This is a genomic window from Ensifer sp. ENS11, assembly GCF_014851895.1.
Taxonomy (GTDB): Bacteria; Pseudomonadota; Alphaproteobacteria; order Rhizobiales; family Rhizobiaceae; genus Ensifer; species Ensifer canadensis.
Window position 1 is genome coordinate 114,543 of sequence record NZ_JACVAN010000003.1, and the last position, 114,132, is coordinate 228,674.

Annotated in this window: 103 protein-coding genes and 1 pseudogene (2 of these 104 running past the window's edge); 41 read left to right on the forward strand and 63 right to left on the reverse strand. The window is 62.2% G+C overall.

Translation table 11 applies throughout. The annotated features are described in order from the left end of the window. Positions 1–2: a 2-nt sliver of a nucleobase:cation symporter-2 family protein gene (locus IB264_RS07630; RefSeq protein WP_192433245.1), read on the reverse strand. It extends 1,381 nt beyond the left edge of the window; a 2-nt sliver of its 1,383-nt coding sequence is all that appears in the window; only part of the start codon is in view: it crosses the left edge, with 2 bases visible at positions 1–2; the stop codon falls past the left edge of the window. A gap of 371 nt (positions 3–373) precedes the next feature. On the opposite strand from IB264_RS07630, the gene IB264_RS07635 reads away from it, so the two are divergent. From IB264_RS07635 to IB264_RS07660, 6 genes are all read left to right on the forward strand, one after another. Further along, positions 374–742 (forward strand): hypothetical protein, encoded by a 369-nt coding sequence (locus tag IB264_RS07635; RefSeq protein WP_057224427.1) that lies wholly within the window; start codon positions 374–376, stop codon positions 740–742. Positions 743–1,102: 360 nt separating this feature from the next. Further along, the gene (locus IB264_RS07640; protein WP_057224429.1) at positions 1,103–2,626 is read left to right on the forward strand and encodes a sugar ABC transporter ATP-binding protein; all 1,524 of its coding nucleotides are present in this window, start codon (positions 1,103–1,105) and stop codon (positions 2,624–2,626) included. A gap of 15 nt (positions 2,627–2,641) precedes the next feature. Further along, positions 2,642–3,646 carry an ABC transporter permease gene (locus tag IB264_RS07645; protein WP_025429471.1) on the forward strand — a complete coding sequence of 335 codons (1,005 nt, stop codon included), beginning with the start codon at positions 2,642–2,644 and terminating at the stop codon, positions 3,644–3,646. A 72-nt stretch (positions 3,647–3,718) separates the two neighbouring features. Next, on the forward strand, positions 3,719–4,678 hold the full coding sequence (locus IB264_RS07650; RefSeq protein WP_057224431.1) for a substrate-binding domain-containing protein: 960 nt from the start codon (positions 3,719–3,721) through the stop codon (positions 4,676–4,678). Between the two features lie 144 nt (positions 4,679–4,822). Next, positions 4,823–5,875: a sugar phosphate isomerase/epimerase gene (locus tag IB264_RS07655; RefSeq protein WP_192433247.1), complete on the forward strand. Its 1,053-nt coding sequence runs from the start codon at positions 4,823–4,825 to the stop codon at positions 5,873–5,875. A gap of 343 nt (positions 5,876–6,218) precedes the next feature. Then, positions 6,219–7,400 (forward strand): Gfo/Idh/MocA family protein, encoded by a 1,182-nt coding sequence (locus tag IB264_RS07660; RefSeq protein ID WP_192433249.1) that lies wholly within the window; start codon positions 6,219–6,221, stop codon positions 7,398–7,400. A gap of 252 nt (positions 7,401–7,652) precedes the next feature. Here the strand turns inward: IB264_RS07660 and IB264_RS07665 are convergent, their stop codons facing one another. Further along, positions 7,653–8,900 (reverse strand): alpha/beta hydrolase, encoded by a 1,248-nt coding sequence (locus IB264_RS07665; protein ID WP_057212955.1) that lies wholly within the window; start codon positions 8,898–8,900, stop codon positions 7,653–7,655. Between IB264_RS07665 and IB264_RS34560 the strand changes: the two genes are divergently transcribed. Then, entirely contained in the window at positions 8,890–9,612 is a 723-nt protein-coding gene (locus tag IB264_RS34560) for a hypothetical protein (protein ID WP_244497505.1), read from the forward strand. The two genes, IB264_RS07665 and IB264_RS34560, sit on opposite strands and share 11 nt — an antisense overlap. Before the next feature lie 87 nt (positions 9,613–9,699). Beyond that, entirely contained in the window at positions 9,700–9,822 is a 123-nt protein-coding gene (locus tag IB264_RS35110; protein WP_025429467.1) for a hypothetical protein, read from the forward strand. Between the two features lie 22 nt (positions 9,823–9,844). On the opposite strand, the gene IB264_RS07675 is transcribed toward IB264_RS35110, so the two are convergent. The 11 genes and pseudogenes from IB264_RS07675 to tauA all read right to left on the reverse strand — a co-directional run bounded on the left by IB264_RS07675 (position 9,845) and on the right by tauA (position 21,443). Beyond that, positions 9,845–10,570: an LrgB family protein gene (locus tag IB264_RS07675; RefSeq protein ID WP_057210071.1), complete on the reverse strand. Its 726-nt coding sequence runs from the start codon at positions 10,568–10,570 to the stop codon at positions 9,845–9,847. Then, positions 10,560–10,946 carry a CidA/LrgA family protein gene (locus IB264_RS07680; protein ID WP_057210070.1) on the reverse strand — a complete coding sequence of 129 codons (387 nt, stop codon included), beginning with the start codon at positions 10,944–10,946 and terminating at the stop codon, positions 10,560–10,562. The genes IB264_RS07675 and IB264_RS07680 overlap by 11 nt, the downstream gene beginning before the upstream one ends. 204 nt (positions 10,947–11,150) lie before the next feature. Then, positions 11,151–12,637 (reverse strand): annotated as a pseudogene (locus IB264_RS07685) (nucleobase:cation symporter-2 family protein). A gap of 177 nt (positions 12,638–12,814) precedes the next feature. Then, positions 12,815–13,813, reverse strand: coding sequence for a phosphate acetyltransferase (pta, locus tag IB264_RS07690; RefSeq protein WP_057225530.1), 999 nt, complete (start codon positions 13,811–13,813; stop codon positions 12,815–12,817). Continuing rightward, positions 13,813–14,850 carry a YeiH family protein gene (locus tag IB264_RS07695; protein ID WP_025429463.1) on the reverse strand — a complete coding sequence of 346 codons (1,038 nt, stop codon included), beginning with the start codon at positions 14,848–14,850 and terminating at the stop codon, positions 13,813–13,815. Before IB264_RS07695 ends, pta begins: the two co-directional genes overlap by 1 nt. Before the next feature lie 73 nt (positions 14,851–14,923). Further along, on the reverse strand, positions 14,924–16,699 hold the full coding sequence (xsc, locus tag IB264_RS07700; RefSeq protein WP_057210065.1) for a sulfoacetaldehyde acetyltransferase: 1,776 nt from the start codon (positions 16,697–16,699) through the stop codon (positions 14,924–14,926). 42 nt (positions 16,700–16,741) lie between these two features. Further along, on the reverse strand, positions 16,742–18,139 hold the full coding sequence (locus tag IB264_RS07705; protein WP_057225532.1) for an FAD-binding oxidoreductase: 1,398 nt from the start codon (positions 18,137–18,139) through the stop codon (positions 16,742–16,744). A gap of 25 nt (positions 18,140–18,164) precedes the next feature. Next, positions 18,165–18,551 (reverse strand): nuclear transport factor 2 family protein, encoded by a 387-nt coding sequence (locus IB264_RS07710; protein ID WP_057212940.1) that lies wholly within the window; start codon positions 18,549–18,551, stop codon positions 18,165–18,167. Between the two features lie 158 nt (positions 18,552–18,709). Beyond that, positions 18,710–19,537: an ABC transporter permease subunit gene (locus IB264_RS07715; RefSeq protein WP_025429459.1), complete on the reverse strand. Its 828-nt coding sequence runs from the start codon at positions 19,535–19,537 to the stop codon at positions 18,710–18,712. Beyond that, the gene (locus tag IB264_RS07720) at positions 19,530–20,342 is read right to left on the reverse strand and encodes a taurine ABC transporter ATP-binding protein (protein WP_057212938.1); all 813 of its coding nucleotides are present in this window, start codon (positions 20,340–20,342) and stop codon (positions 19,530–19,532) included. Before IB264_RS07720 ends, IB264_RS07715 begins: the two co-directional genes overlap by 8 nt. Positions 20,343–20,423: 81 nt before the next feature. Beyond that, complete coding sequence (tauA, locus tag IB264_RS07725; protein ID WP_057225534.1) at positions 20,424–21,443, reverse strand: taurine ABC transporter substrate-binding protein; 1,020 nt, start codon at positions 21,441–21,443, stop codon at positions 20,424–20,426. Positions 21,444–21,595: 152 nt separating this feature from the next. On the opposite strand from tauA, the gene IB264_RS07730 reads away from it, so the two are divergent. Then, a complete protein-coding gene (locus tag IB264_RS07730; RefSeq protein WP_057225552.1) occupies positions 21,596–23,068 on the forward strand; it encodes a PLP-dependent aminotransferase family protein in 1,473 nt (490 codons plus the stop codon). Between the two features lie 46 nt (positions 23,069–23,114). Here the strand turns inward: IB264_RS07730 and IB264_RS07735 are convergent, their stop codons facing one another. Continuing rightward, entirely contained in the window at positions 23,115–23,306 is a 192-nt protein-coding gene (locus IB264_RS07735; protein ID WP_025429455.1) for a hypothetical protein, read from the reverse strand. 104 nt (positions 23,307–23,410) lie between these two features. Further along, the gene (locus tag IB264_RS07740) at positions 23,411–24,088 is read right to left on the reverse strand and encodes a GntR family transcriptional regulator (protein WP_057210128.1); all 678 of its coding nucleotides are present in this window, start codon (positions 24,086–24,088) and stop codon (positions 23,411–23,413) included. Positions 24,089–24,268: 180 nt separating this feature from the next. Here IB264_RS07740 and IB264_RS07745 point away from each other — a divergent pair, with 180 nt between their 5' ends. The 5 genes from IB264_RS07745 to IB264_RS07765 are packed head-to-tail and all read left to right on the forward strand — an operon-like array spanning position 24,269 to position 28,836. Beyond that, on the forward strand, positions 24,269–25,720 hold the full coding sequence (locus IB264_RS07745) for a M20 family metallopeptidase (RefSeq protein WP_057210056.1): 1,452 nt from the start codon (positions 24,269–24,271) through the stop codon (positions 25,718–25,720). Next, entirely contained in the window at positions 25,717–26,436 is a 720-nt protein-coding gene (locus IB264_RS07750) for an ABC transporter permease (protein WP_057210054.1), read from the forward strand. Before IB264_RS07745 ends, IB264_RS07750 begins: the two co-directional genes overlap by 4 nt. Continuing rightward, on the forward strand, positions 26,436–27,161 hold the full coding sequence (locus tag IB264_RS07755; protein WP_057210052.1) for an ABC transporter permease: 726 nt from the start codon (positions 26,436–26,438) through the stop codon (positions 27,159–27,161). Before IB264_RS07750 ends, IB264_RS07755 begins: the two co-directional genes overlap by 1 nt. Further along, positions 27,158–27,940 (forward strand): ABC transporter ATP-binding protein, encoded by a 783-nt coding sequence (locus IB264_RS07760; protein ID WP_057210050.1) that lies wholly within the window; start codon positions 27,158–27,160, stop codon positions 27,938–27,940. The genes IB264_RS07755 and IB264_RS07760 overlap by 4 nt, the downstream gene beginning before the upstream one ends. Positions 27,941–27,978: 38 nt before the next feature. Continuing rightward, positions 27,979–28,836 carry a transporter substrate-binding domain-containing protein gene (locus IB264_RS07765; protein WP_192433251.1) on the forward strand — a complete coding sequence of 286 codons (858 nt, stop codon included), beginning with the start codon at positions 27,979–27,981 and terminating at the stop codon, positions 28,834–28,836. A 94-nt stretch (positions 28,837–28,930) separates the two neighbouring features. Here the strand turns inward: IB264_RS07765 and IB264_RS07770 are convergent, their stop codons facing one another. Next, positions 28,931–29,743: a C1 family peptidase gene (locus tag IB264_RS07770; RefSeq protein ID WP_057210049.1), complete on the reverse strand. Its 813-nt coding sequence runs from the start codon at positions 29,741–29,743 to the stop codon at positions 28,931–28,933. Between the two features lie 1,142 nt (positions 29,744–30,885). Between IB264_RS07770 and IB264_RS07775 the strand changes: the two genes are divergently transcribed. Next, positions 30,886–31,251, forward strand: coding sequence for a hypothetical protein (locus IB264_RS07775; protein ID WP_057210044.1), 366 nt, complete (start codon positions 30,886–30,888; stop codon positions 31,249–31,251). 89 nt (positions 31,252–31,340) lie between these two features. Here the strand turns inward: IB264_RS07775 and IB264_RS07780 are convergent, their stop codons facing one another. The 8 genes from IB264_RS07780 to IB264_RS07815 all read right to left on the reverse strand — a co-directional run bounded on the left by IB264_RS07780 (position 31,341) and on the right by IB264_RS07815 (position 40,209). Then, positions 31,341–33,044, reverse strand: a complete 1,704-nt coding sequence (locus IB264_RS07780) for an aconitase X (RefSeq protein WP_057210042.1) — start codon at positions 33,042–33,044, stop codon at positions 31,341–31,343. Continuing rightward, positions 33,041–34,042, reverse strand: a complete 1,002-nt coding sequence (locus IB264_RS07785; RefSeq protein WP_025429445.1) for a 4-hydroxyproline epimerase — start codon at positions 34,040–34,042, stop codon at positions 33,041–33,043. The genes IB264_RS07780 and IB264_RS07785 overlap by 4 nt, the downstream gene beginning before the upstream one ends. A 14-nt stretch (positions 34,043–34,056) precedes the next feature. Further along, a complete protein-coding gene (locus tag IB264_RS07790; protein WP_057210041.1) occupies positions 34,057–35,307 on the reverse strand; it encodes an FAD-binding oxidoreductase in 1,251 nt (416 codons plus the stop codon). A gap of 7 nt (positions 35,308–35,314) precedes the next feature. Continuing rightward, positions 35,315–36,037, reverse strand: a complete 723-nt coding sequence (locus IB264_RS07795) for an amino acid ABC transporter ATP-binding protein (RefSeq protein WP_057210039.1) — start codon at positions 36,035–36,037, stop codon at positions 35,315–35,317. Beyond that, positions 36,030–36,683: an amino acid ABC transporter permease gene (locus IB264_RS07800; protein WP_025429442.1), complete on the reverse strand. Its 654-nt coding sequence runs from the start codon at positions 36,681–36,683 to the stop codon at positions 36,030–36,032. The genes IB264_RS07795 and IB264_RS07800 overlap by 8 nt, the downstream gene beginning before the upstream one ends. A 12-nt stretch (positions 36,684–36,695) precedes the next feature. Continuing rightward, on the reverse strand, positions 36,696–37,361 hold the full coding sequence (locus IB264_RS07805; RefSeq protein WP_025429441.1) for an amino acid ABC transporter permease: 666 nt from the start codon (positions 37,359–37,361) through the stop codon (positions 36,696–36,698). 342 nt (positions 37,362–37,703) lie between these two features. After that, positions 37,704–38,510 carry a transporter substrate-binding domain-containing protein gene (locus tag IB264_RS07810; protein WP_025429440.1) on the reverse strand — a complete coding sequence of 269 codons (807 nt, stop codon included), beginning with the start codon at positions 38,508–38,510 and terminating at the stop codon, positions 37,704–37,706. 181 nt (positions 38,511–38,691) lie between these two features. Then, positions 38,692–40,209 carry an aldehyde dehydrogenase (NADP(+)) gene (locus IB264_RS07815; RefSeq protein ID WP_057210038.1) on the reverse strand — a complete coding sequence of 506 codons (1,518 nt, stop codon included), beginning with the start codon at positions 40,207–40,209 and terminating at the stop codon, positions 38,692–38,694. Between the two features lie 144 nt (positions 40,210–40,353). Between IB264_RS07815 and IB264_RS07820 the strand changes: the two genes are divergently transcribed. Next, positions 40,354–41,391 carry an Ldh family oxidoreductase gene (locus IB264_RS07820; protein WP_057210036.1) on the forward strand — a complete coding sequence of 346 codons (1,038 nt, stop codon included), beginning with the start codon at positions 40,354–40,356 and terminating at the stop codon, positions 41,389–41,391. Between the two features lie 202 nt (positions 41,392–41,593). Here the strand turns inward: IB264_RS07820 and IB264_RS07825 are convergent, their stop codons facing one another. Next, entirely contained in the window at positions 41,594–42,307 is a 714-nt protein-coding gene (locus IB264_RS07825; protein ID WP_057225538.1) for an NIPSNAP family protein, read from the reverse strand. Positions 42,308–42,465: 158 nt separating this feature from the next. Between IB264_RS07825 and IB264_RS07830 the strand changes: the two genes are divergently transcribed. Next, the gene (locus IB264_RS07830; protein ID WP_057225540.1) at positions 42,466–43,104 is read left to right on the forward strand and encodes a TetR/AcrR family transcriptional regulator; all 639 of its coding nucleotides are present in this window, start codon (positions 42,466–42,468) and stop codon (positions 43,102–43,104) included. A gap of 168 nt (positions 43,105–43,272) precedes the next feature. Here the strand turns inward: IB264_RS07830 and IB264_RS07835 are convergent, their stop codons facing one another. Beyond that, the gene (locus IB264_RS07835) at positions 43,273–44,235 is read right to left on the reverse strand and encodes a dihydrodipicolinate synthase family protein (RefSeq protein ID WP_057210031.1); all 963 of its coding nucleotides are present in this window, start codon (positions 44,233–44,235) and stop codon (positions 43,273–43,275) included. A 124-nt stretch (positions 44,236–44,359) separates the two neighbouring features. Next, positions 44,360–45,064, reverse strand: coding sequence for a GntR family transcriptional regulator (locus IB264_RS07840; RefSeq protein WP_057210029.1), 705 nt, complete (start codon positions 45,062–45,064; stop codon positions 44,360–44,362). Between the two features lie 589 nt (positions 45,065–45,653). On the opposite strand from IB264_RS07840, the gene IB264_RS07845 reads away from it, so the two are divergent. Next, a complete protein-coding gene (locus tag IB264_RS07845; RefSeq protein ID WP_192433253.1) occupies positions 45,654–47,339 on the forward strand; it encodes an arylsulfatase in 1,686 nt (561 codons plus the stop codon). Positions 47,340–47,541: 202 nt separating this feature from the next. On the opposite strand, the gene IB264_RS07850 is transcribed toward IB264_RS07845, so the two are convergent. Continuing rightward, entirely contained in the window at positions 47,542–48,693 is a 1,152-nt protein-coding gene (locus IB264_RS07850; protein ID WP_057225542.1) for a hypothetical protein, read from the reverse strand. 445 nt (positions 48,694–49,138) lie between these two features. On the opposite strand from IB264_RS07850, the gene IB264_RS07855 reads away from it, so the two are divergent. Then, entirely contained in the window at positions 49,139–49,789 is a 651-nt protein-coding gene (locus IB264_RS07855; protein WP_057225544.1) for a YceH family protein, read from the forward strand. Positions 49,790–49,860: 71 nt separating this feature from the next. Here IB264_RS07855 and IB264_RS07860 read toward each other — a convergent pair whose 3' ends face one another. From IB264_RS07860 to IB264_RS07895, 8 genes are all read right to left on the reverse strand, one after another. Then, entirely contained in the window at positions 49,861–50,022 is a 162-nt protein-coding gene (locus IB264_RS07860) for a hypothetical protein (protein WP_192433255.1), read from the reverse strand. Positions 50,023–50,533: 511 nt separating this feature from the next. Continuing rightward, a complete protein-coding gene (locus IB264_RS07865; RefSeq protein ID WP_057225546.1) occupies positions 50,534–51,382 on the reverse strand; it encodes a sugar phosphate isomerase/epimerase in 849 nt (282 codons plus the stop codon). Beyond that, complete coding sequence (locus tag IB264_RS07870) at positions 51,379–52,704, reverse strand: DUF6005 family protein (protein ID WP_057225548.1); 1,326 nt, start codon at positions 52,702–52,704, stop codon at positions 51,379–51,381. Before IB264_RS07870 ends, IB264_RS07865 begins: the two co-directional genes overlap by 4 nt. After that, positions 52,701–53,981 carry an AMP-binding protein gene (locus tag IB264_RS07875; RefSeq protein ID WP_192433257.1) on the reverse strand — a complete coding sequence of 427 codons (1,281 nt, stop codon included), beginning with the start codon at positions 53,979–53,981 and terminating at the stop codon, positions 52,701–52,703. Before IB264_RS07875 ends, IB264_RS07870 begins: the two co-directional genes overlap by 4 nt. Next, positions 53,978–55,720, reverse strand: a complete 1,743-nt coding sequence (locus IB264_RS07880) for an IucA/IucC family siderophore biosynthesis protein (protein ID WP_192433259.1) — start codon at positions 55,718–55,720, stop codon at positions 53,978–53,980. Before IB264_RS07880 ends, IB264_RS07875 begins: the two co-directional genes overlap by 4 nt. Next, positions 55,704–57,488, reverse strand: coding sequence for an IucA/IucC family siderophore biosynthesis protein (locus IB264_RS07885; protein WP_057222783.1), 1,785 nt, complete (start codon positions 57,486–57,488; stop codon positions 55,704–55,706). The genes IB264_RS07880 and IB264_RS07885 overlap by 17 nt, the downstream gene beginning before the upstream one ends. 606 nt (positions 57,489–58,094) lie before the next feature. Further along, positions 58,095–58,925, reverse strand: coding sequence for a helix-turn-helix transcriptional regulator (locus IB264_RS07890; protein ID WP_025429425.1), 831 nt, complete (start codon positions 58,923–58,925; stop codon positions 58,095–58,097). Positions 58,926–58,932: 7 nt separating this feature from the next. Further along, positions 58,933–59,181 (reverse strand): DUF1127 domain-containing protein, encoded by a 249-nt coding sequence (locus IB264_RS07895; RefSeq protein ID WP_025429424.1) that lies wholly within the window; start codon positions 59,179–59,181, stop codon positions 58,933–58,935. A 207-nt stretch (positions 59,182–59,388) separates the two neighbouring features. On the opposite strand from IB264_RS07895, the gene IB264_RS07900 reads away from it, so the two are divergent. Next, complete coding sequence (locus IB264_RS07900; protein ID WP_025429423.1) at positions 59,389–59,634, forward strand: hypothetical protein; 246 nt, start codon at positions 59,389–59,391, stop codon at positions 59,632–59,634. A 28-nt stretch (positions 59,635–59,662) separates the two neighbouring features. Here IB264_RS07900 and IB264_RS07905 read toward each other — a convergent pair whose 3' ends face one another. Beyond that, a complete protein-coding gene (locus IB264_RS07905; RefSeq protein WP_057210010.1) occupies positions 59,663–60,106 on the reverse strand; it encodes a hypothetical protein in 444 nt (147 codons plus the stop codon). A 620-nt stretch (positions 60,107–60,726) separates the two neighbouring features. Here IB264_RS07905 and IB264_RS07910 point away from each other — a divergent pair. Both IB264_RS07910 and IB264_RS07915 read left to right on the forward strand, forming a co-directional pair. After that, positions 60,727–61,521, forward strand: coding sequence for a hypothetical protein (locus tag IB264_RS07910; protein WP_156612859.1), 795 nt, complete (start codon positions 60,727–60,729; stop codon positions 61,519–61,521). 114 nt (positions 61,522–61,635) lie between these two features. Beyond that, a complete protein-coding gene (locus IB264_RS07915) occupies positions 61,636–62,334 on the forward strand; it encodes a hypothetical protein (RefSeq protein WP_128090563.1) in 699 nt (232 codons plus the stop codon). 31 nt (positions 62,335–62,365) lie between these two features. Here IB264_RS07915 and IB264_RS07920 read toward each other — a convergent pair whose 3' ends face one another. Next, complete coding sequence (locus IB264_RS07920) at positions 62,366–63,841, reverse strand: MFS transporter (RefSeq protein WP_025429421.1); 1,476 nt, start codon at positions 63,839–63,841, stop codon at positions 62,366–62,368. A gap of 130 nt (positions 63,842–63,971) precedes the next feature. Between IB264_RS07920 and IB264_RS07925 the strand changes: the two genes are divergently transcribed. Then, positions 63,972–64,877 carry a LysR family transcriptional regulator gene (locus tag IB264_RS07925; protein WP_025429420.1) on the forward strand — a complete coding sequence of 302 codons (906 nt, stop codon included), beginning with the start codon at positions 63,972–63,974 and terminating at the stop codon, positions 64,875–64,877. A 171-nt stretch (positions 64,878–65,048) separates the two neighbouring features. Further along, on the forward strand, positions 65,049–67,118 hold the full coding sequence (locus IB264_RS07930; RefSeq protein ID WP_057222786.1) for a prolyl oligopeptidase family protein: 2,070 nt from the start codon (positions 65,049–65,051) through the stop codon (positions 67,116–67,118). 24 nt (positions 67,119–67,142) lie between these two features. Here IB264_RS07930 and IB264_RS07935 read toward each other — a convergent pair whose 3' ends face one another. Together IB264_RS07935 and IB264_RS07940 are read right to left on the reverse strand one after the other, a co-directional pair. Continuing rightward, positions 67,143–67,823: a hypothetical protein gene (locus tag IB264_RS07935; protein ID WP_025429418.1), complete on the reverse strand. Its 681-nt coding sequence runs from the start codon at positions 67,821–67,823 to the stop codon at positions 67,143–67,145. A 153-nt stretch (positions 67,824–67,976) separates the two neighbouring features. Beyond that, positions 67,977–68,882 (reverse strand): LysR family transcriptional regulator, encoded by a 906-nt coding sequence (locus IB264_RS07940; RefSeq protein ID WP_025429417.1) that lies wholly within the window; start codon positions 68,880–68,882, stop codon positions 67,977–67,979. A gap of 101 nt (positions 68,883–68,983) precedes the next feature. Between IB264_RS07940 and IB264_RS07945 the strand changes: the two genes are divergently transcribed. From IB264_RS07945 to IB264_RS07955, 3 genes are all read left to right on the forward strand, one after another. Continuing rightward, entirely contained in the window at positions 68,984–69,691 is a 708-nt protein-coding gene (locus IB264_RS07945) for a type 1 glutamine amidotransferase domain-containing protein (protein WP_025429416.1), read from the forward strand. 41 nt (positions 69,692–69,732) lie between these two features. After that, positions 69,733–70,572 (forward strand): type 1 glutamine amidotransferase domain-containing protein, encoded by an 840-nt coding sequence (locus tag IB264_RS07950; RefSeq protein WP_057223350.1) that lies wholly within the window; start codon positions 69,733–69,735, stop codon positions 70,570–70,572. A gap of 229 nt (positions 70,573–70,801) precedes the next feature. After that, on the forward strand, positions 70,802–71,665 hold the full coding sequence (locus IB264_RS07955) for an alpha/beta fold hydrolase (RefSeq protein ID WP_057223353.1): 864 nt from the start codon (positions 70,802–70,804) through the stop codon (positions 71,663–71,665). A 94-nt stretch (positions 71,666–71,759) separates the two neighbouring features. On the opposite strand, the gene IB264_RS07960 is transcribed toward IB264_RS07955, so the two are convergent. Next, positions 71,760–73,454: a GMC family oxidoreductase gene (locus IB264_RS07960; protein ID WP_025429413.1), complete on the reverse strand. Its 1,695-nt coding sequence runs from the start codon at positions 73,452–73,454 to the stop codon at positions 71,760–71,762. Between the two features lie 199 nt (positions 73,455–73,653). Here IB264_RS07960 and IB264_RS07965 point away from each other — a divergent pair, with 199 nt between their 5' ends. Together IB264_RS07965 and IB264_RS07970 are read left to right on the forward strand one after the other, a co-directional pair. After that, the gene (locus IB264_RS07965; RefSeq protein ID WP_057209994.1) at positions 73,654–74,589 is read left to right on the forward strand and encodes a LysR family transcriptional regulator; all 936 of its coding nucleotides are present in this window, start codon (positions 73,654–73,656) and stop codon (positions 74,587–74,589) included. Positions 74,590–74,859: 270 nt separating this feature from the next. Then, positions 74,860–75,006 carry a DUF1127 domain-containing protein gene (locus IB264_RS07970; protein WP_082571694.1) on the forward strand — a complete coding sequence of 49 codons (147 nt, stop codon included), beginning with the start codon at positions 74,860–74,862 and terminating at the stop codon, positions 75,004–75,006. A gap of 413 nt (positions 75,007–75,419) precedes the next feature. Here the strand turns inward: IB264_RS07970 and IB264_RS07975 are convergent, their stop codons facing one another. The 3 genes from IB264_RS07975 to IB264_RS07985 all read right to left on the reverse strand — a co-directional run bounded on the left by IB264_RS07975 (position 75,420) and on the right by IB264_RS07985 (position 79,939). Further along, entirely contained in the window at positions 75,420–77,354 is a 1,935-nt protein-coding gene (locus IB264_RS07975; protein ID WP_082571695.1) for an AI-2E family transporter, read from the reverse strand. Positions 77,355–77,432: 78 nt separating this feature from the next. Continuing rightward, on the reverse strand, positions 77,433–78,653 hold the full coding sequence (locus IB264_RS07980; protein WP_057209991.1) for an FAD-binding oxidoreductase: 1,221 nt from the start codon (positions 78,651–78,653) through the stop codon (positions 77,433–77,435). A 104-nt stretch (positions 78,654–78,757) separates the two neighbouring features. Further along, positions 78,758–79,939 carry a low temperature requirement protein A gene (locus tag IB264_RS07985; RefSeq protein WP_057222789.1) on the reverse strand — a complete coding sequence of 394 codons (1,182 nt, stop codon included), beginning with the start codon at positions 79,937–79,939 and terminating at the stop codon, positions 78,758–78,760. Between the two features lie 389 nt (positions 79,940–80,328). On the opposite strand from IB264_RS07985, the gene IB264_RS07990 reads away from it, so the two are divergent. The 3 genes from IB264_RS07990 to IB264_RS08000 all read left to right on the forward strand — a co-directional run bounded on the left by IB264_RS07990 (position 80,329) and on the right by IB264_RS08000 (position 81,909). Further along, positions 80,329–80,643 (forward strand): PepSY domain-containing protein, encoded by a 315-nt coding sequence (locus tag IB264_RS07990; protein WP_057222790.1) that lies wholly within the window; start codon positions 80,329–80,331, stop codon positions 80,641–80,643. 46 nt (positions 80,644–80,689) lie between these two features. Further along, positions 80,690–81,292 (forward strand): hypothetical protein, encoded by a 603-nt coding sequence (locus tag IB264_RS07995; RefSeq protein WP_057222791.1) that lies wholly within the window; start codon positions 80,690–80,692, stop codon positions 81,290–81,292. Between the two features lie 131 nt (positions 81,293–81,423). Next, complete coding sequence (locus IB264_RS08000; RefSeq protein WP_057223359.1) at positions 81,424–81,909, forward strand: pyridoxamine 5'-phosphate oxidase family protein; 486 nt, start codon at positions 81,424–81,426, stop codon at positions 81,907–81,909. An 87-nt stretch (positions 81,910–81,996) separates the two neighbouring features. Here the strand turns inward: IB264_RS08000 and IB264_RS08005 are convergent, their stop codons facing one another. From IB264_RS08005 to IB264_RS08020, 4 genes are all read right to left on the reverse strand, one after another. Next, positions 81,997–82,359: a hypothetical protein gene (locus tag IB264_RS08005; RefSeq protein WP_057222792.1), complete on the reverse strand. Its 363-nt coding sequence runs from the start codon at positions 82,357–82,359 to the stop codon at positions 81,997–81,999. A 161-nt stretch (positions 82,360–82,520) separates the two neighbouring features. After that, on the reverse strand, positions 82,521–83,525 hold the full coding sequence (locus IB264_RS08010; protein ID WP_057222793.1) for a Gfo/Idh/MocA family protein: 1,005 nt from the start codon (positions 83,523–83,525) through the stop codon (positions 82,521–82,523). Positions 83,526–83,537: 12 nt separating this feature from the next. Beyond that, on the reverse strand, positions 83,538–84,701 hold the full coding sequence (locus tag IB264_RS08015; protein ID WP_057222794.1) for an adenosylhomocysteinase: 1,164 nt from the start codon (positions 84,699–84,701) through the stop codon (positions 83,538–83,540). Between the two features lie 72 nt (positions 84,702–84,773). After that, the gene (locus IB264_RS08020) at positions 84,774–85,712 is read right to left on the reverse strand and encodes a LysR substrate-binding domain-containing protein (protein ID WP_244497405.1); all 939 of its coding nucleotides are present in this window, start codon (positions 85,710–85,712) and stop codon (positions 84,774–84,776) included. Positions 85,713–86,085: 373 nt separating this feature from the next. On the opposite strand from IB264_RS08020, the gene IB264_RS08025 reads away from it, so the two are divergent. From IB264_RS08025 to IB264_RS08045, 5 genes are all read left to right on the forward strand, one after another. Beyond that, complete coding sequence (locus IB264_RS08025; protein ID WP_244497406.1) at positions 86,086–87,051, forward strand: GGDEF domain-containing protein; 966 nt, start codon at positions 86,086–86,088, stop codon at positions 87,049–87,051. A gap of 249 nt (positions 87,052–87,300) precedes the next feature. After that, positions 87,301–87,588: a hypothetical protein gene (locus tag IB264_RS08030; protein ID WP_156585785.1), complete on the forward strand. Its 288-nt coding sequence runs from the start codon at positions 87,301–87,303 to the stop codon at positions 87,586–87,588. A gap of 636 nt (positions 87,589–88,224) precedes the next feature. Further along, positions 88,225–88,746 (forward strand): RNA polymerase sigma factor, encoded by a 522-nt coding sequence (locus IB264_RS08035; RefSeq protein ID WP_107027410.1) that lies wholly within the window; start codon positions 88,225–88,227, stop codon positions 88,744–88,746. Positions 88,747–88,896: 150 nt separating this feature from the next. Continuing rightward, complete coding sequence (locus IB264_RS08040; RefSeq protein ID WP_107027411.1) at positions 88,897–89,835, forward strand: FecR family protein; 939 nt, start codon at positions 88,897–88,899, stop codon at positions 89,833–89,835. 184 nt (positions 89,836–90,019) lie between these two features. After that, positions 90,020–92,263 carry a TonB-dependent receptor gene (locus IB264_RS08045; protein WP_246811723.1) on the forward strand — a complete coding sequence of 748 codons (2,244 nt, stop codon included), beginning with the start codon at positions 90,020–90,022 and terminating at the stop codon, positions 92,261–92,263. A gap of 205 nt (positions 92,264–92,468) precedes the next feature. On the opposite strand, the gene IB264_RS08050 is transcribed toward IB264_RS08045, so the two are convergent. From IB264_RS08050 to IB264_RS08060, 3 genes are all read right to left on the reverse strand, one after another. Then, entirely contained in the window at positions 92,469–92,753 is a 285-nt protein-coding gene (locus IB264_RS08050) for a DUF6894 family protein (protein WP_025429395.1), read from the reverse strand. 250 nt (positions 92,754–93,003) lie between these two features. Then, a complete protein-coding gene (locus tag IB264_RS08055; protein WP_025429394.1) occupies positions 93,004–93,312 on the reverse strand; it encodes a putative quinol monooxygenase in 309 nt (102 codons plus the stop codon). A 228-nt stretch (positions 93,313–93,540) separates the two neighbouring features. Next, a complete protein-coding gene (locus tag IB264_RS08060; protein WP_107027412.1) occupies positions 93,541–94,554 on the reverse strand; it encodes a zinc-binding alcohol dehydrogenase family protein in 1,014 nt (337 codons plus the stop codon). Between the two features lie 100 nt (positions 94,555–94,654). Here IB264_RS08060 and IB264_RS08065 point away from each other — a divergent pair, with 100 nt between their 5' ends. Then, a complete protein-coding gene (locus IB264_RS08065; RefSeq protein ID WP_025429392.1) occupies positions 94,655–95,008 on the forward strand; it encodes a helix-turn-helix domain-containing protein in 354 nt (117 codons plus the stop codon). Between the two features lie 56 nt (positions 95,009–95,064). On the opposite strand, the gene chrA is transcribed toward IB264_RS08065, so the two are convergent. From chrA to IB264_RS08110, 9 genes are all read right to left on the reverse strand, one after another. Beyond that, complete coding sequence (gene chrA / locus IB264_RS08070) at positions 95,065–96,471, reverse strand: chromate efflux transporter (RefSeq protein WP_025429391.1); 1,407 nt, start codon at positions 96,469–96,471, stop codon at positions 95,065–95,067. 1 nt (position 96,472) lies between these two features. Further along, positions 96,473–97,294 carry a sulfurtransferase/chromate resistance protein gene (locus tag IB264_RS08075; protein ID WP_107027413.1) on the reverse strand — a complete coding sequence of 274 codons (822 nt, stop codon included), beginning with the start codon at positions 97,292–97,294 and terminating at the stop codon, positions 96,473–96,475. Between the two features lie 209 nt (positions 97,295–97,503). Beyond that, positions 97,504–100,737: an efflux RND transporter permease subunit gene (locus tag IB264_RS08080; RefSeq protein WP_025429389.1), complete on the reverse strand. Its 3,234-nt coding sequence runs from the start codon at positions 100,735–100,737 to the stop codon at positions 97,504–97,506. 2 nt (positions 100,738–100,739) lie between these two features. Beyond that, positions 100,740–101,846 (reverse strand): efflux RND transporter periplasmic adaptor subunit, encoded by a 1,107-nt coding sequence (locus IB264_RS08085; protein WP_025429388.1) that lies wholly within the window; start codon positions 101,844–101,846, stop codon positions 100,740–100,742. Positions 101,847–102,146: 300 nt separating this feature from the next. Then, the gene (locus tag IB264_RS08090; protein ID WP_057222795.1) at positions 102,147–104,033 is read right to left on the reverse strand and encodes a bifunctional sugar phosphate isomerase/epimerase/4-hydroxyphenylpyruvate dioxygenase family protein; all 1,887 of its coding nucleotides are present in this window, start codon (positions 104,031–104,033) and stop codon (positions 102,147–102,149) included. 25 nt (positions 104,034–104,058) lie between these two features. Beyond that, on the reverse strand, positions 104,059–104,919 hold the full coding sequence (locus IB264_RS08095; RefSeq protein ID WP_057223367.1) for a shikimate dehydrogenase: 861 nt from the start codon (positions 104,917–104,919) through the stop codon (positions 104,059–104,061). A 61-nt stretch (positions 104,920–104,980) separates the two neighbouring features. After that, positions 104,981–105,997, reverse strand: a complete 1,017-nt coding sequence (locus tag IB264_RS08100; protein WP_057222796.1) for a TRAP transporter substrate-binding protein — start codon at positions 105,995–105,997, stop codon at positions 104,981–104,983. A gap of 67 nt (positions 105,998–106,064) precedes the next feature. Continuing rightward, a complete protein-coding gene (locus tag IB264_RS08105) occupies positions 106,065–107,345 on the reverse strand; it encodes a TRAP transporter large permease subunit (RefSeq protein ID WP_057222797.1) in 1,281 nt (426 codons plus the stop codon). Between the two features lie 10 nt (positions 107,346–107,355). Further along, positions 107,356–107,919, reverse strand: coding sequence for a TRAP transporter small permease (locus IB264_RS08110; protein ID WP_025429382.1), 564 nt, complete (start codon positions 107,917–107,919; stop codon positions 107,356–107,358). A gap of 278 nt (positions 107,920–108,197) precedes the next feature. On the opposite strand from IB264_RS08110, the gene IB264_RS08115 reads away from it, so the two are divergent. Next, positions 108,198–108,842 (forward strand): TetR/AcrR family transcriptional regulator, encoded by a 645-nt coding sequence (locus IB264_RS08115; RefSeq protein WP_057222798.1) that lies wholly within the window; start codon positions 108,198–108,200, stop codon positions 108,840–108,842. Between the two features lie 15 nt (positions 108,843–108,857). Here the strand turns inward: IB264_RS08115 and IB264_RS08120 are convergent, their stop codons facing one another. Next, positions 108,858–109,349, reverse strand: coding sequence for an Lrp/AsnC family transcriptional regulator (locus IB264_RS08120; RefSeq protein ID WP_025429380.1), 492 nt, complete (start codon positions 109,347–109,349; stop codon positions 108,858–108,860). Between the two features lie 123 nt (positions 109,350–109,472). On the opposite strand from IB264_RS08120, the gene IB264_RS08125 reads away from it, so the two are divergent. Next, complete coding sequence (locus IB264_RS08125) at positions 109,473–111,872, forward strand: transketolase (RefSeq protein ID WP_057222799.1); 2,400 nt, start codon at positions 109,473–109,475, stop codon at positions 111,870–111,872. A gap of 161 nt (positions 111,873–112,033) precedes the next feature. On the opposite strand, the gene IB264_RS08130 is transcribed toward IB264_RS08125, so the two are convergent. Further along, positions 112,034–112,453, reverse strand: a complete 420-nt coding sequence (locus IB264_RS08130; RefSeq protein ID WP_107027415.1) for an Rrf2 family transcriptional regulator — start codon at positions 112,451–112,453, stop codon at positions 112,034–112,036. 165 nt (positions 112,454–112,618) lie between these two features. Here IB264_RS08130 and IB264_RS08135 point away from each other — a divergent pair, with 165 nt between their 5' ends. Then, on the forward strand, positions 112,619–113,587 hold the full coding sequence (locus IB264_RS08135; protein WP_057222801.1) for an alpha/beta fold hydrolase: 969 nt from the start codon (positions 112,619–112,621) through the stop codon (positions 113,585–113,587). A 143-nt stretch (positions 113,588–113,730) separates the two neighbouring features. On the opposite strand, the gene IB264_RS08140 is transcribed toward IB264_RS08135, so the two are convergent. Beyond that, positions 113,731–114,132, reverse strand: partial view of a P1 family peptidase gene (locus IB264_RS08140; protein WP_057222802.1) — the 3' portion only. 723 nt of this gene lie beyond the right edge of the window; the window shows 402 of its 1,125 coding nt (coding positions 724–1,125); the start codon falls outside the window, past its right edge; the stop codon is at positions 113,731–113,733.

Here is a 114,132-nt window from a genome sequence, read left to right on the forward strand (position 1 = left end):
ATGTGCGTCGACCCATGGTCAGGGTCCCGAGCAGGTTCGGCGTGCGCGATTTCGAAGTCCGTCGGTCGGCTGAAAGTTTCGACATTGTTCCTCCCTTGTCGATCGCCGAATGTCTCGAAACATTCGGTGCGGCGCCCGCCGTCCTCCAACGTTGGGTGCGCGGCGAAAGCTAGCTGAATTCGACGTTTCTCATTCACAAGAAATACGTGAAGCTGTTTCGCTGGTGCTCAGCGCAATCATGCGGCGTGCCGCCGGCCCGCCCTGCAAGACCCAAGTCTGATGCAAGATCTTGCCGTCGACAGATCGCGCCCATTGACCTCAACTATGCTTGAGTTTCTATAAGGCACTCCGTACAGCGCTATGGAGAAGCATGATGACCGACCAATTGCTCTTTCGAAATGTCATGAAGATCAAAGCCGGGCATCTGCAGCCCTTCCGTGAAGCGGTGCGGGCAGCGGTCGACTTCGTGGAAGAGAACGCTCCGCAATTGATGGTCCGCACGTTCATCGACGAGACAGAAATGCGGGCGGTCAGCTACCAGCTCTACCGAAATTCCGCCGATGTCCTGCGCCACTGGCAGATGTCGGATGCGCATATTCAGAGCGTGTCTGCGCATTGCACCGTCGAAAAATTCGAAGTCTACGGCGATCCGAGCGAGGAGGTGGCGAGAGGCGTGTCCCAGTTCATGGGTGACGGACGTGGCATGATCATGCCACCGCTGAAAGGCTTCTCGCGCTTCTAGGCGCACGCGTATCCGGCCATGCGGCGTGTGCGCCAGATGCCGCCCTTTGACTCCACTCGCGAATGTCGCCTGTCCGTCTGTCTGGAGCCCCGTATCGGGTCGGCTGCGGCTGAGCTTCTCTCTTCCTAAAACCGATCGTCCGTGCTGACGCTGCGCTGCCTCGGGGCTCTCTCTTTGGCTTTTGGCCTCGCCGTTCGAAATCAACAGGCTAAAAAACAAATTCTGATTTACGTACCTCAGAAAATGGGTTAGCAGTACTTCCGGAGGAGTTCTTATGACATTGTTTCGTTGCGTTCGTGCCCGAGCACGGGGCGTGGCGGCCGACCCTATGGGGCTTGGCTTGACGATTGCGGTCGCCACATGACGGCTGCGGCATCCCAGAGTGCGCCACCCGTCCTCGAGGCGAGGGGCATTTCCAAGACGTTTGGCATCGTCGAGGTGCTGCGCGACATCGATGTGTCCGTGCGGCCCGGCGAAGTCCACGCCATCATCGGCGAAAACGGTGCCGGCAAATCCACGCTGATGAAGATCCTGGCCGGCAATCATTTGCCGACACGCGGCGAGCTGGCGATCGATGGAAGGCCGGTGAGCTTTTCCGGCCCCGTCGATGCCGAGCAAGCCGGCATCGTCCTTGTCCACCAGGAAATCCTGCTCGCGCCGGATCTGACGGTGGCGCAGAACATCTATCTCGGTCGCGAACTGCGCAAGGGTCTTTCCGTCGACGACCGGGCCATGAACGATGGTGCGGCCAGAGCGATCCGTGATCTCGGTGCCGATATCGACCCGAGGGCCATCGTACGCCGTCTGTCGATCGCTCAGCGCCAGCTGGTCCAGATCGCGCGGGTGCTGCTGGTGCCGCACCGGGTGGTGATCTTCGACGAGCCGACGGCATCCCTGACGCCGCATGAAACGGACGCACTGCTCAAGGTCATCAAGGATATCCGCGCCAAGGGCGTCGGCGTTCTCTACATTTCGCACCGTCTGCCGGAGGTGAAGGAGATCGCCGACCGGGTGACGGTGCTGCGCGACGGCCGGGTCGTGGCCGCCCACGATGCCGCCGAGTTGCAGCCGGCCGACATGGCGCGGCTGATGGTCGGGCGGGATGTCGCAAAACTCTATCCCGAACGCCACGGTGGGCCCGCGCGCGACGTCGTGCTCGAGATCGAAGATTTTTCGGTACCGGGCTTTGCGCGCAACGCCACCTTTCAATTGCGCAAGGGCGAGATCCTCGGCTTTGCCGGGCTTGTCGGCGCCGGCCGCACCGAGTTGATGGAAGGCATCGCCGGGCTTCGTCCGGGCCATGGCCGGATCAGGCATCACGGCCATGCGGTGAATTTCTCCAGCGTTGAGGCGAGCCTCAAGGCCGGATTGGTCTATCTAAGCGAGGACCGAAAGGGCAAGGGCCTGTTGCTGACCAAGGATCTGAGGGTCAACCTGACGCTCGCGTCGCTGTCCCGCTTCGTCAAAACCCTGCAGATCGACCGCAAGAAGGAAGCCGACGCGCTCGACGGGGCGATCCGCGAGTTCGACATCCGAACCGGCCGCAAGGATATCCTTGCCGGGCAGCTGTCCGGCGGCAACCAGCAGAAGCTGCTGCTTGCCAAAATGATGATGCTCGATCCGGAGATCGTCATCATCGACGAGCCGACGCGCGGCATCGACATCGGCAACAAGGAGCAGATCTACAAATTCATCGCCAAGCTCGCAGAGGAGGGGCGGTCGATCATCGTCGTCTCCTCGGAAATGCCGGAGCTGATCGGCATCTCCGATCGCATCCTGGTCATGCGGGAGGGCCATATCGTCGGCGAAGTTACGGGAGAGAAGATGAACGAAAACGAGATCGTCGTTCTTGCGACAGGCGCCAATACTGGGGAGGCCGCGTAAGCGCGGGAGACGATCATGACGAATGTTGCAACCGAAACGCAGAAGGCGCCGCGAACCTCGCGAGACTGGGACATGGCGGCGATCGCCCCCTTTGTCGCGCTGGCACTGCTGCTCATCCTTGGCTATTTCGCCAACCCGAATTTCATCTCCGTCGCCAACCTGTTGAACGTCATCACCCGCAGCGCCTTCATCGCCATCATCGCGCTGGGTGCGACCTACGTGATCTCCTCCGGCGGGCTCGATCTGTCCGTCGGTTCGATGGTCGCCTTCGTCGCCAGCCTGATGATCCTGTTCATCAACAGCGGCGTCATTGCCGACCCCGTGCTGATGCTGATCTGCGCCGCGATCCTGGCGCTGGTGCTGGGGGCTGCCTGCGGGCTCGTCAACGGGCTCATCACCACCCTCGGCCGGATCGAACCCTTCATCGCCACGCTCGGCACCATGGGCATCTATCGCGGGTTGACCACCTGGCTGTCGCAAGGTGGCGCGATCACCCTACAGGACCGCGAACTGCAGCAGATCTACCGGCCAGTTTATTTCGGATCGGTCGCCGGTGTTCCCGTGCCAATCATCATCATCTTCGTGACGGCCGCGATTGCTGCCTTCGTGCTCTATCGCACGCGTTATGGCCGTCACGTCATTGCGGTCGGCTCCAACGAGGACGTGGCCCGTTACTCCGGCATCTCGGTCAATAAGGTTCGCACCATCGCCTATGTGATCCAGGGCCTCTGCGTCGCCGTCGCCGTGCTGCTCTATGTGCCACGCCTCGGCTCCACATCGGCTACGACGGGCATTCTCTGGGAGCTACAGGCGATCACCGCTGTAGTCGTCGGCGGAACGGCTCTGAGGGGCGGCGTCGGACGTGTCTGGGGCACGGTCTGCGGTGCCTTCATCCTGGAGATCGTCGGCAACATCATGCTGCTTTCGAACTTCGTCAGCGAATACCTGATCGGCGCCATCCAGGGCGCGATCATCATCATCGCCATGCTGGTGCAGCGCTCGCTGATGCGCCGCACGTGAGATTGGCCGGGCCGTTGGGGCGAGCCCGGTTTCATTGCAATCGAGCCCCGTGGAACTCTTGGGAGGGAGACTATGCGTAAACAAATTATCGGCCTGGCCGTCGCCGCCGTGGCGGCATTTGCAGGCGCTGCACCGGGCGCCTTTGCACAGGACAAGAAAGTGACGATCGGCGTCTCGATCCCGGCGGCCGACCATGGCTGGACGGCCGGCGTCGTCTTCCACGCCGAACGCGTTGCCAAGCTGTTGATGCAGGAGCATCCGGGCCTGAACGTCATCGTCAAGACATCGCCCGATGCAGCCACCCAGGCAAACGCCGTGCAGGACCTGGCGGTCCAGGGGCTTGATGCGCTGGTCATCCTGCCGTCGGATCCCGATCCGCTCGTCAACGCCATCCAGCAGGTCAAGGATTCCGGCGCCTTCGTCGCGCTCGTCGACCGCGCGCCGTCGGTCAACGACAGCTCGATCCGCGATCTCTATGTCGCCGGCAACAACCCGGCGCTCGGCCAGGTCGCCGGCGAATACATCAAGAAGACGACGCCGGATGCCGAAGTCGTCGTCATCCGCGGTCTGCCGATCCCGATCGACCAGCAGCGCCAGGACGGTTTCGACAAGGGCATCGCCGGTTCCAACGTCAAGGTTCTCGACCGCCAGTATGGCAACTGGAACCGCGACGACGCCTTCCGCGTCATGCAGGATTACCTGACGAAGTATCCGAAGATCGACGTGGTCTGGTGTCAGGATGACGACATGGCCGTGGGCGTTCTCGAAGCCATCGGCCAGGCCAAGCGCACCGATATCCAGTACATCGTTGCCGGTGCCGGCTCGAAGGACATGATCAAGAAGGTCATGGACGGCGACAAGATGGTTCCGGTCGACGTGCTCTATCCGCCGGCGATGGTCGCAACCGCAATGCAGCTGACCGCTGCCAAGTTCTACGACCAGGTCCCGGTCAGCGGCGAATACATCCTCGACGCCACGCTGGTGACCAAGGACAATGCCGAGCAGTTCTACTTCCCGGATTCTCCGTTCTGATAAGCCAGGCGCGCCCATCGGTCGGGCGCGCCTTTTCCTTTCGCACTCATTTTTCAGGTCACAATCGCGCTTGGCCAACCCTGTGTCCGGCGCCTCTTCAGCGTGACATCGATCCGGTCACGGCAGCTTAGACGAGGAAAAATCATGAAAACGATTAAGGGCCCCGGTCTGTTTCTTGCGCAGTTTGCCGGGGATGCGGCGCCGTTCAACTCGTTTGCGGCGATCACCAAGTGGGCTGCCGATTGCGGCTACAAGGGCGTGCAGGTGCCGACCTGGGATACCAGGCTGATCGATTTGCAGCAGGCGGCGACGTCAAAGGCCTATTGCGACGAGCTTGCCGGCATTGCCCGCGACAACGGCGTCGAGATCACCGAGCTGTCGACCCATCTGCAGGGCCAGTTGGTCGCCACCCATCCGGCCTATGACGAGGTGTTCGACGGTTTTGCCGTGCCGGAAGTGCGCGGCAACCCGAAGGCACGGCAGCAATGGGCGGTCGAGCAGGTGAAGCTGGCGCTGACGGCGTCGAAGAACCTCGGGCTTAATGCGATGGCGAGCTTCTCCGGCGCGCTTGCCTGGCCGTTCGTCTATCCCTGGCCGCAGCGGCCGGCCGGTCTGGTCGAGACCGCCTTCGACGAACTGGCGCGGCGCTGGAAACCGATCCTCGACCATGCCGAGGATTGCGGCGTCGACATCTGCTACGAGATCCATCCGGGCGAGGACCTGCACGACGGCATCACCTTCGAGATGTTTTTAGAGCGCACCGGCAACCATGCCCGCGCCAACATGCTCTACGACCCCTCGCACTATGTGCTGCAGTGCCTCGACTATCTCGACAACATCGACATCTACAAGGATCGCATCCGGATGTTCCACGTCAAGGATGCCGAGTTCAACCCGACCGGCAGGCAGGGCGTCTATGGCGGCTACCAGGGCTGGGTCAACCGGGCCGGGCGCTTCCGTTCGCTCGGCGACGGCCAGGTCGATTTCGGCGCGGTGTTTTCCAAGATGGCGGCCAATGATTTTTCCGGCTGGGCGGTGGTGGAATGGGAGTGCTGTCTGAAGCATCCCGAAGACGGCGCGCGCGAAGGCGCCGAGTTCGTCAGGCACCACATCATCCGGGTTACCGAAAAGGCCTTCGATGACTTTGCCGACGGCGGCACCGACGAGGCCGCCAACCGGCGCCTGCTGGGGATCTGAGGCACGGTATAGAGCCAACGGTGGCGCCTGCCCGGCGATGGCCGCAGTGTGCGCCCGGCCGTAGCCCCTCACCCTAACCCTCTCCCGCAAGCGGGGAGAGGGGACGTGCCACACGGTGCTGCCGAGCGAGAGGAAACGCCGTCGCGATCGCCCTTCTGCCAGCTGCTGGAGGAGGGGATGTGAGCTGACGCTGGCGCTGCTGTCTTGGCTGGTGGTGCGAGCGGGTGCCGCATATTCCTTCTCCCCGCCCGGCGGGGAGAAGGTGCCGGCAGGCCGATGAGGGGCAGCCGCACGACGATGACAACGAGACGATAGAGCAGGTTCAGAACAGGGAGACAAAACGATGGCAATCGAGGGAACGAGCGAGAAGCGCGAGCGGCGGATCAGGCTCGGCATGGTCGGCGGCGGTTCGGGCGCCTTCATCGGCGCGGTGCACCGCATCGCCGCCCGGCTCGACGATCACTACGAACTGGTGGCCGGCGCCCTGTCGTCGACGCCGGACAAGGCCGAAAGCTCCGGCCGCGAGCTCGGGCTTGATCCGTCGCGGGTCTATTCCGACTTCAAGCAAATGGCGATCCGCGAGGCCAAGCTGAAGGACGGCATCGAGGCGGTGGCGATCGTCACCCCCAACCATGTGCACTATGCCGCCGCCAAGGAATTCCTGAAGCGCGGTATCCATGTGATCTGCGACAAGCCGCTGACCTCGACGCTTTCGGATGCGAAGAAGCTGAAGAAGGCGGCCGACGACAGCGAGGCGCTGTTCGTGCTCACCCACAACTACACCGGCTATCCGATGGTGCGCCAGGCGCGCGCGATGGTCGAAAATGGCGACATCGGCGCTATCCGGCTGGTGCAGATGGAATATCCGCAGGACTGGCTGACGGAGAATATCGAGCAGTCGGGCCAGAAACAGGCGGCCTGGCGCACCGATCCGGCCCGCTCCGGCGCCGGCGGCTCGACCGGCGACATCGGCACCCATGCCTATAATCTCGGCGCCTTCGTCTCCGGGCTGGAACTCGAGGAACTTGCCGCCGACCTCGACAGCTTCGTCGAAGGCCGTCAGCTCGACGACAATGCCCATGTGATGATGCGCTTCAAGGCCAAGGACGGTCAGCGCGCCAAGGGGCTCTTGTGGTGCAGCCAGGTGGCGCCCGGCCACGAGAACGGCCTGATGGTGCGGGTCTACGGCACCAAGGGTGGGCTCGAATGGACGCAGAAGGACCCGAACTATCTCTGGTACACGCCGTTCGGCGAACCGAAGCGGCTGCTCACCCGGGCTGGTGCCGGCTCCGGCCCGGCCGCCGCTCGCGTCAGCCGCATTCCGTCTGGCCACCCCGAAGGCTATCTCGAAGGGTTTGCCAATATCTACACCGAAGCGGCCCGGGCGATCTTCGCCAAACGCAAGGGCGAGACCATCGATGCCGCCGTCACCTATCCGACAATCGACGACGGTATGAAGGGCATGGCCTTCGTCGATGCCTGCGTCCAGTCGTCAAAACGAAATGGCGCCTGGGTAAAGGTGTAGCCGGAAAGCATGCCGGGGGGCTAGAGCGTTTCCGGTTTAGGCGGAGTCACAGAAACGCTCTATCTCCTTGTTTTTACGCATTTCCTGACGGAAAACCGCTTCGCACTTTTCCTGGAAATGCTCTAAGTACTTCCGGATGGCGGAAGGCAAACGGCCGCGCTCGACGTTGCGCGCATGCCCTTTCCGGGTTGATGCCGAAGCACCCCGCAGCAGGTTTGCCTCAAGCTGCGGGGGCCGGTTCCAAGCCTACTTTTATCGGTTGCATCCCGGCGTGGTCGGTCGCGTCGGGTCGCATCCGCTCGCCGTCGCAGCACGGTTGGTTCTCGCAGCCGAACTGCCGAGGTGCTCGGCGTAATTGTCGCGGGTGTTCTGATCGACGACGGCGACTGGTGCGGCCAAAACCAGACCGGCCGCGTTGCCGACGGCCGCGGCCGTTCCGGTCGTTGCCACCAGGATCTGGTCGCCGAGACCGACCCGGCTGTCTGTCAGCGTCTGGCCGTCGGAGATGCGCGAACCGATGAGGCGAACGATTTCGGGCGATTCCGCGAACTTGCCGTGATTGAGGCTGTCGCCGGCCTTGATCTTCGTCAGGTCGATCACCGTGATCTTGTTGTCCGCGAGCTCCTTCTTGAACGGCGCCTGCTCCGGATCGATCGCCCCGAGCCGGGAAACGTCGCCCCAGACCCGGCGCGAGACTGCCAGAGCTCGATCGTCGCGGGATACGAACAGCGTGAAGTTCGGGTGCTTCTCGCCCATGTCGGCGATCTGCTGGCGGAAGACATCGACGTCGACATCGGGTGCCGCCAGCATGACGTTCTTGAACTTTGCGGGCAGTTCGCCATTGCGGATTGCCATCTGGCGCAACGCCTCAAGCGCCAGCCAGTTGCCCATCGAGTGCGCGAGGATCGAGACCTCCTTCACTTCCGGGTCGCGGTAGAGGTACTGGAACAGGTTTTCGAGCGCATTGCGCGTGTAGTTGGTGCTTTCGCGATCGTAGCCGTAGGCAAGCAGGCTGCCGCGAGACGGCCACGTGATCAGAATGGGGGCGCTGTGGACGCCGGAATCATGGACGATCTGGGCAAAACGATAGACAGAGTCTTCGAAGCGGTTGTTGAAGCCGTGAACGAAGACGAAAACGCTCTTGTCAGGACTTTTGCGCACACTCGCGCTCAGCCATGATTTGGCGCCGGCCATGTCCAGATCGTCCGCCTTCAGCGTCGCAAAATCGGTTGCCGGATTGGGCGGCAGCTTTTTCGGCCAGGCGACCTCGCCAGCCTTGCGCACGGTGTCTGACGGAATGGAAACGGTCATGTCGACGAAGGTGGGCGCCAGGGCGCGCTCGCCGCTATACATTTCTCCGGGATTTTCCGACCGGCTGCGCGTCGTCGTGATCAGCATGTTGACCCGGCTTGAATCCGGGGCTGTATCTGCGACCGGCGTCAGCACGCCCTTCGGATGCCCGCCGCATGCGGCCAGCACAAACACAAGCATGGCAACCATTGCGCCGCTGCGAATTCGCTCGAGAGGCGAATTGAACCTCACGCCGCCAGTATTCCTGCTCATCCATCCCCCTGTCAAAGCGCAGTGCAAGCAGTCCCCAGCCGGCTTCCTGTCTTATGCCGGGGATGCTAGTGCACGGAGCAGTTACAATGCAATAGCGCGCGCTGACTTTCGGGCGAACCTTGTCCGGTATCGACGACGGGCTTTCGATCTTTTGGCAGGGCCTGACCAGGGCATCGGGGCCGTTCGTCGCGCTCGTCAGGTGGATCTATGGTCGCATTCCGGCGATCCTGCTGATCACCTCAGTAAAGCCCCAATCACCGGCTACCCATCGATCGTCATTCTCAGGCTCATCTGGCTTCTCACTGCGGCGGTGACCGCAGGTCCGCCGACGCGCCCGTTTATCGATCCCTCAATAGCAATTCGGTCCCTGCTCGCGGGCAGGACGGCGCGAATACGGAGCGAGGTTCTTATGCGCGGAATTCCCGACGAGATGCTTGCCGCCTTGAGCAAGGAGGAAATCGGCATGCTTTGGCGTGTTTTTGAGACTGTCTGTATCGAGTACGACATTCCGAGAGATGGCGAGCAGATCCAGCATCTCGCCCGATTTCTCATGCGCGAGTTTCGCCGTCCGCTGGACGAAGAAGCGCTGCTTGTCGCAGCAAAGACTTTCTACCGTCACCACGACGGTGGATTCGCAAAGTCGGCCTGAGGCCGCAAGCCTATAGGCGTCGTCTCGACGTTCCATCACCGGGTACCCGGGACGCAGTCGCTCAGAAGACAACCACGGGAGAAAACCATGAAGCCATCTGTTGGAAGCTTTGGATATCAGTTCAGGCTGCTCGATTTCACGATCCGATCATCCCTGGCGATCGTGCTCGGTGTCGTCGGCTGTGTCACCTTCTACGGTGCCTTCTGGTAACGGGCTGTCCCGAGGGCGGCGCTCAGAGCAGCACCCCGAGGACAACAGCGGCGATGGCTGAGGTCAATATGCCGTTGAGCGCCATGGCAAGGCCCGAGAACGTCCCGGCAATTTCGTTGACCTGGAAAGCCCGTGCCGTGCCGATGCCGTGCGACGTCAGGCCGGCCGCAAACCCGCGCGCGGCATAATTCCGGATCCGCAGAAGGTTCATCAGCGGCGTGACGATAATTGCCCCGAACACGCCGGTGAAGATGACGAGAAGCGCTGTCAGGGCCGGGTCGCCGCCGAGTTGCTGCGAGATGCCGACGGCGATGCCGGCCGTTGCCGACTTCGGCGCCAGAGATATCGCCACACTGTCAGGTGCGCCGAGCAGGATGGCGACACCCGTGGCGCAAACGATCGCCGTCAGGCTGCCCGCGACAAGCGCGACGACGACGGGCACGAGGTTCTGCCGGATCAGTGTCCGGTTCCGGTAAAGGGGAACAGCAAGCGCCACCGTCGCAGGTCCCAGTGCAAAATGCACGAACTGCGCCCCGTCGAAATAGGTTGAATAGGATGTCCCGGTGGCAGTCAGTATCGAGATCACCAGGACGACGGCGATCAGCACAGGATTGACGATAGGGTTGAAACCGCTGAGCGCCGCAAGCCGCTGAGCGGCGATATAGGCGCCGATCGTCACGGTCAGCCACGTGAGCGGGCTGGTCGAGAGATAGACCCAAAGCTCGAACACGCGACCGCTAGTGTCCATCGCCAGCCCCTCCTGCGCCCGACATCCTGCTCGCGAACAGGAAAGCTCCCACCGTCACCATCAAAGTCATAAGGGTCGACACCACGACGGCGATGACGATCGTGCCGGCATATTCGTAGATCAGCCGGTAGTTCTGCATCACCCCAACGCCAAGGGGCACGAACAGCACGCCGAGGTTCTTGAGCAGAGCGTCGGCCACGCCGCTGACCCGGGTGTGGGCGGTGCCATCTTCCGACCCGGCTCTCCTGTCGGCAAACCAGAGATAGGCAAGCAGGAGCACGATACCGAGTGCGGGAGCCGGCATGCTCAGGTCGAGGGTCCTGACAACGATCTCGCCGATCAGTTGACAGAGCAGTATGACAAACAGTCCTTCCATCGCCATCTCCCGCATGATCAGTGGTGATCTCCCCACGGCGTATTCCGCAACACAGCCGCATCCATGGATGCTTCGTAGCCGAAATCCTTCGGCCACGCCTACAGCATATTTTGCGCGATGGCCCAAAGCGCGTTGCTGCTCTAAGCTCTTGTTCTTTCGCATGTCGGGGTCGCAAAACCGCGGCACACTTTTGCGCGACATGCGTTAGTGGTGCGGAACCGCCATGGGGACCTCGTTGCCATCGCGGTCATAGAGCTTCCCGTCGCGATAGTGGTCACCGTCACGCAGAGCGGAAATATCCTGATACCGGATGATGCGTTCCGTGCCGGCCACGAATACGGACTGCTGATCGGAATTGCCGGCCTTGAAATGATTGAACAGCAGGTTCAGCGAGATCGCCATGATCGCGGAAGAACTGATGCCCGAGTGGAAGATGGTTTCGAACCAGGCCGGAAAGTGATCGTAGAAATGTGGTGCCGCGATCGGGATCATGCCGAAGCCGATCGAGGTGGCGACGATGACCAGGTTCATGTTGTTGTGATAATCGACCTTGGAGAGCGAGCGGATGCCGCTCGCCGCCACCGTGCCGAACAGCACGATACCGGCGCCACCGAGCACGGCCGGCGGAACAGCTGCGATCACCCGCCCCATGACAGGAAGAATGCCGAGCGTCACCAGAATGAGGCCGCCGGTTGCAACGGCATAGCGGCTCTTGATGCCGGTCACGGCCACAAGACCGACGTTCTGGGCAAAGGCGCTCTGCGTGAACGAGCCAAAGATCGGGGCGAACAGGCTCGAGATCATGTCGGCGCGCAGGCCATCGCCCAGTCGCTTGGAATCGACCTTGGTGCCGATGATTTCGCCGACGGCCAGGATGTCTGCCGACGTCTCGACCAGGATGACCAGGAGAACGATGAACATCGAGACGATCGCCGCGGCCGTGAAGACCGGCGCCCCGAAATGGAAGGGCGAGGGGAAGGCTAGGATCGGACCTTCGGCGACCTTGGAAAAATCGGTCATCCCGAAGCAAGCGCGATCAGCGTGCCGATGACCATCGCAAGCAGGATCGACAGGCGCGATATACTGGAGCTGCCGACCTTGCTGAGCAGCAGGACGGTGAGCAAAGTGACCGCCGCCAGGCCGATGTTGCTGACGCTGCCGAAGTCGGGCGCGTTGGGATTGCCACCCATGGCCCAGCGGGCCGCGACCGGCATCAGGGTCAAGCCGATCGTGGTAATAACGATGCCGGTGACCAGCGGCGGGAAGAACCGCGTGATGCGCGAGAAGATCGGTGTGATCGCCAGGCCGACGAGTGACGCCACCATCACGGCGCCCATCACCGCTGGCAATCCGCCACCTTCGCGGCTGGTGACGATCGCCACCATGGTAGCGACGCCGGCGAACGAAACGCCTTGAACCAGCGGGAGCTGACAGCCGAAGAACGGAATGCCGATCGTCTGCAGGATAGTCGCCAGGCCGCCGGCAAACAGCGACGCGGTGATCAGCAGGCCAATGTCGGCTGGCGACAAGCCGGCCGCCTGGCCGATGATCAGTGGGACGGCGACGATGCCGCCATACATGGTGAGCACGTGCTGGAGACCATAGACGAGGTTTGCGCCTGCGCCCAGGCGCTTGTCTTCCGGCCGCTCAATCGTTTGTTCGATGTGATCGTTTCGATGCGAAACATCCATGCGTCTCCTCCCAGATGCGTGTGCTGTATAATCTTCGCGTCTCCTCAAACGCGCAGCCCGAATTATAGGCCGAGATCTTGGGCACCATTGCATGCGGGTGATTTGAAGTTGTTTTCGGTTTGGCAGCGGTAATCCGTGCGTCCGGAAACGGACATCGCGATAGGTCAAGCGCCGCCGCTATCGCGACGCTGCCTGGACCACCGTGACGGCGATCATGTGGAAGACGTCATCGGCCGTGCAGCCACGCGAAAGGTCGTTGGCGGGCTTGGCCAGCCCCTGAAGCACCGGGCCGATGGCGGTCGCGCCGCCGATGCGCTGGGCGATCTTGTAGCCGATATTGGCGGCATCGAGATTGGGGAAGACGAAGACATTTGCCTGACCGTGCAGCGCCGAATTGGGTGCCTTGGACGACGATACGGCCTCGACGAAGGCGCTGTCGAACTGCAGTTCGCCGTCGATCAGCAGGTCGGGATTGGCGGCGCGGGCAATGTGCGTCGCCTCGACCACCTTGGAGACGCGGTCGTGCGCGGCGCTGCCATTGGTGGAGAAGGAGAGCATCGCGACCTTGGGACGTTCGCCAAGCAGCGCCTGATAGGACCGAGCCGACATGCGGGCGATATCGGCGAGACCGGCAGCATCCGGGTCGACCACGAGGCCGCAGTCGGAAAAGACGAAGGCGCCCTTCTTGGCGTGGTGCGGCTGGCACAACATCATCAGGAAGAAACTGGAGACGAGGCCGGCGTCAGGCGCACGGCCGATGATTTGCAGAGAGGTGCGCACCGTATCGGCCGTTGTTGCCACCGCTCCTCCGATGGTGCCGTCCGCCTCGTCTTCGCGAACCATCATGGCTGCGAAGACCAGGTCCTCTCGCACTGCCTTCTCGGCCATCTCTCGGTCGACGCCCTTGCTCCGGCGCAGGTCGTGATATCGCAACGCGAACTGCTGTGTCAGTGGCGACGTCGCCGGGTCTTCGATCCGGAAGGCAGGCGCATCGCCGCCGTGATCGCGCAGGCGCTCGGCGATGATCTCGTGCCGACCAATGAGCGTGATTTCGGCGAGACCTTCTGCGCGGGCGCGCATGGCCGCAGCGACCACCCGCGTGTCTTCGCCCTCGGCAAGCACGATGTGGCGCGGTGCCTGCTTGGCGGTTTCGATGATGCGGTCGAGTGGTTTCATTAGAGATGCCCCAGATAATGCATGCCGCCGAGAATGAAGAGGCCGAGGAAGATTGTTTCTGCGACGATGAGCGCGACTGCGTCGCCGCCGACATCGAGCACGCGCCGGAGCGACGTCTTCATGCCGACGGCGACGATGCCCGCCAAAAGCGCCCAGCGCGATGCCTCCATGCCGAGTTCGGCGACGGCGGCCGGCACCATCCCGCCGGAGTTCATGGCGGCAAGGATCAGGAAGGCGACCACAAAGCCGGGCAGCAAGGGCGGGCGCTTGCCGGCCTCCACGCCTTCCTGGGGGACGTTTCGAAGGGCGATGGAGAAGATGAGGACAACGGGTGCCAGCATCGTCACGCGGATAAGCTTGACGAGTGTTGCGGTCTCGCCGGCCTCCGGCGAGACCGAGAAGCCGGCGCCGACCACCTGGGCGACATCATGGATCGTGCCGCCGAAGAAGATGCCGGTGCCGCGCGCATCGAGCCCCAGCGACTGGGCGAGGATGGGATAGCCGATCATCGCCAGGGTGCTGAGGACGGTCACCGACAGCACGGTGAAGATCAGATTGCGCTCGGAAAACTCGTTCTTCGGCAGAACGGCTGCAATCGCCATCGCGGCGGAAGCACCGCAGATCGCGACCGCACCGCTGGTGAGAAGGGCGAGCCTCCAGCCTCTTCCAAGGATCTTGGCGGCCGCCAGCCCGAAGAGGATCGTTGCTGCAATCGCTGCCACCAGCAGGAGAATGGTGCCGCTCCCGAGCCCGATCAGAAGGTCGACGCTGATGCGCATGCCGAGCAGCGCAACGCCGATCCTGAGGATCTTTTTTGCTGAAAGCTCGATGCCGGCGACGCATCTGCCTTCCTCGGAGAGGAAGTGGAACGCGATGCCGAGCAGAAGCGCCATCAGCATGGCGGGCGCGCCATAATGATCCGACAGGAACTGCGCGGCCATGGCGACGGCGGCCGTCACCAGCAGACCAGGACCATAGGTCGACAGCGCCGAGGGCAGCCATTGGAACCGCCGCGTCGTTTCGGATACCGCATTCATGTTAAATTTCCCGTCTGAAAGCGCCAAATCTAAGGCCCATGCCCGGCGACATCAGCCGGGCATGGGTTGGATGTCAGATGTGCTGCTGCGGCCGCATGTCCGATCGCTGGATGCCCGCCACCTGCACCGGCTTCTTCATCGCGTCGCGGCGGAAGGGCTCGCCAAGTTCCTGGTTGAGGATGACCTCGACAAAGGTGGTCACGCCCTGTGACTGGTCGTCGAGCGCCTGCTGCAGGGCGGCCGTCAGGCCCGCCTGCGTATCGACCGTCACACCCTTGAGACCGCAGCCGTCGGCCACTTTCGCGTAGCTGAGGTTGGGATTGAGTTCGGTTCCGACAAAGTTGTTGTCGTACCAGAGCGTCGTGTTGCGCTTCTCGGCTCCCCACTGGAAGTTACGGAAGATCACCATGGTGATCGGCGGCCAGCCGGCGCGACCGATGGAGGTCATCTCGTTCATCGAGATGCCGAATGCGCCATCGCCGGCAAAGCCGATCACCGGCACATCAGGGCAACCGATCTTGGCGCCGACGATCGACGGGAAGCCGTAGCCACAGGGTCCGAACATGCCGGGCGCCAGGTATTTCCGGCCTTGTTCGAAGCTCGGATAGGCGTTGCCGATGGCGCAGTTGTTGCCGATGTCAGTGGAGATGATGGCGTCCTTGGGCAAGGCCGCCTGGATCGCACGCCATGCCTGGCGTGGCGACATGCGGTCGGATTCCCGCCGACGGGCCGAGGCATTCCATTCGGTGCCCGGATCGTCATCCTCGTGGTCCATCGACGACAGCTGCTGCAGCCAGGCCGAGCGGGTGGTGTGGATCAGTGCCTTGCGTTCCTCGCGGCCGATATCGCCGGCCGACGGCGACAGTTGATCGAGGATTTGGCTTGCCACCTGCTTGGCATCGCCGCAGATGCCGACCGTCACCTTCTTCGTCAGGCCGATGCGATCGGAGTTGATGTCGACCTGGATGATCGCGGCATTCTTCGGCCAATACTCGATGCCGTAGCCCGGAAGCGTCGAGAACGGATTGAGGCGGGTGCCGAGCGCAAGTACGACGTCGGCCTTGGCGATCAGTTCCATGGCAGCCTTGGAGCCGTTGTAGCCGAGCGGGCCTGCCGCGAGGCGATGGCCGCCGGGAAAGGCGTCGTTATGCTGGTATCCGCAGCAGACCGGGGCGTCGAGACGCTCAGCCAGCGCGATGGATTCGCCGATCGCGCCGCCAATGACCACGCCGGCGCCGTTGAGGATCACCGGGAATTTCGCTTCGGACAGCAATCTTGCTGCCTCTGAAATTGCCTGCTTGCCGCCGGAGGGGCGCTCCAGCCGAACGATGCTCGGCAGCTCGACGTCGATCACCTGTGTCCAGTAATCGCGCGGGATGTTGATCTGCGCCGGGGCGCAGCCGCGCCAGGCTTTCTCGATTACCCGGTTGAGGACTTCGGGAACGCGGCTCGCGTCGCGCACCTCTTCCTGGTAGCAGACCATTTCCTCAAACAGCGCCATCTGGTCGACTTCCTGGAAGCCGCCCTGGCCGATCGTCTTGTTTGCCGCCTGCGGCGTGACGAGAAGCATCGGCGTATGGTTCCAGTAGGCCGTCTTGACTGCTGTCACGAAGCCGGTGACGCCCGGTCCGTTCTGGGCGATTGCCATCGACATGTTGCCGGTGACCCGGGTGTATCCGTCGGCGATCAATGCCGCGTTGGTTTCATGGGCGCAGTCCCAGAAGGTGATGCCAGCTTTCGGGAAGAGGTCGGACACCGGCATCATCGCCGAGCCGATGATCCCGAAGGCGTGTTCGATGCCGTGCATCTGGAGGACTTTTACGAAAGCCTCTTCGGTCGTCATTTTCATTGTCTGTTTCCTTTCATGTTGGGTTGGGGGCCGACCGAGCGGCTAGAGGATTTCGTCCTTGAGGTAGTACCAGCGGTACATCCCCCACTGGCCGATGCGCCGGAACGGCGTCAGCAGCCCATGGCTGGGGAGAGGGGAGGTGAAGATCGGCAGGTCGAGGGCACCGCCCTTGCCGGCGACCATCTGCGCCATGCGCCGTCCGGCCTGGGCCGAGTACATGACGCCGTTGCCGCCGTAGCCCATGGCGTAGAACAGCGCCTGTTGCGGATCCGGGCGGAAGATGCGCGGCATCATGTCGTGACTGACATCGACCCAGCCCCACCAGGAGTAGTCGACCTTGATGCCTGTCAGCACCGGGAACTTGCGGTAGAGGCCCTCGAGCAGACGGTCGAGATGTTTTGGGTTGACCGCGTCTTTGCCGGTGATCGCGCTGCGGCTGCCGATCTGCACGCGCCCGTCGGGCAACAGCCGGTAGTAGTGGCGAAGCGTGCGCGTGTCGGTAAGCGGAATATGCGTCTGGAAATTCAACGCCGACCGCTCTTCGTCGGTGAGTACGCGCGTGACGATCGAGTTGGAGAGGATCGGCATCAGCCGGTGCTTCGTCAGCGAATGCAGGCCGGGCGAGGTATAGCCGGCCGTCGCGAAACACACCGCCCTCGCCCGCACGATCCCGCCGGGGGTGCGAAGGTGGAAGACTCCGCCTTTCCGGTCGCAGCTGAGAACCGGGCTCGAAGTATGAACGCGGGCACCGAGCTTGCGCGCCAGGGTGAGATAGCCGAAGGCGAGCTTGGCCGCATGGATGCCCATGCCGTCGGGCTCGTAAAGCGCGCCCACCGCCTCGTTGTCGCGGACGAAGTCGCGATGGATTTCGTCGCGGCCGAGGATGCGGGTGCGGTAGCCGAAGACGTCGTTGAGGACGCGGGATTCGGCTTCCAGCGACGGCATCACCTTGTTGCGGTGGGCGATATAGAGATGCCCGCCATCCTGCGGGTCGCAGGCGATTTCCGGCGAGCGGATGAGGTCGCGGAAAAGATCGAAGGCTTCGCTGATCTCGACGTGAAGCTTCCTGGCGACATCCACGCCCCAGCGCTCGATCCATTGCGAGCGCTTGAGCCGGCCCGCCGAAATCTGCGCCTGACCGCCGTTGCGGGTGCTGCAGCCCCAGGCGACGCCGTTTGCCTCGAGCACCGTCGCCTTGATGCCATGCTCCTTGGCAAGATGGATGGCGCAGGAGAGGCCGGTGTATCCCGAGCCGACGATTGCGACGTCGACGTCGATATCGCCAAGCACGGGACCATCATCGGCGGGCGGCGGTCCGGCGGTTGCGACCCAGTAGGTCGGCGCATAATCCTTGCCGTCGCCGGGATTGGCGGCGCGATTGGGATCGTATGCCGGATCGAAGGGCTTGCTCGGCCGCAATGTTTTGACAAGCTGTTCCATGTCGGTTTCCTGGCCTGGCTGGAGCTCAGTAGCGGAAGGGGGCCGCAATCAGCGGCCGGTTCTTGCGAAAGGCCTGCTTGCGGACGATCTTGCCGTCACGGAGCGTGAAGAGGTCGCAGCCTTCGGCCTCGATGCGGCTGCCGTCGGCGTTCGTGCCGGAGAAGGTCCATTCCGATACGGCCCGGTCTCCATGGACGAAATGGCTGTGGTGGGCCCAGTGAGCGTCCGGCATCGTCTGCCACACGCTGCTGAAGGCGGTCGCGATCTGCTCAGTGCCCTCGACCCGGGTGCCGTGCGCTTCGCTGCCGGCCACAGTGTTGAAGACGCAGTCTTCGGCGAAGAAGGACATGACGCCGTCGATGTCGTGCCGGTTGAAGGCGTCGAAGAGGTCGGATAGGTCGGTCGCGGTCATGGCTTGTGTTTCCTAAGCGTTTCAGGCGATGTTTTCGGGCATGGCTTCGCCGCGGCCGGGTGAACCGGCCGGATCGGCTTTGTTTGTGCGGTATGGGGTCCTGTTAGGACGGGGCGGCCATTAGCTCGGTGGCCGCGCCCCTGTTGAACGGTGCATCGTCACACCTTGCCCTTCCAGGGAATGAGCGCCTTCTCGAGACGCCGGATCAGGAGATCAAACGCAAAGGCGAAGACGCCGATGACGATGATGCCCATGATCACGGTGTCGCTGGCCAGGAACTCGGCGGCGTTGAGCACCATGAAACCGAGGCCCCGGTGGGCTGCGACCATTTCGGCCGCAACCAGCGTCGTCCAGCCGACGCCGATGCCGATGCGCATCCCGGTGAAGATCTCCGGCAGCGCCGCCTTGAGAATGACGTGGCTGATGACCTGGCGGCGGCTAGCGCCCATGGCATAGGCCGCATGGATCTGCTCGATCGAGACGGACCGCACACCGGCCCGGGCGGCGATCGCCATCGGCGCGAAGATCGCGAGGAAGATCAGGAACACCTTCGGAAATTCGCCGATGCCGAGCCAGATGATGATCAGTGGCAGGTAGGCGAGCGGCGGCAAGGGGCGGTAGAACTCGATGATCGGATCAAAGAGCCCGCGCATCACCCGGTTCACGCCCATGAGGATGCCGATCGGAACCGCGGTGACAAGGGCGAGCGCGAAGGCCCCGAGCACGCGACCGAGACTTGCCAGCGTATGCTGGGCGAGGGTCGAATTGGAGACGCCCTCTGTCAGCGCGATCACGAACTTGTCCCAGACCGCAAGCGGCGATGGCAAAAACAGCGGCCGTACCCATTGCATCTCGGTGACCAGCAGCCAGAGCGCCACCAGGGTCAGCGCTGTCAGCAGGCTGATATGTCCGCTCATGCCCTCGCCGGGGGCGCCGTAGATCCGGCCCGGCTTGACCGGCTTGGCTTTCGTCACGCGCTCAAGCATGGAGGAGCTCCGGGTTTCCGGATTGGCGTTCGTCGCCGTAGATGATGCTGAGGATCTGTTCACGCATGTCGATGAAGTCGCGACTGGATTTGATTGCACGGGCATTGCCTTCTTCCAGAAACCGTTTGTTGAAATCGAGCTCGTAGGTGTGGGTGATCCGTCCTGGTCGCGGCGACATGACGATCAGGCGCGACCCCAGGAACAACGCCTCCTCGACGCTGTGCGTGATGAAAAAGAACATCTTGTTGGTCAGCTGCCAGACTTTGAGCAGCAGTTCCTGGATGGTCTCGCGGGTCAGCGCATCGAGCGCCGCCATCGGCTCGTCCATCAAGAGCATCGACGGGTCGCAGCTCAGCGCCCTGGCGATGCCCACACGCTGCTGCATGCCGCCGGACAGGTGGTAGATCATGTGCCGGTGAAAATCCTGCAGGCCGACAAGAGCGAGGTTCTTGGAGGCGACCTCGTGGCGTTTCGCCTTGTCGACACCGCGCAGTTTCAGCCCGAATTCGGTGTTGTCGATGACATTGAGCCAGGGCAGCAACGCATGCTTCTGGAACACGACCCCACGGTCGGCACCGGGACCGGAGACGCGGCGGCTTCCAAGTGTGATTTCACCACCGCTCGGGGCCATGAAGCCCGCCATCAGATTGAGCAGCGTGGTCTTGCCGCAGCCCGAGGCACCGAGCGCGACGACGAAATCGCCGCTCTTGATTTCGAGGTTGACGCCCTTGAGCGCAATGACCGCCTCGTCCGAATAGAGACCAGGATAGGTCAGGCTCACATTGCTGACATTCAGAGTTTCCATTGTGCAGGCCTTTCGAGAAATGGCTGTTGAGTGGCGTTGGCGGCGCTCCTGACCGACCTTGCGATCAGGAGCGGGCGTCGGCTACTTCGAAGCTTCTTTCGCGTAGGCGCTGTTGACGTAGGGCGTGTAATCGTCGAGCGCCTTGTCGATTTGCTTCTGGTCGGCAAGGAATTTCGCGCTTTCCGACAGCGCGCGCACAGCACCGCCGCCGAGCCAGGTTTCGGACGCCTGCTCCTGCGCTGTCGGGAACGAGAGCAAGTTCAGCGCTTCGACGGTGCCGGCGCCATCGCCGCCGATGAGCTTGACGATGTTCTGGACCGGTGCGGAGTCTGCCGTCCAGCTTGCGCCGTTTGCCTTGTAGTCGGCGTAGGCTTCGGCCAGCACCTTGGTGAAGGCGGCCATGAACTTCGGATTTTCAGCTGCCCATTTCTTGTCGACCACCAGACCGTCGAAGGTCGGGACGCTCGCCGCGCCGATCGCTTCGGAGTCGGAAATCACCTTGCCGGTCTTCAGCAGTTCCGACAGGGCCGGAGGCCAGACATAGGCGGCATCGATATCGCCGCGCTGCCAGGCGGCCACGATCTGCGGTGGCTTCATGTTGAGGATGTTGACTTCGCGGGGATCGACCTTCCACACCTGCTCAAGCCCAACGAGAAGATGGAAGTGGGACGTCGAGACGAAGGGGACACCGACGGAGCGGCCGACCAGATCTTCCGGCTTTTCGATACCCGAGCCTTCGCGGGCGACCAGCGCTTCAGACTTGCCGATGTTATCGAGGATCCAGAACAGCTCGAGATCAACGCCGCGCGTTGCCGCCGCGGTGGTGCCGGTGGAGCCGATGACGCCGATCGGCACGTTGCCCGATGCAAGCGCCGTCGAGATATCGCCGCCGGAGCTGAACTGCCGCCAGTCGACGAGATAGCCAGCCTCTTTCGCGGCGGCGTCGAAGCGACCGTCGGCGATGGCGGCGATGAACGGGCCGACGATCTGCTGGTAGCCGATGATCACATCGGTCTCGGCGCGGGCAAGACTGGAGGTCAGGAGGCCGGCCGCAATCGTGGCCGCCCCCGCCATGGTTTTCAAGGCGTTGGAATAGAACATTTGTTTCCCTCTGGTTCCGACCCCGTTTTCGGGGTCTGTCGACTGTTATGCCGATCTCATTTTCGACCATAAGGGATAAAGCAGCTTTCCGGTTTGCTTTATAGCCAGATTGAAAGTTAGATAAGTCCAGATTGACCGATAGGGGATCGGACGTGGCACGCATTTCTGTTCCGGAAACAATCTTCTTCATCGACCGGGCGAGCCGTACGAGCCTGCAGGCGCAGATCCGCGAGACGGTCGTCTCCGCCGTGCTGTCAGGGCGGCTGCCGCCCGGTGCCCTGCTGCCGTCGACGCGCAAGCTTGCGAGCTATCTCAACATTTCGCGCCTCACCGTCACGCTTGCCTATCAGGAGTTGGCGACCCAGGGCTATCTCGATGCGGCCGACCGCAGCAGCTACCGCGTTGCCGACAAGCCGCCGTTCAACGTGCTTGATGCGGACGTGGCGTCGCCGGGGGCGGATGCGGTGGATTGGTCGTCTAAGCTGCGCTCGACCTTTCGCGTTGCCAAGCAGATGCGTAAGCCGCTCGACTGGCGGCGGTATCCCTATCCTTTCCTCTATGGCCAGATGGACCCGTCGCTGTTCGATCTCACCGCCTGGCGCGACTGTGCCCGGCGCGCGCTGGCGCGCGAAGATTTCGAACTGATGGCAGGCGATTTCGCCGCGTCTGACGATGTGCAACTGGTCAACTACATCTGTTCGCGCACGCTGCCGGGGCGCGGCATCCGGGCCAATCCCGACGAGATCCTGGTGACGGTGGGAGCGCAGAATGCGCTCTGGATCGTCATTCAGCTGTTGCTGCGGCGCGGGTCCCATGCCGTGTGCGAAAACCCCTGCCACCCGGATATGAGCGCCTCGCTGCAACTGAGCGGCGCAAAGGTGACGGTGCTTGACGTCGATGACGGCGGGCTGCCGCCGGCCAACTTGCCTGAGCACGTCGACGCCGTGTTCGTGACGCCGAGCCATCATTCACCGACGGGTGCGACCATGCCGATGGATCGCCGCGTCGCACTGCTCGAAGCCGCCTCAAGCAGGGACTTCGTCATCATCGAGGACGATTACGAGTTCGAGATGAGCTTTCTCGCGCCACCGTCGCCGGCGCTGAAGGCCTTCGACAGGAGCGGGCGGGTCTTTTACATCGGCAGTTTCTCGAAGTCGCTTTTCCCCGGCCTGCGGCTTGGCTATCTCGTGGCACCGGCTCCCGTCATCCGGGAGGCGCGGGCGCTCCGTGCCCTGATGCTGCGCCATCCGCCCGGCCACCTCCAGCGCACCGCTGCCTATTTTCTGGCGCTCGGTCACTATGACGCCGTGCTTCACAGGATGCGGGAAGAGTACCACCTGCGCCATCGGGTAATGGCAGACGCGCTCAACGCCAACGGGCTTAAGATCGCCGGTTCGGCAGCGTTCGGCGGAACCTCCTTCTGGATCGAAGGCCCTGACGGTCTCGATGCGGACAGGCTGATGGCCGATCTGCGGGAAGACGGGGTTCTGATCGAATCCGGATCGCCGTTCTTTCCGAACGACGAGGAAAGCTGCCGCTTTTTCCGCATGGGATACTCGTCGATCGGCAGAGATCGCATAGCCGAAGGCGTGAAGCTGACGGCAAGCAGAATGGCGCAGTCTTGAAACCGGTCCTCACTTCTCGCCGTTGCGGCCACCCGGCGAACGGTTGCTATCCGTTCGACAGCAGGGCCAGGATTTCTGTGCGATTGAGTTTTTTCCCGGTGGCGACGTCGAAAATCCGGAGCGCGATCTTGTTGGCGGGCGGGTCCGATTGCGTGCAGTTGTTCTGCGTGCACCACTCCGCCAGCGCCTCACGCATCTCTACGACATCGGTTACAGGCGGATTGCGTGTGTCTGTCATGGCTGAACCTCAATTTCGGCCCAAGCTTAGGTTCTGTGCGGTAGCGCCACAACTCTGAGAAATCAGGGGGATTCGGCGGTTTTGCCCCCAGAAAGCGCTGGGCGTCATGCTTGGCGCGCAACGCTTTCAGCTGGGGCAACATCCCCCGTCTGGCGGATATGCGCTTCGATCAGGCGTTTGAGGCCGGCGACATCGCGGGTTTCGAGCGCATCGACCATCATATGATGCTCGCGTGCGGACCGCTCGACGCGGGCTCTTGTGCGCCACTGCGAGACCGGTGCCGAAGAGGTGCGTTGGCGGATTTCGGAAACGAGGTCCACAAGCTCGTGATTGCCTGACAGAAGCAGCAGTTCGCGGTGGAAGGCGAGGTTGGCCTCGTAATGCTCCAGCACCGTGCCGACCATGGTCATCTGGTCGAAATGGCTGGCGAGTTGGCGCAGCCTGGCGATGCTTTCGGGCGTGGCCCGTTCCACCATCAGATCGGCCACCGCTGTTTCGAGGATGACGCGGATATCGCTGACTTCCTGCGCACGCCGGCCGTCCGGCTGATAAACGTGATAGCCGCGATTGGGCACGTGCTCGACCAGCCGCTTCTGCGACAGGCGGTCGAGGGCCCGACGAACCTCCGGCCGGGTGCAATCGTATCGCTTTTCGAGATCGATTTGCTTGAGCCAGGTGCCGGCTGGCAGCACGCCGGTCAGAATGTCCTCGAGAACGAGATCGGTGACGTCCCGCTCCTTGGCCGCAGTCTCGGTCACATCTTGCATTTCGGTCATGGACATTCCTGTTTGCTCAATTGTGAGCGGGCCGCGCGGGCTCGCCTTGTTCGCATAAGCGATCGTCTGTTTTTGCGTCTGCGATCGATACCGAAAATATCCATCGCCGCCCATTGCGCAATTTATTTTTGTATCCTAAATTGGCGCCAATTTTGGTAACTATCGCATATGGGACGCTGAATGCCAATGAAGAATACCGAACTCGTATGGTCGATCGTCGAGGAAAAGAGCCCGGAATTCTTCGAGCTTAGTGACCGCGTATGGGACAGTCCCGAAACCAACTACGAGGAGCTTCAGTCCGCGAGCGAGCATGCCCGCCTGCTTGAGGCGGAGGGGTTTCGCATCGAGCGCAATGTCGCCGGCCTGCCGACGGCGCTGATCGGCGAAGCGGGCGAAGGTGGTCCGGTGATCGCCATTCTCGGCGAGTTCGATGCGCTCCCTGGCTTGAGCCAGGTTGCCGGCCTTGCCGAAGAGCGACCAGTCGTGCCGGGCGGCAACGGCCACGGCTGCGGCCACAATCTGCTCGGCTCCGGCTCCATGCTCGCCGCTGCCGCGGTCAAGGATTACCTCAAGGCCAACGGCCTCAAAGGGCGCGTGCGCTATTACGGCTGCCCCGCCGAAGAGGGCGGTTCATCGAAGGGCTTCATGGTGCGGGCCGGCGCTTTCGACGATGTCGATATCGCCATCTCCTGGCATCCGGCCGCCTTTTCCGGCGTCAACAACCCGATCTCGCTTGCCTGCAACGAGATCAACTTCCACTTCTCCGGTCGCGCTTCCCACGCCTCGGCGACGCCGCATCTCGGCCGCAGCGCGCTCGATGCCGTCGAGCTGATGAATGTCGGCGTCAACTACATGCGCGAGCACATGCCGTCGAGCGCCCGCGTCCACTACGCCATCACCGATGCCGGTGGCGACGCGCCCAATGTCGTGCAGGCCCGTGCAACGGTGCGCTATCTCATCCGCGCCCGCACCTTGCCGGATCTGCTCGGCCTGATCGAGCGCGTCAAGAAGATCGCGCAAGGGGCAGCACTGATGACCGAGACGACCGTGCGCCACGAGGTGATCAGCGGCGATGCCAATCTCGTCGGCAATGCCCCGCTGGAAGCACGGCTCCACACCTGCCTCGAACATTTGGGTCCCGCCGCCTTCGATGCTGCCGACCTCGAAACGGCGCGAAAGTTTCAGGCGACCTATTCCCCCGACGATATCGCCGCGTCCTATGCACGCTTCGGCCTGGCGCCGCGCAAGGGGCAGCCGCTCTGCGACATGATCTACCCGCTCTATGGCGGCGACGGCAGCATCGTCGGCTCGACCGATGTCGGAACCGTAAGCTGGGTCGTCCCGACGGTTCAGATGCGCGGTGCGACCTATGCGATCGGCACGCCCGGCCATTCCTGGCAGTTGGTCGCGCAAGGAAAATTGCCGGCCGCGCACAAGGGCATGGCGCATGCGGCGAAAGCCATGGCGAGCCTTGCCATCGATCTGATGGCGGACCCAGAACTGGTGGCGGCCGCCAAGGCGGACCATCGCAGCCGTCTCGACGACACGCCTTTCGTCAATCCGATCCCCGATGACGTCAACCCGCCTCTTCCCTCGCGCGCGGCCGGGTCTGCGGAACTGGGAGTTCAAACCTTGTGACCCAGCCCGGTATCCTCGAACTCATCAGTTTCGGCCCCGGTGGCTGGGGGAACATCCTCCTTGCCGGTGCCATGATGACGATCCTGATCGCGCTGTCGGGCTATGCGACCGGTGCCGTCATCGGCGTACTCGGAGCCTGGGCCAAGGTGAGGGGCGGACCAGGGACGCGCCTCGCTGCCGACGTCTACACGACGGTGCTGCGCGGCATTCCCGATCTCTTGGTGATCTATCTGCTTTATTTCGGCGGCTCCGCTGCAATCTCCGCCGTCGGACATCTCTTCGGCGCTGAAGGCTTCATCGGCTTTCCCGGCTTCCTTGCCGGCATGCTTGCGGTCGGGATCACCTCGGGCGCGCAGCATACGGAGGTCTTTCGTGGTGCCTTCAGGGCGGTTCACCCCGGAGAGATAGAGGCGGCGATCGCCTGCGGCATGCCACGGTGGCTCCGGTTCCGCCGCATCGTCGCGCCGCTGACCCTCAGGCATGCGCTGCCGGGCCTCGGCAACGTCTGGCAGGTGGTGCTCAAGGAGAGTGCGCTGGTCTCGATCACCGGCGTCGCCGAACTCTTGCGCCAGGCGCAGATTGCTGCCGGCTCCACCGGGCTGCCCTTTGATTTCTACCTGATTGCCGGCGGCATCTATCTCATGATCTCGACGGTATCGAGCACCGTCCTGCATCGGGCCGAGCGTCATTTCAGCCGCGGCGTGAGGAGAAGCTGATGGACTGGACCTTCCTTCAGGAAACCTTTGTCAGCCTCGTTTCGGCTGTTCCCATGACGCTGTTGCTGGCGGCAAACTCGATTGCCCTCGGCGCGATCCTGGCAGTCGGCATCGCTGTCGCCCGATTTTCGGCTACCGCCCCCTTGCGCTGGCTGGCGCAGGCCTATGTCTTCGTCTTTCGCGGCACGCCGCTGCTCGTGCAGATCTTCATCATCTACTACGGTCTCAGCCAGTTTCCGGCCATCCGACACAGCCTGCTTTGGCCCGTGCTCAGGGAGCCATACTGGTGTGCGGTCCTGGCGCTGGCGCTCAACACCGCTGCCTATGCCAGCGAGATTGTCCGCGGCGGCCTGCTTTCCGTGCCCTTTGGACAGGTGGAAGCGGCAAGGGCATGCGGCATGTCGCGCTTCATGATCTTCCGGCGCATCACGTTGCCGCTCGGCGTCAGGCAGGCGCTGCCCGGCTACGGCAACGAGATGATTTCGATGGTCAAGGCGACCTCACTCGCATCGATCATCACCCTGATGGAAGTGACCGGCGTTGCGGCGCGCATCATCTCGGAGAGCTACCGCGCGATCGAAGTGTTCGTCGTCGCCGGCGCCATCTATCTCACCATCAACTTCCTGCTCACCCGCCTGGTGCAGCTCGTCGAGTTCCGGCTGAGCCCGCATCTCAGGCAGCCGGTTGCGGTGCTGCCCGCCATCATCGAAGGAGAAGCGCATTGAGTTCGCCCGCGTCGTCCATTGCGCCCGTCGCCATCAGCGTTCGGGACATCCACAAGAGCTTCGGTCCGATCGAGGTCTTGAAAGGCATCTCGCTCGACGCGCGCGAAGGCGAGGTCGTCTCCATCCTCGGCTCGTCCGGTTCGGGAAAATCGACACTGCTTCGCTGCATCAATATGCTCGAAACGCCGGATCGTGGCGAGGTCACGGTCGCGGGCGAAACGATCGAGATGCTTGCTGCCGGCAACGGCAAGAGCCGTCCGAGGGATCGTGCCCAGGTGGATCGCATCCGCTCACGGCTCGGCATGGTGTTCCAGAGCTTTAATCTCTGGTCGCACAAGACGGTGCTGGAGAACGTCATCGAGGCGCCGATCCATGTGCAGAAGCGCCCTCGCGCCGAGTGCCTCGAAGAGGCTGAAGCCCTTCTCGCCAAGGTCGGGATCGCGGCCAAGCGCAATCATTATCCGGCGCACCTGTCCGGCGGCCAGCAGCAGCGCGCGGCAATCGCCCGCGCGCTGGCGATGCGTCCGGCCGTGATGCTGTTCGACGAGCCGACATCGGCGCTCGACCCGGAACTCGTCGGCGAGGTGCTGCGCGTCATGCGTGCGCTCGCCGAAGAGGGACGCACGATGCTGGTCGTGACCCATGAAATGGGGTTCGCCCGCGATGTCTCCAGCCGGGTCATTTTTCTTCACCAGGGTCAGATCGAGGAAGACGGTCGACCGGACGAGGTATTTGGCAACGCCAAATCCGAACGCTTCCGTCGGTTCATCAAGGCGTGAACCGGCGGCTCTAACCACTCAAAAAAGGGGAACTACCAATGAACCACACCAAATCGACAATGAAGGCCCTGTGCATCGCGACGATGATGTTCGCCGCCAATGGCGCGCATGCGGAAAACAAGACCTGGACACATGTGACGATCGCCACCGAAGGCGGCTTCAAGCCTTACAATTTCACCAAGCCCGACGGCACGCTTGACGGCTACGAGATCGAGCTCAGCAAATACCTCTGCACCCATATGAAGGTCGAGTGCGAGATCAGCGTCCAGAACTTTGACGGCATGATCCCGGCGCTGAATGCCGGCAAGTTCGATGCGATCATTTCCGGGATGTCGGCAACAGCCAAGCGCGAGCAGGTTATCGATTTCAGCGACTCCTACGGTTCGACCGGCCAGGCCTTCGCCACGCTGAAATCCGGTCCGCTCGCATCACTGCCTGAAAAGGGCGTGGTGTTTTCGCTCGCTTCGAACGAGGCAGGTACTACCGCCGAGATCGAGAAGTTGAAGCCGCTGCTCGAAGGCAAGACGATTGGCGTCCAGATCGCCTCGACCGGTGCCGCCTTCGTTGACAAATATCTGAAGGGCGTCGTCGAGGTGCGCGAATACAAGACGACCGAAGAGCACGATCTCGATCTCGCGGCTGGCCGCGTCGACCTGGTAATGGCCTCGATGGCTTACCTGACGACGGCTTCCGAAAAGCCGGGCAATGAGGACATGACCACCACCGGTCCCCGGTTCCAGGGCGGCTTTCTCGGTCGCGGCAGTTCCGTCGGCCTGCGCAAGACGGATCCGGAGCTGAAGACACTGTTCAACGAGGCGATTGCTGCCGCTAAGGCGGACGGCACGATCAAGACGCTTTCGGAAAAGTGGTTCGGTTTCGACGTCACGCCGCGATAAACCACACGACGATTTCGCCTTTCACCGGACGCCGCCGCACATGATCGCGGCGGCGTCCGGATAGCGTGCGTGAGGGAAGCTTCGCTCCTCTGGCTTAGCTCGTCACATACATGGCCTGGCCCTGTGCCAGGTACTGAAACAGCTCGTAGCTCATCCAGATGTAACCGCCGCTGCCGTTCCATTGGCAGCCCCAATCCGGTCCGAAGCTGTTCTGGATGAGGATCGCCTGCTGCGCATCGTCGTAGCCGATGATCAGCATGCAGTGGCCGACAAGCTTGCCGTTGGCGCCCCGCACCTTGTCGAGCGGCCCCGTCAATGGCCCAGGGCCGCTATAGCTCATGAAGCCGGAATTGAGGGCCGTGCCGTAGCACAGAGCACCACCATCAGCGATGATGGCCTTGATCGCGTCGAGATCCGATGTTTCGACGATGGCCCAACCGGGGATCTGGAAGCTGGTATCGGCGGTGGCGTCGGGGTCGTAGCTGGACCAAAGTTCGGGGCAGTTGGGGTAGTAGGGGGCCGTCGCCCAATTGGGCGTGCCGCCCTGCTGCAGGATGTTGAGGTAGGACGCCAGATTCGAGCCGCTGCACGTCTTCTGACCATCGTTGATCATGACCTCGATATAGATGTTGGCGGGGCTTGCCTGTTGCGACGCGCCCGACGGCGTCTGGCCGGATGCGGCGGCCGCCGTGTAGGTCGCAAGACCATAGGTAGACGCCCAGGCTGCACAGCTGCCGGGACTGCCGACATGCTGAGCCGTGCCCTGCGCCTGCGGTGGTGGCAGATATTGGGCGTTAACGGTTGCTGAAGCCGGTGGCGCGCCTGTCGTCTTGGGCCGAATGGTGCGCCCGACCTCGACGATGGTTGGATCATAACCGAAATCCAGGAATGCCTGGTGGAGAGACATGAGACCTCCTTTTGGCCGGACCCTTCTGCCGGGCCAGGCACGTGTGTTGACGAAGGGATTTTTGTCGGCCGTCTGGCCATGCTTTGCACGATGATGTCTTGACTGCGATGCTCGGCATTGCGGCGTGGTGACCCGGCCTGAGAGCAAGGACCTCTCGGTCGAAACTTCCGGTAGATCATCAAATCGGACTTTGAAAACGAAAGCTGAGGCCGGCTCCGGATAAATTGCCCTTGCTCCGGTCGGCATGGCCGCCTGCGACCATGTGGCTGCACGCAGTGGTAGAATACAGCCATGGCCACCGAGAGCAGTACCCTCAGTTTGAAGGGGTACCGGCGAGCATTTGCTCGTATGGTGTAAACATCGTGTTGGCCGTTCGATATTGGATCGAATCCCAAGGGAGAGGAGCCCCCCTGGTCGCAGATACTTTAACCGCGATAGTCGTCGCGCTGGACGATCTCGAAGAGGGGCTTTCGCCGTAACCCGGGTTGTAAAGCTGCAAATATTCGCCGTGATCGTTGCCGCTAGGCAGTGCTTGGTACCCCCATCATCATTCGCGGAATATGCCCTTGTAGTAGGCTCCGTTCCTCGGAGGAGGGTGGTTTACGACAACGGTGGGACGCTTGCCTCTTGCTGGAGTAGTGGCGGTTTTCGCCGGTACATCGGCATTGCGCGTTGAGCGTTCTTTGGGTGTATTTGCGGCTGCGGCGGGGTCCGTTGCGCCAATGCCGATCGTAAATCCCACGAATGCAATGACTGACAGTCCGCTGAGCAATCTGTGCATTTTTCCAACCTCATGTTGCCAGAGCCTCTCCGGTTCAAACGGAGCCGCAGAAACGCTCTATCTCCTTATTTCCAAGCATTTCCTGCCGGAAAACGGCTTCGCACTTTTGCTGGAAATGCGCTCCGCCACGGTGAACGATCGCATGGGCCCGCGTCTGTCGTGTGACGCTTGCCGCGTACTCTACCGCTCGCAGTAGCCGGTGCAGGATCAGCACGACCCGCCAATCCGGATCCTCACTCGGAAGTGGTACGCTTTGCAACCCAGCATGTCACAGCGTTCGACCGCATTCTATTCTGGGTCGGCTGAACTCGAGGTGATCAAGTGTTAAGCTCGCTGCCCCGAGGGGACGGAGGCGAGTGCGATGCTGCGCGCAGATCAAGGCGATCAGGGGCCCTTCTGGACACGGCCCATTCCGGTGGGGCAGGCGGAACTCTGCCCGTCCGTTCTCGATGAGATCGATTCCAACGGTGGCAGAACCGGGTTCCGCGGTTACGTCCTGCAGATCTTCGATGCGCCGGGCGCGCGACCTTCGGGCATTCTCGAAATCGCGCTCAATCGAAAGCAGCGCCGCGCCTGCGGCGTCTACGAATGCGAGGCATCCGACACTGCCTCTTGGACGGAGCACGCCGTTCTAACGACCGATCCAGTCTGGTTTGCGGCTTCGACGCCTCAGGAGGCTGCAAACGTGTTGTTCCAAACCCTGGTCGACCGCGCACCTGATCTGTAGGCGTAGGAGAGCCCTCCGCAGGCATCGCGGTTGCCTCAAGGAAAGTCATTCCGATCACGATACCTGCCGGCTTCTTGTCGGCGGTTCCGTTACCGGCCTGCCGGGGAGAGCCAAATCGGCAGCCGTGCTTGAACGCGCCCGGTCAGCGCAGCCGTCACGCAATCGGCAAGGTTTCCGAGGCGCACCGCACGGCCGGAGAGGCCGGGGCCGTAATGGGCATATTTGCCGGAATTGGTCATCAGCGCGCGGGTTCGCGTCGGGAACACCGGTTCAGAGATCGAGCACCAACAGAGGTCGGGCAGGACCTGCACACCGCTTGCCTCCAGGGCGGCAAGTGTCCCTTCCGCCCGCGCAGCGGCAATCACCTGATGGCCGGCCGTAACGATCACCGCTACATCCCCGTGACGTTTGCGACCGGCAAGCGCTGCCGCCAGAGCCCGACATTCGCTCAGCGAGGCGTGGGGGCTGCCGATGGCGACCAGGTCCACATCCTCCGGTCCGTCGTTCAACAGGGTCCAGGCGGCCGCCATCTCGGCGCGGGTGATTGCAACAGTGCCAGCTTCGCTTGACGCAGCACCTTCCGCCTCCGGCGTGACACCTTCAATGTGCAACATCGGCGCTGCCGATGTGGTGCCGAAGGCAGCGCACAGCGCCTTCAGGTCGTCGGACGAAGGCTTTGCAGCCGCGAGGCCACGCAGAAGCGGGATGCAATCGGGTGCAGCCCGCCCAGCGAGATAGCCGATGAGCGGCCAGAAAGCGTCGTCCACCCCTTCAGGCAACTCCACGTCGATGACGCGGCTGGCCTTGCGGTGTTCGTCGAGATAGACGCCGGAGAGCGGCGCGCGGCCGGTCAGCGCGATGCAGAGGTCGAGGAAATCCGGATGCTTCGCGGTGCGGGCGCCGAGCACCGTATTGGCGTAGATGACGGCGTTGGATTCCGCCCAGGCGATTGCCTCTCCGGCCTCAGGCGCGCTGTCGAGCAGATAGGGGGAACAGGTGAAGGTCGGACGGCAGCCCATGCGGACATAGGCGTCGGCCAGCCGCGCGGCCGGATCGCCGAACGAGGCCGGCACCCCCTGCGCCTGCCAGTTGGCGCGGTCGACAGAAATGGCGTTCATTGTCGTCGGCAGCCGGACCCGCGCGCCCATATCCGCCATTTTTTCGGCGAAGGTGAGATTGGCAGGGCTGGCATAGATGCAGCCGTCGATATGCCCTTGCGTCACGCTGACGAGGCGTGTTGCGCCCTGCTGCGCCGCCATGGCGCAGATGATGCGCATCGCGACCTCAACCGCAACCCCGTCGCGGCCATCCAGCATGGCGAGGTCCGCTTCATCAAGATCGAGCGCCGCGGTCGCAAGCGGTGCGATTTCGATCGTCAGGCCGTCGGCCTCGATCGCCGTATCGGTGATGCGCGCGGTTTTTGCCTCCGCCAGCGCTGCGAAGGCATCGGACGAAAGGCGCAGGACGGGCAGCGGCTTGCCGAACATCTCGGCTGCAATCAGCGCGCCGAGGGTTAGCACGTCCTCGGCTTCGGAAAAGACAAGCGCGGCCGGCGCACGACCGGTCAGCGCAAGATCGAGCAGCACGCCCGAGCCGGTGCAGGAGCCCCGGCTCGACGGCATCATCAGGATACTGCCCGTGAGACAGGTCCCGTGCAGTGGGTGGTGAACATCGATCACCGCTCCGGTCGCCGGATCGACACCACCCCAGAAGCTCAGCGCTTCCGGTGCGGCAACGATCGGCCCCTCGGCCGTGCCGCCAAGGATACTGCGAGCGGAGAATGGATTGTTCATTTTACGACGAAGCCGTGGGCGAAGGGATCGCGATCATCGATGAAGATCGTGTTGATACCGGTCATGCGCGCCCATCCGGCGATCGAGGGGATGATGGCATCGCGGTCGGCGACCTTGGTCGCGGCCTCCACCCGACCCTTGAACAGCGAGCCGATGATCGATTCATGCACGAATTCGTCGCCGACCTTCAGCTTGCCCTTGGCGGCAAGCTGCGCCATGCGCGCCGAGGTGCCGGTGCCGCAGGGCGAGCGGTCGATGGCCTTCTCGCCGTAGAACACGGCGTTGCGGGCATGCGCCTCGGCTTGCGTCGGCTTGCCCGTCCACTGGATGTGGCTGAGCCCCTTGATCTCCGGGTGCTCGGGATGCACGAACTCGTACTTCGCGTTCAAGGCGGCGCGCAGTTTCGGGCTCCAGCCGATCAGCTCGCCGGCCGTGTGGTCGGCCATATCGCGAAAATTCTTCTGCGGCTCGACGATGGCGTAGAAGTTGCCGCCATAGGCGACGTCGACGACGATCTCTCCGAGGCCCTCGACTTCGGCCGTCAGTCCCTCGGCATAGAGGAAGCCGGGGACGTTGGTCAGGCGCACTTCCTCGACGAAGCGGCCCTCCTGGCGATAGCTGATGTCGACCTTGCCGGCAGGCGCGTCGATCGACAGCTTGCCGGGCTCGCGCGGCGTGATCAGTCCGTTCTCGATCGCCATGGTGATCGTGCCGATGGTGCCGTGGCCGCACATCGGCAGGCAGCCGGAGGTCTCGATGAACAGCACGGCGACATCGCAATCGGGCCGTGTCGGCGGATAGAGGATCGAGCCGGACATCATGTCATGTCCGCGCGGCTCGAACATCAGGCCGGTGCGGATCCAGTCGAATTCTCTGAGGAAATGGGCGCGCTTTTCCAGCATGTTGGCGCCCTCAAGACGAGGACCGCCGCCGGAAACGAGGCGGACGGGATTGCCGCAGGTGTGCCCGTCGATACAGGAGAAGGTGTAGGTGGCCATGGTCGAAACCTCTGTCAGAACCGTTGAGGCGAGAAGGGGGCGATGTCAATCGTCGGAGCCTGGCCGGTCAAAAGATCCGCGACAAGCCGGGCGGTGCCCGCCGATTGGGTCAGGCCGAGATGGCCGTGACCGAAAGCGTAGACGACCCGCGATGTCGCGCGGGCGCGGCCGATGGCCGGAAGGCTGTCGGGCAGCGACGGGCGGAAGCCCATCCACTGCACGCCACCTTCGGGCTTGAGCCCCGGCAGGAAGGTTCGTGCCTTCTGCAGCATGGCTTCGGACCGGCGGTAGTTCGGCGGCAGTTGCAACCCGCCGAGCTCGACTGCGCCGCCGACACGGACACCGGTCGAGAGCCGGGTGACGACGAAGCCATGGCCGCCGAAGGTGACCTGCGTGCGCAGGTCGAAGGCGTCTGCCGGCAGCGTGGTGTTGTAGCCGCGCTCGGTTTCGAGCGGGATGCTCTCGCCGAGAGATTTGGCAATCCGGTGGGAGAACGCACCGGCCGCGAGCACGACCTGTGCCGCCCGCCGCGTCGCGCCACTTGTGGTCCGAATTTCGACGCCGCCATCGATTGGCGCCAGGGCCGTAACGTCGGCGCGCTCGATCGCCCCGCCCTTGGCGCGGAAGTGTTCTGCCAGCGCCAGCGTATAGAGCTTCGGGTCGGCAATGGAAAACCAGCCCGGCGTAAAGGTGCCATGGGTGAAGCGGGGCGCCAGACCCGGCTGGATCTCAGCCATCTCGGCTGCGCCCATATGGCGGAATTCGATGCCATGGTCCGCACGCGCCCGCCATCCAGGCAGCGAAGCCTTGAGTTCGGCTTCGCTTTCATAGACCTGAAGATTGCCATCCTTGCGCAGCATCGGCAGGGTGCCGGTTGCGGCAAGGAACGGCTCCAACTCGACCTTGGAGAGGTCCATCATCGCCGTCTGGGCGGCCGTCGAATGCGCCACCCGCTTTGGCGAGCAGGCGCGCCAGAAACGGAACATCCACGGCGCGATCTGCGCGGCGTAGGCCGGCGGGATGCTCAGCGGCCCGAGCGGGTCGAGCAGCCATTTCGGCGCCTTCTTGAGGATGCCGGGCGAGGCGAGCGGCAGGATGTCGGTGAAGGCGAAGGCCCCGGCGTTTCCCGCCGAGGCTCCAGCTGCCGGGCCTTCCCGGTCGAGCACGGTGACCGAAAGCCCCCGTGCCTGGGCCGCTATCGCGGCGGAAAGGCCGACAACGCCGGCGCCGATGACGATGACGTCAGGCTGAGCTGCATCCTTCATGATCGGCTCAATGCGTCGCTGCCAGGAACTTCTGCAGTTCCGGATCCTTCGGCGCGCCGAACAGCTCCTCCGGCGGGGCGATCTCGGCCATCACGCCCTTGTGGAAGAAGGCCACCCGATCGGACACTTCGCGGGCGAATTTCATCTCGTGGGTGACGCAGATCATCGTCATGCCTTCGGAGGCGAGCATGCGCAGCGTGTCGAGCACTTCGCCGACGAGCTGCGGGTCGAGCGCCGAGGTCACTTCGTCGAACAGCATGTAGGCCGGGGACATGGCAAGGGCGCGGGCAATCGCCATGCGCTGCTGCTGGCCGCCCGACATGCGGTTGGGATAGACCGAAAGCTTGTCGCCAAGGCCGACATGAGTGAGCTGTTTTACGGCCATGGCCTCGGCCTCGGCTTTCGACTGACCCAGCACCTTGCGCGGTGCGAGCATAACGTTTTCGAGCACGGTCAGATGCGGGAAGGCGTTGAACTGCTGGAAGACGATGCCGAGCTTACGGCGCAGCTTGTTGAGGTTCGTCGCTTTTGCATGCACATCGGTGCCGTCGACCACGATTCGTCCGCCGTCTATGGTCTCGAGCCCGTTGATGCAGGTTAGCAGCGTTGACTTACCCGAACCGGAGCCGCCGATGATGGTCAGGACTTCGCCCTTCTTCACGGTGAGGTCGATACCCTTCAGAACTTCCAACGGGCCGAAGGATTTGCGAACGTTTTCAATCTCAATCATTGGGGGACCACCGTTTTTCGAGATACCCACCAAGCCGGGCGATGGGGAAGCTGATGAGGAAATAGATTGCACCACAGATCAGGAGAATGAACAGCGGTTCCTGCAGGCGGGTGACGAGAATCTGCGAGGCGCGCAGAAGCTCGATCAGACCGAGCCAGAGCACGAGTGCCGAGTCCTTCATGACGCCGAGCGTGAGGCCGATCCAGGACGGAAGCGAAACGCGGGTGGCAAGCGGCGCCACGATGTAGCGCATGTCCTGCCACCAGGTCATGCCCAGCGAGCGTGCCGCGCGGCGTGTGGTCGGCGGCACCGACGAGATGCCGCCGCGCACGATCTCGGTGCAATAGGCGGCCGTGTAGAGCGACAGCACCACGCAAGAGGTCGTGAACGGCCCCCAGCCCATTTTGGCGATGGACTGGAAGGCATTGGCCAACACGAGCTGGATCAGGAGCGGAACGGAGCGAAACACGTCGAGCACGAAGGTCAGCGGCGCCGACCAGTAGGGGCCGGCTTGAACACGGATCACCCCGAAGAGGATGCCGAGCAGCGTACCGGCGGTAACCGAAACGGCGGTGACGGCGAGCGTCATCGCCGCACCCTGTGCAAGGAAGGCGAGATCACTCCAGGTGAGGGCGGTATTGAACATCTCTCACCTCTCTCAGTAACGGAACATGCGCGAGGCGATTGCTCGGGCAGCGAGGGTCACGGCCTTGGCGATCACGTAGTAGATCACGGCTGCCAGGGCGAAGAATTCGAAGGTGCGGAAGGACCGGGCGTTCAGTTCCTGGGTGATGCCGGCGAGGTCGGTGTTCATGCCGACGGTGACGCCGAGTGAGGTCATCAGGATTGCCCAGACCATCTGGTTGGTGGTCGGCAGGAAGGCGACGCGCAGCATCTGCGGCAGGATGATGTAGCGGAAGGCCTGCAGCGCCGTCATGCCGAGCGAACGGCCGGCACGGGTCTGCGTATCCGGGATCGCTTTCAGGGCGCCGCGGAAGTTTTCAGCCAGATAGCCCGCATTGTTGAAGGCAATGCCGACGAGCAGCGCCGTGTAGGGGCTCAGATGGATGCCGAAATTGCCGAGGCCGAAATGGGCCATGTAGATCTGGAACAGCGCGGGGGTGTTGCGCGCGATCTCGATCCAGGCGGTGGCAAAGCCACTGAGGATGCGATTGCCGGACAGGCGGAACCCGGTCAGGGCGAGCGCGCAAATGACGCCGATGAGCATCGACAGCAGCGCGATCTGCAGCGTGACCAGCGCGCCGTCAAGCATTTGCGGCAATGCTTTCAGCGCCTGGTTCCAGTGGAAGGAGTAATTGAACATCGCCGTCTCACCTTTTCGAAAATGAGTGGTACCAACCTGCGCTGATATTGGCCGATTGCGCCGGAGCGATTTTAGCTTCCGGCAAGCAGACAACCGCAACCGGACCAGACGGTCCGGTGAGGATTGTCGACGCGGTCCGGGGGCCAAAAGCGCCCGGCCCTTCGGGTGGGCCGTGTGTCGGCCACCGGCAGTGTCGCAATCCTCGACCGATGCCAAGGCATCGCTCTAAGGTCCGCTCCTTGCCGGATGACCGCACACGGTCCCACGCAATCGGTCAATATCAGCGCAGGTTGGTACAACGGCGCGAGACGTTTGCCTCGCGCCGCCAGAGAAACGGACAGATTAGCGGTAGACGCCGTTCACCGCCAGCGAAGGCAGTTCGCCGCCGACCCACTTCTCGTAGAGTTCGGCATAGCGGCCGGTGCGGACCTGCTGGTTGATGAAGAGGTTGAGGTAGTTGATGAGGCCGTATTCTTCGCGGTTGGTGAAGAGAGCCACGTAGTCGATGTCGAACGGCGCCTTGCCGACAACCGAGATACCGGCGAACTTGCCGGTCTTCACGTTGGCCTGCGCCACGGTCGAGGTCGACACCGTTGCGTCGATCTGGCCCTGGCTAAGCGCGAGGAAGACGTCGGCCTGCGTCTGGTAAGGACGGAATTCGCCCGCACCCCATTCCTTGACCTGCTTTTCCAGCGCGATCGCTTCGAAGGTGCCGGCGGTGGCGCCGACGACCTTGCCCTTCATGTCCTCGAAGGACTTGATGCCGGTCTTGTCGTTGGCGGTAACGGCCATTTCGAAGGCGAAGTAGGGAACGGTCATGCCGACGGTCTTGGCACGCTCGAGCGTATCGGAGGTCGAGGCGACGCCGACGTCAACGCGGCCGGACATCAGCGCGGGAATGCGCTCGGGGAAGGGAGTTTCGACGATCTCGGCCGTGACGCCCAGCGCCTTGGCAAGGTCGTTGCAGTAGTCGACGTCGAAGCCGACCGGATTGTTGTTCTCGTCGCGAGAACCCATCGGCGGGAAGTCGAGAACCACTGCGCAACGCAGCGTACCCGAGCCGATGATGTCATCCAGCTTGTCGGCGTGGGCCGGGCTGGTCAGAGCAGTGGCGGCAACGAGGCCGAAGGCTAGGACCGAGGTCTTCATTTTTCTCTCTCCCTGAATTGGTGCGCCGTTTGACGGCGAGCGCAATATTCCGCGTTGGAGAGCGTAAATCAACTTAAAAATACAAACAGTATACAAAAAGTATATGATCGTGACGTCATTGGCCCGCAGGGATCCCATTTGTTTCGCAAAATGGGGTCCCTGCGCAGCGATCGGTCGCGGATCAGTTCAGGAAATCTTCCGGCAGCAGGGCTTCCGGCAGGTTCTGGTAGGAGACCGGACGCAGGAAGCGGCGGATCGACATGGTGCCGACGCTGGTCGCGCCAAAGTTCGTCGAGGCCGGATACGGCCCGCCATGCACCATGGAATCGACGACCTCGACACCGGTCGGGAAACCGTTGACGAGCAGGCGGCCCGCCTTGCGCTCAAGGATGGGGCGCAGGCGACGGGCCGGCTCGATGTCGCCGGCATCCATGTGCACGGTGACCGTCAGCTGTCCCTGGAGACCGCGCGCGAGCTGTTCCATCTCGGCTTCCGAATTTACCCGGACGACGAGGCCGAGCGGGCCGAAGACTTCCTCGCCGAGCGCATGGTCGGCCAGAAACTGGCTGCCGGTCGTCTCGAACAGGTTGGGCGACGCGGCGCGGTCCGACGAGCTGGTCTCGAGCAGCGGCTTGACGCTGTTGCGGGTGGTGAAACGCTCCTGGCCGTCGCGGTAGGCCTTGGCGATGCCATCGGTCAGCATGGTCTGCGGCGCCACCTTTGCGAGCGCATCGACGGCAGCGGCCGTGAAGCGGTCAGCATCGGATCCTTCGATCACCACCGCGATGCCGGGATTGGTGCAGAACTGGCCGGCACCCATGGTCAGCGAACCGGCCCAGCCCTGTCCAAGCGCCTCGGCACGTGCCTTCAAGGCTTCCGGCAGCAGGAACATCGGGTTGACCGAGCCGAGCTCGCCGAAGAACGGGATTGGTTCGGGGCGGGCGGCGCACAGATCGAAGAGCGCGCGTCCGCCGGCGAGCGAGCCGGTGAAGCCGACGGCCTTGATCAGCGGATGCTTGACGAGCGCGTGGCCGACGTCGCGGCTGCCGCCTTGGATCAGCGAAAAGACTCCCGGGTGAACGCCGCACTTGCGGATGGCGGCTTCGACGGCCTCAGCGACGATCTCGCCGGTGCCGGGATGGGCCGAATGACCCTTGACCACCACCGGGCAACCGGCAGCCAGCGCCGCTGCGGTATCGCCGCCTGCGGTGGAAAAGGCGAGCGGGAAGTTGGAGGCGCCAAAAACGGCGACCGGGCCGATCGGCCGCTGGATCAGCCGGATTTCCGGACGGGGCGCCGGCTGGCGCTCGGGGAGGGGCGCATCGACACGTCGGTCGAGGTAGTCGCCCGCCTCGATATGGTCGGCAAACAGTCTCAGCTGACCGGTGGTGCGGCCGCGTTCGCCCTGCAGCCGCGCTTCCGGCAGGCCGGTTTCCTGGCTGCCAATCGCGGTAATGGCTTCGGCCCGTGCCTCGATCTCGTCGGCGATGGCGCGCAGGAACGCTGCGCGTTCGGCCCGCGACGAATAGCCGTAGGTCCAGAACGCTTCTTCCGCCGCCTCGCAGGCGCGGTTCACCAGTTCGACCGTGCCGACCGCGAAGTCATGCGCCGGGCCGTGTGCCGGTGTCGAGGCGAAGGTGCCTGCGCCGTCGAGCCACTCGCCGGCGACGAGATGTTTTCCTTTGGGGGTGAAGACCATCTGCGGATCCTTTCTTGAGAACACCGGTGTCTTTCGGCATGAATAGCTGACAGCCGAATTGCACTCGGCGGTTCTTTGTATACTCTATGTATGCATAACTTCAACCGCCCACAACAGGGTCATACGCAGTCAGAAAGGTACAAGATGAGTGAGACCACCACCCTGACAATCGCCGCAGTTCAGGAGCGGGTCGAGGCGATCTTCCGCAAGGCCGGGCTCAATGCCGTCCAGGCCGGCGCCCTTGCGCGGGTGATCGTGGCAGGCGAACGCGACGCCTGCAAGTCGCATGGCATCTACCGTATCGAAGGCGCGCTACGCACCGTCAAGGCCGGTAAGGTAAAGCCGGACGCCACTCCCGAGCTTCTACCGCAGGAAGGCTCGGCGATCGTCAAGGTCAATGCCATGGGTGGTTTTGCCAATCCGGCCTTCGAGCTTGGCCTGCCTGTTCTGGCCGAGCGTGCCCGAACCCTGGGGCTTGCCGCCCTCGTCATCAATGACTGCACCCATTTCTCGGCGCTCTGGCCCGAGGCGGAAGGACTGACGGATATGGGCCTTGCCGGGCTCGTCATGTGCCCGAGCTATGCGACGGTCGCGCCGACCGGCGGCAACAAGCCGTTGCTCGGCACCAACCCGTTTGCCTTCGCCTGGCCGCGCGAAGGCCGTCCGCCCTATGTCTTCGACTTTGCGACCTCCGTTGCCGCACGCGGCGAGATCGAGCTGCACCGCCGTGCCGGCAAGCCGCTGCCGGAGGGCTGGGCGATCGACGCGTCGGGCAATCCGACGACCGATCCGGATGCCGCACTTGCTGGCGCCATGCTGCCGTTCGGTGGCCATAAGGGTTCGGCCATCGGCACGATGATCGAACTCCTGGCCGGCATCATGATCGGCGACCTGACTAGCCCGGAAGTGCTCGACTATCTCGGCACCACCACATTGGCGCCGTTCCATGGCGAACTGATCATCGCCTTCTCGCCGGAGGCATTTGCCGCCGGGCGTCCCGGCAATCCGTTCGACCGCGCCGAGGTCCTGTTTGACGCCATTCTCGGCCAGGGCGCGCGCCTGCCGTCTCAGCGCCGCTTCGCCGCCCGCGCAAAGTCTGAGGTCGATGGCATCACCCTGACGGCCGCCGAGATGGAGCAACTCGAGCGCCTGCACACACTTGGGCTCGATGCCGTGGCGTAAAATCCAGCCGGGGGCACTCAGCCCGCTTCTGGCACTCAGTAAAACGAAAGGTCATCCCGGAGAGCCTAGCCTTTCCCAAAATGTGGAACCAGGTTGCCCTGGTTCCACATTTTCAGAATCTGCCGGTAACGGGTTCATTGAACGGGCATCCGGTAACAAAGGCCGCGAGATCACCGAGAAGATGCGCCCCCAACGCAATGCGTCACGGCAGCAGGGATCGTGCCGTCGGCGTCAGCCGCAACACCTCGTTCTGCCGCCACGTTCGCCGCTCCATCTCCGAAACGACCTCCGTGATCCAGGTCTCGGAGTGCGCAAGTTCGGCAAGATGCGTCTCGTAGGCAGCCAGACTGGGGAAAGCGGAGAACCAGACGAAGACGGTCTCCCCTTCGCGCACAGGCAGCCTGGGGAAAGTGTTCGGGCTCTGCTCGGTGACCAATGCTGCCAACACCGTAGCCGAGGTTTGCTCCAGATATGGCCTGACAACGGCTTCAAAGAACACGGCAAACGCGTCGTCCGTGCGTGGTGCGAGATAACAGATCGTCGCAACCACAAGACCGCGCCGTACATCCGCCGCGCCAGAGGCGGCGCGCGTGACGCCCGACCGCGCAAAGCCGGTATCGGGCGATGCGGGCCGCAGGAGCAGAACGTTGTCCGAATTGATCATCGTTCCGTTCGCCTGCTCGCGGTGAGCTGCCCACACCGGGCCCGTATAGAACGAGTTCAATGCCGCTGCGCGGGACGGCATGTCGCGAAAGCCTCGCAGCCATACAAAGCTGTCGGGATCATCAAGGTCGCGGAATTGTCCCATCACGCTCATTCCCTGCGCTTCCTGGGGTTCGATGAACTCGCGATCGAACAGGTCGATCAGCGTCTCCCTGGTGTTCGGCCGAAGCCGATACCGCCGCAGTTCAACGATCGCGTTGGTCGGATCGTCCGTTAGCCGTCAGTGGTTCGCTCATTGTGAATACAGTCATGGCCACCTTTCCTCGGAACAGGACAATCGTCCTGTTTTGTAATACAGGACAGTTGTCCTGTTTTGTCAACCTGTTATAACCAGGAGGAAAGGAAGGACCCATGTCGGAACGACCTACCTCGTCGCATAGACGCATGAACGATCCCGAAGGACTAAGGCAGCGGCTTGTGGATGCTGCCTACGCTGCATTCTCGACCCGCGGCTACCATTCCAGTGCCCTCCACGACTTGAAGCGCGAGGCGGGCGTCACGGGTGGAGCGCTCGCCCATCATTTCCCCACCAAGAAGGCCCTTGGCCTCGCCGTTATTCAGGATCGGGTGGCGGAAGCCGTCGAGTTGACCTGGGTCACGCCAGTCAATCTTGCGACGACGACGGCCGACGGTATCCAAGCGGTGTTCGCAGCCATCATTTCCGAACTGGAGCGGAAAGGGGCAGTGTCGGGCTGTCCGTTGAACAATCTCGCTCTTGAACTGTCGCGCGAGGACGAAGATTTCCAGGCCGCGATCGAGGCGATCTTCATGCGTTGGAGGTCAGCCATCGCCGACAAGCTAAGGGGCGACCTCCGGGCGGCCCCCGTTCACGATTTCGATTCTGAGGCCATGGCAACCCTGGTCGTAGCAACCTATTCCGGTGCGATGGCGATGGCGAAAGCATCCCAGTCCGTGGCTCCCCTGAAGATCTGCGCCGCGCAGCTAACGTCGATCATTCGAAATCAGACGTTGCTGGGGCGCGAACCTTAAGGACGAACAGACGCTGGTTCTCGCTTCCTTCAGATTTTTAAACAAAAAGAACCCCCTAAGTCCTTGCGGTGTAGGGGGTTCAGCAGAAACGTCACCTAAAATTCCACACGTCAGCTAAGGACCCTCCCGACGGGAGGGCCTTCTTGCTAACGCGCGGTCAACCGATGATCAGCCCTTGTATGTCTGCACTGCGCCCGGGAGCTTGCTCCACGCGGCATACCAGCTGTTGAACAACTTGAACTGCGCTTCGACATAGCCGCGCTGGCTTTCCGACAGGGCGTCGGTCTCGTTGAAGTGCAGCGTGTATTCCTTGTCACCCTTCAGCACCATCATGTGCTTGAAGTAGAGAACCAGATCCGGGCCTTCGTCGAAGGAGGAAAGCACGGCGAGCGCCTGTTCCAGTTCCAGCGCGCGCAGGCGTGCATCGACGTCGCCTTCGGCGGCTGCCCGCGACAGGTTGCACATGTGGATGACTTCCTTCGGCAGCACGCAGCCGATGCCAGTGATGGCGCCGGTTGCGCCGCAGTTGACGAAGCCGTGGAACACAGCCGTGTCGACGCCGATCATCAGCGAGACGCCATCGTCACGGCTGGTGATGTTCTCGGCCGCATAGCGCATGTCGGCGGCGCCGCCGAATTCCTTGAAGCCGACGAGGTTCGGATGTTCGGCGCGCAGCGCGAAGAACAGGTCGGCGCGGGTGGCAAAGCCGTAGTAGGGGCTGTTGTAAATCACCGCCGGCAGGTCCGGGGCAGCCGAGAGGATGGCCTTGAAGTGGTTCTTCTGGGCGGCAACGACCGAGCCGCGCGAAAGCACGCGGGGGATAACCATCAGGCCCTGGGCGCCGACCTTCTGGGCGTGGGCCGCATGGGCGACGGCAGAAGCGGTATTGACGGCGCCGGTGCCGACGATAACCGGAATGCCGGCCTTGACCAGGCGCTCCACGCCTTCCATGCGCTGCGCGTCGGTCAAAAGCGGCCAGTCACCCATCGAACCGCAGTAGACGACTGCGGACATGCCCTGGGCGATCAGTTCCTTGCCTTTGCGCACCAGCGCATCGAAGTTGGGGCTGCGGTCGTCGTTGCACGGGGTCATCAGCGCAGGAATGACGCCGGAGAAAATCTTGGCCTTCATCTCAAACTCCTCAATTGGTCTGTCGAATGGGCTGAGGCCAACGTCATCACCGACGCCGATCTCAGCCTTCGACGGTGACAATATCCTGTTGTATTTTATTTGTCGACAAGAAATCGACAGAAGATTACAGCGCGATATCCAACCGCTCGTCGCGGGTGAAAAGCCGCTTGATCTGAGTGACGATCTGCTCGGCATGCACCTTGGCCAGCTGGTCGGCCGCTTCGACGTTGCGGGCGGCGATCACGGTGATCATGTCCTCGTGCTCGTCGACGAAGCGTTGCGGCAGCTGGTCACCATAGGACTGGTAATAGAGCCGCAGCATCCGCCGGCCTTCGTCGAGGAGCCGGTTGAAGAGGCCGCTGAAATAGGCGTTGCGGCCGGCCTCGGCGATGGCCGAATGAAAGGCGGCGTTGGTGGCGATCATCGCCAGCGCATCCTGGGCCTGCACCGCGGCTGCGAATTCAGCCTGCCGGGCGCGGATGATCTGCAGATCCTCCGGGCGATGATGCTGCGCCGCGAGCCGGGTGGTGACGCGGTACATCAGCACGAGCGCATCGAAGAACGTGTGCATGTTGAGGAAATCGATGCTTGAAACCATCGTCGACCGGTTCGGCAGCGTATCGATCAGGCCCTCGCCGGCCAGCCGCACCAGCGCTTCGCGGATCGGCGTGCGCGACATCTTGAAGCGTTCGGCGAGTTGGACCTCGTCGATCGGGCTGCCCGGCGGCAGGACCAGATCGAGGATTTCGTCACGCAGAAGGTCGTAGACCATCTTTACGCCGGAGCCGCGCTTGCGTTCGAGTGTGGGGTTGGAATCGGTATCGGTCATCTTTAGAATCCTTTTGTCGACACGATAAATACTTCCCCATGTCCGTGGGATCAACTCTGCATAGGCATTGGTTCGAGATCGCGAGGTTTCCCGAGCGTTGGCGTCGTTCGGTACCGGTCCTCTATTTTCGCGCGACGGATGGGTGAGATTGGCAACTTTGCGCCGGCAGTAAACGCTCGCTTCGCGTTGCGGTTTCAAAACTGGCGGAGGAAATGAAGATGTGCGATATTCGTGCCCAAGACGACTGCCACCCTGCGGCAGTTAGTAAAGCGTGACTAGCTGTTGACGCTTCGATGGCCGGTATGTCTGTCGCCGCCCTATGGCGAATTTTCAGAGCAGCATTCACCCTACCCAACATTTTCCGCTGAGACGGCGCTATGCCGCGCAATTTCACAAGCTCATCGTCCCGAATAAATGAGGAAGAGCACCCCTATGCTGTGAGAAGGGCATCCCCCACTACAGCGCCGCGCGTCGTATTAGACGCGCAAAGGTCGCTGTAACGCTTTGAATTGCTGCATGTTTTTATCCATAGATCGAATAGGATTTAAGAAAACACGCAGTAGGCCAAGTTAAACGGAGGGAATGAATTATGAGTGGCATGAGAAACCTTTATTTTGGTTTGCTGGCTTCCGTATTCGCGACCGCGCTGGCTGCGCCATCAGTTGCGCAGCAGCCGCAGCCAAAACCCAACATTCTTGTCATCATGGGAGATGATGTCGGCTGGTTCAATATCGGTGCCTATCACCGGGGAATAATGTCCGGGAAGACGCCCAGCCTCGACAAGCTGGCGGCAGAGGGCATGATGTTTACGGACTATTATGCCGAGGCAAGTTGCACTGCTGGACGGGCGAGTTTCATTACCGGTGAAATCCCGCTCCGAACGGGCCTGACGACGGTTGGCCAGGCGGGCGCAGACGTAGGAATGCCTGACAAGGCGGCAACCATAGCCGCCGCGCTGAAGACGGAGGGATACGCCACCGGCCAGTTCGGCAAGAACCATCTCGGCGATCTGAACAAGTTTCTGCCGACACTGCATGGGTTCGACGAGTTCTTCGGTTACCTCTATCACCTCGACGCGATGTCAGACCCCTATTGGTATTCGTTTCCGAACGAACAGTCGTACCGAGACAAGGTCGGGCCGCGCAATCTGGTCCACACCTTTGCTACCGATACGGACGACACATCCGAACAGCCGCGTTGGGGCAAGATCGGCAAGCAGAGGATCGTGGACGAGGGTCCCCTAGCGCCGTACCCTGACATGTCCAACGTTCCGAACATGCATGACATCATGCCCAAGGCCAAATACGACATGGGCTCCTTCGATGAAGTCCTGGTCAAGTCGTCGTGCGATTTCATGGACAAGGCAAAGACAGACGGCAAACCGTTCTTTGTCTGGCACAATACGACGCGAATGCACGTCTGGACTTTCCTGTCGCCAAAATACCAAGCGCTGATGAACAGCGACACCAACTATGGCCTCGAAGAAGCTGGCATGGCGCAGCTCGATGACAGCGTCGGCGCTCTCCTGAAATGCGTGCAAGATGCGGGTGAGACCGACAACACCATCGTCATTTTCACGACCGACAACGGCGCGGAGGTGTTTACCTGGCCCGACGGTGGCATGACCCCGTTCAAGGGCACCAAGGGTACGGTAATGGAGGGCGGGTTCCGCGCGCCGGCCATTATCCGTTGGCCGGGCAAGGTTAAGGCGGGAACGGTCGAGAACGGCATATTTTCTGCCTTGGATTGGTTCCCAACGCTGGTCGCGGCGGCGGGCAACAGCGAGATTACTGACCAGTTGCTCAAGGGCGCGAAGCTGGGCGACAAGACCTACAAGAACCACCTTGATGGCTACAACCAACTCGACCTGTTGACGGGCAAAGGACCATCCGCACGGCATGAATTCTTCTACTTCGGCGGCCCTTCTCTGGGGGCAGTTCGCATCGATGACTTCAAGTATCAGTTCTTCCAGCAGCCTCAGGGTTGGCCCGGTGCGAAGGTAACAACGGACATGCCCACCATGGTCAATATCCGTCAGGACCCATTCGAGCGGACGCCGTCGATTGGCAGTCAAAGCCTCAATGACCTCGGTGGGGGCTACATGAACGACTTCTATGCTCGCGAGTTCTGGCGTTTCGTCAGTGTTCAGCAGGAAGTCGGCAAACTTGCGCTCACCGCGATTGACTATCCGCCAATGCAGGTTCCGGCCTCCTTCAACCTGGATGCAGTGAAGAAACAGATCGATGCGGCGATCAAGAACAAGCCGGGGAACTAGTCGAACATGTCGAGACGAGGGTTGTTCGATTGACTGCCCTCATTCTCCCGGTCGGCCGAAATCAGCGGTGTGATATTCCAGCGGACATCCGCTGGAAACGACCGCTTTGCACCGGAAGTCGCGGTTGGGGGCGTTGCTCCATAAGACCGGAAAGAAGCGCGGCTGCCTGGGCCGCGCTAGAGGACATCGAGGATGTCGCGGGTCAAAGTGCCGGTATGTTAGCCTGCGAAAAACCCGCGAACGCCGCTGCCGGCAGCGGACCTGCGGTCATCAAGGTAAAATCGAACGGTGCGCGCACGTCCGGACCGAGCACATACTGGCGATGAACGCGCAGGAAGTTGCGCCTGATCCGCCTATAGCGGTCAGGCGACAGCATGTGCTTGACCTTGATATAGGCGATGGACGGCTGCCTTGCCTCAGGATGCCCCGACAGGGCGACGACACGCGTCTTGTAGAAATGGATCGCATCCGTCAGGCAATGGACCTCGAACCAGAAGATTTCCTTGGCGCGGGCAATTGCCCCGACGCGGGCCCGCAGGGCATGGGCCGGCGCCATCAGCGCGCATTGCAGGATCGCGCCGCCAAGTGTTACGAACACCACCCGTTTGCCTTCGATAACATCCGGCCGCCGCTCGATCAGCATGCCGATGACATGCGCGGCGACACTCGAACCCATGCTGTGCGAGCTGATAAGATACTCGTCGGCGTCCTCGCTGAACGCCTCGCAAGCGGCATCCACACAGCTTTCGAGCCAACGGTTGAAATCGGGCCGATCCAGTCGTGCCATGGCCACGGCCATTTCCCAGTCGGCAAACAGGTGCAGCGTATGGAACTTCGTGGCCAACGGCATCATGACCTGTCGCAGCAGGAGACCGGCCAGCGGTACGCTCCACAGCAGGTTCCAGCTCGAAAGGCTCAGCCAGTGGGGAATGAATGCAACGACTAGGGCCGCTGCCGTCATCAATCCGGCCAGCAGGAAGGGGAACAGGAAAAATAGGCCAAAGCGCCAGGCATGGCGAAAATAACCCCAAAGCCCACCGTTGAACGTTACGTTCAGCGCACTGGCAAATCCGCCGCCCAGCCGGCGTGTGAATGACTGGCGGCTCAAGGTATCGACGAGCACATCGTGATCGAAAACATGGATACGGCTTGAAGTCCGCCAGTCCGGTCCGGCACAGTCGACGTCGAAATGCGTCGCCGCGCCCGTGCTCACCAAGGGCCCGACATCGGACTTGAAGTCCCACACCTCGGCGCTCTGCCGCGCTGAACGGGCGTAACGCCGGCGGTGCGCCTCCGCGTCGAAGGGCTCAAAGCCCGGAAAATGCAGTACGACCCTCTTTTTCACACGGGACATGGGAGGCTTCTGTGATGATGGTTTCGACGGTCGCCGCCAAGCGACGCGGCGGCGATCCCGATTGGGTGACCGCTGGGCATCTGGCGACGTAAGGCGAGGGAGGGCAGGAGGCGGAATCAGCTTGAAATTGACCGGCACCGTATCGATGCGAACTGCGGCGCAATCGTGATCGATCGGGTGGCCAGCGTCGGGCTCGGTGAAATAAAATCAAGGCGACGGTTAGGATCGAGCGAGTTACCTTCAGTCGCTTGCTGCCGGGGATATTCGGACTTGGAAACCGGAAAGCAACTTGGCCTTGGCCGTGCAACGGTCTATCGAGGGGTGCCGTTCGGCCGGCCGGGGATTTCGGGGCTTTCTGCCAAAGACGGGCGGAAAATCCGGGTAGATCAATCCGGTCGGAGAACCCCGGGCTGCCGTTGAACTCGTTGCCGAGAAGAGTGAGCTTATGAACACCAATCCAGACACCGATTTTCCCGAACTCAATGCGATCGAAGCCCGTGTTCTTGGCTGCCTGATCGAGAAGAAGGAAACGACGCCTGACGTCTATCCGCTGACACTCAACTCCCTCCACTCCGCCGCCAACCAGAAGACGGCGCGCGACCCGGTGATGGCGTTGGAACAGGTGGACGTGCATCGTGCGCTCAATTCGCTCGCCCAGAAGGGGTTGGTCCGGCAGGCCTTTGCATCGCGCGTCGAGCGTTATGAACATCAGGCCGCCAACCGCTTTTCGCTGACCTCGCCGCAAATCGTCGTGCTCGGCCTGCTTTTGCTGCGCGGCCCGCAGACAGCCTACGAGCTCTGGTCTCGCAGCGAACGCATGGCGCGGTTCCAGTCGGTCGAGGATCTCAAGGATAACCTCGATCTGATGATCGGGCGTCGGCCTCCGCTGACCGTGCAGCTCAACCGCGGCGCCGGCCAGCGCGAAGACCGGTTTGCGCATCTTTTGTGTGGCGAGGTCGACCTGACGGTCGCCGCCGCGCCGAGCATGCCGTCCTTCACTACGTCAGGCCTGTCCGAGCTGGAACAGCGCGTGCAGACGCTGGAAGAGACTGTGGCGTTGCTCCAGGCTGAAATTGCCGCGCTCAAGGGCCACTGACGGTCGCTGCGAAAAGACAACCTTGATGCTCGTGAATTGGAGGCCGGCTGCCATGGCGACCGGCCTCATGTTTACTTTCCGGCCGACGCCGCAGCCGTCCTTGCGGTCTCCGCTTCGCCAATGGCGGCAGCGCATTCCTCGCAGCAGACTTCTACCGTCTTGCCGCCGAGCTTGACCTTGATGCTGTCCTGATCGAGTTCGCAGTCGCAGGCCGCGCAGGTTTTCTGGCTCATCGTCTTCGTCTCCTCTTGGTCGTGATTTCGACCATCAGAGAAGACCATCTGCATGGCAGCGCCGCTGTCAGATTCTTTAGCGATCGATGCGACCGTTGGCTGGTGGCAAGGCGGTACGTCAGGCGCACACGCCGCGGCCGTACGTGTCTTCCGTATCCTTGCCGGCGCCGCTATGTTTGGAGAAGGGCATGTTTTCTGCCCGCCCTGGGGGTGTTGAAACAGTGCGGCAGTTTCCCAAGCGCCCGTGTCGCGCGGCGAAAAATAGCCCCATAAAAGTTGATTGATTTTCGGCTGCAAGATCGCCAGAGTAGCGAGGTAGAGCACAGCTCGTCCGCTTCAAGTCAAAAATGAGCAAAGCCGCGAACGAGGTAGTATTTCGGTGCTCCGAAACTATATTGATTGTCATTTGCAAGACGAAAACAAAAACAAAAAATGGGCCCCGGCATGTACAGCCGGGGCCATTTTTTTATGGGCTTGCGTCGGCAAGGGTCGATGATGCCGCTAAACGCGATCACGAAAAGTTGACTGTCCGCCGTATGGGTTCACGCCCCTCGATCACGCCGCGAACCTGCCTGCGATCGCGACGCAGCACATCGAGGCAATCATTGCCGAACCATTCCAGCGATGCGTCGTGCTGTCCGTCGCCCGCGATCTCCAGGAGAAAGCCGGTATAATCGACCGTGCCTTCGAACAACGGCGTCATTCCGTCGCGACGGCCGGCCGCGGCATAGACGTTTGCCGGTTCGAAGACCGAGAGGTCCGACCGGTCGCGGATGTTCTTCAGATGGTAATGGCGGATGTGCGGTATCATCTGGCGGTGCACGGCGATTGGATCGTCGCCGCCCTCCCAGACGTGGAGCGTATCGAAATTGATCGCGAAGGCGGGTTGGTCGACCTCCGCAATGAGACGCAATGTCGAGGCCGCAGTATCGGCCAGCGTCTTCGGATGTGTCTCCGCCAGCAGTTGAATGCCGTAGCTGGCAGTGATCGCGCATATCTCTCTCAGCCGCTCCACGATGCGCTGCCGCTCTTCGTGGGAGACGGAGAGACTGCCGCAATTGCCGGCGAAGGTACGGATTTTGCGGGTTCTCCAGCGGCGGGCGAGCCTGCAGAGCTCGACAGTCTTGTGCCGCAGCGTCTCCGTATCGCCGTCGAGCGGCAGATAGTCGCTGATCATCGGCACATTCAGCCCGAAAGTATCGAGCCAATCGGCATTGCGGTCGGGCTGCTGCGCCAGGTTGCGTGCATGCGCACCCCAGAGCTCGATCCCCTGAAAATCGTTGGATTGCGCCCAAGCGGCGATTTCGCCGAGGGAAATCAGATGATGGCGAAACGTGATCGTGCACAGCGATATGTTCATCGCGCAACCCTTTTCAGCATGGGCCTCTCCAGCATGGGAATGTCGGCGGCAATGTTCTGTTCACACCAGAGATCGAAGATCTCGGCGAGCTTGCCTTTCAGTTTCGTCTCGATCCGGTCGGCTTCTGCCAGCCGCTCGAACACCGGAGTGGCCAAGGCGCGGTCGCCGGTCTGGCTCAGCTTCATGCAATCGTAGTGCAGCGCCTTCAGCGCCTGGACGAGCGCCTCGATCTCTTCGCACCAGCCTTCGAACTCGGCCGCCGGCAGCTTCAGCGCCCGCCAGAAGAACGCAAAGCCATGCTCGTAGGCGTATTTGCGGATGGTGATGACGGGCAGTTCGCGCACGGCGTCCGTGAGGTCGGAGAGGTCGATGCCGCCGCGTCCGTCGATATGAGCCGTGACGATCATGCGAACGGTGTCGGCCAGCGGATTGCTGTCTCTGATAAAGCAGGCCTCGAAATAGGCCTTGAGGTCTTCGGCTGCCGGTGGCCGAGCCTCTGCATTGTCGAAGACATAGCCGCCGCCGACGGTCGGCTGCATCACCGCATGGATCACCTTGTCCCGCGCGATCTCGCCTTCCCAACGGTAGTCGGGATCATGCACGAACCACGTATCGGGGTCGGCGGTTTCCTGCAGCATGAGGTAGTGCGGGAAGGGGTTCTGGTTGAACTTGTTCTCGCGCTCCGGCAGGTGGAACATGTCGAGCATGACCATGACGGAGCCGGTATCTGCGCGCCGTTTGACGAGGTCGAGCATCACGGTGAGATTTTCGCTCTTGCTGATGTCAGGGTCGTACCACTCGTAAACGGTGACGCCGTATAGCCGCTGAAACCAGCTGCGGAAGAATTCCTGGCTGATCTCGGGTGCATGATAGAGAAGCTGGAAGCGGTCGCTGAGCCCAAATTTCGCGTCCCAGACACCGAAATAGAACGGTCGGTGATCCAGGCCCTTTCGCTTCAGCCCGTCGCAGACGCAACTGACGAAGCAGTGCACCTTGATGTCGTAATAGGCCTCGCCATGCACGCCTTCGTCTGTCGTACCGCCGGTTAATGGAAACGATGGGACGACCGTCTCGATCGACTTCGGCTCATAGAGCGCGGCGAGATCGGCGACCGTCTGGACATCCTGGCGGGCGATCGCCTCTTCCGGAACACTCAGCCCGTATTCCAGCTCCAAATTGAGAAAGATCTGCAGGATCAGGACGGAATCGAGATAGAGGTCCTCGTTGAGGCGAGCTTCCGGGCCAAAGCCGTCGAGATGCGGATGCATCATGTGTTCGCTGAGGACTTTGTGGATTGCTTCCAGGGTTTTGTTGCTGGTCATGACGCGGCTCCCGCGATCGACTTGGTGAACTCGCCGGCGGCGTGGCGGGCGGCAACCTCGCGGCGGCTGATCTTGCCGTTGGCCTGGCGCGGGATGGTGTCGACCTGGCGGATGTCCATCGGTAGCTGATGGCTGGCGAGGTGCAGGCTGCACCATTCGCGGATCGCCTGCGGCGCGATGGTTTGACTGGCGCTGAACAGCAGCGCGACACGCTCCCCGGCAAAGCGGTCGCCCATGCGGAAGGCTACGGCGTCGCTGACTTCAGCCATCGCCATTGCCGCGTCCTCGACATCCCGGGGATAGACGTTGAGACCGGAGACATTGATCATGTCGTCCATGCGCGACACGAAGACCAGCATGCCGTCATCGCGGCGATAGCCGAGATCGCGGGTGTGGATGGCAATGCCGTCGTCCTTGGTCACGACGATTTCGTCGGCATTTTCGGCGTTGCTGCCGGTTTGCGGCAGAAGATGCGGCAGCACGAACCCCATGTCGCCGGCGTTGGTGACATCCGGATTGATGGCGATGCATCCGGCTTCGGAGCAGCCATATTGCTGGAACATATGCCGGCTCCTGGCCCTGATCTGCGCAAACCAGGGATCCGGCAGCAGCGTGCCCGAAGTCATCGTCGCATGGATCTGCTCGCCCTCGGGCAGCAGCCGGGCAAGCGTGTGCAGGATGGCCGGCGACGAATAGAGCAGCGGCCGCTCGATCTCGCGAAGAACCTTCATGAGATATTTCGGATTGGCGGTGTTGACGATAACCGGCGTCTGGCCGCGCTTGAGCGCCACCAGGATGCCGCAGATCAGGCCATAGGAATGGGTCGTCGGGCAGGCGATGACCGGGGTCATGTCCTCCGGCGCGCGGAAGATGCCAATATAGCTTTCGATCTCGGCGTCGATATCCTCCCAGCTACGCGCCACGCATTTTGGTGCACCTGTCGTGCCCGAGCTCATCTGGAGAAGCGTTCCGACCGGCAAGGCGTTCTGCGACCGTTCCAGTACCTCCGCCGTCGGGCTGTTGTAGAACAGTCGGTCGCAGCCCGCGCCGATCGCAAGCTTGCGCGCGGCGGCATAGGGCGTGCCCGGATGGATCGGCAACACGCTGGCGCCGGCCTTGCGGATGGCGAAGAATAGCGCCAGCCAGTCGATGGTTTCGGCAAAGCAGACCCCGTAGCGTCCGTCGTCGCGGTCCTTCAGGCCGATCTGCCCGGCCAGGCGTGCGGATGTTTCGTCGAAATAGGCGCGATCATAGAGCCTGTCGTCGATACGGATCATGGCTTTCTCCTTTGTTGAAGCCTGTCCGCGGCCAAGGCATTGGGCACCACGTGGTGGTACTCGGGCTTGCGGGCGAAGAGCTTCCTCGTCATCAGGGATTCGGTGAGAATTTCGGGGCCGTCGTGGCCGAGCTGCGCCTGCCGGCCCGCCGTGGCATGCCTATGCGGATAGGCTGACAGCAGGCTTTCGACCCGCTGCCAGAACAGCGGTTCGCGAAGATCGTAGCAATGGTCGAGAAGATGGCTGACCTCGCTCAGATTGTAGACGAACAGAGTGTCCATCACCAGTTCGCGCAGCGAATCCAGATTGTCCGTCCAGTAGAACTGGTCCAGCTCGGCGTCCCGGTAGAGCGGATGCAGGGATGGAAAATCGGGCGCCTTTTCCGGTTCGCGCAGAAAGCCCTGCGAGAATTCGATGCTTTCGTGGAAGTCCCGCAGGATCAACCGTACCGGCCATCCGTCGCGGTGCACGAGCAGCATGTTCTGGCCATGCGCCTCGACGGCGATACCGTGATGGACGAGCAGATGCCAGACCGGCAGGACGGCGACTTCGAGCAACCGGTTGATCCATGGCATCAGGCCGAAGCGCCGGATCCAGTCGTCGGCAAAGGGCCGCCTGTCTGTCTCCATCATCATCAACGCGGTGAAGGGAACGACGGCTTCTCCGGTTTCAAGCATTGCCTGCGCGCTCTGGCGCCAGATCGCGCCCACTTGTCCGGCCAGCGGCTCGTCCGCATCGGCGATGATCCCGGCATATTCCTGCAGTATGGTGAGCGGGTATTGTTCGCTGAACAGCGGATCCGAAGCGACGATCTCGCCGATCCAGCTTGAGATAACCGGCGCGGTGCAGACCGAATGCGGCTCCAGGATGCGCCGCGAGGACGTGTTGACGATGTTGAGCGGTAGCTTGACGCTTGCCGCGTGCGGTCGGTCCTGGTTGAGCAACGAGCGTACCGACTGGGTCGCCGTGTAGCGGTCGCCCGCCGGGCCGAGGCAATGGGCATCGCCGTCTGCGATCCAGCCGGCAAGCAGCGTTTCGCTCAGGTTGCGCCATTGCCACGGATGCAGCGGCACGAGCCCGAAATCCTCAGTGCAGTCACCGAGCTGCTGTTGCATGCCCTGAAGATGCGCCCAGGTTTCCCCGCCAAGTTCGGTCCGCCAGAATGCCTCTTCTGTGTCGGGCAGCGCCTGGCGCAGATGCTTGCGCGCGACGAGCAGCCAGACGAGCTGAAACGACTGGCCGGCCTCCGGGCCGAAGAGGGCATGGTCCGCCTGGGAGAAGCCGGTGCGGGCCTTATAGCAGGGGTGGTAGGGATGCCCCTCGTCGATTGCACCTTCGAGCTCGGCGAAGGACATCTCCCGTCGGGGACGGGCGATAAGATGGCGGTCGTTCCACTCGGAAAAGGCGACCGTCTGCTTCATCTCGTTCAGCAGCTTGCCGCGGGTGATGCCGCTGCCGGGCAGGGCCGAAACCATAACCGAGAGCGACGCCTCGCCCCAGCTGCCGTCGCTTTCCCGCATCTGCACCGATCCCGGCAATGGCCGGATTCGCCCGAATGCACCGAGGATGGCATCGCACCGAAAGTCGCGGCCGCCGAGCGTCCAACGAAAATGCGTTGCACCATCGCCGCCGCCCTCGCTCTGGCGCGCTTGGATGACGCCTTCGAACAGAAGGGCGGCGGCAAGCTGGCGAAGCACCCGGTCGTCGGGGCGTCCCCGGAGATCAAGAGGCAATGGCATGGCTGGTCCTCAGGGTCGTCAGCGCCGCGGGTGCCCGCAAAGGGTTTGGAACGGGGCGATAAAGGACCGGCGCGTGGTCGGATTGCAGTTCGTCGACATTGAACAGCCGGGTGGTCAGGTTGGCCTTCGACGCGATCGTCGGCAGGTCCAGCACATGCCGGGCGAAATCCCGTCCGGCGCCGGTCATGCCGAGCGCGCATTGCTCCAGGTGGTTCCGGAGCATCCTGAGAAGCGTGCCTTCGTCGCACAATCCGTCGTGGCCCATGCGGCTGATGACCGAGAACACCTGATTGACGATGAGGTAATAGGCGAAGCGGTCGCGGATCTCGCTTTCGGGAAAATAGAGCGACGGGATCGTCTCGGTTTCCGGGACGAGACTTGCCAGCAGGCCACGATAACGTTCGGAGAGATAAAAACCCTGGTTGTCGCGGTAGTAGCTGACCGACGGGTAACCGGCGCCGATGTCGAGCAGGCTATTTTGCTGATGCGCTTCAAGCGCGACGCCATAGTCTTCGTAAAGCCGGATCAGCGGTTCTACGGCGCATTCGAGATACCGTTGGAACCAGATTATGCAGGTGTCGGCGAGAGGCTCTCCGTCCCTTGCGGCGAGCGTGCGCAGGAGTTTTTCGAGCCTCGACGGTGTTTGCGCAAGCGGGTCGGCCGTCAGCGCGGCCACGGTTATGACGCCCTGTCCGTTGCCGCGCGCGAAGGGGTTTTCGCGCAGGATGACCTCGAAGCCGCTCTCGCTGTGACCCGGCAAATCGAGCGTGATATAGGCCGGGTCCTGGATGATCCTGAAGTTCGCCGCGCGTTTAGCCAGGCCGATCCGGTCGACGAGCTTGGCCATGGCGACACCGGCCTCCAGCTCCTGCCTTCGGTTCAGGCGCACGGAATTGGTGATGCGCACCGGCAGCGAAAACTTGAGCATCCAGTCTTCAGCAGCACCATAGACCGTGCGGACGGACGACGTTGCGCTGAAGAGAGAACCGGTTGGGCCGAGGTGACGCAGGATGCCGGCCCGCTGCATCGCCTGAATACCGGGATCGAGAAGCAGGGCTTCCGCCTGCAACGGGTGCATCGGCAGCAGGCATTCGTCACCGGCAAGGCCCAGCCATTCCGCGTCAAGTCCTGACAGCGAGCGGATGATATCCGGTGCCTGTATCGAGCGGGAGGATGCGTGACTGACGTGGTCCGCCTTCGCAGCGAAATAATGCAGCTTGAACTGGCCGCGCAGTTCCGGCGCATAGCTTTCCTGCTGCCAATAGGTCATGCCCTGCCGGCTCTTCGGCGTGGGGTGCAGCCAGTGCCCGAAGACAAGTGACTGCTCGGCCTCGAGAAAATCGTTGGCGTCTTCCTGACGCGGTTGCGCCCTGTCGACGTAGAGGGCGGTCTGCTGATAGCTTTCGAGCACCCGGATCAGAAGCTCGAGCTCGAAGCCGCGCAACGCATCTGTCTGACCGGCGTCGTCCTGACGGTAGGCGGCCTGGACCAGCATATGGAGCGCAGACATCAGCTCGATCGGACGCCACGACGGATCGGAGACGTTGCGCCCCCAGGCCCTGCCGAAGTGAAGCGGGCCGCACAGCGACGATGAGGTGACCTCGACGCGCAGGATCATTTGCTGGCGGGGAAGCGACCATTCGATGCTGTCGCAGGATCCGCTGGCGGTCCGGTGCATGACCGGCACGCCGGGATTGACCTCCCTGAGGTAGCAGTTGGCGAAGCTTTGAAATGTCGCAGTTTCTGCGATTTGCCTAGACGATTTCATGTCTGTCGATCCTCGGCACGCGACATGCAAAGTCGCGCAATCGCGTCGCGTGGGAGGCGCAACGCATTGAGTTTTCGTAGTGAACGGGCTCAGGTCGGCGTGATATGCATCACGCACGGTCTGCCAGCCGCCCGAGGAGGCGGATGGGATTGGCGCAGGATATGGCGGGCTGACAGCCGGGCGCCACATGAGGTTGGCCCAGGCGGGCGCGATTGACGACGTCCGTTTGAACGGTTGGTGCGGACGGAAGCGATGTGTGTCGGCGACGCCGCGTGCCAGGTCGTGAACGTCAATGCATCGGTCGCCATCGCTCCAGGAAGAAACGAACCTGTGCGGTCACGTTTTTCCTCGAACGGCGGACGTCCGTTGCGGCATTCCGGTGAGCTCATCTTCCACCCGTCTCGGCTTCGGCGCGGTGCTTCAGCAGGCGCTTTCATACAAAGACGACCGGCTCCCGATTTTTTTTCACCGATCCGGAATTTTTTTATGATTATTTTTGTCCAGTTAAATCCGAGCCCGGCCCCAAGGTGGATCGGTGCCGGGTCGCACGTCGCAATCGCCCGGCGGGGCGTGGCGACACGGCCCTCCGGCAGGCAATTTTGGATATTAGCGCAGATGCAGGGCGCGCTGGAATTCGGCGGGCGTGCGCCCATAGGCCTGTTTGAAGGACGCACTGAAATGGCTGTGGCTGGAAAAGCCGAGGTCGAGGCCGAGTGCCGTCAGGTCATGGCAGGAGCCGAGCAGGTCCAGCGCTCGCGCAAGCCGCAGCCGCAACTGATAGCGATAGAGCGGCATGGCTTCGACCTGCTGGAAAACCTGGGTGAGATAAACAGGTGACACGCCGACCTCCGTTGCCACCTCGGCCAATGTCCAGCGGCGGGCGAGATCGGTCGAAAGAACCAGCTTGGCCCGATCGACCAGCTTTTCGCGCCCATAGGTCGTAGCAGCGCTATGCGACGTCCTCTCGCCGAGCGAACGCCGGATCAATGTCAGCGTCAGGGTCTCGGCTTCGAGCGTTTCGGCAATCCCGCGGCGAAGGCTGTAACGCAACAGCGCGACAAGCGCCTGCGCTCGTGGATCGATCCGCCGGCGCGGTCTTTTGAACGCGGCAAGCGCCCCCGACCGCAATTGCTCCTTCGGCGCGAGTTCGCAGAGGATGGCTTCGTCCACTTGCACGTCGAGGCATGCATCGCCGCCTTCGATCGGATGACTGACGCGATAGTCTTCGCTGCGGTTGAAGAAGATCACCTGATTGGATTCAGCCACCGTATCGGCCTTGCCCACATGCCGCATGAACACGCCGCGATAGGGATAGACGAGGCTTGTGCGGTGGGAGCATTCCTCGCCGCTTTTCCCGCGACACGCGCCATCGCAGACCACGTCCCGCAGCGAGGCGGTCGAGGTGTCGAGAAGCGTCTGGCACGAAAACTGGGACATTGCGGTCCTATTCGTCGCGTTTGTAGAAATCGTTATAGGCGGCCCCGCGCGACAGGCCAATATCCTTCAGCTGATGATCGGAAAGCGCAAGCAGATCCAGGCGCCCGCGCTGCGTCTCCATCCAGCGGGATACCCGCGCAAGCAGCCGCCGGGAAAAGCCATGTGTTTCGAGTGCCGTCGAAAATCGGTCTCGTGGGCCGATCAGGCGAGGGGAGACATAGATCAGGTTGTCATGGGATGAAGCTGTGTCCGCCATCGGATCATCTCCTGTCATTCGTTTCCGATGATGGCAGGATGACGCGTCGTGGCCGCCGCCGCTGTCAGATTATTTAGCAATCGATGGGGGCTCGCCTTGGCATTTGGCGACCGGCGTCTCGAAATACCAAGGTCGCTGCAAGGATAGGACCTTGGTCGCTTTGCAGGCCCTTGCCGCGGCGCTATTCTTCGCCCCGGAGGATCGGTCATGACTAAAATCGCTGTGCCGCTCGTCAGTCATGGACACCCGGATCGGGAGCCGGATTGCGAGAGCGCGGTTGAAGGTGCCTTCCTGGAACTGGTCGACCGTGCGGAGGCCGCGGGTTGGACTTCCGACGAAATTGCGGACTGTCTCGTCAACCTGTCGCACAAGCATCGCACGACGCTTAACGAGGACCTCCACATTCTCGAAGAGATGGCATCCTCGCAGCTGCTCTCGAGAAAACGTCACTAACACCCGTCGTCTTTAAGCATCCATGGCTTCAGGCAGACACGAATTTTCCGTCGTAGCGCACGCGGAAATTGCGGCGTTGGGCATCTTCCTGGAAGCAAAGGAACACGAGTTCGAGATCGTTCGCGCTGCTGCGTCGTCCAAGCAGGCTGAGCGTGATCACAATCACGCCACCATAGGCCCGCGTCAGGTCGATGGCGGCTCTTCGAATTTCATTGGTGCCGACGTCGTCCCGGCCTTCACGCCGTTCGTAAACCTGCCAGAAACGTGCCGCCTCCCAGGCCGAACGCAGTGCTTCGGTTATCTGATCCTTGAACTCATCTGCCGACCTGCCCTTGCTCCATGAAACGGTCTGCTCGGTGTGATCGCCAAAGATGTCGAGATAGCCGTCATAGTCGTCCGGATCGGAAAAACATTGCTCGATCATCCCGAATGCCACGTCATCGGAAACCGCTGCCTTGAAGTATATCGTCATCGAATCGCCAACCCTGCCTTGAGCGCCTATGTTGTCAAAGCGTCGGCGGCGTATCTAGTCCCCCCGCGCGTCTGATCGGTGCTGCGCCAACGATTATCATTTCGCCGCAGTGACTTGAGCACGATTGATGCCGCGCCTCCTGACAGCCTATCCTTTGAAGAAGTCGAGAATTCCGGGAGTTGGGTGATCACCAAGCCGCAACGGTGTCGGCTGATCGCATCGCGCACGTCGAGCGATTTCATTTATATGAGTATTGCCTTATATTAATGGGGCGTGCTATTCTCGATTTCATTCTTGACTGGCGCAACCAACATTCTCATTTCGCTCTATGACGCACGATCTCAACGATCGTGCCCGCAGAGCCATTCGTTTCGATACTCCTATTTGCAGCATAGAAATTTGTTCAGTCCGGCGCAGCACGGAGATGCAAGGCAGGATCGGGTGAGATCCCTCCGCTCTTAACCTCCGGCGCACAAACGGTCGGAAGGAGGTGCTTTTCATTGCTGGGCACGGCATTTCCACGCGAAGTGTTTTGGCGTTCAATGGTCTTCGTCTGGCTGTTGATTGGGCTGATGGCCCCGGCCGTAGCGGCTCGCGCATCACAGCCGGAAGGCGCGGAGATGCAATTTTTCGTGGTTCGCAGCGGCCAGACCGGGTGCGAGCCGACCTGCCCGGAGTGGATATCGGCCGAGGGCACGATCGTTGACGAAACCCCGGCGCTCTTCAAGAAACTGCTCACGTCCATCGGCACCCGTCGCCTGCCGATCGTCGTAACGTCGCCCGGCGGAGATGTCGATGCTGCGCTTGCGATCGGGCGGATGATCAGAACGCGAAAACTTGAAGCGGCGGTCGGTAAGACCCGCTTCATCGGTTGTCAGCCGGAGCAACAGGATTGCCGTGACAATGACGGCAAGGGCGCGCGCCATATCGGCATCGCCTATTCTGGCGAAGCCTATTGCAACTCGGCCTGCCCGCTGATGCTTGCTGGCGGCACCGGACGCGTTGTCGGCGAGTGGGCGTTCCTGGGCGTGCACCAGATCACCACAACCTACGTCCAGATCGAGACGCAGTATCGGGCGAAGTATCGCGTCGTGAACGGCAAGAAGAAGATAACCAGCAAGACGGTCGTCAGTCGCAGGAATGTCGGCGGCTACAAGACCTATGAAATGAACAAGGCGACCGAGCGCAAGCTGGCGGCCTATCTCGCGGAAATGGGTGTCGGTCGTGCCGTCATCGATCTGATGAAGATCACGCCCGCCGCCGACATTCGCAAGATCGAGCCCGTTGCGATGCTGGAGATGAAGCTGACGACGAAGTTGGGCGGGGTCGAACTGCTGACGTCGGTCGAGGCTTGCAGGACGGTGCCGGCGGCCGCCAATTGCCGGGTATTCGTGATGTCGGACCTTGAGCGTTAGACCCGCGGATCGTGGCTGGAGATCAGGATGTCTGTATGGAGTCCGCCTGACGACACGAGGTTGTCCCGCCTGAGGCGGGCGGCGCTGCTGATTTGTCTCGCGGCCACCTCAAGCATGTTGATCCCACAGTCGGCAAAAACGGCAGAGCAGCAGATGCGGTTCGTCGTCGTGCGCTCGAACCAGGCCGATTGCGAGCCGACATGCACGGAATGGATATCCGCCGAGGGCATGATCGGCCCGAAAACACCGACTTTGCTGAAGGCGACGTTAAGGACGCTCGGTGGCCGCAAGCTGCCATTGGTCCTTGCATCGCCTGGTGGTGACATGGCCGCTGCCATGGCGATCGGCCGCCTCGTCCGCAGGAATGGGCTGAGTGTGGCTGTCGGCAGGACCGTTTTTGCCGGATGCCAGCCGGATCAGGAGGGGTGTACGGCAAACGATAACAGAGGGGCAGACTATGTCGGCGCGGCGGTTTCGCGTGGACGCTGCGCGCAGGCATGCACTCTGGTTCTGGCGGCCGGCGTGCGACGGCTCGCCGGAGATGGAACGGCGATCGAGGCTATTCCGATCGTCGCTGCAAGCGAGGCCGGCACCAAAAAGCTGGCGGCGTATTACGGCGAAATGGGCGTGCGATACCAGGTCCTGGTCGATGGCCCGCGCAACGAGGACGGTAATCTCGGTCGCTGGCAACTGTTCAAGGCGCTTCTGGTGACGAGCACGCTCGCGGTCGATCAACTGGTCGATGCGCAGATTTGCCGGGGCACGCCTGCGCCCAACAATTGCCGGGTATTCACCACGATGGATCTGGAATAGAAGCCGGCAAGGCGCTGGACTTTCACCACCGTCAGCGCTCCCGTGCGTCGTTCGGCAACGCCAAGCGAGCCACGAGCACGCGACCCGCAAGAGCGATGACGACCGCCAGGAGAATGAGGCCCGCCGCGACAGCGAAGGTGACCCGCATGCCTGACGCGACGGCCTCGGTTGGTGCCGTGGCGATGTCGGATGCCGCCGATGCCAAGGCGAAGACGGCGCCCATGACGGATGCGCCGGTGACGAGCCCCAGGTTGCGCGACAGGTTGAGCATGCCCGAGATGACGCCGCGGCGATCCGGCGGCACGTCCGCCATGACGGCGGTGTTGTTGGCCGCCTGGAAGAGAGCATAGCCGGCGGTGACGACGACGATGGGCGCGAGGTAGCCCGGGATGGCGAATGTTGCCGGCAGGATGGAGAGTGCTGCGGCGCCGGCCGCGATTGCCGCAAGTCCGGCCATCATCACCGGTCGCGCGCCGAACCGGTCGACGAAGCGGCCCGCCGGTATGCCGCTCAATGCCGCCACCACCGGACCGACCGACATCACCAGCCCAATCGCTGCCGGATCGAGGCCAAGGGCGCGCGTGAGATAGAAGGGACCGACAACCAAAGTCGTCATCATCACCGTCGAGACCAGCGCATTGCTGATCAGGCTCGTGCTCAAGGCCGGATCGCCAAACATCGCCAAGTGTATCAACGGGGATGCGACCTTCGTTTCGACCATTGCAAAAGCCGCGACGCCCAGGGCCACGGCCAGCAGCAGAACGATATTGAGCGGGCCGAATTGGCCGCGGCCGATGGTCATGGCAAGCGCGTAGGCCGCCAGCGTCAATGCCAGCACGACGGTGCCTGGCACATCGAAGCGGGCAGGGGTGGGCGTCGTCCCTTGGCGGTCGGCAGGCAGATGGCGATGCGCAAGCACATATGTGAGGAAACCGAGCGGCACATTGACGAGGAAAAGTGCGCGCCAGCCGAAGCCGGTGATCAGCGCGCCGCCGAGCGATGGCCCGAGCGCAGTGCCGATCGCGGACATCATTCCGAGCAGCCCCATGGCGCTGCCGGTGCGTGCCTTCGGCACCGTCTCGGCGACGAAAGCCATGGTCAGTGCCATCATGATTGCCGCGCCGAGCCCCTGCGCCGCGCGGGCGGTTATCAGCAGCCAGAGCGTCGGGGCGAAGCCGCTTAGGCCCGAGGCAAGCGTAAAGAATGCGACGCCACCGAGCAGCAGTCGGCGTCGGCCGACGATGTCGCCGAGCCGGCCGACGCCGACGATCAACGCGGTGATGGCGAGCAGATAGGCAAGCACCACCCATTGCACGTCCTGGAACGGCGCATCAAAGGTGCTGGCCAGCGTCGGCAGGCCGACATTGGCGATGCTGGTGCCAAGCGCCGACAACAACATGGAGAGCGACAGGCTGGCCAGCGCCCATCGGACCGAACGCGTCCGTCCAATGGCTCCGACATTTGGCTCGGCGGGTACTGCAATATCGCGCTTCAAGACAAGCTCCATCTGTTGGCAATCTCCGAAATGGAGCTGCCAGAAGCCTAGGCGTCTGCGTGACATGGCGGAAGGCGCATGATTTGCACTTTATTCATGCATCAGGCGCCACATCCCGATCAAACTGCGCTATACCAAGCGAATGTCGAAACCCGATCTCAATCTGCTGGTCACCCTCGATGTTCTGCTTGCGGAAGGCAGCGTCGCGCGCGCCGCCGAGCGTCTGCGGCTCAGCCCTTCGGCGATGAGCCGGGCGCTTGCTCGGCTCAGGGCGGTGACGGGCGATCCGATTCTGGTGCGCGCCGGGCGCGGCCTCGTTCCGACACCGCGGGCACTGGAACTGCGCGAGCGTGTCGGTCAACTCGTCGATGAAGCCGAAGCGGTCCTGCGCCCGGCCGAAATGCTCGAGGTCGGCCAGCTCACGCGCACCTTCACGATTAGGACGAGTGAGGGGTTCGTGGAGAATTTCGGTCCGGACCTTCTCAGGCGCATCGGCGATGAAGCGCCCGGCGTCCGCCTGCGCTTTCTGCCAAAGCCGAACAAGGAAAGCGGCGCGTTGCGCGACGGCAGCGTCGATCTGGAAACCGGTGTGATCGGGCCTGCGACCGGCCCCGAAGTGCAAACGCAGGCGCTGTTCCGGGATCGCTTCATCGGTGTCGTGCGCCGGGAGCACCCCTTGAGCCTCGGCCCGCTGACCGCAGCCGGCTATGCCGGCGGCCGGCATGTGCTCGTCTCCCGGCGTGGTCTCGACAGGGGGCCGATCGACGACGCCCTGGAAAAGCTTGGGCTCAAGCGACAGATCGTCACCACGGTCGGGGGCTTCTCGGCGGCGCTCGCACTTGCGCGCGGATCGGACCTTATCGCCAGCGTCCCTGAACGGCATACGGGAAACCTGCGCGCCGGCATGCACAGTTTCCCTCTGCCAGTTCCGGTGCCTGAGGTTACCGTCTCAATGCTCTGGCACCCGCGGCTTGATGCCGATCCGGCGCACCGTTGGCTCCGTGCCTGCGTTCGCGAGGTCTGCCTGGCCCAGCTTGCCGATCGGTAAACAACTGCGTTGGGATCACAGGACTTTCAAAGTGGCCTATCGGCAAGCCGCGCCTCCCCAACATGGCCACGCCGCTAATCGACCTTTGGCATTGCAAAGCCAGGTGATGAGACAACATATACCGCTGCTACACGTCCCGATTGCCTCGCTGATATTGTCGCTGGAGATTTCATGACCAAGTCCGTTGCCCCTCAGCTTTCGACACCTGCCGAAGACCCGCTCCTTTGGCTGGAGGATAGGACATCCAAGCCCGCGCTCGACTGGGTGCATCGCCAGAACGGGCTGACGAAAGAGAGGCTGCAAGGCGATCCTTCCTATCAGGCGCGGTTCGAAACGGCGCTGGAGCTGATGACCGCAGAGGACAACATCGCCGTCGGCTATGAACTGCGCGGCCATGTCTACAATTTCTGGCAGGACAAGGCCAACGTGCTTGGCCTCTGGCGCCGCACCACTGTGGCTTCCTACAAGACCGAAAAGCCGGATTGGCAAACGATCATCGACTTCGACGCGCTTTCGCAAAAGGAAGGCGTCAAATGGGTGTTCAGCGGCGCGCGCCGCCTCTATCCGGATTTCGACCGTTGCCTCCTGAGCCTGTCGCCCGATGGCGGCGACGCCAGCGAGATGCGCGAGTTCGACATCGAAACCGACAGCTTTGTCGAGGGCGGGTTCCGTGCACCCGTTTCGAAATCAAATTTCAGCTGGCTCGACATCAACACGGTCATCGTTGCGGCCGCCTTCGAGGAGGAAGAACGCACGCAATCCGGCTATCCGCGCGTCGTGAAGCTGTGGAAGCGGGGCACGGATCTCAGCGAGGCGGTGCCGATCTTCGAAGGGCAGGTCGAGGATCTTGCTGTCGGCGGCTCGCTCGAATTCGATGGCGACGCGCAGTACCTGCTGCTGACAAGGACGATCGATTTCTATTCCGGCCATCATTTCGTCAGGCTGGCTTCGGGAGAAAAACGGCGGCTACCGCTGCCGGACGACGTCGCCGACATCGCAATTCTGAAAGGCCAGATCGTCTTCGCGGTGCGCAGCGTCTGGTCCGCGCCCGGTGGCGTGGCATGTCTGCCGGACGGGCTCTACGCCTTCGATTTCAAGCGCTGGCTGGAAACGGGTGAACTCGGCGCCATCGAAACGGTGCTGCCGCCCGCAGAGCGTGTTTCGATTGCGCATGTCGCCAGCACGCGCGACCGCCTGTTCATCAGCCTGATGGACAATGTGCGCGGCCGCGTGGTGTTTGCCGAACGCGGCGAAGGGGGGTGGTCGCTCACACCGCTCGCTCTGCCCGAAAACGGCAATGTCGGCATCAGCCATATCAATCAGTTCGGCTCAAGCGTCTCGTTCTCCTTCACCGATTTTCTGACGCCGAGCTCGATCATCTGGTCTGACGATGACGGCGAGACGCTGGCGACAGTCAAGGCGCAGCCGGCGCGTTTCGATGCGTCAGAGCTGATATCGGAGCAGTTCGAGGCACGCTCGAGGGATGGCACCCTCGTTCCCTATTTTGTCGTTCGGCGTCGCGACCAGCAAAAGCCGGTGCCGGCATTGCTCTACGGCTATGGCGGCTTCGAAGTCCCGCTTCTGCCCGGCTACGCCGGCGTACGCGGCAAGCTCTGGCTTGAAAAGGGCTACGCCTATGTCCAGGCCAACATCCGTGGTGGCGGCGAGTTCGGTCCGCGATGGCATCAGGCAGCACTTAAGGACAAGCGGCAGAACGCGTTCGACGATTTTGCCGCCGTTGCCGAAGATCTGGTGCGGCGCGGGATTTCGACCCCTGCCATGCTCGGCATTCAAGGTGGGTCGAACGGCGGCTTGCTGACGGGCGTTTCCCTGACCCAGCGGCCCGAGCTTTTCGGTGCGGTGCTCATTGAAGTGCCGTTGCTCGACATGCTGCGCTATACGGAATTGCCGCCCGGAGCATCCTGGATGGCCGAATATGGCGATCCGTCCAAGCCCGAGGAAGCGGCCTGGCTGGCGACCTATTCTCCCTACCAACACGTCGCTGATGACGCCGATTATCCACCGGTGCTGCTTACGACGTCGACCGCCGACGACCGGGTGCATCCCGGCCACGCACGCAAGATGGCAGCACGGCTGCAGGCCGCCGGCCATGCCAACGCGCTGTTCTTCGAGGAAACGGAAGGCGGCCACGGCGGGCGCGGCGACCGCCGGATCCAGGCGGCCCAGACGGCAATGAAGTACATCTTCCTTGAGCAGGCATTGAGCGGTGGAACGACGTGACCGTGGCTCAGCCCATACAGGCTGCTATCCGATGGCTGGGTGCCGCGACGCCCCGCCATGCTGCAGCGCCTGGTGGCTGATGGTGACGAGATAGGCGCTCAGGAACAGGATGCCGACCAGCTTGAAAGCCTCCTCGAAGAAGGTGGCCCCGCCGACATGGATCGGGGCCATATCGGCGGCGAAGGACAGGCCCATCGACAGGACCGAGCCGACGAGCAGCAGTCGCGGCGTTGCTGCCCGAACCGTGTAGGCGCAGTAGCACAGGGCGCAAAGCACGAGCATGTGCGGCACGAGGACGACTTCTTCCGGGATGCCCGTGGTCGCGACCGCCTCATGCAGCATGAGGAAATCGTCGATACCCATCAGGGCTGCAAAGAGCCCACCGGCAAGCAGCGTTCGCCTGAGAGGCGTGGTCCCTTCGGCCGCCCTTGTCGCCGCAAAAGCCTGAAGAGCTGCGGCCGCGCCGACGATCCAGAAGATAACCCCGATATTCGAGACGATGCCGAAATAGCCGGGGTTGCGGGCGATGGCGTTCGGGTCGCGCACGAGGTCGTAATAGTCGATGCCGAAGACCCGGTCGGCGACCACAAGGGACGCGAGAATGGCGACCGAAACGAGGATGACGGCGATGATCGTGCCGGCTTCCGATCGATGCCATCTGCCGGCCTCGGCCGGCGGCGAATGCGTCTGTGCCTTGGCATTCATGGCGTCTCGTCCTCGCATTGTTGTGGCAAATCGGAACTGAACGCGGGCGATCCGGCCCTTTGTTTGTGACAGTTTTGTGACTTTGGGTGTGTCTGGGAAGATGTGGTCGGATAAATTGTATTGGACCGCGCAACGCCCCGAACACTTTCGCCGTCAGCTTTGCCGTTCGCCCAAGACGTCGATCAGTGCGCGGGACGCGGCGGAAAGCCGGCGATTGGGAGCGTAGACGATCGAGATCGATCGCGTTCGCCCGTTCAGCTGCGGCAGCAGCTCGATTAGTCTCCCCTGCCGGATGGAGCGCTCGACGACAAAATCATAGGTCTGGCAAATGCCGGCGCCTTGCTCGGCCATCGACACCACGCCGAGCACGTCATCGCTCACCTGAAGCCCGCCGGATGAGGGCGCCCAGTCGAGATCCTGGCCGTTGTCATGGAACATCCAGGGCGCGAACCTACCGGTGCTCGGCATGACGAAGGGCACGCAGTCGTGACGATCGAGATCGGCGATGCTCTGAGGGGTACCGCGACGGGCGACATAGTCGGGCGCGGCGACAAGGCACATCGCCCCGTCCTCGATCTTGCGGGCAACAAGGCCACTGTCCGGCAACTGACCCATGCGGATGGCGAGATCGAAGCCTTCGGCAACCAGGTCGACGTTGCGGTTGGTAATGTTGAGCTCGACCTCGACCTTGGGATGGAGCGCGCGGAACCGGCAGAGTTGCGGCGGCAGGCGGAAGTGCCCGTATGTGGTCGGCACGCTGAGGCGGATGCGGCCGGCGATCTGGCCGCTGCCGCCCTGAATCGCGCGCTCGGCGTCGTCGATGGTCGAGAAGGCGGAGCGCGCCTGGTCGAGAAAATGCTGTCCGTCGTGGGTGAGACCGATGCGCCTCGTGGTGCGGCGCAGGAGCTGGCTGCCGAGCCGCGCTTCAAGCCTCGAGATGGCGCGGCTGACGACGGAGGGTGTCGTACCAAGGGCGATGGCGCCGGCCGTCAACGAGCCGTGCTCGGCCACCGCCACGAACACTTCGACATCGGCGAGGTAATCGAAACGACGGGGCATCTTTGTCTCCGGAGAACAAATGAATTGAAGTTGAGATCATTTATCGCCTCCGGTGGGGATAATAAAGTCCTGCCAGACCAGCGAAACCAAGAGGTGATCTGATGCCGGCTTCTGACCAAGGGCTGACAAAGCCCGTACTGTTCGTATTGACGAGCCACGCCACCAAGGGAAAGACGGGTGAGCCGACCGGGTATTTTCTCGGCGAGGTCACGCACCCGCTTGCCGTGCTCGAGGCGGCGGGCATCTCGGTAGAGTTCGCCTCGGTGGCAGGCGGTGAGCCGCCGGTCGACGGTCTCGACCTCAAGGACGAGATCAATGCACGCTATTGGGCCGATCCGCGCTTTCGCGCTGCTGTCGCGGCGACAACGCGCATCGCCGATATCGTCCCGTCCCGCTATCAGGCGATCTTCTTTGCCGGCGGCCACGGAACCATGTGGGACTTTCCCGAAAGCCTCGAGGCGCAAGCCGCGATCCGCGAGATCTATGAGGCGGGAGGCGTGGTCGGAGCCGTCTGCCACGGTCCCTCGGCGCTCGTGAACGCAAAGCTCAGTGACGGCCGTTATTTGGTCGCGGGCCGGAATGTCAGTGCCTTTACCGATGATGAGGAGCGCGCCGTCGGTCTCGAAGACGTCGTGCCGTTCCTGTTGGCAAGCACGCTTTCGGCGCGCGGCGCCCGCCACCAACCCGCTCCCGACTGGACGTCCAATGTCGTGGTGGATGGACGGCTGGTGACCGGCCAAAACCCGCAATCGGCCCATGGCGTCGGCGAAGCCATGCGCGATCTGCTGCTTGCCGGCCAGACAAACTGACGCAGCTTCCGACTTAGAAAGTGACAATCATGACCAACCCGATGAAATGGCTGCGTGGCCTTGCTGCCGCGCTCGCGCTCACCTTTGCAACTGCCGACGCAAATGCCGCAAAGGTTCTTGTGGTGCTTTCCGGCTCCGACCATCTCGATCTCAAGGACGGCAAGTTATTCCCGACTGGCTTTTATCTCAATGAATTGATGCAGCCGGTGAAGCTACTGCTGGAGGCCGGCCACGAGATCACCTTCGCCACGCCTGGGGGGCAAGTGCCGACGGTCGACAGGACATCCGTGGACCCGGCCTATTTCGGCGGCAGTGCCGATCAGATGAAAGTCTATCAGGGCCTGCTCGACGAACTGGCCATCACCTCGCCGGAAAAATCGCCGGTGATCGGTCTCGCTCGCGTCGCTCAGATCGGCTATGCGACCTTCGATGCCGTCTACATCCCCGGCGGCCACGCGCCGATGCAGGATCTACTGCACGACAGGCAGCTTGGGCAGCTGCTCGCCTATTTCCACGAGAACGGCAAGATCACGGCTTTGGTTTGCCACGGCCCGATCGCGCTGCTTTCGACACTGGCGGAGGCAAAGGCATTTACGGACCAGCTCGAAGCCTCGCAACAGCCCGATCGACCCACATGGATCTATTCGGGCTACCGCATGACCGTCATCAGCAACCAGGAGGAGGAACTTGCGAAGGGCCTGCTCGATGGCGGTGCGATGAAGTTCTATCCGCAGGCGGCGCTCGAAGCGGCGGGTGGAAAATATGAGAGCAACGCGGCGCCCTGGCAGGCAAATGTGGTGGTCGACCGCGAACTGATCACCGGGCAAAATCCGGGCTCTGCCTTGCAGGTTGGTGAAATGCTTGTCGAACGGCTGAAATAACGCCGGCATCGTCATGAACGGAAAGTCGACCTCGCCATCCCCTGGGACGGCGAGGTTTTTCGGTGCCGTCGAACCATGCGTCCTCAACCCAAGCCGCTCCCCATTAAGGACCGTTTGACGCTCGCGTGCGATTGCGACAAAAAAATGCAAGGCGATGTCGGCTCGCGAAGATTTCGCTCGTCTTATTGTCAGCGTTGCGAAAACGCGTGAAACCGCGAGGAAAGAGATGATGTTTCGTACTGCCCTTATCGCAGCAGCCTTGCTCATTGCCGGGCCGGCACTTGCCGATGGCCAGCCGGTTGGCGAGCGGGTCGAAGTCAACGGCATGAAGATGTATTACGAAGTGTCCGGCGAGGGCGAGCCGCTCATCGTCCTGCACGGCGCCTATATGAATATTCCGTCCATGGGGGCGATCATTCCCAAGCTCGCCGAGACCAACAAGGTCTACGCGATCGAGTTCCAGGGGCATGGGCGCACCACCGACTTCGACCGGCCGATCACCTATCCGAACCTGGCCGACGACGTGGCGGCGTTCATGGATGCCGTCGGCGTCAAGAAGGCGGATGTGTTCGGCTACTCCATGGGCGCGGCCGCCGGGCTGCAGCTCGCCATCCGCCATCCGGACAAGGTCAACAAGCTGGCGGCGGCTTCCGTCGGCTATGATGCCGAGGGCTGGCAACCGGAATTCAAGGCATTCATCCCGCAGATGACGGTGGAGATGTTCGTCGGCATGCCGTTTGCGGACGACTACCGCAAGCTCGCCGCCAATCCGGACGGCTTCCCGGCGCTCGTCGCCAAGCTGATCGCGCTCGAGAAAGAGCCGATGGCGTGGGAAAAGGACGTGAAGGCATTGAAGACCCCGGTGCTGATCATCGCCGGCGATGCCGATGTCGCGACACTGGAACATACGGTGGCGATGTTCCGGCTGCTCGGTGGTGGCGGCATGGGCGACATGGGCAAACCGCTGCCGGCTTCGCGCCTTGCCATCCTGCCGGCGACCTCGCACACCGCCGTCATCGGCCAGCCGGAGCTGCTGGAGGCCTTGATCGTGCCGTTCTTCAAGGGCGAGACGCCGAAGGGCATGTTCCAGTAGAAATCACCAACCCGCCTCGTCTTCTCAGGCGAGGCCGGTTGGTAATGTGTTGCGTGCAGCTGTCGTCATGGGGGGGCCGTCCGAACGCTCCCGGTTAGGCTCGCCTTTGTGCGTCGCCGATGATCCAGCGCGCGGCTTTCTCCGCGATCATCATTGTCGGCGCGCTGGTGTTGCCGCTGGTAATGGTCGGCATCACGCTGGCATCGACCACCCGCAGTCCCCCAATCCCCCGAACCCGAAGCCGGCTGTCGACGACGGCTAGACCGTCGTCCTTGGCGCCCATCCTGGCGGTGCCGACGGGGTGAAAGATGGTGTTGGCGATATCGCCGGCGAGTTTCGCCAGTTCGCCATCGCTTTGGAACTCGATACCAGGCTTCCACTCGATCGGTTCGTATCGTGCCAGCGCCGGCTGGCTGACGATCGATCGGATCTGCCGGATACTGTCGGCGGCGATCTTGCGGTCTTCGTCCGTGCTCAGATAGTTCGGAGCAATGGCCGGCGCTTGGCCCCGGTCGCGCGACTGGATCCGCACATGGCCGCGGCTCGTCGGGTTGAGATTGCAGACGCTGGCGGTGAAGGCCGGGAAGCTGTGCAGCGGCTCGCCGAAGGCGTCGAGGCTGAGCGGCTGCACGTGATATTCCAGATTGGCATGGGCGCGGTCGGGGTCGGAGCGGGAAAAGGCGCCAAGTTGCGATGGCGACATGCTCATCGGTCCACTGCGCTTCAACACATATTCGAGCCCGATCCGGGCCTTGCCGGCGAGATTGCTCGCCAGCGTGTTCAGCGTCTTGGCATTCCTGACCTTGAAGACGGCGCGGATCTGCAGATGGTCCTGCAGGTTCTCGCCGACGCCGGGCAGGTCATGTTCGACGGAGAGACCCATGGCATGCGACAGCGCGGCCGGTCCGATGCCTGAGAGTTGCAGGATTTGCGGCGAGCCTATCGCCCCCGCCGACAGAATGACTTCGCTCGTCGCCCGCACGGTCACCTTGTCGCGGCCGCGATAAAGCGAGACACCGGTACAGCGCTTGGTGCCATCCGCTGTCGTTTCGATCAGCAGCTTTTCGACTTCGGCCTCCGTCCAGACGACCAGGTTGCGGCGATGGCGCACCGGCCGCAGGAAGGCCTTGGAGGTGTTCAATCGCCAGCCCGACTTCTGATTGACCTCGAAATAGCCGACGCCCTCGTTGTCGCCGCTGTTGAAATCGGCCGAGCGCGGAATGCCCGCCTGGACCGCGGCCTCGGCAAAGGATTCCAGGATATCCCATTTCAGCCGCTGTTTTTCGATCCGCCATTCGCCGCCGCGGCCATGCATGTCGGAAAACCGGCTGTTGTCGCCGGTGACGGGATCGGCACCGTCGTCGAGCCGGTAGTGATCCTCATGGGCCTTGAAATCCTGGAGCGAATTCTCCCAGGACCACTCGCGATCATTGGTCTGGGCCGCCCAGCTCTCATAGTCACGCGATTGTCCGCGCATGTAGATCATGCCGTTGATCGACGAGCAGCCGCCAAGCGTCTTGCCGCGCGGATAGCGCAGCGACCGTCCGTTCAATCCTGCTTCCGGCTCGGTCTTGTAGAGCCAGTCGGTGCGCGGGTTGCCGATGCAATAGAGATAGCCGACGGGGATATGGATCCAGGGATAGTTGTCGCGCCGGCCCGCCTCTATCAGCAGGACCCGTTTGCCGGGATCGCGGCTGAGGCGGTTGGCAAGCAGGCAGCCGGCCGAGCCGGCGCCGACGACCACATAGTCGAAAACGGTGGTATCAGCAGTTGAGGTGTCGGTCTTCATTGCAGGCACTTTCCAAACACAGCCGAAAGGGCGATGGGCTGGTCGCGGCGAGCAGGGTCGCGTATCGGCCGAAGATCATCCCACCCTTTATAATTTTTGTCAGCGATCGCGGCATTGCGATCCGCCAGAAGACAGTAAAAAGCTACCGCATGACGAAATCCAATGATAAATACGCCTGAGTATTATAAGGAATATTTATATGGCTGATCATCTGGATCTGCGATTGTTGCGGGCTTTTGTCACGGTGGCGCGGGAAGGCAACGTCACGCGGGCGTCCGAACTGCTGCATCTGACCCAGCCTGCCGTCAGCCTGCAGGTGAAGCGCCTGTCGCAGGAATTGGGCCTCACCCTGTTCCATCGCACCGCCAACGGGCTCGAATTGACGCGCGACGGCGCGCTGCTGGCGGCCAAGGGCGAGCAGGTGCTGGCGTCGGTGACCGAGTTCCGGCAGACGGCGATGCACCTGACGGCGCAGCTTCGCGGCAAGCTGCGGATCGGAACGATCATCGACCCCGAATTCACGAGGCTGGGTGCCTTTCTCCAAGCCCTGGTCGAAAGCGGGCCGGGTATTGAAACCACCCTTCGCCAGGGTATGAGCGGTGAAGTCGCGATCGGTTTGAAGCGCAACGAACTCGATGTCGGGTTCTTTCTCGGCGACCTCGATGATTTCGGCACGAGCACGGATGTCCGTAGTGCGGAGGCCGAGGCGCAGTTCTTCGTCAAGCCGCTGTCGAGGCTGACCTATCGTGTCGTCGCACCGCCGGCCTTTGCCGGTATCGTCGCAGGAAGGGACTGGAGCGAGCTTGCGGCGCTGCCCTGGATCGGAACGCCGCCGGCCTCCGTTCATCATCGGCTGCTTGCGAGAAAACTCGGCGAACTTAACCTCAAGCAGAACGTCGTCGCCCTCGTCGACCAGGAAGCGTCGATGCTGGCCATGGTTCGCACGGGGCTTGGTCTCAGCCTCTGCCGGGAGTCGATCGCGCTCAGCGAACAGCAGGCAAGCGGCCTCGTCATCGCCGACAGGGTCAAACTCGAAACCACACTCGGCTTCGTCTGTCTTCGGCCCCGACGCACCGATCCCAACGTCGCGCTCGCTTTCGAGGTCATCGACAGGATATGGCGGACGGATCATTGAGGGGCGGGCATGGCGCCCTGGTTTGCGATCCGGCCGAGTTCCCTTTTGGCTCAGCGCTGCCAGCCGCTCGCTTTGACCATTCGTGGGGGCTCAACTGCTCGGCTTCTGCAGTTCCCTGGGGCACAACGATCCATGCGCGGCTTGCAGGGGTGGAGTGAAGTCTTAGCGCTGCTATCTGCGGGGGTGATCGACTATATATCCCTCATCGAAGTGAACGAAGCGCCAAGGACTGGCAGCTAGGCTTCGAAAGCCCACGGAAAGGGGATCATCATGAACGTAGCACGCTCTTTCAACAACTGGCTCAAGTACCGGCAGACGGTCTCCGAACTGGGCCGCATGTCCACGCGCGAACTGCGTGACCTCGGCATCGACCGCGCCGACATCCCGAGCATTGCCCGCAATACCTTCGGCCGCTAATCGCGCCTGAGACCATCAAAGATTTCATGAAGCGCCCGCTCGGATCCGAGCGGGCGTTTTTTGTGTTTTGACCGATCGTTGGACGGAGTTGATCGCGTTCCATCGCGTCCTTGCCCTTGACCGCATTGTCCATATGCGACTTGCATTTCTCCATGTCATTGGCTGCCATGGCATCCTTGGCCATGCTGAGTTCCTTCGCCGATTCGATCTTCTTGGCGCCATCCGAGATCGTGTTTCATCAACGACGCCTCGTCGCAGACGACGTCGGCCTGAGAAAAAGCAGGCGTCACCAGACCGAAGACCATTTGGCAGGGAATGTCCACGTCCTGATGTAGGACTTCTGTGTCTTCTGAACCGGGTTGCCCCCCTCTCCGAGCAGATAGGCCCGGCCCGCTCCAGCAGCGCTGAAGACGTCATTGTGTCTGTTGCGGCACCAGTCGTCGCCGAACCTTGGTCTTGCTGGGGGCTGCAAGCGGAACCGAGGGCCGCTTCGTCAGCGCCTCAATCGCCGCCGTCGTCATGTCTGATGCAACGAAGTCGGCGCCCACCACTTGCTCCGCACTTGTATCTGCCTTGCGCTGGCCCGCTGCACGATCGGCAGAAGTGTCCCAAATGACGATGCCGACCCTCGCCCTGGTGTTGACCCGCTTGAGGCGGCGGACGACAAATCGGGCGTGCTTGATCGAATCCCGGTTGAGAAAGCAGACGACGATCGCGTCGACGGCTTCGGTCTGGAGCTTGCGGATATTGGCCGGTTCGATCTGGTGAAAACTCAACGCCGTTGCGGCGGCCCCTTCGGCGCGCAGCACCTGAGCGAGCATCGCGGCGGAGACATCGTCGATCTCGCCCCGGCCGCCGACGCACAGGATGGTCATGCCTTCGCCATCCGGAATGGGCTGGCTTGCCGGTTCGCCTTCCGTGTCTGCGGTCTCATTCTCATCATCCTTACTTTCCTCGATCGCAATGTCTTCGAGGTTAGAGACCAGCGACATGCCGCTTGCAGCCACGCGCAGCCGCTGCTCATCGCTCATGACACCGCGGGCGCGATCCTGTTCCGCCAAAGCCAGGGCGGGCATGGCGACCGCGCCGTAGTAGTCAACGAGGTATTCTTCTTCGAGGATCTCCTCGGCCTGATCGGTCGCTTCGTCCGGATCGCCGGCCAGAAGCCGCTGATAGAGACGCGCGTGCGGCGCGAGCACCGGATCGCTGCCGAAAAGCACCTGCAGAAATTCGAATTGCGGTACATGTTTGCCGAGAACGACGAGACAGGCCGTCAGCGGCGTCGACAGGATCAGTCCGACAGGCCCCCAGATCCACGCCCAGAAAATCGCGGAAACGATGATCGCCAGCGGCGACAGACCGGTCTTGGAACCGTAGAGCATCGGCTCGACCACATTGTTGATCACCAATTCCATCGCAACGAACAGGCCGGCCGTCCACAGCAGCATGGACCAGCCGCTGTCGACCGCCACCGACAGGAACAGCGGCAGCACCATGGCGATGACCGGCCCGACATAGGGCACGAAGCGCAGGACGATCGCCAGCAAGCCCCACAGCATCGCGTTGGGTATGCCGATAAACCAAAGGCCAATGGCGACAGGCAGGCCATAGGTGGTGTTGACGATCAACTGCATCAGCAGGTAATGGCCGACGCGCTTACCGGCATCCTGCAGGCCCTCGGTGGTTCGATGCAGATCGCCGAAACCGGCGAGCCGGATGAACCGGTCCCTCAGATCCTCCCGCTCCAAGAGCATGAAGATAACGACCACCACCACAAGGCCGGCCATCGCTACCGGGCCGACCAGCGGCGCGATGATATTGGTGAGGACCTGGATCGGATTGTCGCGAGAATAGATCTCGACCAGCAGCGGATCTTTTTTCGGGCTTTCGACGCTAGTCGGCGTCTCCGTGGTCGGGCGGTCTATTTCGCGGTTGATGCGTTCGACTACGTTGCCAATGCGATCGATGATGCCGTTTTCGGAGCCGGCTTCCTTCAGGTCCTTCACCTTCATGACGATGTTGGATTGATAGGCAGGCAGGTTCTTCGCAAGTTCCGCAACCTGCAGTGTGACGATGAGACTGAAAATGCCGATCAAGGTAAAGGTGATCAACGCGGTAGAGATCACCGCAAACGCCCGTGGCAGGCCGATCCGGCGCAGTGCCGCGACGACAGGCGCAAGTGCGAAGGTCAGGAGCAGCGCGACGGCGATCGGGAGGAAGACGTCGCGCGCGAGGTAAAGCACGGCCGCGGCGCCTACAAGCGTCAGCGACGTGGGCATGGCCGGGCGCACGCCCTGCATCGAGGGCGGCGCACCGAGATCCCGGATTTGATCGATTGCCTTGCCCATGCCTATTTCCCCAAGGATTTATCAGAAGCTATCACGAATGATCGGCCGGCAAATGCGGCGCTGTTTCCACGCCGACCGCTAGACGAACGGAAACAGCGAAGCGTCCGGGTCCGCATGCCCCAGGATGCTCGACGAAATGATCTCGGCGGCGATTTGGCTGAAGGTGATGCCGTTGCCGCCATAGCCCATGGTTGCGAAGGCGTTGCGCATACCGGGAACGCGGCCGATCATCGGCAGACCCTCAGCGGTAACACCGAAGGCGGCGGCCCAACGGTAGTCGGGCTCGCCGATCCTGATCCCGATCAGATCGGAGAGCTTTTCGCGCAGGATGTCGGACTTTCCCTTCAACTTTGCCGGATCCTCGAAGGCATCGTCGCTTTCCTCGTCCTCGCCGCCGACGAGGATGCGGCCGTCGGGCGTCGAGCGAAAATAGAGATACGGGTCGGCGCCCTCCCAGACGAGATAGTCGTCGAGCCATTCCGGCCGTGGATGACGAGGTCTGGTCGCCATCGCCCAGGTCGAGACTATGGCATGTTTCTTGTTCGCGACGGCTTTCAGAAACTCATAGCCCGTGCAGAAGACCACATGGGTCGCTAGGATGATCCGGCCGTCGGACGTCGCAACGGCATTCCGGCCCTCAACCTCCCTGATATCGGTGATCTCGATCGTCTCGACGATGGGGACGCCGTTTGCCTGTGCGTGGCGGAGGAAGCCGGCGGTCAACTGGGCCGGATTGGCCGATGCGGAGACATGCGTCTCGATCGCCGCGGTACGGTCGATACCGAACCTGGCGCGCAGTTTGTCTTGCGGCAGAAGCGTTGCGGCGAGGCTTGCAGCCTCGCGGGCACTCACTTCCGCTTGAAGTGCGCGCGAACCATAGCTTGCGCCCGAGAGATAAAGCGTGTTCTTCCGCTCGAAATGGCAATCGATCTGCAGGGCGTCGACGAGCGATGCGAGATGCTCGACCGCCTTCGCCGAGCGCTGCCAGACGCGCGCGGCGTCAGCGGTTCCGCGCAAGCGGTTCAACCGATGCAGCGGCACGTCGATTTCGTGCTGGATCATGGCGGTGCTGGCCATGCTGCTGCCGCCTATCGGCTTTCGGCGATCGACCATCAGCACTGACAGATTGTGGCCAATCAGAGCATTCGCCATCAGCGCACCGCTGATTCCGGCGCCGACGATCAGCACATCGACATCATGGGTGGTGAGCCGCCTTTGTGTCCTCACCGCATGGCGTGGGGTATCGGCCCAGAGCGGCTCGGACTTCCGAAGTGCCCGTTTTCGGGTCAGTGAATGCAAGTGCCCCTCCAGGTCTGCGCATTCGTGAATGCGCAGGAGCCGATTAAGTTCCTCTGGTTGATTGCGACCGTTGCGGTTGGCGGGTGGCTCAGGCAGTCGCCTGCTCAGGCGGTCGATGCAGCGAGGCGACGCAGGGCAAGATATTCCCAAAGCGCCACGATCAACAGCACTGCGGTCGATGCGGCCTGAACGATGTAGTTGGGGGCAATTGGCACGATGAGGATCGCGACGGCGAGAAGCACGAGCCCGGCGATGTGCGAGACCGGGAACTGGCGGGTCGCGACGGCCTTGATCCAGATGTTGCCGCCGAGGAAAAGCGCCGGGCCGCCGAGCATGGCGAGCGCATGCTTCAGCGAGCTCGATTCTTCGGCGTGAGACAAGCTGAAGTCCTCCCCGACTGCCGTCAGGATGATGCCGGCGACGACAGGCAGGTGGCCGTAGGTGAATAGATTGAGCGCCAGGGTCTCCGGCCGTGATGTCGCTTCGGCTTTGGATGCCGCCCTTTCCTGGCCGTGGTGGAAATAGATCCACCACATGAAGCCGGTGCTGAGGAATGCACTGCAGAACACGGCAAAGGTCATATCATCCGTCATGTGCTCCGTCGCATTGCGGCCGGTGGTCAAGATGGTCTCACCGAGGCAGATGATGACGAAGAGCGCGCAACGTTCCGCCATGTGCGCGCCGGATATATCCAAGGTCTCGTCGGGCGATTTGCCGAGAAAGGGCACGTAGTACCTGAGCGCCGGCGACGCGTATTCGACAAGGAGGGCGAGCGTCCATAGGAGAAGGCGCCCTTCGATCTCCATTAGCCCGCCGGACAGCCAGAAGGCGCTGGAGAGCAGCATCCAGATCGTGATGCGCAGGAAGGTCAGGAACGATCGCCTGTCGGCGTGGCGAAAGGCATAAAGCGTGAAAGCCGACCGACAGATCTGCATACCGCTGTAGATCGCCGCAAAAACCAGTCCTTGGTCGCCAAAGGCTTCGGGCAGGGCGATCGCCAGAAGTACGCCGGCAAACATCAGGCCGAACAGCAGCAGGCGGACCGGCTCCTTTTCGGTATCGAGCAGGTTCGTCACCCATGTCGTGTGGATCCAGACCCACCAGATCGCCAGGATCAGCAGGACGGCCTCGATCACGGCAGTGGCACTGAAATCGGATGCGAGCTTGTGGGCGAGCTGAATGAGCGCGAAGACGAAAACGAGGTCGAAGAACAGTTCGGGAAAACTCGCCCGTGTCTGGTCGGCATCCGCCTTCCTGATCCAATCCCCTTTATGATTGCTTGCCATTCAGGTCGCCGATGCTGTTCCGATCGAAACTCGAACGGGAACTAGGGCGCTGGCGAATTTCAACAACGGCTGCTTCCTGTTGGGACGAGCAGGAGGCGTCACGCGGCTCGCGTCAGCGAGTGCCTCCTGCTGATAGGCGGTTGCTACCATTGCGCATTGCCGGCACCAATTGCAAACAACGGACTGAACCTTCCTGTGCGAGAGGCGTTTGGCTTGGCGCTGTCATCAATCCCGGCGGGCCTTGTCGTGCCCGATCGAGAGCGTGCGCAGCGCCGGTAACCTGTTAAGGTGATTGAACAATTTTCAATTTGTTCTGATGTGAGGCAGGAACCATCGCCAAGTACTCGCGTTGTCCCAGCATCGTTCAATGACGCATCGAGGAGACAACAATGAAACGAGTAATTGTCGCGACAGCTTTTCTGGCCGCAAGCGCGCTTAGTGCTTACGCCCAGACGCCGACCCCTTCGCCGGAGGCTGAAACGCCAGCAGTCGCCACGCCCGACACTACCAATCCGACAGCGCCTGTCGAAGGTGCCAACAGCTTCACCGAAGAGCAGGCACGCGCCCGGCTGCAGGAAGGCGGTTACACCGCCGTCAGCGAATTGAAACTGGATGACAAGGGTATCTGGCAGGCGTCTGCCACCAAGGACGGAAAGCCCGTGACCGTCGCACTCGACTACCAGGGCAACATCGTCGCCAACTGATTGTTGGCCGAGAAATCTCAGTAAATCCATTCAAGGAAAAATCGACATGAAAACTGTTTCAGGACTTTTCGACACCTATGATCAGGCTTCTGAAGCCGTGCGCGCGCTGAAAGCCGCTGGTATCCCCGATGGTGATGTCAGCATGGTCGCGAGCAATGCAGAAGGCCGATATAAAGTCGATGACACGGAGGGCGCTGCCGAAGGTGCTGGCACCGGTGCAGGCATCGGCGCCGCGGTCGGCGGCGCGGGCGGTCTTCTGACCGGCCTCGGGCTGATGGCAATCCCAGGCGTCGGTCCGGTGGTTGCGGCCGGCTGGCTTGCCGCGACCGCTGCTGGAGCTGCCGCCGGTGCAGTTGCCGGTGGTGCTGTGGGCGGCATTGTTGGCGCGCTCACGGATTCCGGCGTGCCGGAAGAGGATGCCCATGTTTATGCCGAGGGTGTCCGCCGCGGCGGCACATTGGTGACGGCACGCGTCGCCGACCACGACGTTGCTCAGGCAGAGGCGATCCTTCAGCGCTCCAACTGGGTCGATGTGGAAGACCGCCGTTCGGCTTACCGCGAAGAAGGCTGGAGCAGGTTCGACGAGACCCTCGATCCCTATAGCCCGACGCAGGTCGAAGAGCAGCGGGCGCGCTACGCCAACCGCTAGACCGTGCGAGCAATCGCGAAGCAGGCGGCCGGCCGAGTGGTCGGCCCCTGATTTTGTTTCGCCCAACCGCCAATCAGGCCGTTGTCGAAACGATTGGCGTCGGCGCGTCGAACCGTCAAGGAGATACGACAGTGGCAACTCCCGAGGAACTCAAGAAGAAACTCTGGAAGACATTGAAATCGGACATGACGGTCATGCTTGGCTTGTCCGAAAAAGAGCATGGGCACACGCGCCCGATGACGGCGCAGATCGAGGGCGAGCAGGGTCCGATCTGGTTCTTCACCGTCAGGAGTGCCGTCGTGGCCCAGAATGTCGCCGCGAACACACCCGCCATGTTTGCTTTTGCATCCAAGGATCATGAACTGTTCGCGACCGTTCACGGGTGCCTTCGCCTCGACAATGACCGCACTGTTATCGACCGGCTGTGGAACCAGTACATCGCCGCCTGGTACGAGGGTGGAAAGGACGACCCCGAACTGGCCCTGCTGCGTTTCGAGCCGAGCGAAGCGGAAATCTGGCTCAATGAGACCAGCCTGTTTGCCGGTATCAAGCTGCTCCTGGGCAGCGATCCAAAGGAAGAGTACAGGGAGAAAACCGCGAAAGTGGAGCTCTCCTAGACTGCCTGTCCAAAACAAAACACCTGCAACGGGCAGATACCCACTGCAGGTGTTTTCATGATAGCCGAGCGCATTCCGCCGCGAAGGTTACTTGGCCTCGGTCAGCGTTTCGGTGCCGCTGCCATCCTTGCCGGTGATCGTCCAGGTGCCATCAAGCGAGCCATCGCCGTTGACCTTGTAGACGATGAGGCCAAGGGCATCGCCGAGCACATAGGCTGCGGCGAAGGCATTGCCGTTGAGCATGCAGACGCCGGTCGATTTTACGCCGGCCGTGTCCCATTCGATGACGCAGGTGGTTTCGCTTGCAAGCGTGATTTCGGCCGTGCCGGAATAGCTGGAACCATCCAGGTTCGTGCCTTCGACGATGTATTTTCCGGCGTTGACGGTCTGGGCGTTTCCGGCCGCGGCCGCGGCGAGAAACAGCGCTGCGGTGAGCAACAATCTCTTCATAAGTCCCCCAAGGAAGCCGCGCGCCCCTCGCGCGGTCCGCAATTGATACGCACAAACCATGACGTTTGAAACGGCGCGCCAGGTCCGCTCGCAATCATTTTTGGTGGGGTCGTGCGTCCTTATGGCGTGTGCCTGAAAACAGGCTGCGGCGGGCGGGGATGCTATGCGCCACTTGCCGATGACAGCCTTGCCTGCTCGTCCCAGGCGGAGAGCAACGACATGATCTCGAGTGAATCGGCGAGCCGTGGTGCCGGGCGTGGCGCTTCCTTCAGTCCTGCCTTCAGGCAGTTCTCCACCAGTCGCACCTGATGGCCGAAGGCGTCATGGTCGGAAAGCACGACGATTTCTTCCGGAGCGCGGCCATATTCGCAAAGCTCCAGGCGATTTTCGCCAGCCACCGGCAGCCAGGGATTGGTGAGGAACCGCAAGGCGCCGCGCTCTCCATGGATGGAAAAGGCGAAGGACATGCCGAAGCTGTCGGTGGACTGAAGCGTGGCGAGAACGCCATTGTCGAAACGAACCAACAGGCTTGCGTCGCAGATATTGCCGTCATGCGACGAGAGATTTCCGAAGGCGCTGGTCGACCGACTGGAAAAGGCATGCTGCCCGCAGGCCGTCTGGATCACGTAATGTAAAAGCGAGGCCGGGTAGCAGCCGAGATTGAAAATCGTCCCCTTGCCCATCGGGTTCACGAACTTCCGGATATCGGCGGCGTAGAGACCGGAAACCGAGCGGATCACACCGAGCCGGCCGGACTGCAGGATTTCGCCGGCCTTGGCCATCAACGGATGGCAGAGATACATCAAGCCTTCGAGAAAGAAGATACCGCGGTCACGCACGGCCTGCGCCAGCGCCTCTGCCTCGGCCATCGTCGTGGTCAGCGACTTCTCCGACAGAACCGCCTTGCCCCTTTCCGCGGCGCGGATCACCGCCTCATGATGCATGTTGTTGGGCAGGCCGATATAGACGACATCGATATCAGGGTCATCGAGCAGCGTGTCGTAGCCGGAATAGTGCTTTGCGATGCCGTGTCGCCCGGCAAAATCCGAGAGCCGCTGCGGATCGCGCCCGGCCACCGCTCCGATGCGGGACCCGTCGCTCGCAGAGATGGCCCCGGCCATCGTGTCGGAGATGAAGCTCGTTCCAAGAATTCCCCAGCGCAGCATCTGTCAGTTCCCTCAGCGGTGCAGTTCGAGATAGGCGGATGCCACCATGGCGTCGATGTCTACGGGCACCGGCACGACGCACATCGAAGCGTCGAGCGTGTGGCCCGCCACCCGCTCCAGACAGCGGGCCTGGAGAGCAAAGCCGAGATCCATGGATTCGACCGAATTGCCAAGTGCCCTTGGTCCGGCAAGATTGGCCATGTGGCCTGCGCCGAGAATATGGATGCGCCGCCCATCGGCAAGGACGAGCGTCTCGATGCCCTCGTCGGCGTAGGTTTCCACCGCCACCACCGCGTCATCGGCGCGCATGCCGGCAACGTCGATCTCGTGCGGGAAGTGCCCGCCGTTGAGGAGGATCACGCCGTCCTTGAGGGCCGCGAGATCCGAAGCCGTCAGGATGCTCGCAGAGCCTGTGACCGTGACGATGACGTCGGCCGAGCGTATGGCGTCATCGCGTCTCGGCGTCGAGAAACCGTCGAGATGGGCCTCGAGTGTTGCAACCGGGTCGACATCTACGACGCTGACCGCGCTGTAGGCACTGCGAAAGCAGGCGGCCGTGCCTTGGCCGCAGGCGCCATAGCCGAAAACCGTCACGCGCTTGCCATTGGTCGAGCGGTTGGTGAAGCGCATGTAGCTTTCGAACAGGCTCTGGCCGACCGCATGGCGGTTCTCGGCAAACTGCTTGATGGGGCTGTCGTTGATCACCAGCACCGGCAGGCCGATGGCACCGCGCATCGGCTCCAACCGGGTCCGACCGGAGGTTGTCTCCTCCGTGCCGCCGAGCAGCTTGCGATAGGGCCGCTCGGCCACGCGGGCGAAAAGGTCGCCCCCGTTGTCGAGCAGCAGGTCGGGTTGATGACCCATAAGGGCGTCGATGAAGCCGGAATGGGCAGTCGCATCGGTCGTCTGCCCACCGATGACGGTGATGCCCTGACGTTTCAGATAATCGACCGTCGCCGGCTGGGTGCTGTTCAGGTTGCCGGTCGCCACGAGCTGCGCGCCGCCGGCCCTGAGCGTCATCAGCAGCGCTATGGTCTTTGGCTCCAGATGGATTGCCGTTCCGATCGTCAGGCCCTTGAACGGGAGGGTTGTTTCAAACTCGGCAGCAATGGCGCGCAGAAGCGCGCAGCTTTGCCCGACCCACTCGATACGGGACGGATGGCTGGAGGTGGTCATGGTGAGGGTCCTGGCTGTCTGTCGATGGTGCCGGCAAAGATAGTCCGGGCAGCCTGTCCTATGGCAGAGACATTAAACTGCGGCGGAGGGCAGTTTTCCTTCCTGGCGCCGCCCCTCTGCGAGCAGCCAATTCCGCAGGGCAGCAATCGGCTTGCGGTCCCTGTCGGCAATGCGGCAGCAGAACCGATAGCCGGTCGGCCGGCTGACAAAACCAAACGGCGCTTCGAGCGCGCCGGAGGCAAGGTCCGTTTCGATCGATGCCGCCGGCGCGATGGTGACGCCAAGCCCGCTGCGGGCGGCACTGAGGGCCAGCGTCAGATCGTCCACCTCGATCCGTTTGCGGAAGCGGACCGGAGCATTGCCGCTTTCGCGAAACCAGTCGTCCCAGAGATAGGGCACCGTGCGGGCGACCAGTGCGGTCATGTCCGCGAGATCGGGCGGCGTAAGGCCGGGGGACGGTTGCCCGACGGTGAGCACCGGGCCAAACCGGTCGTCCATGAAGGCGGTCGCGGCTATATCGGGCAGCGGTCGGTATTCACCGCCAACGATCAGGGCATCGATTTCAGGCATGTCAGTCAGCGACTGGTTGACGGCAACCGGGATGATATCGACCTCAAGGCCCGAGACGGCGCTTTGCAGCGTTGCCAGGCGCGGCATAAGCCATGCCGAGGCCATCGGCATCGGCACGCCGAGCCGCAGCCGGACGGTGCTGCCGCTCGACGAGATCTCTTCCGCCGCACGCGAGACGATGGCGAAGGCGACACCGACGGCATCGGCGAGCCGCCCTCCGGCCGGATTGAGGGTCACGCGGCCACCGTCGCGATCGAGCAGGGCAAAGCCGAAATGCTCCTCGAGGCTTGCAAGCTGCTGGCGCACGGCACCGGGCACGACGCCGAGCTCGATTGCGGCTGCGCGCAGGCTGCCGCACCGGGCCAGCGCATCGAAGGCGCGCAGGGCGTTCAGCGGCGGCAACGGACGCTGGGATTTCAGGTTCAGGTCGTCTGTCTGCATCATACGCCTCGGCCAACGGCCCTTCTCGACCTCGTGCATAGCCTATCCGGAGACCGGCTGTCGAACATTGCGTTTGGGATGAACGAGCCGTCTGCTCAGCGGGTGCGCAGACAAGAGCGCCTATCCGCTCGGCAGCGAGAAGGCGTGCGTGCTTGTCCTATGTTGTTGTCACACTGATATGCCTATTTTCCGGGCATGGCTTGCGTTCCAGCTCGCATAGGGATGCGCTCCATGCTCGCTTAGGGGCGCTGGTGGATGTAGCTTAAAAAATTGAATATTTCGAAGGTTTTTTGCGACAGCATCACTTTGAGCCAAGTCTGTACCGCCTGCTCTTTCGTCTATGGGCCGAGGAGACAAGGGAAGAAGATAATGCATGGATGTCATCGTCATGAGCGTATCGCCTAGTCGTGCCGCCGCGGATGCACCTGTGAAGAACGAGGTGCGGTTTTCCCGCGATCAGCTCACTCTCATTCTTGCCGCCTTGCCCGACCCGGCGTTCATCCTGACGCGCAGCGGCCGTTATGCGGCCCTGTTCGGTGGGGCGGATCACCGCTACTATCACGATGGCAGCAGTCTTGTCGGTCAGAGCGTTTTTGACGTCCTTGCCCATGACAAGGCGCTGTGGTTTGCGCTGGAAATCGAAAAGGCGCTCGGCTCCCGGGCATTGCACATCGTCGAATACAGCCTCGCCGGAAGCGACGTTAAGGGCCTTGAAGATGCTGGGCCCGATCATCCGATCTGGTTTGAAGGCCGGGTCCAGGCGCTCGATTTTCCTGTCGACGGCGAGGACGCCGTGGTCTGGGTTGCCAGCAATATCACCGAGAAGAACGCCATTGAGCATCAGTTGCGCCAACAAAGCGAAACCGATCCGCTGACCGGCCTCTTCAATCGCCGAAAACTGCTCGACGTGCTTGCGATCGAGTTCGATCTGGCCACGCGCACCCGCCGTCCGACATGCCTGCTGATGTTCGACGTCGACAATTTCAAGGCAGTCAATGACGAACTGGGGCATTCCGTCGGCGACGAGCTGCTGGCGACGATTGCCACCGGCTGCCGGCGGGCACTGCGGTCTGACGACGTGCTGGCACGTCTCGGCGGCGACGAGTTCGTGGTGTTGATGCCGGCGACGACGCTCGACGAGGGCGAGCCGATCGCGGACAAGCTGCGCCAGCAAATCTCGCTTGAACTGCAGAACAGGCTGGAGCTTTTCTCTACGATCAGCGGCGGTCTCACCGAAATGTCCCGAAGGGATGCGACGATCGGCGATATTTTGCGACGGGCTGACGAGGGCCTTTATCAGTCCAAGCGCAACGGTCGAAATCAGATCACGGTCGTTTGACGCCATTGCGATCGGTGTCGCGCGATGTCGGTAAACTCGCCGGGAAAATGTGTCGTCGGTATCGCCCGTGTCCGTTCCCGCTCTTTTTACGCGCGCAACCTGTCTAGAGGGACTAAGGTTCCACCGTATGACGGATGTATGGCCGCCTTGATGCCCGTCTTGGTGCGTTGACCCGTGTCGTGCCTGCGTCGATCCTGTTGTTCTGAGTAAGAGTTGGGGGCAGCGATGTGTGAGGCGTGGCAGCGTTCGTTGATCGAAGAAGACGAGCTCGTCAAAAAGGCGGCGACAACCATACCAAGGCTGTTGGATCATCCCGGCATTACGCTCGACCAGCTATCCCGGTTGCACCTGAATATTGACGAGTGCGTCGAGCGAATGGATGTGCTGATCGAGACGCTTGAGGCGAACGGCATCGACCGATCCTGGATCCAGATGGCGACAACGATCAGAAACAGCTGGGAGATGCTTGCGGAAGACGCGGCAAAGAAGGGGCTCGTCGTCAGTGGCGATACCATGCGAAAGACAATGGGGGGCTAGCCGCCAATCCGTAGACGGCAATATGGCGGGGCCTGCAGCAAGCCCGTTGCCAAACACCCCGGCACTGGCCCACGCTTCGCGGCGATGATCCTTGAGGTCTTCGCACTGATTGTCGATTGATGCGTCGTGCGAAGCCGCAGCGTCCTGTTCGAACTGGCCGGACGCCAGCGAACAACCATCGGATTTCACGCGCTGCGGCCAATAATGACCTCCCGCCGAGATCAATCGTCACATGTCGTGCTCTGCACGTGACCGGCGCGCGTCTGGCTGGATGCGCGTTTCGCTTCACGTGGCGGCGCTGCGGCCATCAAAGACCAAGCTGCTGGGGCGGCTAAATTTTCATGCTACAGGATTGCCACAAACGCCAATGGCGCAAGGCTTTGACGATGCCCTTGGTTTTTGCGATAGCCATCTCGCGTCTCTAAAACCGGCCGTCTGCAGGCCGTCCGTGGCGCCTGCCGCGCCCAACCGTAGTGGCGTGCACGATGGCGGCGATTGAGACACACCCTCGTTCTTCTCTGGGAAAGTTCGCCGCTGACCGAATTTTAAACTTGACTATTATAGACATGTTTCCAATTTTACGCCCGTTCGCGCAAAGCAGTCGCCGCGGACGAACCCGCTCCCGGCCAGGATCCTATGACGACCGAGACCCAATCCGAAACGCGCGTCGATATCTTTATTGCCCATCGTCCGGCGCTCATCGCCTATGCGATCCGCCTGCTAGGCTCGCGCGATGCTGCCGAAGATATCGTCCAGGATGCGTTTGTCCGGTTTCTGCCTTCCAGCACCCGGACGGTTTCAAAAGGCCAGCTCCTCGCCTATCTCTACCGCACGGTCAGGAACCTCTCGCTCGATGTGCTGAGGCGCCGGAAGGTGGCCGCGATCGGCCACCAGGACGATGTGCCGTTCTGGTCGGTTCCTGCCGACGTGCCGACGCCGGAACAATCGACCTTGCTGTGCGACGACGTTCGCCGGATTTCGCAGATCCTCTCGGAATTGCCTGTCGAGGCGCGGGTCGCCGTCGAGATGCACCGCTTCGGCGGCTACACGCTTGAAGAAGTGGCATCGCATCTGGGCATATCGACAGCCAGCGCCCATCGTTACGTCACGGCAGCGATGATGAAGATTGCCACGGCACTTCTGGTCAACGCGACTTAAAGTGGTCGCTCCCTGAGAAAAAAAAGCGCGTCATTCGTCTTTGTCAAAAGAGGGAATGTTCGGGTAGAAGTGCCTCGGAAGAGGCCCAGACCGGCGTAGGATATATTGACCCAGGATCAGGAAATCGCAGCCGCTACACTGGAAGAAGCCATGGACTGGTTTCTGCGGCTGAAGAGTGAGCCGAATTGTCCCGAGCTCACCGCCGACTTCCAGCGGTGGTTGCATCGCTCTGATGATCATCAGCGGGCCTGGCAATATGCGTTGAGGACCTGGCAGTTGATGGGAGAAGCGGCTCCGGCCCATGAACATCTGTGGGCAGGCGCGGCGCGCGGCAACGTCATTTCGATCACCAGGCGTCGTTGGCGCCGCCCGGTCATGAGCGCAGTCGCTGCCATTGCCGCGACCCTATTCCTCGTCCTTGCCGGCCCGTCGCTGCTGATCCGACTTCAGGCGGATCACATCACCGCCACCGGCCAGAATGCCAGAGTGACGCTGGAGGATGGAACGCTCATCGAGCTTGGCGGCGACAGTGCCATCAAGACGGAGATGACCGCCGCCGGGCGCCACGTCACGTTGCTTTCCGGTGAGGCGTTTTTCGATGTCGCGCATAATCCGGCGCGGCCCTTTACGGTGGAGGCCGGAGGCGTCACGGTTCTGGTCGTCGGTACCGCCTTCGACGTTCGGCTTGCGGGAGGGGAAACGACCGTCGAGCTGGAAAGAGGCGTCGTTCAGGTCTCGGTCGAGGACGCCAGGGAAACGTCGGACTTCAGGCTGCTTCCGGGCGAGATGGCTGTCGTGAATGCGAGCGACGGCGCGGTTACCCGCAACACCATCCAGCCCGATCAGGTCGCCGCCTGGCGCAGCGGCCGGATCTTCGTCAAGGATGCGTCCATCAGTGCGGTCGCCGAGCAGCTTCAACGTTACCACTCGGCGTGGATAGCGGTGCCGGACCGAAAGCTCGCGGGTCTTAAGGTCACCGGTCTGTATGATCTTCATGATCCGGACGGTGCGCTGAAGGCGCTGGTCGAACCCTATGGCGGCCGCGTCCGCACCTTTTCGACCTATGGTCGCGTCCTGACGCAATACTGAAAATCCTGACAATAAAATTCAATTTTTCTGAGAAAAGAAACTGAGGTCCTCGTCTTTGTTGAAAAGCGCTCGGCAACGGAGCGCAATTCAAGGAGATGAGACTACGATGTGCATATCGCAAGGCCGCAAGGGATCCCGTCGTTTGAATTGGGGCGACGACGGCGGGCGTCCGATGGGACGGCTGATGGCAACGACGGCAATGGCGATTTGCCTGGCCTCGTCGCTGAACTGGCCGAGCCCTGCATTTGCGCAGGATGCACTGGCACAAGTGAGTGCCGCTCGCAACTTCAACGTGCCGGCACAACCGCTTGCCGACGCGCTCAACGTCTTTGGCCGGCAATCGGGCCTGCAGGTGACGCTTGCCGCTTCGGTGTCCCGTGGCGTCCTGTCCAAGGCGGTCGTCGGTTCCTACGCGCCGGAGGAGGCGCTTGCACGGCTGCTTTCCGGCACGGGCATCGAGTATCGCATCTCCGGCGGGCGAACGGCCGTGATCGGGACAGGGGCGGCCGGTGGCGGCGCGGCAGTGGCGCCGGCCGACGGCTCTACGGCGCTTGATCCGATTTCGGTATTCGGGGACGCCACCGGCGTCGGTGAAATCGTCATCAGCCAGAAGGAGCTCGAACTTCTCAACCCGGCGAATATCGCCGACGTCTTCCGCGGCGAGCCAGGGATCGAGGTTGGTAGCTCGCTGCCGATGTCGCAGAAGGTCTATGTTCACGGCATCGAGGAAAACAATCTCGCCGTTACCATGGATGGCGGCCGCCAGAACAACAAGGTCTTCCATCACAACGCAACCAACCTCATCGATCCGAGCCTGCTGAAGGCCGTGCGCGTCGATGCCGGCATCGCGCCTGCGGATGTAGGACCAGGCGCGCTCGGCGGCGCCATTGCCTATGAAACGAAGGATGCCCGCGACCTGCTCGACGGCGACGGCTATGGCGGCTTCGTCAGCTCCAACTACAACTTCAACAGCAAAACCTTCCAGACCGGAATCTCCGCCTACGGCATGCAGGAAGGGCTCGAATTTCTCGGCTACTTCAATTTTGCCAAGGGGGACGAGTTCAAATCCGGCAACGGCAGCATCGTCGAGGGAACGCGCACCGATCTCCTGAGCGGGCTCGGCAAGGTGGCATACGAGTTCGAGAGTGGTGATCGTTTCGAGATCAGCCATGAACGCGTCTACGACGACGCCCCGCGCCCGTTCCGCGCCAATACCGGCTTCATCTCGGGCCGCCCGCCGTGGGAACCGCGCGTGCGCGACTATACGCTCGACCGGCAGAACACGGTCTTCTCCTATACCGACAGCACGCCTGAGGATTGGTGGGATCCAACCGTGGTGTTGGCCTACAGCTCGACGCGGCTAGAGATCCCGATCTTTCCTCGCCCGGTGCCGCCAAGCACGATATCGGTCCCCTATCCCGGCGCCGGCGAAACCGGCAGCTTCAACGGCAAGTTCGAAAACAAGTTCAGCTTCGATCTCGGCAGCATCACCGCCGGCGTCGATTTCTACAACGACAAGGCTGAACTCGAAGATCGCTTCGATGCCTCGACCGAGCGCGCGCGAAATGTCGGCATCTATGCGCAGGCGCGGCTCGAACCCTGGGAACGCACCCGGCTTTCCTTCGGTGCGCGCGGCGACCAGCAATGGTTCACCGGCACCACAAATGAGAAGTGGGACAATGCCGGTTTCAGCGGCAACGTCTCCGGCGAATATGATCTGATCGAGGACCTGCTGACGGCCAAAGCCGGCTACTCCCACGTCTGGGCCGGCGTCCCGCTTGCCGAAAACTTCATCATGAACCCGAACTGGAACTATGGAACCGGCCCGGAGCCAATAACGGCCGACAATTATGCCTTCGGCCTTGTCGCCAAGCATGACGGTTTCACCGTGGAAGGCAGCCTCTTCCACACAGATATCGACGACGCACGCACAGCCAAATACGCGGTCGCAAGGGCCATCGAGAATCATGATGTGCGCTCGAAGGGCTTCGAGCTCGGTGCCGGATACGACTGGGGCGACGGTTACTTCAAGGTCAAATACGCCAATATCGATGTCTCGATCGACGGCAAGCCGGCCGACTCCGACACCGGTATCTATCTGGCGGCCCCGGCCGGTCAGTTCATCACGCTCCTGGCCGCGCACAGCTTCATCGATTGGGGTGTCACCATCGGCGGCGATGTCGAGATCGCACTCGACAATGACGATGTTGCCGCCGGCACCCCGCCTCTTGAGGGCTACAAGGTGTTCAACACCTTCGTCGAGTATCAGCCGCCGAGCCACAGCAATCTGACCCTGCGCGCCGAGATCAACAACATCTTCGACGAGACCTACTCAGAGCGCGCCACCTACGGTCAGGAATTCGGCACCGTCACGCCACTCTATGAACCCGGCCGCTCCTTCATCCTGAGTGCCAAGGCGACATTCTGAGACGACATCGAAGGAAGAGGCATCATCGATGCCTCTTCCACCTTGCCGGCGAGTTGCCCACCGCATGTTTCCTCAAATCGTATTCGATTTAAGGATAAAAACATGCAGCCATTCAAAGTGCTACAGCGACCTTTGCGCGTCTAATAAGACGCGCTGCGCTGTAGCCAGATGCCTATAGTTTTCGTGCTGAAATCTTGCTGTTACATTACAATTTACTGAAATCGATGCTCATTTCCGCCCAGGCATGCTCGAACTTCGATCTCGCGATCAGCCAGGGAGGCATCGCTCTGGAAGCCGTCAGCCGCGCCAACAACCGACCCTCGGCATTCTCTACCGCGACGATGACGCCATGATAGTCATCCTCCTCAGCAATTTCGTCCGCCACCAGGCGGCCGTGTTCGACGGCCTGGCTATCGTTGGCAAGCAGGGTGCCGACTTTGTCGCGGCTGGTAACGCCTGCCAGGTGGATGTGAAAAAGATAGCGTTGCATGATCTTGCTCAAACCATACGGCGATTGACGACAAACACTCGCGCCGCTGCGGGTATGGTTGTAGTAACACGCCTCTTATCTGTTTGCGCGTGACCGACGCGTGACACGCCTTTGCGTGCAATTCGATCTCTGGCCGACGGGCAATCGCAGAGTGGTGATCGCCAGGGGAAAGCGGGCTACTGTCGAATGCGGAAACGCCCTGCGAACGGTTTGGTACGGCACATCGTCGAGGACGAAACTTCGATTTTTCTCAGGTAGAAACCTGGTTGAGGAACACCAACTGCAGAGGGCGGGCAAGCAGGTCATCCGCCGTCGCTGCGAATGCCAGGAAGTGCGGCGTCTGAAAGTGCGCGTCGAGGGCGGCCCCGTCTGTGAACGCTTCTCGCATGTAGAACGTGCCCGGCTCTTCCTGCATTTCGAACAGGACGTAGTCGAGGCAGCCGGGCTCGTTGCGGGTCGGCTCGATCAGGGCGAGCAGCCCGTCACGCAATGCGTCGCGTTTGCCGGGTTCTGCGGTCAGTATTGCCAAGGAAATCACCTTCTCGGCGGAATGTGTCATCATTGCAATCCTTGTGGATAGGGACGCCTGGCGGCGCGAGAGGCTCGGTTGGCGGGATGGCGTCGGGTCTGGAGCAGGCGGCAAGTACGGTCATCGAGGCAGCCTCCTCCCCATGACCTCTTTTGATCTTTTTGCGCACACACGCCGGCCGTGGCCGCCCCGATGGGGCGGCTTCGCAGCAGGCATCATGCTTTTGCGAAAGAGGAAGGCGGCGCTTCGCCCGCTCGTCTAAAAACCGGAGAGCACAATCTTGCCCTTGGCCCTACCGGACTCGATTACCGCGTGCGCGCGCTTCAGGTTGGCCGCATTGATCGTCCCGAAATGCTCGTTGAGCGTGGACTTGATCTTGCCTGCGTCGACCAGATCCGACACTCTGTTCAAGAGGACATTCTGTTTCTCGATATCGGCGGTCGCAAACAGCGAGCGTGTGAACATCAGCTCCCAATGCAGCGAGATGCTTTTGCGCTTGAGTGGAAGCGCGTCGAGTTGCTTGGGGTCGTCGATCAGGCCGAAACGTCCCTGGGGCGCGATCAGTTCGACGATCTGATCAAGGTGATCGCCGGTATTGGTCGTCGAGAACACGAAGCCCGGCTGGCCAAGCCCGAGGGCTTCGATTTGTGCAGCAAGCGGCTGCCGGTGATCGACAACGTGATGGGCGCCGAGCGATTTTACCCATTCTACCGTTTCGGGGCGAGACGCAGTGGCGATGACAGTGAGGTCCGTCAGCGCTCGTGCGATCTGTATCGCGATCGAGCCGACGCCACCGGCGCCGCCGATGATGACGATCGCATTTGCAGCGCCTGCGACCGGGCGGGTGACGTCAAGACGATCGAACAGCATTTCCCATGCGGTGATCGAAGTCAGCGGCAGGGCGGCGGCGGCAGAAAAATCCACCGACCTCGGCTTTCTGCCGACGATACGCTCGTCGACCAGATGAAATTCGGCGTTGGTGCCGGAGCGGTTGATGGCGCCTGCATAGAAGACTTCGTCGCCCGGCTTGAAGAAGGACGCATACGGCCCGACGGCGCTGACCACACCCGCGGCATCCCAGCCGAGCACCTTCCACTGTCCGGGTTCGGGCTTCACTCCGCGGCGGATCTTCGTGTCGACCGGATTGACCGAGATCGCCTTGACTTCGACGAGGATGTCCCGGCCCTCGGGTTCCGGGCGCTGCAGGTCGATATCGACCAGCGACGTTTCGGCTTCGATCGGTTGGGGGATTTGGTAGGCTACGGCTCGCATTGAATGCTCCATCGGTTGAACGTGGCCAAGATGCGCACTATGCTGCAAGATCGCAAGAACGCACGTAAAAAGCCCATAGTGTCGAAAAGGATACCATTGGATGGGACGCACACGCCACGATCGTTTCGACTGCAGTCCGGGATGTGCCGTCGAAGCGACGCTCAGCCTGATCGACGGCAAGTGGAAGGGGGTCGTTCTCTACCACCTGATGTCGGGCACCATGCGCTTCAACGAAATCCGCCGGAAGCTGCCGAACGTTACCCAGCGCATGCTGACGAACCAGTTGCGCGAGCTGGAGGCCGACGGCCTGATCACGCGCAAGGTGTTCGCCCAGGTTCCGCCCAGGGTCGACTATGATCTCTCGGAACGTGGCCGCACGCTGGAGCCCGTCATCCTTGCGCTCAAGACCTGGGGGGACGCCAACATGCCGTCGACCGGGAGTGTTGCGGCCTGATTGCCGCAACGGGAGGGCCATACTCACAGGTTTCCACGGTGTCCCACGCCACGACCCTATGCAGTGACAAGCACCCACATCATGCCGGCGAGCGCCGAGGCCAGCAATGTCGCGATCACCGAGGTGTTGAAGCGGAAGATCGCCAGCGCCGCCGCAAGCGTCAGCAACAGTGACGGCAGCACTAGCGAGCTCAGGACAGGCACATCGAGCGCAAGGCTGCCGACGCTCCACGGGACGACCTGCGAAAACAACGTGTGAAGGCCGAACCAGACCGCAAGGTTGAGGATGACGCCGACGACCGCAGCAGTGATGGCCGACATGGCGCCGGTCAGCGCGACATTGCCCCTCAGCTTCTCGATGAAGGGCGCCCCGAGGAAAATCCAGAGGAAGCAGGGCACGAAGGTCACCCACGTCGTCAGCAGCGCGCCCAGCGTCGCTGCCGTCATCGGAGAAAGCGTGCCGGGGTCGCGATAGGCGCCCATGAAGCCGACGAACTGGACGACCATGATCAGGGGGCCAGGCGTTGTTTCCGCCATGCCGAGACCATCGAGCATCTCGCCTGGTTTGAGCCAGCCGTAATATTGCACGGCCTCCTGCGCGACATAGGCGAGCACAGCATAGGCACCCCCGAAGGTGACGACCGCCATCTTGCTGAAGAACCATCCGATTTCGGTGAAGACACTGTCCGGCCCGACGAGCGCAAACAGCAGCGCCAGTGGCGCGAGCCATAGGGCGAGAAACACCGCGGACACCTTCATCGACCAGGCGAGGTTGGGGCGGGCGTGGATCGGTGTTTGTTCACCCAGGGCCGAATCCTCGTCCTTGAGGATCGGCCCGGTTGTTTTGCCGTGGCCTCCGCCGATGCGAAAGAGCGGCGAGCCCAGGCGTCCGCCGATGTAGCCGGCAATGCCGGCCGTCAGGATGATCAGCGGGAATGGGACGCGGAAGAAGAAGATCGCGACAAAGGCTATCGCCGCGATACCGATCATCAGCCTGTTTTTCAGCGCCCGGCTGCCGATGCGGAAAACCGCCTGGACGACGACGGCAAGCACGGCCGCCTTCAACCCGAAGAACAGTCCTTCGATCACGCTGACATTGCCAAAGGCGGCATAGACGTAGCTCAAGGCCAGGATGGCAAGGAAGCCCGGAAGCACGAACAATATGCCGGCGATGAGGCCCCCGACGGTGCGATGCATCAGCCAGCCGATGTAGATTGCCAGCTGCTGCGCCTCCGGACCGGGCAACAACATGCAGTAATTGAGCGCATGCAGGAAACGGTGCTCGCCGATCCAGCGTTTCTCGTCGACGAGGATGCGATGCATCACCGCGATCTGGCCCGCCGGGCCGCCGAAGCTCAGGGCCGCGATCCGAACCCAGACCCAGAACGCTTCCGCAAGCGAGATGCCGTGGCCATGGGGCGCCGACGCCTTGCTGGCGTCGGCGGTGTGAACGACATCGGTCATTTCATGCACCCTTTTTCGGCGTGGGCCAGTTGTGCGTTTCACCGGTCGCATCGCGGCACCAGCGGTAGAAGGCATCGTAGAGCAGCATGCCTGCCTGCAACTGCTCATGATCGTCTGCATACATGCGGGAGAGCCCGAGCGAAACCGCAAGCAGGCCGGCGGCCTCTGGGGCGAGATCGAGGCGCGAGGTGTCTGCGCCCCGCACGATGGTTGCCAGCTGCAACATCGGCTCCGTTGCCAATCCGAATTCTTCGACCATCACGTCGAAGGTGCAGAGGTCGCCCCGATGACTCCAACGGATCGGGGCGTCGATGTCAAAGGGCGTGGCGTCGAAGCGGTCCGCGACGGCTTCGACTTCGGCGGGTGCCACGAACAGGAAGACGGCGTTTGGATCGACGAAGCGCCGAATAAGCCAGGGGCAGGCGATGCGGTCGATCTTCGGGCGTGCGCGCGTGACCCAGAGCGTGTGTCCGTTCGTCTGACGTTTCGGCACGGCAGAGACGGGCACGGACGGATAGCCGGTTTCGACCCAGGCCTCAAAGCCGCCTTCCAGGACATCGGCCGGAATTCCCGCGTGCCGCAGCCAGGCGGCGACCCCGTGGCTCAGCTTCTTGCCGCGCTGGCAGATGATGACGGCGGATCGTCCCGCGAAGTCGTTGCCCCAGTTCTCAACGAGCCGGTAGTCGCGCCGGAGCGATCCGGGGATCAAGCGCGGATCGGCATCGAAATCCTCGCCGATCCTGACATCGATCAGCGCGGGACATTTGGGAGTACCAATGAGGCGGGCAAGTTTGTCCGGGGAAATTTCAAGAGGTGACGGCATAACGCGTCCTCCGTCTGAGCGGTTGAATGGACGCGATACTTCGGCTGTCGCCTCGTGGGGTGATCGCGACCCCATGGTGATATTTTTCCGCTGTTTCGCGCAGGCTGTCAAGCAGTTGTACGGTGCACCGGGGGGGATTGACGACCGCCGTGTCATCCGGCCGCGTGCAGGCGCCTTTATCTCAGCCTGTTGCTGAACCGGCCCTCCCTCTAGGGACTGCCTTGCTCGATTGTGGCCGGGCGCGCTTGTTCGTCGTCCTCCGCGGAAACATGCTTGGCCTCGGTATCGCTCGTCGTTGCCGGTGCGTGCACCCCGCCTGTGGTCGAAAGACCGGCAAGCCGATGGCCGCGCTCGCGCAACGATTGAAACACGACATAGAGGGCAGGGATGATGAAGATCCCGATCAGCGAGGCCGCAAGCATGCCACCCGCGACCCCCGTGCCGACGGCCCGCCGGCTCAGCATGCCTGCCCCTTGCGCCGTGACCAGAGGGACGAGGCCGACGATGAAGGCGAAGCTCGTCATCATCACCGCGCGGAAGCGGGCGCGTGCGCCTTCGACCGCGGCCTCGACGATGCCAGCACCCTTCTCGCGATGGAATTTGGCGAATTCGACGATCAGGATCGCGTTCTTGGAGGCGAGTGCGATCAGCACGACGAGGCCGATCTGGGCGTAGATGTCGAACGACAAGCCCGCCACGAGAACCGAGACCAGGGCGCCCGCGACGCCGACGGCCACCGACAGCAACACAGGGACCGGGATCGTCCAGCTTTCGTAGAGCGCGACGAGGAACAGATAGGCAAACAGCACCGCAAGCGCGAGGATAGCCGTCGTCTGTCCCGCCGCTTCAAGCTCCTGCAAGGCTGTGCCGGTCCACTCGTAGCTGTAGCCCGCTGGCAGGGTCGTTGCCGACAGGGCTTCCATCGCGGCGAGCGCCTCGCCAGACGATACGCCAGGGGCGGGCTGCCCATTGAGCGTGATCGAGCGATAGTTGTTGTACCGCACGATCGACTGCGGGCCGATGACGTATTCGACGCGCGCGACCGAGGCGACCGGGACCATGCCACCGGACGCGTTGCGGACGTGCAGACGCGAGATGTCGTCGACCGAACTGCGGTCGGCTTCGGCCGCCTGCAGATTGACCTTCCAGCTTCGTCCGAAGAGGTTGAAGTCGTTGACGTAATAGGACCCGAGCGTTCCCTGCAGGGTGTTGAAAAGGTCGCTCACGGATACGCCGAGCGCCTGCAGGCGATCCCGATCGAGATCGAGATAGAGCTGCGGCGAGCTTGCGGAATAGGTGGTGAAGGTGGGGCCAAGCAGCGGATTTTGATTGGCGGCGACGATCAGGCCGCCGGCGGTTGCAGCGAGCTCTGCGGGCGGGCGGCCCTGCAGGTCGAGCAGCTGGTATTCGAAGCCCGACCCCGTGCCGAGGCCCATGATCGGCGGCAGGTTGAACGCGAAGATCTGCGCGCCGCGGACGGCCGTGCCCTTGGCCATGGTCGTTGCGATCGCCGCATCGACGGAACTGGCCGCGCTGGTCCGCTCGGCGAACGGCTTCATCGTGACGATGGCAAAGGCGCTGTTCGATTTGGCCAGGCCATCGAGGAAGCTGTAGCCGGTAACCGTAATGACGTCGGCGACACCATCGATGCCGCCGAGCATCTTTTCGACGTCGCGCACAACCGCATCCGTGCGGTTGTAGGACGCGCCCTCCGGCAGCCGTATTTCGGTGAAGTAGGCGCCCTGGTCTTCGCTTGGCAGAAAGCCGGTCGGCACGACACGGAAAAGCCAGCCGCTGGCGCCGATTGCGACGGCCAGGAGCAGGATGCCGAGGATCGCCCGACGGGCGATATGCCCGGCGACAAGGACATAGCCATCGCGGCCGTTATCGATCCGCCGCGAGAGCCAGCCGAGGACGCCGCGCTTCGGCCCGTGATGCGGCTTGAGCAGGATGGAGCAGAGTGCAGGGCTCAAGGTCAGCGCATTGATGGCGGAGATCACCATCGACACGGATACGGCCACGGCAAACTGCTGGAACAGTTGCCCGCTCAATCCCGGAATGAATGCGACGGGAACGAATACCGACAGCAAGACGAGCGTAATGGCAACGATCGCTCCGGTGATCTCGCCCATGGCGAGACGCGCCGCCTCGGGCGCCTGCATGCCTGGGTTCTCCTCCATCACGCGCTCGATGTTCTCGACCACCACGATCGCGTCGTCGACGACGATGCCGATCGCCAGAACCATCGCCAACAGCGACACCGTGTTGAGCGAAAAGCCCATGGCAAGGATGATCGCGAAGGTGCCGATCAGCGCGACGGGCACGGCGACGAGCGGGATCAATGTCGCCCTGACATTGCCGAGGAACAGGAAGACGACAATGATGACGAGTACGAACGCTTCCAGCAGCGTATGCACAACATTCTCGACGCTCGCCTCGACGAACTGGGTCGTGTCGTAGGAGACGGAATAGGTCAGTCCCTCAGGAAACGACTGGGAAAGGCGCTCCATCGCCTGTTTGACGCCTTCGGCGGCCGCAAGCGCATTGGCTCCCGGTGCCTGGTAGGTGCCGATCATCGCAACCGGCTTGCCGTTGAAGCGGGCGCTCGAGTCGGAGCTCGCGGCACCCAGTTCGACTTTGGCAATATCGCGGATGCGCACGAAGGACCCGTCCGGCTCGGCCCTCAGGACCACGTTCTCGAACTGGGCGGGGTCGGTCAGACGTCCCTGGGTCTGCAGGTTGAGCTGAAACAGCGGATCGTCGGTCATCGGCTGCGCGCCGATCCGGCCGATTGCCGCCTGGACGTTCTGCGCCTTCAGCGCGTTGATCACATCGGTCGGCGTCAGACTGAGATTGGTCAGGCGGTCGATGTCCAGCACGATGCGCATGGCATAGTCTTTGGCGCCGAACAGCGAGGCATCCCCGACGCCCGGAACCCGCTTGACCGTGTCCATCAGGTTGATCGTGGCGTAGTTGGACAGAAACAGCGAATCGAAACTGTCGTCCTTGCCGTAGATGGTGATCACCTGCATCAGGGCAGATGATTTCTTGCGCACGCTGACGCCGGTCTGCTTGACCTCCGCCGGTAGCCCGGCCTCGGCAAGCGACACGCGGTTCTGCACGTTGACGGTGGCGATATCGGGGTCCGTGCCGACGGCAAATGTGACGGTGAGCGTGTAGGAACCGTCAGCGCCGCTCGTCGACTTCATGTAGAGCATGTCGTCGACGCCGACGATCTTGCTCTCGATCGGTTGGGCGACGGTGGTTTCGACCACCTCGGCGCCGGCGCCGGGGTAGCTTGCGGTGACGCTCACCTGTGGCGGCACGATGTCGGGAAACTGCGCGATCGGCAGCCGGGTGAGCGCGATCAGGCCCGCCAGCGTGAGGACGATCGAGATGACGGCAGCAAAACGCGGGCGATCGATGAAGATTTCGGAGATCATGCTCAGCCACCCGTCGCCGCTGCCGCGTCAACGACGATGCCCGGTCTGACCTTGCCGACACCTTCGGTGATGACGTTTTCGCCTTCTTTGAGCCCCTTGCTCACCACGGAGAGGCCGCGAGCGGAGCGGGAAACGTCGATGCGGCGCAGCTCGACCTTGGAGGCAGCATCGACCACCATGACGAAGGCGCCCTGCTGGTCGCGCTGGACCGCCTGCTCAGGCACCGCCAGAACGTCCTGCTTGTCGGACTGCTCAAGGATAACGCGCACGAGGGTGCCGTCGAGCAGCAGGGAGTTCGGGTTGTCGAACTGCGCGCGCACTGTCACGGTGTCGGTTCCTTGCGCGACGTTGCTGGCGATGAAGTCGATGGTGCCTTTCAGCGGATATTCGGTACCGTTGGGCAAGGTCAGCGCGACATTGGCGCCGCCGGGCATCTCGCCCTTCTGCACCCGCTCCCGGTAGGTCAGGAGCAGCGAGGTGGACACCGGAAAGACGACATAGATCGGATCGAGCCGCGTCAACGTGACAAGCGGCCCGGTATCCGGGCCGACCAGTGCGCCGACATCGGCGGTCGTCAGGCCCAGCACGCCGTCGAAGGGGGCGGTAATCCTGGTATAGGAGAGGTTGAGGTCGGCGCTCTGCTTGCTGCCCTTGAGCCGTACGAGTTCCGCCTCCGCCTTCTTGACTTCGGCGTTAGCGGTATCGACCTTGGCCTGGGAGATCGTATTGCTTGTGATCAGCTGCTTGGCACGGTCTCGTTCGAGCACGGCAAGATCGCGCTGGGCCTCGGCCGCCTGGATCGAACCCTCTATTTCCTGTACCGCCGCCCGATAGGCGCCGTCCTCGACCTGATAGAGCATGGTCCCGGCCGTTACCGTCTGCCCTTCCTTGAAATCGACCGCCTCCAGGAAACCGGCGACGCGTGCGCGGATGTCGACCTTCTGGGTCGCAACGACGCGGCCCGTCAGATCGACGCTTTCACGCAGGTCGACGATCCTGGCGGGCGCCACGACCACGGCCGGCGCCTGCTGCGCGTGAGCGGGCGACAAACTGAATGTGATTGCCAGAAGGAAGGAAAAGACAGAGAAGGCGACTTTCGGCACGGTCATGCCAGGTCCTTTCAGCAACAAGGCCAGGTTCAGTCCCACGTGGTCTGCTCAACCGCACACTAGTCAGGAAAGCTCTTCCTTTGAAGAGTAAATCGCCTTTCTGTAACTGTTACGTCGGCTTTCGACGCACGGTAGCGCGATGCGCAAACCGTGAGCGCCGCCTGGCAGCATGTGGCGTTTGATGCCGAAGATCGACGAGGTGGCGCCGCGATCCACCGGGACGTCAATCCCCTGGGCGCGGACGCATCCCTGCAGTGCGAACGCATCTCTCGGTGCGCACGCCCGGCGCATACCTGACGCTTATGCGCGAGGCATGCCGGCCGGCTCCAGAAACTTGCGAAGTGCTGCGATCCTGAAGATCGCGTTGGCCGCGCCATAGCCGCGGTATCCGCGCCGCTCGACGATCTCGAAGAAGAATCCACCAGAGAAGGTCGGGCTGTAGAGTTGGAAATACTCGCCGTGCTCGTCCTTGTCGTAGAGGATGTTGTGCGCCTTCAGCCGCTCGGTGAAATGCGGATCGAGCCCGAAACGGGCTTCGAGGTCGTCGTAATAGTTGGGCGAGATCGTCAGCGAGACAAAGCCGCGCTCTGCAAGCACGTCTGCAGTCCTGAAGATATCGTCCGTCTTGAAGGCCAGATGCTGAATACCCGAGCCGAACGTGTCGGCGATGAAACGACCGGCAAGCGTGTTGCGGTTCTCGGCGCCATTCATTGTGATGCGCAGGGATCCGGCGGCGTTCTCTACCACCTGGCTGCGCACGATGCCCGAGGGGTCGATGATGTCGACAAGCGGGGTCTTATGGGCTTCCAGCAGCGAGGTATAGAAGAGCAGCCACGTCAGCAGTTCGTCGTAGTGCATCGTCTGGGCGATGTGGTCGATCGATGACAACCCGGCCGAGGTCGCGCTGAGGTCGTCGACCGGATCGAACTCGACGTCCCATATGCTGCCGAGGTCACTGTGGCGATCGAGGAAGTAGACGATGCCGCCGCCGACCCCGTGAACGGCTGGCATCTCGATCTCGCCCTCGTCCACCGGCTGGGCGAAGGTCTCGGCGCCGAGCGCCAGCGCCCGCCGGTGCGTGGCCCGGGCATCGTCGACGAGCAGGCCCATCGCATAGGCCGAAGTGCCGTGAACCAGGTAAGAAGAGTTGGCAAAGCCGCGGCTTTCCGTGTTGATCACCAGCCTGATATCGCCCTGCTGGAAGACGGTGACGCTTTTCGTCTTGTGACGAGCGGCCTTGCGGAAGCCGAGTGTGCGGATCAGCGCCTCGAATTGCGGTGCTTCGCTTTCGTCGATGGTGAATTCGATGAAGGCAATGCCTTCGACGCCTGATCGAGCCGGCATTTCGGGAACGGGGAGGGCAATGTCGGGCTCAGTCCGCCGGACCTGGTCGCCGAGATAGAGCAGCGAGCGCTGGCCATCGACCGAGATCGCCGTCGCCGAGCCGCCGCGAAACTGATCGTTGAAGATCTCGAGCGACAGATAGCCGTCATAGCCGGTGGCCGCGACAGCTCGCATGAACTCGAGAACGGGCAGGTCGCCTTCGCCCGGCATGTTGCGGAAGTGCCGGCTCCAATAGAGCAGGTCCATGTCGATCAGCGGCGCGTCCGCGAGCTGGATGATGAAGATCTTCTCCTTGGGTATGGATCGGATCGAGTTGACGTCGATCTTGCGCGCCAGCGTGTGAAAACTATCGAGGATGAGGCCGACATTGGCATGATCGGCCCGGCGCACCACCTCCCAGGCATCGCGGTGGTCGTTGATGTGGCGTCCCCAGGCGAGCGCTTCGTATCCGACCCGCAAGTCCCGCCTGGCCGCCCTTTCCCCCAGTTCGCGAAAATCGGCGGCAGCCCGGTCAAGACCGCCGAGTGCGGCGGGAGAGACATTGGAGCAGACGAGCACCAGGTCGGTTCCCATCTCCTGCATCAGGTCGAATTTGCGTTCCGCACGGTCGAACGTCCTGCTTCTGAGCGGCTCCGGCATGCCCTCGAAATCGCGGAACGGCTGGAACAGAGAAATCTCCAGGCCATGGTCGCGCACCATCTGGCCGACCTGGCGCGGACTTTCATCGAAAACCAGAAAATCGTTCTCGAAGATCTCGACGCCATCGAAGCCGGCCTTTGCTATCGCCTCCAGCTTGCTGCGCAGGTCGCCGCTCAGAGAGACGGTCGCGATCGAGGTTTTCATGCGTGTCTCCTTCGATGCCCTGTCGTCAGGCGGTCAGGGCCTTGAAATGGGCAAGCATGCGGGCCGCATCCGGCTCGCGCCCGGTAAACAGACGAAAGGCGCCGACCGCCTGAAACACCGCCATGCCGCCGCCGTCGAGCGTCTTGCAGCCGCGCCGCCTGGCCTCAGTCAGCAGTTCGGTTTCCAGCGGGAAATAGACGACTTCCGCCACCCAATGATGTGGTTCGAGCAGTTCGGCTGGAAGTGGCAGGCCGGGATATTTCGCCATCCCGGTTGGCGTAGCATGGAGCAAGCCGTCCGCTGCTCTCATAGCGGATGGAAGGTCGGTGCCGGCAACAATGTGTGCTTGTGGAAACAGCGGCGACATGCTGGATACCAGTGCTTCTGCGCGCTCGATCTCCCGGTCGAACACCGTCAGTGAAGTTAGCCCCATCGATAGGATCGCGTAGGCTGTCGCGACGCCGGCGCCGCCGGCGCCGAGTTGCACCGCGTGCGACAGCGCTACTCCGGGCAGACCGCGGCGAAAGCCTTCGGCAAATCCCCACCAGTCGGTGTTGTGGCCGATGCGGCGACCCGCCTTGAGCACGACGGTGTTCACAGCACCGAGATCTCGGGCCTCGTCGGACAGCTCGTCGAGAAAGGGAATGACCAGTTGCTTGCACGGGTGCGTGATGTTCAATCCGCAAAGGCCCCGCTGTTCGGCCTCCCGCAGCAACTGCGGCAGGTCGCCCGGGCTCGCGCCGCGCTGCGTCAGGTCGATCAGCTCGTACTCATAGGTAAGGCCCTGTGCCGCACCTTCGCGCATGTGCATGGCCGGTGTGAGCGAGGCTTGAATGCCGGCGCCGATCAATCCGGCTTTCAACGGTTTCAGAAGGGTCTCAGTCATCTCGACGGCTTTCATCAATCGGTTGGTTGCCGACCCGCATAAAAGCGGGCCGGCGGCAGGCTTACTGGCCGCGAAGCGTCTGAAGCTCCTTGAACAGGGCTGCGACAGTGTCGGGACCGATTTCGGCGCTGAACTTCTCGATCATCGGCTTGACGGCGTCGCGCAGCTTCTGGGTTTCCTCCGGCGAAAGCTCACTGACTTCCATGCCGGTCGCCTTGATGTCGGCGATCGCTTTGGCGTCGAACTCGCGCGAGACCTGGCGCTGATAGTCGCGGGCCTCGGTGGCCGAGGTCTGCAACACTGCCTTCTCCTCGTCGTTGAGACCGTCCCAGAATTTCTTGCTGATGAGCACGATCTGCGGATTGTACTGGTGACGGGTCACCGTCATGTACTTCTGCACCTCATAGAACTTGGCGTTGAGAATGTTTGCGGCCGGATTTTCCTGGCCGTCGACCGTCCCGGTCTCGAGCGCGGTATAGAGCTCGGTATAGGGCAGCGGCACGGCATTGGCGCCGAGATTGTTGAAGAGCTCGATCGGGATCGGCGACTGGATCGTGCGGATCTTCAGGCCCTTGATGTCCTCGAGCTTGGTGACCGCATGGCGATTGTTGGTGAGATTGCGGAAACCGAGCTCCCAATAGCCCAGCCCAACGAGACCGGTATCCGGCAAGAGATCGGCTAGGCCGGTGCCGAAGGGTCCGTCCATCACCTTGTCGGCCTCTTCGCCATTGTTGAACAGGAAGGGGAGATCGACGGCGCCGAACTGCTTGACGTTGCTTGCCAGGATGCCGGCGTTCAGAACTGTCATTTCGATCACGCCGCCCTGCAGCGCCGATACGGTCTGCACGTCGCCGCCGAGCACGCCGCCCGGAAACAGCTTGACCTCGATCTTGCCGCCGCTCTTGTCCTTCACCAGTTCGGCGAACTTCTCCATGCCCATCACCTGGGGATGGCCCTTGTTGTTGGCGGCGGCGAACTTGAGCTGGTGCTCGCGGATCTCGGCCAGCGCCGGGCTCGCTGCGATCAGCGCTACCGGCACGGCGAGCCCGAGCGCCATTTTCATCAGTCGGTTGAACATGTTTTCCTCCCAGATTTGGCCGGGTTCTCCCACCGGCCGGTTGAACTCTGCATGTGTTTTTTTGGGCCTATCGCGCAAACCAGGAGACCGGCGCGGTCACCAGTTGCGGGAACAAGACGAGCAGGAACAGGACGATCAGCTCGGCGATCAGGAACGGCATGACCCCCCTCATGAGGTCTTCCATCTTCAGCTTGGAAACGCCGCAGATGACGTTGAGCACCGTGCCCACCGGCGGCGTGATCAGGCCGATCGAGTTGTTGATGATGAACAGCACGCCGAAATAGACCGGATCGATGCCCGCCTGCTTGATGATCGGCATCAGCACGGGCGTCATGATCAGGATGGTCGGGGTCATGTCCATGGCGGTGCCGACCACGACGACGAGCACCATGATCGCCAAAAGCAGGAGCGTCTGGTTGTCCATCAGCGGCTCGACCAGGGCGGCGAGGTCGCCGGGGACGTCGGCAACCGTGATCAGCCAGGCAGAGACGGCCGAGCAGGCAACCAGAAACATCACGATGGACGTTATCTTCGCCGCTGCCACGAAAACGTGGAACAGCTTGGCCGGCGGCAGCTCGCGATAGATCACCATCGACACGAACAGTGAGTAGACGGCGGCGACGACGCCGGCTTCCGTCGGCGTGAACACGCCGAACTTCAACCCGACGATGATGATAACAGGTAGGAAGAGCGCCCAGAGACTGTCGATGAAGGTCTTCATCCTGATGGCGCCGCTTTGGCGTGGCGGCAGCTGATGCTGCTCCTTGCGCGACACGATCAGCCAGGTCACGCAGAGGGCAGCTGCAATCATCAGGCCGGGGAAAATGCCGGCAAGGAACAGCTTTGTGATCGAGACGCCACCGACGACGCCGTAGAGGATGAAGCCGATCGACGGCGGAATGATCGGGCCGATGATCGAGGCCGAGGCGAGCAGACCCCCGGCACGGGCCGGGTCGTGGCCGGATTTCAGCATCATCGGCAAAAGAAGCGCGCCGAGCGCTGCGGCATCGGCGACGGCCGAGCCGGAGAGGCTCGCCATGATGCAGGCGGCGAAGATGGCGACGAAGCCGAGCCCGCCGCGGATATGGCCGACCAAGGCCATGGCAAGATCGACGATGCGCCGCGACAGGCCGCCGGTGTTCATTACTTCGCCGGCGAGCATGAAGAAGGGCACAGCCATCAGCGGGAAGCTGTCGGCGCCGTTCAGTACGTTTTGGGCAACGATCTGGGCGTCGTAGAGGCCGAGATACATCATCAGCGCGACGCCGCTGACGATCAGCGCGAAGGCAATCGGCACACCAAGGGCCATCGGACCAAGCAGAGCGCCGAGGAAAATCGTAACGGTCATCGTCGTCTCCTCAGGGCTTTGCGATGGGTTGGGCGAGCGAAGGAGTCGGGTGGTCGTCGAGGACGGCCTGATCCTCGCTGTCACGCACGAACTCGGCCGTCGCCACATCGATGCGACCCGTGAGCACGCAGAACGCGTCCCAGAGGATGATCAGAAAGGCGGGAATGCCGAAGGCGAGGCCGGCGCCGTAGAAGAAGCCCATGGAAATGCCGGTCGCCGGTGCTGCGACATGCAGATTGATCAGCGTCTGCGTCCAACTTCCGCTGATCATCAGCCATGTTGCGCCCAGCATCAGTGCCTGACCGCAGAGAATGGCGACCTTCGCGCCGAGCGGCGGCAATCGGCGCAGCAGCGAGTCGACGCCGAGATGGGCATGTTCCCGCATGGCAATGACGGCGCCGAGAAAGGTCAGCCAGATGAAGAAGATGCGCGACAGTTCTTCGGAATAGGTGATGCCCGTGTTGAAGGCGTAACGCAGCACGACATTTCCGAAGACCAGCACGACCATGCCCGCAAGTAGAAGCGCGATGGCGACCTTCAGCATCAGGAAGCAGAATTCGATTATCCTCACCATTTCGCTCCTCCCAGGCGATCAACCGCGACTTGCGGTCTGTGACATGCGTCATCGATCAGGACATCCACGTGCGCAAGGCTGGCATGCCGATCTCTCCTCCAAGCGACCAGGATGCCGTTTCAAAATGTACGAACTAGTTCGAATGTCAAGCGGCATGTCTTGAAAGAAACCGGCAAGCCCAATAAGACTTTGGGCAGGACGCGGAGTGGAGCTGCGGCCAATGCGTGACGGCCACGGCCGTTTCTCGTTGAAAATCAAGGGTGAGGAAGCAACTGGGCATGGCGGCGCGAGCAGAGAACGGACGCAAGAACGATCCACAGCGCACGAAGGAGGACATCCTCATCGTCGCGACGGACGAGTTCGCGACCCATGGTCTCGCAGGCGCCCGAGTCGACGCGATCGCCGAAAAGACCCGAACCTCCAAGCGGATGATCTACTACTATTTCGAAAGCAAGGAGGGGCTCTATCTCTCCGTACTCGAGCGGTCCTACCGCAAGATCCGGACGCTGGAGGCCGATCTGCAACTGTCGAGCCTCGCGCCCGAGGCTGCGTTGCGCACCCTGATTTCAACCACCTTCGACCACGATCAGGCCAACCCGGAATTCGTGCGGCTGGTCAGCATCGAAAACATCCATCGCGCCGCCCATATGATGCGCTCGGAAGCGATCCGCGATCTCAACGTCTCGGTTATTGAAACCATTGCCGGCATTCTGGAACGCGGTGTTGCCGAAGGTGTGTTCCAGCGCAAGGCAGATCCGATCGACGTGCACATGTTGATCAGCGCGTTCTGCTTCTTCCGTGTCTCGAACCGCTACACGTTCGGCACGATCTTCCGCCGTGACCTTTGCGAGCCGGAGACGATGCAACGGCACAAGGGGCTGATCGCCGATGCCGTGTTGAGCTACCTCAAAACTCAGGAATAGCCCGACAAAGCATGTTCAGGCGTTGCGCAGGTGCTCTGTCGGCAACGCGGTCGTATATTTGATCTGGCTGAGCGCGAAGCTCGAACGGATGCTGGAGACGCCAGGGATTGTCGTCAGGAAATCGACGACGAGCGCCTGATATTTCATCAGATCCTCGACGACGACGCGCAGCATGTAATCCGACTCGCCCGTCATCAGGTAACATTCGACGATCTCCGGCTTGGTCTTGATGGCAGTGCTGAAGACATCGAGCGAGGCGCGGTCCTGCTGCTTGAGCGAGACGTGCACGAACACGTTGACCGCAAGGCCAAGGGCGAAGGCGTCGACGAGCGCGACCGAACCCTTGATGACCCCACTCTCCTTGAGTTCGTTGACCCGCCGCCAACAGGGAGAGGCGGACAGTCCGGTTGCATCGGCGAGCTCGGCCGTGCTGATCTCGGCGTTCTGCTGCAAGAGATCGAGAATACGGATGGTCGCGGCGTCAAAGCTTGGCGTCTTCTTCGGCATGAAATTTCCAAAAATGGCGTTTCGGCGGTCAGTATTGTCGGAATCGGCAAAAATTCCAACAAAGATAGATCGGATATTTCGCGTCGCTGGGTGTAGCGTTTCCGGGTTCTGGGAGGAGCCGACATGGAAGAGCAGATTCTTTCGACCGCCACGCTGAAATGCCTGAAGGATCTGGAGCGGCAGGTTCTCTGGCACGCATGCTGGATGATCCACAACGCCAATCACATTCGGGAAAAAGGCGAGGTGAAAGTCGGCGGGCACCAGGCGTCCTCCGCTTCGATCACCTCGATCCTGACGGCGCTGTACTTCCACATCCTTCGGCCGGAGGATCGCGTTGCCGTCAAGCCGCATGCCGCGCCTGTCTTCCACGCCATTCAGTACCTGATGGGCAACCAGACGCGCGAGAAGCTGCAGAATTTCCGCGGCTTCGGCGGCGCGCAATCCTACCCCAGCCGCACCAAGGATGTCGACGATGTCGATTTTTCGACCGGCTCCGTCGGCCTCGGTGTCGGCATCACGGCCTTCGCCTCGATCATCCAGGACTACATCGCCTCGAAGCCCTGGGCGCAAAAGCGCAGCGACGGTCGCATGATCGCGCTCGTCGGCGATGCCGAGCTTGACGAAGGCAATATCTATGAGTGCCTGCAGGAGGGCTGGAAGCACGATCTGCGCAACACCTGGTGGGTGATCGATTACAACCGTCAGAGCCTCGATGGTGTCGTTCGCGAGGGTCTGTGGCAGCGAATAGAAGCCATCTTCACCGCTTTCGGCTGGGACGTGAAGGTCGTCAAATATGGCGCCTTGCAGCAATCGGCGTTCAAGGAACCCGGTGGCGAGACGCTGCGCGCCTGGATCGACCGTTGCCCCAACCAGCTCTATTCGGCCTTGACCTTCCAGGGCGGCGGCGCCTGGCGCAAGCGGCTGCAGGACGAGATCGGCGATCAGGGGAATGTCAGCAAGCTTTTGGCTTCGCGCAGCGATGACGAGCTTTCAGAGTTGATGAGCAATCTCGGCGGCCATTGCATCCAGACGCTTGCCGAGACCTTTGCCAGTATCGACCATGATCGCCCGACGGTCTTTCTCGCCTATACGATCAAGGGCTGGGGAACGCCGCTGGCGGGGCACAAGGACAACCATGCCGGCCTGATGACCAAGGCACAGATGCAGGACTTCCAGCAGAAGATCGGCGTCAGGGTCGGCGAGGAATGGGAGGAGTTTGCGGCAGTCGCCGATGCCGGGGCCGCGAAGACCTTTTTGAAGAGCGTGCCGTTCTTTGCCCAGGGCACAAGGCGGTTCACGTCTGAACCCGTGCCATCGGCCGGGCCGGTTTTGCTCGATGACCGCGAACTTTCCACCCAGGCGGGGTTCGGCAAGATCCTCGATGCTTTGGCGCAGCGTGACGATGCGCTTGCCGCCCGCATCGTGACGATGGCGCCTGACGTGACCGTCTCGACAAATCTCGGCCCCTGGGTCAACCGGCGTGGCCTTTTCGCCCGCGACATGCAGGCCGACACGTTCCGCGACGAGAAGGTTCCCTCGGCGCAGAAATGGGCCTTCGGTCCCGGCGGTCAGCATATCGAGCTCGGGATTGCCGAGATGAACCTCTTCCTGCTTCTGGGGGCGGCCGGCCTTTCCCATTCGGTGTTCGGTGAACGCCTGCTTCCGATCGGCACCGTCTACGATCCGTTCGTGGCGCGCGGGCTCGATGCGTTGAACTACGCCTGCTACCAGGATGCACGGTTCATGATCGTCGGCACGCCGTCAGGCGTCACACTGGCGCCGGAAGGCGGCGCTCACCAATCGATCGGCTCGCAGCTGATCGGCATGAGCCAGGATGGGCTTGCCAGTTTTGAGCCTGCCTATCTCGACGAACTCTCTGTGATCATGGATTGGTCCTTCGACTATATGCAGCGCGATGGCGATGCCGTGCACGACGAACGGACCTGGCTGCGCGATACGACTGGTGGTTCCGTCTATCTTCGGTTGACGACCCGTCCGCTCGAACAGATGCAGCGCCGCGAGGATGCGGCCTTCCGCCAGGGCGTGATCGACGGTGCCTACTGGCTGCGCGAACCGCGACCGAACACCCAGCTGGTGCTGGCCTATCAAGGTTGCGTCGCCCCCGAGGTGCTGATGGCGGCGGGGCGACTTGCGGAACGTCACCGCGATGTCGCGGTGCTGGCGGTGACGTCCGCCGACCGGCTCAACGCCGGCTGGACTGCGGCACAGCGTGCCCGTCGTCATGGCCACCACAGCGCCGAAAGCCACATCGAGGCGCTGCTGGCGCCGCTATCCGATACCTGCGAAATCATTACCGTGACGGATGGTCATCCCGCCACGCTCGGCTGGTTTGGATCGGTGCATGGCCACCGGTCCGTCTCACTCGGCGTCGAGCATTTCGGGCAGACGGGCACGATCGCCGACCTCTATGCGCATTTCGGCATCGATACGGACTCGATCATCGAGGCGGCGGAGTCGATCGCTCTCGGTCGCAATCGACGCAAGTTCAGGCAGGCGGGATAGGCTCGTGACGCGCTGAGTGGACGTGCGACATGCCCCTTTTTGCCACGTTGTCGCGTTGTTTAACTGGGCCTAATATTCATATCCGGGTTGGGGGGGCGCGGCGTTTGTGCGGTTCCGTCTAAATCGGAAACGCTCTAGGCCCCAAGGTTCGTCGGGCGCGCTTAGTGCGCTGCCGTAAATTCCCGGGTAATCTGCGCCAAAGTCAGCTTGCCAAACTCGTCGTTGAGCACCGTTTCCGCCGCCAAGAACGCTTTTGACAGATGCGCGTTGACGGCCCGCTCAACGGGGCATCCTGCATGATCGGCGGCCAGCCCCAGCGAAAAGACGGATTTGTCGTTGAGCGCCTTGTGGACATCGAGAACGGATATTTCTTCCGCGCCGCGGGTCAGCAGCCAGCCGCCACCAGGCCCGCCTTCCGAGCCGACGATACCATGCCGTTTGAGTGCCGCCATCGTGCGACGGACCACCACCGGGTTGGTGGAGAGCATCAAGCCGATCGTCTGCGACGTTTCGGTGCCGCCGAGCAGATGCATGTGAACGAGCACATGCAGCATTCTTGAAAGGCGGTTGTCCTGTGGCATCGACCACTCCTATGTGTAACTTAATTTGTTATGAATTATTGACCTGTCGATGTTCGTAACATATTGTGTTGCGCATAGGAATGAAGCGGACAAGGGCACGGGTTGTGATTTCTGTAGCGATATCGTTTCGTTCGAAGCCCGATCGCGGAACTGTTTGGAGAAGAGATGCAGGAGCGCCTCGTAGACGCGAATGGAATTCGTTTGAACTTCCTGGAGGCGGGCGAAGGGCCGACGGTCTTGTTGTGCCATGGCTTTCCGGAAACCGCTTATGCGTGGCGACAGCAGGTTGCCGCCCTCGCCGCCGCCGGATTTCATGCCATCGCGCCGGATATGCGCGGCTATGGCAAGAGCAGCCGCCCTGACGAGGTCGATCAATACACGCTCTTCCATCTCGTCGGCGACATGGTCGGGCTGCTCGATACGCTCGGCGTCGAGAACGCGATCATTGTCGGCAATGACTGGGGCGCGAGCGTCGCATGGCAGGCGGCGCTGCTGCGACCTGACCGCTTCACTGGCGTCGTGGCCATCGGCGTGCCGATGATGTCGCAACCGCCGGTCCCACCGACGCAGATTTTCCCGAAAACCGCGGATGCACTGCTCTATGCGCTCTATTTTCAAGAGCCAGGTGTCGCCGAAGCCGAGTTCGAACGGGATGTGGCGTTGACGCTGCGCAAACTGATGTTTGCCGCGTCCGGCGAGGCCGGACCGCGCGACGACGAGAAGACGCCAAATCCCTTCGGCATGGTGTCGAAACGCGACGGTTTGCTGGCCAGCCTTCCTGTCCCCGCAAAGCTTCCGGACTGGATCGGCGATTCAGAGTTCGAGAATTTCGTGCACGCTTTCCGGCAAAGCGGCTTTTCCGGAGGGCTGAACTACTACCGCAATCTTGATCGGAATTGGGCACTGCAATCCTGCCTGAAGGGAAAGCTCGTCGACGTTCCGGCAGTATATCTGATGGGGGAACGCGATACCGGATTGGCCATTCCCGGCATGCGCGCGATCATCGCCGAGATGCCGCGACTGGTGCCAAAGCTGGTGGATACCATCTTCCTACCCGACTGTGGGCACTGGGTGCCGCAGGAGCGGCCCGATGATGTCAGCACTGCCATCATACGGTTCGTTCAGGGATTGTAACGGAACCAAGAGCCAGCCGTTACCCTCGTCTGCCAGTGCGGCGTCGCCGACAAAACCTAAGCCGGTAGAAGCGCGCCGAAAAAGCCACGGCATCGAAGCTGCCTTGGTCGGCAATCTGGGCGGGGAAACACAGGGGAACCGCATCAGCGCCCGTACTTCCGCATGACCTCGAGAAGCGGTTCATGTCTGATGGCTTCGATCTTGAACCGGTCATGGACGGTGCCGCCTGAATCTTCCGCTGCGATCATGGCGTTGACCACCGCCTCTTCGACGGTGTCGACCGTTGCCAGATAGACCGGATCGAGCATTTCGTCATTGACGATCTCAAGCGCGAGGCGCGGCGGAGCGCGGTGCGCCATCGGCTGCGGGTTGGCGGTCGAAAACGCCAGGAAGATGTCGCCGGAATTGTTGCCGCCGGGCGTGCCGTTGCGGCCGATGCCGATCGAGGCGCGACGGGCGAGGCGTTGCAACTGATGCGGGGCCATCGGCAGATCGGTGGCGATCACGACGATGATCGACCCGCGCTCCTGCATCTGGCTCTGCGG

Excerpts from the sequence above, each read along its gene's own strand:
- IB264_RS07840 (WP_057210029.1), bottom strand. The coding sequence starts at position 45,064 with ATGACCGATACCGATTCCAACCCCACACTCGAACGCAAGCGCGGCTCC.
- IB264_RS07970 (WP_082571694.1), top strand. The coding sequence starts at position 74,860 with ATGAACGTAGCACGCTCTTTCAACAACTGGCTCAAGTACCGGCAGACG.
- IB264_RS07910 (WP_156612859.1), top strand. The coding sequence starts at position 60,727 with ATGCAATTTTTCGTGGTTCGCAGCGGCCAGACCGGGTGCGAGCCGACC.
- IB264_RS08050 (WP_025429395.1), bottom strand. The coding sequence starts at position 92,753 with ATGCAACGCTATCTTTTTCACATCCACCTGGCAGGCGTTACCAGCCGC.
- IB264_RS08115 (WP_057222798.1), top strand. The coding sequence starts at position 108,198 with ATGGCGGCGCGAGCAGAGAACGGACGCAAGAACGATCCACAGCGCACG.
- IB264_RS08025 (WP_244497406.1), top strand. The coding sequence starts at position 86,086 with ATGGATGTCATCGTCATGAGCGTATCGCCTAGTCGTGCCGCCGCGGAT.
- IB264_RS08065 (WP_025429392.1), top strand. The coding sequence starts at position 94,655 with ATGGGACGCACACGCCACGATCGTTTCGACTGCAGTCCGGGATGTGCC.
- IB264_RS08045 (WP_246811723.1), top strand. The coding sequence starts at position 90,020 with ATGGCAACGACGGCAATGGCGATTTGCCTGGCCTCGTCGCTGAACTGG.
- xsc (WP_057210065.1), bottom strand. The coding sequence starts at position 16,699 with ATGAAAATGACGACCGAAGAGGCTTTCGTAAAAGTCCTCCAGATGCAC.
- IB264_RS07735 (WP_025429455.1), bottom strand. The coding sequence starts at position 23,306 with ATGACAGACACACGCAATCCGCCTGTAACCGATGTCGTAGAGATGCGT.
- IB264_RS07640 (WP_057224429.1), top strand. The coding sequence starts at position 1,103 with ATGACGGCTGCGGCATCCCAGAGTGCGCCACCCGTCCTCGAGGCGAGG.
- IB264_RS07860 (WP_192433255.1), bottom strand. The coding sequence starts at position 50,022 with ATGAGCCAGAAAACCTGCGCGGCCTGCGACTGCGAACTCGATCAGGAC.
- IB264_RS07780 (WP_057210042.1), bottom strand. The coding sequence starts at position 33,044 with ATGAACAATCCATTCTCCGCTCGCAGTATCCTTGGCGGCACGGCCGAG.
- IB264_RS08020 (WP_244497405.1), bottom strand. The coding sequence starts at position 85,712 with ATGCAGACAGACGACCTGAACCTGAAATCCCAGCGTCCGTTGCCGCCG.
- IB264_RS07870 (WP_057225548.1), bottom strand. The coding sequence starts at position 52,704 with ATGACCAGCAACAAAACCCTGGAAGCAATCCACAAAGTCCTCAGCGAA.
- IB264_RS07990 (WP_057222790.1), top strand. The coding sequence starts at position 80,329 with ATGAAACGAGTAATTGTCGCGACAGCTTTTCTGGCCGCAAGCGCGCTT.
- IB264_RS07890 (WP_025429425.1), bottom strand. The coding sequence starts at position 58,925 with ATGTCCCAGTTTTCGTGCCAGACGCTTCTCGACACCTCGACCGCCTCG.
- IB264_RS08015 (WP_057222794.1), bottom strand. The coding sequence starts at position 84,701 with ATGACCACCTCCAGCCATCCGTCCCGTATCGAGTGGGTCGGGCAAAGC.
- IB264_RS08085 (WP_025429388.1), bottom strand. The coding sequence starts at position 101,846 with ATGACCGTGCCGAAAGTCGCCTTCTCTGTCTTTTCCTTCCTTCTGGCA.
- IB264_RS07895 (WP_025429424.1), bottom strand. The coding sequence starts at position 59,181 with ATGGCGGACACAGCTTCATCCCATGACAACCTGATCTATGTCTCCCCT.
- IB264_RS08095 (WP_057223367.1), bottom strand. The coding sequence starts at position 104,919 with ATGACTGAGACCCTTCTGAAACCGTTGAAAGCCGGATTGATCGGCGCC.
- IB264_RS07665 (WP_057212955.1), bottom strand. The coding sequence starts at position 8,900 with ATGGTTGCCATGCTTGTGTTTGTGCTGGCCGCATGCGGCGGGCATCCG.
- IB264_RS07715 (WP_025429459.1), bottom strand. The coding sequence starts at position 19,537 with ATGCTTGAGCGCGTGACGAAAGCCAAGCCGGTCAAGCCGGGCCGGATC.
- IB264_RS07770 (WP_057210049.1), bottom strand. The coding sequence starts at position 29,743 with ATGTCTCTCCACCAGGCATTCCTGGATTTCGGTTATGATCCAACCATC.
- IB264_RS07845 (WP_192433253.1), top strand. The coding sequence starts at position 45,654 with ATGAGTGGCATGAGAAACCTTTATTTTGGTTTGCTGGCTTCCGTATTC.
- IB264_RS07975 (WP_082571695.1), bottom strand. The coding sequence starts at position 77,354 with ATGGGCAAGGCAATCGATCAAATCCGGGATCTCGGTGCGCCGCCCTCG.
- IB264_RS07915 (WP_128090563.1), top strand. The coding sequence starts at position 61,636 with ATGTTGATCCCACAGTCGGCAAAAACGGCAGAGCAGCAGATGCGGTTC.
- IB264_RS07810 (WP_025429440.1), bottom strand. The coding sequence starts at position 38,510 with ATGAAGACCTCGGTCCTAGCCTTCGGCCTCGTTGCCGCCACTGCTCTG.
- IB264_RS07675 (WP_057210071.1), bottom strand. The coding sequence starts at position 10,570 with ATGGACACTAGCGGTCGCGTGTTCGAGCTTTGGGTCTATCTCTCGACC.
- IB264_RS07920 (WP_025429421.1), bottom strand. The coding sequence starts at position 63,841 with ATGGAGCTTGTCTTGAAGCGCGATATTGCAGTACCCGCCGAGCCAAAT.
- IB264_RS07850 (WP_057225542.1), bottom strand. The coding sequence starts at position 48,693 with ATGTCCCGTGTGAAAAAGAGGGTCGTACTGCATTTTCCGGGCTTTGAG.
- pta (WP_057225530.1), bottom strand. The coding sequence starts at position 13,813 with ATGAAACCACTCGACCGCATCATCGAAACCGCCAAGCAGGCACCGCGC.
- IB264_RS07795 (WP_057210039.1), bottom strand. The coding sequence starts at position 36,037 with ATGATTGAGATTGAAAACGTTCGCAAATCCTTCGGCCCGTTGGAAGTT.
- IB264_RS07745 (WP_057210056.1), top strand. The coding sequence starts at position 24,269 with ATGAAGAATACCGAACTCGTATGGTCGATCGTCGAGGAAAAGAGCCCG.
- IB264_RS07740 (WP_057210128.1), bottom strand. The coding sequence starts at position 24,088 with ATGTCCATGACCGAAATGCAAGATGTGACCGAGACTGCGGCCAAGGAG.
- IB264_RS07680 (WP_057210070.1), bottom strand. The coding sequence starts at position 10,946 with ATGGAAGGACTGTTTGTCATACTGCTCTGTCAACTGATCGGCGAGATC.
- IB264_RS07995 (WP_057222791.1), top strand. The coding sequence starts at position 80,690 with ATGAAAACTGTTTCAGGACTTTTCGACACCTATGATCAGGCTTCTGAA.
- IB264_RS07805 (WP_025429441.1), bottom strand. The coding sequence starts at position 37,361 with ATGTTCAATTACTCCTTCCACTGGAACCAGGCGCTGAAAGCATTGCCG.
- IB264_RS08060 (WP_107027412.1), bottom strand. The coding sequence starts at position 94,554 with ATGCGAGCCGTAGCCTACCAAATCCCCCAACCGATCGAAGCCGAAACG.
- IB264_RS08125 (WP_057222799.1), top strand. The coding sequence starts at position 109,473 with ATGGAAGAGCAGATTCTTTCGACCGCCACGCTGAAATGCCTGAAGGAT.
- IB264_RS07935 (WP_025429418.1), bottom strand. The coding sequence starts at position 67,823 with ATGAATGCCAAGGCACAGACGCATTCGCCGCCGGCCGAGGCCGGCAGA.
- IB264_RS07950 (WP_057223350.1), top strand. The coding sequence starts at position 69,733 with ATGAAATGGCTGCGTGGCCTTGCTGCCGCGCTCGCGCTCACCTTTGCA.
- chrA (WP_025429391.1), bottom strand. The coding sequence starts at position 96,471 with ATGACCGATGTCGTTCACACCGCCGACGCCAGCAAGGCGTCGGCGCCC.
- IB264_RS08135 (WP_057222801.1), top strand. The coding sequence starts at position 112,619 with ATGCAGGAGCGCCTCGTAGACGCGAATGGAATTCGTTTGAACTTCCTG.
- IB264_RS07765 (WP_192433251.1), top strand. The coding sequence starts at position 27,979 with ATGAACCACACCAAATCGACAATGAAGGCCCTGTGCATCGCGACGATG.
- IB264_RS07720 (WP_057212938.1), bottom strand. The coding sequence starts at position 20,342 with ATGGAAACTCTGAATGTCAGCAATGTGAGCCTGACCTATCCTGGTCTC.
- IB264_RS07635 (WP_057224427.1), top strand. The coding sequence starts at position 374 with ATGACCGACCAATTGCTCTTTCGAAATGTCATGAAGATCAAAGCCGGG.
- IB264_RS08075 (WP_107027413.1), bottom strand. The coding sequence starts at position 97,294 with ATGCCGTCACCTCTTGAAATTTCCCCGGACAAACTTGCCCGCCTCATT.
- IB264_RS07815 (WP_057210038.1), bottom strand. The coding sequence starts at position 40,209 with ATGGTCTTCACCCCCAAAGGAAAACATCTCGTCGCCGGCGAGTGGCTC.
- IB264_RS07900 (WP_025429423.1), top strand. The coding sequence starts at position 59,389 with ATGACTAAAATCGCTGTGCCGCTCGTCAGTCATGGACACCCGGATCGG.
- IB264_RS07925 (WP_025429420.1), top strand. The coding sequence starts at position 63,972 with ATGTCGAAACCCGATCTCAATCTGCTGGTCACCCTCGATGTTCTGCTT.
- IB264_RS07820 (WP_057210036.1), top strand. The coding sequence starts at position 40,354 with ATGAGTGAGACCACCACCCTGACAATCGCCGCAGTTCAGGAGCGGGTC.
- IB264_RS07945 (WP_025429416.1), top strand. The coding sequence starts at position 68,984 with ATGCCGGCTTCTGACCAAGGGCTGACAAAGCCCGTACTGTTCGTATTG.
- IB264_RS07660 (WP_192433249.1), top strand. The coding sequence starts at position 6,219 with ATGGCAATCGAGGGAACGAGCGAGAAGCGCGAGCGGCGGATCAGGCTC.
- IB264_RS07790 (WP_057210041.1), bottom strand. The coding sequence starts at position 35,307 with ATGAAGGATGCAGCTCAGCCTGACGTCATCGTCATCGGCGCCGGCGTT.
- IB264_RS08035 (WP_107027410.1), top strand. The coding sequence starts at position 88,225 with ATGACGACCGAGACCCAATCCGAAACGCGCGTCGATATCTTTATTGCC.
- IB264_RS07940 (WP_025429417.1), bottom strand. The coding sequence starts at position 68,882 with ATGCCCCGTCGTTTCGATTACCTCGCCGATGTCGAAGTGTTCGTGGCG.
- IB264_RS07705 (WP_057225532.1), bottom strand. The coding sequence starts at position 18,139 with ATGGAACAGCTTGTCAAAACATTGCGGCCGAGCAAGCCCTTCGATCCG.
- IB264_RS07755 (WP_057210052.1), top strand. The coding sequence starts at position 26,436 with ATGGACTGGACCTTCCTTCAGGAAACCTTTGTCAGCCTCGTTTCGGCT.
- IB264_RS08120 (WP_025429380.1), bottom strand. The coding sequence starts at position 109,349 with ATGCCGAAGAAGACGCCAAGCTTTGACGCCGCGACCATCCGTATTCTC.
- IB264_RS08055 (WP_025429394.1), bottom strand. The coding sequence starts at position 93,312 with ATGACACATTCCGCCGAGAAGGTGATTTCCTTGGCAATACTGACCGCA.
- IB264_RS08080 (WP_025429389.1), bottom strand. The coding sequence starts at position 100,737 with ATGATCTCCGAAATCTTCATCGATCGCCCGCGTTTTGCTGCCGTCATC.
- IB264_RS08110 (WP_025429382.1), bottom strand. The coding sequence starts at position 107,919 with ATGGTGAGGATAATCGAATTCTGCTTCCTGATGCTGAAGGTCGCCATC.
- IB264_RS08005 (WP_057222792.1), bottom strand. The coding sequence starts at position 82,359 with ATGAAGAGATTGTTGCTCACCGCAGCGCTGTTTCTCGCCGCGGCCGCG.
- IB264_RS07695 (WP_025429463.1), bottom strand. The coding sequence starts at position 14,850 with ATGAATGCGGTATCCGAAACGACGCGGCGGTTCCAATGGCTGCCCTCG.
- IB264_RS07905 (WP_057210010.1), bottom strand. The coding sequence starts at position 60,106 with ATGACGATATACTTCAAGGCAGCGGTTTCCGATGACGTGGCATTCGGG.
- IB264_RS07880 (WP_192433259.1), bottom strand. The coding sequence starts at position 55,720 with ATGCCATTGCCTCTTGATCTCCGGGGACGCCCCGACGACCGGGTGCTT.
- IB264_RS07885 (WP_057222783.1), bottom strand. The coding sequence starts at position 57,488 with ATGAAATCGTCTAGGCAAATCGCAGAAACTGCGACATTTCAAAGCTTC.
- IB264_RS07775 (WP_057210044.1), top strand. The coding sequence starts at position 30,886 with ATGCTGCGCGCAGATCAAGGCGATCAGGGGCCCTTCTGGACACGGCCC.
- IB264_RS07710 (WP_057212940.1), bottom strand. The coding sequence starts at position 18,551 with ATGACCGCGACCGACCTATCCGACCTCTTCGACGCCTTCAACCGGCAC.
- tauA (WP_057225534.1), bottom strand. The coding sequence starts at position 21,443 with ATGTTCTATTCCAACGCCTTGAAAACCATGGCGGGGGCGGCCACGATT.
- IB264_RS07800 (WP_025429442.1), bottom strand. The coding sequence starts at position 36,683 with ATGTTCAATACCGCCCTCACCTGGAGTGATCTCGCCTTCCTTGCACAG.
- IB264_RS07930 (WP_057222786.1), top strand. The coding sequence starts at position 65,049 with ATGACCAAGTCCGTTGCCCCTCAGCTTTCGACACCTGCCGAAGACCCG.
- IB264_RS07960 (WP_025429413.1), bottom strand. The coding sequence starts at position 73,454 with ATGAAGACCGACACCTCAACTGCTGATACCACCGTTTTCGACTATGTG.
- IB264_RS07965 (WP_057209994.1), top strand. The coding sequence starts at position 73,654 with ATGGCTGATCATCTGGATCTGCGATTGTTGCGGGCTTTTGTCACGGTG.
- IB264_RS07855 (WP_057225544.1), top strand. The coding sequence starts at position 49,139 with ATGAACACCAATCCAGACACCGATTTTCCCGAACTCAATGCGATCGAA.
- IB264_RS08090 (WP_057222795.1), bottom strand. The coding sequence starts at position 104,033 with ATGAAAACCTCGATCGCGACCGTCTCTCTGAGCGGCGACCTGCGCAGC.
- IB264_RS07645 (WP_025429471.1), top strand. The coding sequence starts at position 2,642 with ATGACGAATGTTGCAACCGAAACGCAGAAGGCGCCGCGAACCTCGCGA.
- IB264_RS07875 (WP_192433257.1), bottom strand. The coding sequence starts at position 53,981 with ATGATCCGTATCGACGACAGGCTCTATGATCGCGCCTATTTCGACGAA.
- IB264_RS08130 (WP_107027415.1), bottom strand. The coding sequence starts at position 112,453 with ATGCCACAGGACAACCGCCTTTCAAGAATGCTGCATGTGCTCGTTCAC.
- IB264_RS07955 (WP_057223353.1), top strand. The coding sequence starts at position 70,802 with ATGTTTCGTACTGCCCTTATCGCAGCAGCCTTGCTCATTGCCGGGCCG.
- IB264_RS07650 (WP_057224431.1), top strand. The coding sequence starts at position 3,719 with ATGCGTAAACAAATTATCGGCCTGGCCGTCGCCGCCGTGGCGGCATTT.
- IB264_RS07830 (WP_057225540.1), top strand. The coding sequence starts at position 42,466 with ATGTCGGAACGACCTACCTCGTCGCATAGACGCATGAACGATCCCGAA.
- IB264_RS07835 (WP_057210031.1), bottom strand. The coding sequence starts at position 44,235 with ATGAAGGCCAAGATTTTCTCCGGCGTCATTCCTGCGCTGATGACCCCG.
- IB264_RS08100 (WP_057222796.1), bottom strand. The coding sequence starts at position 105,997 with ATGTTCAACCGACTGATGAAAATGGCGCTCGGGCTCGCCGTGCCGGTA.
- IB264_RS07865 (WP_057225546.1), bottom strand. The coding sequence starts at position 51,382 with ATGAACATATCGCTGTGCACGATCACGTTTCGCCATCATCTGATTTCC.
- IB264_RS07785 (WP_025429445.1), bottom strand. The coding sequence starts at position 34,042 with ATGGCCACCTACACCTTCTCCTGTATCGACGGGCACACCTGCGGCAAT.
- IB264_RS35110 (WP_025429467.1), top strand. The coding sequence starts at position 9,700 with ATGAAGCCATCTGTTGGAAGCTTTGGATATCAGTTCAGGCTGCTCGAT.
- IB264_RS08105 (WP_057222797.1), bottom strand. The coding sequence starts at position 107,345 with ATGACCGTTACGATTTTCCTCGGCGCTCTGCTTGGTCCGATGGCCCTT.
- IB264_RS07985 (WP_057222789.1), bottom strand. The coding sequence starts at position 79,939 with ATGGCAAGCAATCATAAAGGGGATTGGATCAGGAAGGCGGATGCCGAC.
- IB264_RS34560 (WP_244497505.1), top strand. The coding sequence starts at position 8,890 with ATGGCAACCATTGCGCCGCTGCGAATTCGCTCGAGAGGCGAATTGAAC.
- IB264_RS08040 (WP_107027411.1), top strand. The coding sequence starts at position 88,897 with ATGGACTGGTTTCTGCGGCTGAAGAGTGAGCCGAATTGTCCCGAGCTC.
- IB264_RS08010 (WP_057222793.1), bottom strand. The coding sequence starts at position 83,525 with ATGCTGCGCTGGGGAATTCTTGGAACGAGCTTCATCTCCGACACGATG.
- IB264_RS07655 (WP_192433247.1), top strand. The coding sequence starts at position 4,823 with ATGAAAACGATTAAGGGCCCCGGTCTGTTTCTTGCGCAGTTTGCCGGG.